This is a genomic window from Bosea sp. 29B (assembly GCF_902506165.1).
GTDB lineage: Bacteria > Pseudomonadota > Alphaproteobacteria > Rhizobiales > Beijerinckiaceae > Allobosea.
In genome coordinates this window covers 5,105,782-5,219,368 of sequence record NZ_LR733817.1, presented here as the reverse complement: position 1 = coordinate 5,219,368, position 113,587 = coordinate 5,105,782, and the positions used below count along the sequence as shown (strand labels likewise).

General features: G+C 66.4%; 104 protein-coding genes and 3 tRNA genes (2 of these 107 running past the window's edge). 35 read left to right on the top strand and 72 right to left on the bottom strand.

Annotated features, from left to right (window positions below; genetic code table 11):
* On the top strand, window positions 1-1,757 hold the 3' portion of the coding sequence (topA, locus tag GV161_RS25255; RefSeq protein ID WP_152014646.1) for a type I DNA topoisomerase. 904 nt of this gene lie to the left of the window's left edge; 1,757 of the gene's 2,661 nt are visible here — the last part of the coding sequence; its start codon lies off the left edge, out of view; the stop codon is at window positions 1,755-1,757.
* An 84-nt stretch (window positions 1,758-1,841) separates the two neighbouring features.
* A complete protein-coding gene (locus GV161_RS25250; RefSeq protein ID WP_159650404.1) occupies window positions 1,842-3,929 on the top strand; it encodes a methyl-accepting chemotaxis protein in 2,088 nt (695 codons plus the stop codon).
* 104 nt (window positions 3,930-4,033) lie between these two features.
* Here GV161_RS25250 and GV161_RS25245 read toward each other — a convergent pair whose 3' ends face one another.
* The 5 genes from GV161_RS25245 to GV161_RS25225 all read right to left on the bottom strand — a co-directional run bounded on the left by GV161_RS25245 (window position 4,034) and on the right by GV161_RS25225 (window position 9,526).
* The gene (locus tag GV161_RS25245) at window positions 4,034-4,309 is read right to left on the bottom strand and encodes a hypothetical protein (protein WP_201303052.1); all 276 of its coding nucleotides are present in this window, start codon (window positions 4,307-4,309) and stop codon (window positions 4,034-4,036) included.
* A 51-nt stretch (window positions 4,310-4,360) separates the two neighbouring features.
* A complete protein-coding gene (locus tag GV161_RS25240) occupies window positions 4,361-5,482 on the bottom strand; it encodes a tlde1 domain-containing protein (protein WP_152014644.1) in 1,122 nt (373 codons plus the stop codon).
* A 244-nt stretch (window positions 5,483-5,726) separates the two neighbouring features.
* Window positions 5,727-6,677 carry a ring-cleaving dioxygenase gene (locus tag GV161_RS25235; RefSeq protein ID WP_152014643.1) on the bottom strand — a complete coding sequence of 317 codons (951 nt, stop codon included), beginning with the start codon at window positions 6,675-6,677 and terminating at the stop codon, window positions 5,727-5,729.
* Window positions 6,678-6,806: 129 nt separating this feature from the next.
* Complete coding sequence (locus GV161_RS25230) at window positions 6,807-7,109, bottom strand: hypothetical protein (RefSeq protein WP_152014642.1); 303 nt, start codon at window positions 7,107-7,109, stop codon at window positions 6,807-6,809.
* A gap of 65 nt (window positions 7,110-7,174) precedes the next feature.
* On the bottom strand, window positions 7,175-9,526 hold the full coding sequence (locus tag GV161_RS25225) for a bifunctional salicylyl-CoA 5-hydroxylase/oxidoreductase (RefSeq protein ID WP_152014641.1): 2,352 nt from the start codon (window positions 9,524-9,526) through the stop codon (window positions 7,175-7,177).
* 229 nt (window positions 9,527-9,755) lie between these two features.
* Between GV161_RS25225 and GV161_RS25220 the strand changes: the two genes are divergently transcribed.
* The 7 genes from GV161_RS25220 (at window position 9,756) to GV161_RS25190 (ending at window position 16,005) form a co-directional block, all read left to right on the top strand.
* On the top strand, window positions 9,756-10,517 hold the full coding sequence (locus GV161_RS25220) for an SDR family oxidoreductase (RefSeq protein WP_152014640.1): 762 nt from the start codon (window positions 9,756-9,758) through the stop codon (window positions 10,515-10,517).
* A gap of 2 nt (window positions 10,518-10,519) precedes the next feature.
* On the top strand, window positions 10,520-11,065 hold the full coding sequence (locus tag GV161_RS25215) for a MarR family winged helix-turn-helix transcriptional regulator (RefSeq protein ID WP_152014639.1): 546 nt from the start codon (window positions 10,520-10,522) through the stop codon (window positions 11,063-11,065).
* Window positions 11,062-11,895: an enoyl-CoA hydratase family protein gene (locus GV161_RS25210; RefSeq protein WP_152014638.1), complete on the top strand. Its 834-nt coding sequence runs from the start codon at window positions 11,062-11,064 to the stop codon at window positions 11,893-11,895. The genes GV161_RS25215 and GV161_RS25210 overlap by 4 nt, the downstream gene beginning before the upstream one ends.
* 1 nt (window position 11,896) lies before the next feature.
* Window positions 11,897-13,072 (top strand): acyl-CoA dehydrogenase family protein, encoded by a 1,176-nt coding sequence (locus GV161_RS25205; RefSeq protein ID WP_152014637.1) that lies wholly within the window; start codon window positions 11,897-11,899, stop codon window positions 13,070-13,072.
* A 94-nt stretch (window positions 13,073-13,166) separates the two neighbouring features.
* Entirely contained in the window at window positions 13,167-14,792 is a 1,626-nt protein-coding gene (locus GV161_RS25200; protein WP_244624074.1) for an AMP-binding protein, read from the top strand.
* Window positions 14,793-14,817: 25 nt separating this feature from the next.
* Window positions 14,818-15,249, top strand: coding sequence for a RidA family protein (locus GV161_RS25195; protein WP_152014635.1), 432 nt, complete (start codon window positions 14,818-14,820; stop codon window positions 15,247-15,249).
* Between the two features lie 105 nt (window positions 15,250-15,354).
* Window positions 15,355-16,005: an EF-hand domain-containing protein gene (locus tag GV161_RS25190; protein WP_152014634.1), complete on the top strand. Its 651-nt coding sequence runs from the start codon at window positions 15,355-15,357 to the stop codon at window positions 16,003-16,005.
* Between the two features lie 129 nt (window positions 16,006-16,134).
* Here the strand turns inward: GV161_RS25190 and cysN are convergent, their stop codons facing one another.
* Genes cysN through GV161_RS25175 form a run of 3 tightly spaced genes read right to left on the bottom strand, consistent with a single transcriptional unit; the run spans window position 16,135 to window position 19,351 of the window.
* Window positions 16,135-17,694, bottom strand: coding sequence for a sulfate adenylyltransferase subunit CysN (gene cysN / locus GV161_RS25185; protein WP_152014633.1), 1,560 nt, complete (start codon window positions 17,692-17,694; stop codon window positions 16,135-16,137).
* Window positions 17,694-18,596: a sulfate adenylyltransferase subunit CysD gene (gene cysD / locus GV161_RS25180; protein WP_152014632.1), complete on the bottom strand. Its 903-nt coding sequence runs from the start codon at window positions 18,594-18,596 to the stop codon at window positions 17,694-17,696. The genes cysN and cysD overlap by 1 nt, the downstream gene beginning before the upstream one ends.
* Window positions 18,593-19,351, bottom strand: a complete 759-nt coding sequence (locus GV161_RS25175) for a phosphoadenylyl-sulfate reductase (RefSeq protein WP_152014631.1) — start codon at window positions 19,349-19,351, stop codon at window positions 18,593-18,595. Before GV161_RS25175 ends, cysD begins: the two co-directional genes overlap by 4 nt.
* Before the next feature lie 316 nt (window positions 19,352-19,667).
* Between GV161_RS25175 and GV161_RS25170 the strand changes: the two genes are divergently transcribed.
* Both GV161_RS25170 and GV161_RS25165 read left to right on the top strand, forming a co-directional pair.
* Window positions 19,668-19,859, top strand: coding sequence for a hypothetical protein (locus tag GV161_RS25170; RefSeq protein ID WP_152014630.1), 192 nt, complete (start codon window positions 19,668-19,670; stop codon window positions 19,857-19,859).
* A gap of 60 nt (window positions 19,860-19,919) precedes the next feature.
* Window positions 19,920-20,300, top strand: a complete 381-nt coding sequence (locus GV161_RS25165) for a nuclear transport factor 2 family protein (RefSeq protein ID WP_244624073.1) — start codon at window positions 19,920-19,922, stop codon at window positions 20,298-20,300.
* Window positions 20,301-20,474: 174 nt separating this feature from the next.
* Here the strand turns inward: GV161_RS25165 and GV161_RS25160 are convergent, their stop codons facing one another.
* From GV161_RS25160 to GV161_RS25115, 10 genes are all read right to left on the bottom strand, one after another.
* Complete coding sequence (locus GV161_RS25160; RefSeq protein ID WP_152014629.1) at window positions 20,475-21,794, bottom strand: M23 family metallopeptidase; 1,320 nt, start codon at window positions 21,792-21,794, stop codon at window positions 20,475-20,477.
* 189 nt (window positions 21,795-21,983) lie between these two features.
* A complete protein-coding gene (gene tssH / locus GV161_RS25155; RefSeq protein ID WP_152014628.1) occupies window positions 21,984-24,683 on the bottom strand; it encodes a type VI secretion system ATPase TssH in 2,700 nt (899 codons plus the stop codon).
* Window positions 24,684-24,712: 29 nt separating this feature from the next.
* A complete protein-coding gene (gene tssG, locus GV161_RS25150) occupies window positions 24,713-25,840 on the bottom strand; it encodes a type VI secretion system baseplate subunit TssG (RefSeq protein WP_348521236.1) in 1,128 nt (375 codons plus the stop codon).
* On the bottom strand, window positions 25,837-27,798 hold the full coding sequence (gene tssF, locus GV161_RS25145; protein ID WP_152014627.1) for a type VI secretion system baseplate subunit TssF: 1,962 nt from the start codon (window positions 27,796-27,798) through the stop codon (window positions 25,837-25,839). The genes tssG and tssF overlap by 4 nt, the downstream gene beginning before the upstream one ends.
* A 6-nt stretch (window positions 27,799-27,804) precedes the next feature.
* A complete protein-coding gene (locus tag GV161_RS25140; protein WP_244624072.1) occupies window positions 27,805-28,353 on the bottom strand; it encodes a GPW/gp25 family protein in 549 nt (182 codons plus the stop codon).
* A 171-nt stretch (window positions 28,354-28,524) separates the two neighbouring features.
* On the bottom strand, window positions 28,525-29,007 hold the full coding sequence (locus tag GV161_RS25135) for a type VI secretion system tube protein Hcp (protein ID WP_152014626.1): 483 nt from the start codon (window positions 29,005-29,007) through the stop codon (window positions 28,525-28,527).
* 155 nt (window positions 29,008-29,162) lie between these two features.
* Window positions 29,163-30,665: a type VI secretion system contractile sheath large subunit gene (gene tssC, locus GV161_RS25130; RefSeq protein WP_152014625.1), complete on the bottom strand. Its 1,503-nt coding sequence runs from the start codon at window positions 30,663-30,665 to the stop codon at window positions 29,163-29,165.
* Between the two features lie 11 nt (window positions 30,666-30,676).
* The gene (gene tssB / locus GV161_RS25125; protein ID WP_152014624.1) at window positions 30,677-31,210 is read right to left on the bottom strand and encodes a type VI secretion system contractile sheath small subunit; all 534 of its coding nucleotides are present in this window, start codon (window positions 31,208-31,210) and stop codon (window positions 30,677-30,679) included.
* A 225-nt stretch (window positions 31,211-31,435) separates the two neighbouring features.
* A complete protein-coding gene (locus tag GV161_RS25120; protein WP_152014623.1) occupies window positions 31,436-32,965 on the bottom strand; it encodes a type VI secretion system ImpA family N-terminal domain-containing protein in 1,530 nt (509 codons plus the stop codon).
* A 45-nt stretch (window positions 32,966-33,010) separates the two neighbouring features.
* Entirely contained in the window at window positions 33,011-33,556 is a 546-nt protein-coding gene (locus GV161_RS25115) for an OmpA family protein (protein ID WP_244624071.1), read from the bottom strand.
* 116 nt (window positions 33,557-33,672) lie between these two features.
* Here GV161_RS25115 and tssI point away from each other — a divergent pair, with 116 nt between their 5' ends.
* From tssI to tagH, 3 genes are read left to right on the top strand one after another with little or no spacing between them, the layout of a single operon-like run.
* A complete protein-coding gene (gene tssI, locus GV161_RS25110) occupies window positions 33,673-35,535 on the top strand; it encodes a type VI secretion system tip protein TssI/VgrG (protein WP_152014622.1) in 1,863 nt (620 codons plus the stop codon).
* A 7-nt stretch (window positions 35,536-35,542) separates the two neighbouring features.
* Window positions 35,543-36,100, top strand: coding sequence for a hypothetical protein (locus GV161_RS25105; RefSeq protein WP_152014621.1), 558 nt, complete (start codon window positions 35,543-35,545; stop codon window positions 36,098-36,100).
* A 60-nt stretch (window positions 36,101-36,160) separates the two neighbouring features.
* Complete coding sequence (tagH, locus tag GV161_RS25100; protein WP_152014620.1) at window positions 36,161-37,543, top strand: type VI secretion system-associated FHA domain protein TagH; 1,383 nt, start codon at window positions 36,161-36,163, stop codon at window positions 37,541-37,543.
* 9 nt (window positions 37,544-37,552) lie between these two features.
* On the opposite strand, the gene GV161_RS25095 is transcribed toward tagH, so the two are convergent.
* The 6 genes from GV161_RS25095 to GV161_RS31380 form a co-directional block, all read right to left on the bottom strand.
* Window positions 37,553-38,242 carry an ABC transporter ATP-binding protein gene (locus GV161_RS25095; RefSeq protein WP_100960164.1) on the bottom strand — a complete coding sequence of 230 codons (690 nt, stop codon included), beginning with the start codon at window positions 38,240-38,242 and terminating at the stop codon, window positions 37,553-37,555.
* 10 nt (window positions 38,243-38,252) lie between these two features.
* The gene (locus GV161_RS25090; protein WP_152014619.1) at window positions 38,253-39,545 is read right to left on the bottom strand and encodes a lipoprotein-releasing ABC transporter permease subunit; all 1,293 of its coding nucleotides are present in this window, start codon (window positions 39,543-39,545) and stop codon (window positions 38,253-38,255) included.
* 16 nt (window positions 39,546-39,561) lie between these two features.
* The gene (proS, locus tag GV161_RS25085; RefSeq protein WP_152014618.1) at window positions 39,562-40,905 is read right to left on the bottom strand and encodes a proline--tRNA ligase; all 1,344 of its coding nucleotides are present in this window, start codon (window positions 40,903-40,905) and stop codon (window positions 39,562-39,564) included.
* Between the two features lie 139 nt (window positions 40,906-41,044).
* Complete coding sequence (gene coaD / locus GV161_RS25080; RefSeq protein ID WP_152014956.1) at window positions 41,045-41,545, bottom strand: pantetheine-phosphate adenylyltransferase; 501 nt, start codon at window positions 41,543-41,545, stop codon at window positions 41,045-41,047.
* Window positions 41,546-41,585: 40 nt separating this feature from the next.
* Entirely contained in the window at window positions 41,586-43,724 is a 2,139-nt protein-coding gene (locus GV161_RS25075; RefSeq protein WP_152014617.1) for a methyl-accepting chemotaxis protein, read from the bottom strand.
* Window positions 43,725-43,816: 92 nt separating this feature from the next.
* Entirely contained in the window at window positions 43,817-43,948 is a 132-nt protein-coding gene (locus tag GV161_RS31380; RefSeq protein ID WP_280179045.1) for a hypothetical protein, read from the bottom strand.
* 190 nt (window positions 43,949-44,138) lie between these two features.
* On the opposite strand from GV161_RS31380, the gene GV161_RS25070 reads away from it, so the two are divergent.
* Window positions 44,139-46,004 (top strand): ABC-F family ATP-binding cassette domain-containing protein, encoded by a 1,866-nt coding sequence (locus GV161_RS25070; RefSeq protein WP_152014955.1) that lies wholly within the window; start codon window positions 44,139-44,141, stop codon window positions 46,002-46,004.
* A gap of 7 nt (window positions 46,005-46,011) precedes the next feature.
* Here the strand turns inward: GV161_RS25070 and GV161_RS25065 are convergent, their stop codons facing one another.
* The 5 genes from GV161_RS25065 to GV161_RS25045 form a co-directional block, all read right to left on the bottom strand.
* Complete coding sequence (locus tag GV161_RS25065) at window positions 46,012-46,431, bottom strand: DUF2314 domain-containing protein (RefSeq protein WP_159650403.1); 420 nt, start codon at window positions 46,429-46,431, stop codon at window positions 46,012-46,014.
* Between the two features lie 280 nt (window positions 46,432-46,711).
* A complete protein-coding gene (locus tag GV161_RS25060) occupies window positions 46,712-47,182 on the bottom strand; it encodes a nuclear transport factor 2 family protein (RefSeq protein WP_244624070.1) in 471 nt (156 codons plus the stop codon).
* An 82-nt stretch (window positions 47,183-47,264) separates the two neighbouring features.
* Window positions 47,265-47,675, bottom strand: a complete 411-nt coding sequence (locus GV161_RS31235; RefSeq protein ID WP_244624069.1) for a hypothetical protein — start codon at window positions 47,673-47,675, stop codon at window positions 47,265-47,267.
* A complete protein-coding gene (locus GV161_RS25050; protein WP_152014615.1) occupies window positions 47,672-48,124 on the bottom strand; it encodes a DNA polymerase III subunit chi in 453 nt (150 codons plus the stop codon). The genes GV161_RS31235 and GV161_RS25050 overlap by 4 nt, the downstream gene beginning before the upstream one ends.
* Window positions 48,125-48,171: 47 nt before the next feature.
* Complete coding sequence (locus GV161_RS25045; RefSeq protein WP_152014614.1) at window positions 48,172-49,665, bottom strand: leucyl aminopeptidase; 1,494 nt, start codon at window positions 49,663-49,665, stop codon at window positions 48,172-48,174.
* 177 nt (window positions 49,666-49,842) lie between these two features.
* Between GV161_RS25045 and lptF the strand changes: the two genes are divergently transcribed.
* Genes lptF through rsmA form a run of 5 tightly spaced genes read left to right on the top strand, consistent with a single transcriptional unit; the run spans window position 49,843 to window position 56,605 of the window.
* A complete protein-coding gene (gene lptF, locus GV161_RS25040) occupies window positions 49,843-51,033 on the top strand; it encodes an LPS export ABC transporter permease LptF (RefSeq protein ID WP_152014613.1) in 1,191 nt (396 codons plus the stop codon).
* Entirely contained in the window at window positions 51,033-52,118 is a 1,086-nt protein-coding gene (gene lptG, locus GV161_RS25035; RefSeq protein ID WP_152014612.1) for an LPS export ABC transporter permease LptG, read from the top strand. Before lptF ends, lptG begins: the two co-directional genes overlap by 1 nt.
* Before the next feature lie 36 nt (window positions 52,119-52,154).
* Window positions 52,155-54,725 (top strand): LPS-assembly protein LptD, encoded by a 2,571-nt coding sequence (locus GV161_RS25030; protein WP_152014611.1) that lies wholly within the window; start codon window positions 52,155-52,157, stop codon window positions 54,723-54,725.
* 6 nt (window positions 54,726-54,731) lie between these two features.
* Window positions 54,732-55,748 (top strand): 4-hydroxythreonine-4-phosphate dehydrogenase PdxA, encoded by a 1,017-nt coding sequence (pdxA, locus tag GV161_RS25025; protein WP_152014610.1) that lies wholly within the window; start codon window positions 54,732-54,734, stop codon window positions 55,746-55,748.
* A 5-nt stretch (window positions 55,749-55,753) separates the two neighbouring features.
* Complete coding sequence (gene rsmA, locus GV161_RS25020) at window positions 55,754-56,605, top strand: 16S rRNA (adenine(1518)-N(6)/adenine(1519)-N(6))-dimethyltransferase RsmA (RefSeq protein ID WP_193219548.1); 852 nt, start codon at window positions 55,754-55,756, stop codon at window positions 56,603-56,605.
* Here the strand turns inward: rsmA and gmk are convergent, their stop codons facing one another.
* From gmk to GV161_RS25005, 3 genes are all read right to left on the bottom strand, one after another.
* Complete coding sequence (gene gmk / locus GV161_RS25015; protein WP_152014608.1) at window positions 56,606-57,253, bottom strand: guanylate kinase; 648 nt, start codon at window positions 57,251-57,253, stop codon at window positions 56,606-56,608.
* A 5-nt stretch (window positions 57,254-57,258) separates the two neighbouring features.
* Window positions 57,259-58,140: a YicC/YloC family endoribonuclease gene (locus GV161_RS25010; RefSeq protein ID WP_152014953.1), complete on the bottom strand. Its 882-nt coding sequence runs from the start codon at window positions 58,138-58,140 to the stop codon at window positions 57,259-57,261.
* A 109-nt stretch (window positions 58,141-58,249) separates the two neighbouring features.
* On the bottom strand, window positions 58,250-59,695 hold the full coding sequence (locus GV161_RS25005) for a PLP-dependent aminotransferase family protein (protein ID WP_152014607.1): 1,446 nt from the start codon (window positions 59,693-59,695) through the stop codon (window positions 58,250-58,252).
* 79 nt (window positions 59,696-59,774) lie between these two features.
* Here GV161_RS25005 and GV161_RS25000 point away from each other — a divergent pair, with 79 nt between their 5' ends.
* Window positions 59,775-60,974: an MFS transporter gene (locus GV161_RS25000; protein ID WP_152014606.1), complete on the top strand. Its 1,200-nt coding sequence runs from the start codon at window positions 59,775-59,777 to the stop codon at window positions 60,972-60,974.
* A 28-nt stretch (window positions 60,975-61,002) separates the two neighbouring features.
* Here the strand turns inward: GV161_RS25000 and mltG are convergent, their stop codons facing one another.
* The 5 genes from mltG to fabD form a co-directional block, all read right to left on the bottom strand.
* The gene (mltG, locus tag GV161_RS24995) at window positions 61,003-62,397 is read right to left on the bottom strand and encodes an endolytic transglycosylase MltG (RefSeq protein ID WP_152014605.1); all 1,395 of its coding nucleotides are present in this window, start codon (window positions 62,395-62,397) and stop codon (window positions 61,003-61,005) included.
* A gap of 246 nt (window positions 62,398-62,643) precedes the next feature.
* Window positions 62,644-63,909 carry a beta-ketoacyl-ACP synthase II gene (fabF, locus tag GV161_RS24990; protein WP_152014604.1) on the bottom strand — a complete coding sequence of 422 codons (1,266 nt, stop codon included), beginning with the start codon at window positions 63,907-63,909 and terminating at the stop codon, window positions 62,644-62,646.
* A gap of 57 nt (window positions 63,910-63,966) precedes the next feature.
* Window positions 63,967-64,200 carry an acyl carrier protein gene (locus tag GV161_RS24985; RefSeq protein WP_043236751.1) on the bottom strand — a complete coding sequence of 78 codons (234 nt, stop codon included), beginning with the start codon at window positions 64,198-64,200 and terminating at the stop codon, window positions 63,967-63,969.
* A 369-nt stretch (window positions 64,201-64,569) separates the two neighbouring features.
* On the bottom strand, window positions 64,570-65,307 hold the full coding sequence (gene fabG / locus GV161_RS24980; RefSeq protein WP_152014603.1) for a 3-oxoacyl-[acyl-carrier-protein] reductase: 738 nt from the start codon (window positions 65,305-65,307) through the stop codon (window positions 64,570-64,572).
* 30 nt (window positions 65,308-65,337) lie between these two features.
* On the bottom strand, window positions 65,338-66,282 hold the full coding sequence (gene fabD / locus GV161_RS24975; protein WP_152014602.1) for an ACP S-malonyltransferase: 945 nt from the start codon (window positions 66,280-66,282) through the stop codon (window positions 65,338-65,340).
* Window positions 66,283-66,627: 345 nt separating this feature from the next.
* On the opposite strand from fabD, the gene rpsF reads away from it, so the two are divergent.
* From rpsF to GV161_RS24925, 10 genes are all read left to right on the top strand, one after another.
* Window positions 66,628-67,077, top strand: coding sequence for a 30S ribosomal protein S6 (gene rpsF / locus GV161_RS24970; protein WP_152014601.1), 450 nt, complete (start codon window positions 66,628-66,630; stop codon window positions 67,075-67,077).
* Between the two features lie 2 nt (window positions 67,078-67,079).
* The gene (gene rpsR / locus GV161_RS24965) at window positions 67,080-67,325 is read left to right on the top strand and encodes a 30S ribosomal protein S18 (protein ID WP_038367644.1); all 246 of its coding nucleotides are present in this window, start codon (window positions 67,080-67,082) and stop codon (window positions 67,323-67,325) included.
* 152 nt (window positions 67,326-67,477) lie between these two features.
* Window positions 67,478-68,422, top strand: coding sequence for a DUF2232 domain-containing protein (locus GV161_RS24960; protein WP_159650402.1), 945 nt, complete (start codon window positions 67,478-67,480; stop codon window positions 68,420-68,422).
* Window positions 68,423-68,459: 37 nt separating this feature from the next.
* Window positions 68,460-69,020 carry a 50S ribosomal protein L9 gene (gene rplI / locus GV161_RS24955; RefSeq protein WP_152014599.1) on the top strand — a complete coding sequence of 187 codons (561 nt, stop codon included), beginning with the start codon at window positions 68,460-68,462 and terminating at the stop codon, window positions 69,018-69,020.
* Between the two features lie 164 nt (window positions 69,021-69,184).
* A complete protein-coding gene (locus GV161_RS24950) occupies window positions 69,185-70,678 on the top strand; it encodes a replicative DNA helicase (protein ID WP_152014598.1) in 1,494 nt (497 codons plus the stop codon).
* Entirely contained in the window at window positions 70,675-71,805 is a 1,131-nt protein-coding gene (gene alr / locus GV161_RS24945) for an alanine racemase (RefSeq protein ID WP_152014597.1), read from the top strand. The genes GV161_RS24950 and alr overlap by 4 nt, the downstream gene beginning before the upstream one ends.
* A gap of 7 nt (window positions 71,806-71,812) precedes the next feature.
* Window positions 71,813-73,237, top strand: coding sequence for a DNA repair protein RadA (gene radA / locus GV161_RS24940; protein ID WP_152014596.1), 1,425 nt, complete (start codon window positions 71,813-71,815; stop codon window positions 73,235-73,237).
* A gap of 193 nt (window positions 73,238-73,430) precedes the next feature.
* Window positions 73,431-74,147, top strand: coding sequence for a CvpA family protein (locus GV161_RS24935; RefSeq protein WP_152014595.1), 717 nt, complete (start codon window positions 73,431-73,433; stop codon window positions 74,145-74,147).
* A 141-nt stretch (window positions 74,148-74,288) separates the two neighbouring features.
* Window positions 74,289-75,758 carry an amidophosphoribosyltransferase gene (gene purF, locus GV161_RS24930; protein WP_152014594.1) on the top strand — a complete coding sequence of 490 codons (1,470 nt, stop codon included), beginning with the start codon at window positions 74,289-74,291 and terminating at the stop codon, window positions 75,756-75,758.
* A 19-nt stretch (window positions 75,759-75,777) separates the two neighbouring features.
* The gene (locus GV161_RS24925; RefSeq protein WP_152014593.1) at window positions 75,778-76,518 is read left to right on the top strand and encodes an SDR family NAD(P)-dependent oxidoreductase; all 741 of its coding nucleotides are present in this window, start codon (window positions 75,778-75,780) and stop codon (window positions 76,516-76,518) included.
* A 111-nt stretch (window positions 76,519-76,629) separates the two neighbouring features.
* Here the strand turns inward: GV161_RS24925 and GV161_RS24920 are convergent, their stop codons facing one another.
* The 3 genes from GV161_RS24920 to GV161_RS24910 all read right to left on the bottom strand — a co-directional run bounded on the left by GV161_RS24920 (window position 76,630) and on the right by GV161_RS24910 (window position 79,195).
* Entirely contained in the window at window positions 76,630-77,040 is a 411-nt protein-coding gene (locus tag GV161_RS24920) for an NUDIX hydrolase (protein WP_152014592.1), read from the bottom strand.
* Window positions 77,040-78,428, bottom strand: a complete 1,389-nt coding sequence (der, locus tag GV161_RS24915) for a ribosome biogenesis GTPase Der (protein WP_152014591.1) — start codon at window positions 78,426-78,428, stop codon at window positions 77,040-77,042. Before der ends, GV161_RS24920 begins: the two co-directional genes overlap by 1 nt.
* Window positions 78,429-78,532: 104 nt before the next feature.
* Window positions 78,533-79,195, bottom strand: coding sequence for a tetratricopeptide repeat protein (locus GV161_RS24910; protein ID WP_152014590.1), 663 nt, complete (start codon window positions 79,193-79,195; stop codon window positions 78,533-78,535).
* A 450-nt stretch (window positions 79,196-79,645) separates the two neighbouring features.
* Between GV161_RS24910 and GV161_RS24905 the strand changes: the two genes are divergently transcribed.
* Window positions 79,646-80,662: a purine nucleoside permease gene (locus GV161_RS24905; RefSeq protein WP_152014589.1), complete on the top strand. Its 1,017-nt coding sequence runs from the start codon at window positions 79,646-79,648 to the stop codon at window positions 80,660-80,662.
* Here GV161_RS24905 and queA read toward each other — a convergent pair whose 3' ends face one another.
* The 25 genes from queA to GV161_RS24780 form a co-directional block, all read right to left on the bottom strand.
* On the bottom strand, window positions 80,663-81,757 hold the full coding sequence (gene queA, locus GV161_RS24900) for a tRNA preQ1(34) S-adenosylmethionine ribosyltransferase-isomerase QueA (RefSeq protein ID WP_152014588.1): 1,095 nt from the start codon (window positions 81,755-81,757) through the stop codon (window positions 80,663-80,665).
* A 76-nt stretch (window positions 81,758-81,833) separates the two neighbouring features.
* Window positions 81,834-82,301: a peptidylprolyl isomerase gene (locus GV161_RS24895; protein ID WP_152014587.1), complete on the bottom strand. Its 468-nt coding sequence runs from the start codon at window positions 82,299-82,301 to the stop codon at window positions 81,834-81,836.
* A complete protein-coding gene (locus GV161_RS24890; protein WP_159741843.1) occupies window positions 82,301-82,933 on the bottom strand; it encodes a hypothetical protein in 633 nt (210 codons plus the stop codon). Before GV161_RS24890 ends, GV161_RS24895 begins: the two co-directional genes overlap by 1 nt.
* A 4-nt stretch (window positions 82,934-82,937) precedes the next feature.
* The gene (locus GV161_RS24885) at window positions 82,938-83,510 is read right to left on the bottom strand and encodes a peptidylprolyl isomerase (RefSeq protein ID WP_152014585.1); all 573 of its coding nucleotides are present in this window, start codon (window positions 83,508-83,510) and stop codon (window positions 82,938-82,940) included.
* A gap of 395 nt (window positions 83,511-83,905) precedes the next feature.
* The gene (locus tag GV161_RS24880) at window positions 83,906-84,136 is read right to left on the bottom strand and encodes a DUF1467 family protein (protein WP_152014584.1); all 231 of its coding nucleotides are present in this window, start codon (window positions 84,134-84,136) and stop codon (window positions 83,906-83,908) included.
* Window positions 84,133-84,534, bottom strand: coding sequence for a RidA family protein (locus GV161_RS24875; RefSeq protein WP_152014583.1), 402 nt, complete (start codon window positions 84,532-84,534; stop codon window positions 84,133-84,135). Before GV161_RS24875 ends, GV161_RS24880 begins: the two co-directional genes overlap by 4 nt.
* A gap of 3 nt (window positions 84,535-84,537) precedes the next feature.
* Complete coding sequence (gene mce, locus GV161_RS24870; protein ID WP_091829432.1) at window positions 84,538-84,942, bottom strand: methylmalonyl-CoA epimerase; 405 nt, start codon at window positions 84,940-84,942, stop codon at window positions 84,538-84,540.
* Between the two features lie 48 nt (window positions 84,943-84,990).
* Entirely contained in the window at window positions 84,991-86,661 is a 1,671-nt protein-coding gene (locus GV161_RS24865) for a ribonuclease J (protein ID WP_152014582.1), read from the bottom strand.
* 169 nt (window positions 86,662-86,830) lie between these two features.
* Window positions 86,831-87,610, bottom strand: coding sequence for a biotin--[acetyl-CoA-carboxylase] ligase (locus GV161_RS24860; RefSeq protein ID WP_244624068.1), 780 nt, complete (start codon window positions 87,608-87,610; stop codon window positions 86,831-86,833).
* Window positions 87,611-87,618: 8 nt separating this feature from the next.
* Window positions 87,619-89,049, bottom strand: coding sequence for an NADH-quinone oxidoreductase subunit NuoN (gene nuoN, locus GV161_RS24855; protein WP_152014581.1), 1,431 nt, complete (start codon window positions 89,047-89,049; stop codon window positions 87,619-87,621).
* A gap of 10 nt (window positions 89,050-89,059) precedes the next feature.
* Complete coding sequence (locus GV161_RS24850; protein WP_152014580.1) at window positions 89,060-90,571, bottom strand: NADH-quinone oxidoreductase subunit M; 1,512 nt, start codon at window positions 90,569-90,571, stop codon at window positions 89,060-89,062.
* 4 nt (window positions 90,572-90,575) lie between these two features.
* Window positions 90,576-92,618, bottom strand: coding sequence for an NADH-quinone oxidoreductase subunit L (gene nuoL, locus GV161_RS24845; RefSeq protein WP_152014579.1), 2,043 nt, complete (start codon window positions 92,616-92,618; stop codon window positions 90,576-90,578).
* A gap of 26 nt (window positions 92,619-92,644) precedes the next feature.
* Window positions 92,645-92,953 (bottom strand): NADH-quinone oxidoreductase subunit NuoK, encoded by a 309-nt coding sequence (gene nuoK, locus GV161_RS24840; RefSeq protein WP_091829440.1) that lies wholly within the window; start codon window positions 92,951-92,953, stop codon window positions 92,645-92,647.
* A complete protein-coding gene (locus tag GV161_RS24835; protein WP_091829442.1) occupies window positions 92,950-93,573 on the bottom strand; it encodes an NADH-quinone oxidoreductase subunit J in 624 nt (207 codons plus the stop codon). Before GV161_RS24835 ends, nuoK begins: the two co-directional genes overlap by 4 nt.
* Before the next feature lie 128 nt (window positions 93,574-93,701).
* Window positions 93,702-94,190 (bottom strand): NADH-quinone oxidoreductase subunit NuoI, encoded by a 489-nt coding sequence (nuoI, locus tag GV161_RS24830; protein ID WP_057192642.1) that lies wholly within the window; start codon window positions 94,188-94,190, stop codon window positions 93,702-93,704.
* 21 nt (window positions 94,191-94,211) lie between these two features.
* Entirely contained in the window at window positions 94,212-94,451 is a 240-nt protein-coding gene (locus GV161_RS24825) for a hypothetical protein (RefSeq protein WP_152014578.1), read from the bottom strand.
* A complete protein-coding gene (gene nuoH, locus GV161_RS24820; protein ID WP_152014577.1) occupies window positions 94,451-95,470 on the bottom strand; it encodes an NADH-quinone oxidoreductase subunit NuoH in 1,020 nt (339 codons plus the stop codon). The genes GV161_RS24825 and nuoH overlap by 1 nt, the downstream gene beginning before the upstream one ends.
* Before the next feature lie 6 nt (window positions 95,471-95,476).
* The gene (gene nuoG, locus GV161_RS24815) at window positions 95,477-97,540 is read right to left on the bottom strand and encodes an NADH-quinone oxidoreductase subunit NuoG (protein ID WP_152014576.1); all 2,064 of its coding nucleotides are present in this window, start codon (window positions 97,538-97,540) and stop codon (window positions 95,477-95,479) included.
* 4 nt (window positions 97,541-97,544) lie between these two features.
* The gene (nuoF, locus tag GV161_RS24810) at window positions 97,545-98,849 is read right to left on the bottom strand and encodes an NADH-quinone oxidoreductase subunit NuoF (protein ID WP_092154251.1); all 1,305 of its coding nucleotides are present in this window, start codon (window positions 98,847-98,849) and stop codon (window positions 97,545-97,547) included.
* An 11-nt stretch (window positions 98,850-98,860) separates the two neighbouring features.
* The gene (gene nuoE, locus GV161_RS24805) at window positions 98,861-100,093 is read right to left on the bottom strand and encodes an NADH-quinone oxidoreductase subunit NuoE (protein WP_152014575.1); all 1,233 of its coding nucleotides are present in this window, start codon (window positions 100,091-100,093) and stop codon (window positions 98,861-98,863) included.
* A complete protein-coding gene (locus GV161_RS24800) occupies window positions 100,093-101,283 on the bottom strand; it encodes an NADH-quinone oxidoreductase subunit D (protein ID WP_152014574.1) in 1,191 nt (396 codons plus the stop codon). Before GV161_RS24800 ends, nuoE begins: the two co-directional genes overlap by 1 nt.
* Complete coding sequence (locus GV161_RS24795; protein ID WP_152014573.1) at window positions 101,280-101,717, bottom strand: GFA family protein; 438 nt, start codon at window positions 101,715-101,717, stop codon at window positions 101,280-101,282. Before GV161_RS24795 ends, GV161_RS24800 begins: the two co-directional genes overlap by 4 nt.
* A 4-nt stretch (window positions 101,718-101,721) precedes the next feature.
* The gene (locus GV161_RS24790; protein ID WP_152014572.1) at window positions 101,722-102,327 is read right to left on the bottom strand and encodes an NADH-quinone oxidoreductase subunit C; all 606 of its coding nucleotides are present in this window, start codon (window positions 102,325-102,327) and stop codon (window positions 101,722-101,724) included.
* Between the two features lie 143 nt (window positions 102,328-102,470).
* Entirely contained in the window at window positions 102,471-103,049 is a 579-nt protein-coding gene (locus tag GV161_RS24785; RefSeq protein ID WP_152014951.1) for an NADH-quinone oxidoreductase subunit B, read from the bottom strand.
* Between the two features lie 79 nt (window positions 103,050-103,128).
* The gene (locus tag GV161_RS24780; RefSeq protein ID WP_091830508.1) at window positions 103,129-103,494 is read right to left on the bottom strand and encodes an NADH-quinone oxidoreductase subunit A; all 366 of its coding nucleotides are present in this window, start codon (window positions 103,492-103,494) and stop codon (window positions 103,129-103,131) included.
* Between the two features lie 409 nt (window positions 103,495-103,903).
* Here GV161_RS24780 and GV161_RS24775 point away from each other — a divergent pair, with 409 nt between their 5' ends.
* Window positions 103,904-104,515, top strand: coding sequence for a D-Ala-D-Ala carboxypeptidase family metallohydrolase (locus GV161_RS24775; RefSeq protein WP_152014571.1), 612 nt, complete (start codon window positions 103,904-103,906; stop codon window positions 104,513-104,515).
* A 235-nt stretch (window positions 104,516-104,750) separates the two neighbouring features.
* Here the strand turns inward: GV161_RS24775 and GV161_RS24770 are convergent.
* Window positions 104,751-104,827 (bottom strand) — tRNA-Asp (locus tag GV161_RS24770).
* Between the two features lie 354 nt (window positions 104,828-105,181).
* Between GV161_RS24770 and GV161_RS24765 the strand changes: the two genes are divergently transcribed.
* Window positions 105,182-105,257: transfer RNA gene (locus tag GV161_RS24765), tRNA-Val, on the top strand.
* Window positions 105,258-105,276: 19 nt separating this feature from the next.
* Here the strand turns inward: GV161_RS24765 and GV161_RS24760 are convergent.
* The 6 genes from GV161_RS24760 to GV161_RS24735 all read right to left on the bottom strand — a co-directional run bounded on the left by GV161_RS24760 (window position 105,277) and on the right by GV161_RS24735 (window position 113,144).
* On the bottom strand, window positions 105,277-106,407 hold the full coding sequence (locus GV161_RS24760; protein WP_152014570.1) for a MerR family transcriptional regulator: 1,131 nt from the start codon (window positions 106,405-106,407) through the stop codon (window positions 105,277-105,279).
* Between the two features lie 63 nt (window positions 106,408-106,470).
* Window positions 106,471-108,900 (bottom strand): endopeptidase La, encoded by a 2,430-nt coding sequence (lon, locus tag GV161_RS24755; RefSeq protein ID WP_152014569.1) that lies wholly within the window; start codon window positions 108,898-108,900, stop codon window positions 106,471-106,473.
* A 336-nt stretch (window positions 108,901-109,236) separates the two neighbouring features.
* Window positions 109,237-110,505: an ATP-dependent Clp protease ATP-binding subunit ClpX gene (clpX, locus tag GV161_RS24750; RefSeq protein ID WP_152014568.1), complete on the bottom strand. Its 1,269-nt coding sequence runs from the start codon at window positions 110,503-110,505 to the stop codon at window positions 109,237-109,239.
* A gap of 269 nt (window positions 110,506-110,774) precedes the next feature.
* The gene (locus tag GV161_RS24745) at window positions 110,775-111,395 is read right to left on the bottom strand and encodes an ATP-dependent Clp protease proteolytic subunit (RefSeq protein ID WP_152014567.1); all 621 of its coding nucleotides are present in this window, start codon (window positions 111,393-111,395) and stop codon (window positions 110,775-110,777) included.
* Between the two features lie 144 nt (window positions 111,396-111,539).
* Window positions 111,540-112,973 (bottom strand): trigger factor, encoded by a 1,434-nt coding sequence (gene tig / locus GV161_RS24740; protein ID WP_152014566.1) that lies wholly within the window; start codon window positions 112,971-112,973, stop codon window positions 111,540-111,542.
* Between the two features lie 86 nt (window positions 112,974-113,059).
* Window positions 113,060-113,144, bottom strand: a tRNA-Leu gene (locus GV161_RS24735).
* Window positions 113,145-113,310: 166 nt separating this feature from the next.
* Here GV161_RS24735 and GV161_RS24730 point away from each other — a divergent pair.
* On the top strand, window positions 113,311-113,587 hold the beginning of the coding sequence (locus tag GV161_RS24730) for a multicopper oxidase family protein (RefSeq protein WP_152014565.1). The gene runs 1,169 nt beyond the window's last position; the window shows 277 of its 1,446 coding nt (coding positions 1-277); the start codon lies at window positions 113,311-113,313; its stop codon lies beyond the right edge, outside the window.

The following is a 113,587-nucleotide window of genomic DNA, read 5'->3' as shown; positions in this document are numbered from 1 at the left end:
CCTATATGCGTACCGACGGCGTCGACATGGACGGCTCGGCGATCACGGCGGCGCGGCGGGTCATCGGCAAGGAGTTCGGCGACAACTACGTGCCGGACGCTCCGCGCAAATACACGGTCAAGGCCAAGAACGCGCAGGAAGCGCACGAGGCCATCCGCCCGACCGATCTCGGCCGTCTGCCGGCGATGGTCTCGCGCCATCTCGAGCCGGAGCAGGCCAAGCTCTACGAGCTGATCTGGAAGCGCACCATCGCCAGCCAGATGGAATCGGCCTCGATGGAGCGCACCACGGTCGACATCGCCGCCCAAGTCGGCGCCCGCGCGCTCGAACTGCGCGCGACCGGTCAGGTCGTGCTCTTCGACGGCTTCCTGACGCTCTATCAGGAGAGCCGCGACGACGAGGAAGACGAGGACTCCAAGAAGCTGCCCCCGATGAAGGCCGGCGATCCGCTGGAGAAGCGCGCCATCGCCGCCGACCAGCATTTCACCGAACCGCCGCCGCGCTTCTCGGAAGCGAGCCTGGTCAAGCGCATGGAAGAGCTCGGGATCGGGCGCCCTTCCACCTATGCCGCGACGCTGGCGACGCTGCGCGACCGCGAATATGTCCGGATCGAGAAGAAGCGCCTCGTACCCGAGGACAAAGGCATGCTGGTCACGGCGTTCCTGGAGAGCTTCTTCAAGCGTTATGTCGAGTTCGACTTCACGGCGAGCCTGGAGGAGAAGCTCGATCTGGTCTCCAGCGGCGATGTCGACTGGAAGGTCCTGCTGCGCGAGTTCTGGGACGAATTCACCAAGTCGATCGGCGAGACCAAGGAGCTGCGCGTCGGCGACGTGCTCGAGGCGCTGAACGGTATCCTGGGTCAGCACGTCTTCCCGCAGCGTGCCGATGGCGGCGACCCGCGCAGCTGCCAGGTCTGCGGCACCGGCACGCTCTCGCTCAAGCTCGGCAAGTTCGGCGCCTTCGTCGGCTGCTCGAACTATCCCGAATGCCGATTCACCCGCCCGCTCACGGTGTCCGCCGCTGATGGCGAGGCGTCTGCCGAAGGCGGGCAGGCCGTCAATGGCGTCCGCATCCTCGGCAAGGATCCGGTCACCGATCTCGAAGTCACTGCGCGAGACGGTCGCTTCGGCCCCTATATCCAGCTTGGCGACGGCGAGAAGCCGAAGCGCTCAAGCCTGCCCAAGGGCCAGACCGTCGGCTCGCTGACGCTGGAGAAGGCGCTCGCCTTGCTCTCGCTGCCGCGCGAGGTCGCGAAGCATCCGACCAGTGGCGAGCCGATCCTCGCCGGCATCGGCCGATACGGACCTTACGTCCAGCACGGCAAGACCTACGCCAATATCGACAAGGAAGACGACATCCTCGAGATCGGCGCCAACCGCGCCATCGACCTGATCGTCGCCAAGGAGAGCGGCGCGGGTGGCCGCCGCTTCGGCAATGCCGCGGCGACACCGGGACGTGAGCTCGGCGAGCATCCGCAGGGCGGCAAGATGGAGGTCAGGGCCGGCCGCTACGGGCCCTATGTCGCCTGGGGCAAGGTCTACGCCACTCTGCCGAAAACGATGGCGCAGGAGAGCATCACCACCGAGCAAGCGATCGAACTGGTCAACGCCAAGGCGGCAGCCGGCGGTGGCACCAAAAGCAAGACGAAGGCGCCGGTCAAGAAGCCCGTGGCTGCTAAGAAGCCAGCGGCTGCCAAGAAGGCACCGGCGAAGGCCAAGAGCGCCAAGGCCAAGAAAGCCGGCGCCGCCGAGGGCTGAAGCCAGACACGGTTAACTCCGGATTCAATGCCTCCGCGTACCCTGCGGCGCCGCAACCGAACTAGCGGCCTGCGAGGGGACATCATGAAATCCATCAGGACCCAGATTCTGGGGCTGATCGCGATCGTCGCGGCCGGCGCCTTGGTTGCACTCGGCTGCGCCTTGCTAGCGATGACCCGCATCGACACGATGAACGACCGTTCGTCGCAGCAGAACCACATCGCCCTCGCCGCCGAAAGGCTCAATGCCGCGGTCAACCTGGTCGTCGCCGATTCCTATCTCGTCTACACCGCTCGCAACCCGCATTTCGCCGGCATCGCCGCGACGACGGTCGAGGGCGGCCTCGCCAGGGTCGAGGAACGTCGCAAGGATCTCGCCAAGCTCATCCCGCCGGCCGAGCGCGAGCGCATGGAGAAGATCAGCGCGCTGATCACTGAATTCGTCGCCATCAGGCTCGAGACGACGCGCATGGTCCGCGAAATCTCGGCCCGGGCGGCGGAAGCCTGGGGCAACAGCGACGCCAGCAAGAAAAACCGCGCGACGCTGCAGGAAGAGATCACTTCACTGAGCAGCTTCAACGAGACGCTCGCCAACGAGGTCGATGCAGCCTCGAGCGCCTTTTCGGAGCAGGTGCGGACCTGGCTGCCCGTCGCGCTGATCGTGGTGCTCGGCGGCGCGATCTTCGGCGCGCTGGTCTTCTCGCGGCGCTCGATCATCCGCCCTCTTGTCGACCTCGGCGGCACGATGAGCCGCCTGACGGCCGGCGAGACCCAGATCGAGGTGCCGCATACCAAGCGCCGCGACGAGATCGGCGAGATGGCCCGGGCAGTCTCGGTGCTGCGCCAGAGCACCGAGCAGGTCGCGCTGCTGCAGGAGCAGGAGCGCGCCGCCTCCGCCGCCCGGATCCGCTCGGCCGATGCGATGGCCTCGGTGGTGTCGGATGTCGGCGAGGTCGTCGCGGCAGCGGCTGCCGGCGATTTCTCGGCCCGGCTCCAGATCGATCATGGCGACGAGCAGATGCAGAAGCTGGTCGCCGGGATCAACGAGATCAATGCGGTGGTCGACAGCGCCACCACGGAGTTCGTCGCGGTGCTGCAGGCGCTTGCTGCCGGCGACCTGACCCATCAGGTGCCGACGGCCTATCACGGCCGCTTCGCCGAATTGAAGGATGCGATCAACGAGACGCTGTCGCGACTGTCGGCGACCGTCAGCACGATCCAGACCATGTCGGCGGATGTCGGCCTGTCGGCGCGCGAGATCAATATGGGAGCGGACGATCTCTCCAAGCGGACCGAGGAGCAGGCCTCCTCGCTGGAGGAGAGCGCCGCGACCACCGAAGAGCTGGCTGCCTCGGTCAAGGCCGCGGCCCAGGCCGCCCAGCAGGCGGTCCGCCAGGCCGGCGAAGCGATGCAGGTCGCACAGGCCGGCGGCACCATCGTCACCGACGCGGTCTCGGCAATGGAGCGCATCGAGCAGGCCTCGAAGAAAATCTCCGACATTACCCGCGTGATCGACGACATCGCCTTCCAGACGAATCTGCTCGCGCTCAATGCGGCGGTGGAAGCGGCGCGGGCCGGCGATGCCGGCAAGGGCTTTGCGGTCGTCGCTTCGGAAGTCCGCACGCTCGCCCAGCGCTCGGGCGAGGCCGCCAAGGACATCACCGGCCTGATCTCCTCTTCGAACACCGAGGTCGAAGCAGGTGTGAAGCTGGTTCGCCAGGCCGGTGATGCACTGACCCGCATCGTCTCCGCCTCGCAGAGCGTCCAGGCGACGGTCTCCGAGGTCGCTGCCGCCTCGAGCGAACAGGCCAACGGCATCGAGGAGATGAGCCAGACCGTCGCCCATATGGACGAGATGACCCAGGCCAATGCTGCGCTCGCCGAACAGAGCGCCGCCTCGGCCGGTGCGCTGTCGAGCAAGATCGGCGAGCTCAACGCCCTGGTCTCCGGCTTCCGGACCAATGAGAGCGCCGGCGCCGCCTCGCAACAGTCGGCTGCGCTCGTATCGGCCAGCGCTTCCGAGCCCGGACGGCTGCAGCAGCGTGCGGAAGCCGCCTTTGCCCAGCACAAGCCGGCACCGCGCCGCGACCGTGCAGCGCCTGCTCTCATGCCGGCCCCTGCCCGCAAGGTCGTCAATGCCCGTGGCGGCGACGCGGGCTGGGAAGAGTTCTGAAACAGACCATTCGGCGTGGGGCCGCGGCAACTGCGGGCCCCCGCGCGCTTTCTTGAACCGGGGCATGGTCGGGGCCAGCTGCACGCTGGCCCCTTTTTCGTTCGTCAGCGCCGCCTGATGCGCTGCAGATGGCAGATCTTGACCCGCCCGCTCCTGCCATCCGAATGCCAGGAGCAACCGGGATTGCGCGGCCGTCCTTCGTAGATGTGGTAGACGCCGCGGTTCCGGCGATCGAAGCGCTGGTTCGAGGCATCGTGCCCGCCGATGCGGACATTGTTGCCGAAACGCACTTCGGCGGCGGCCGGAGCGGCCACCGCCAGAGGGAGCGCCAGCGCGGCAAGCGCCAGCAGGCATGTCACAAGATTGGCCGGTCTCGTCATCCGCCGATCAGAGCAGCCGGGCCCCGACGGCGCAAGGCAGGCGGCGGCGCTTCAGCTCCGCCCGCCCACGACGACGAGCTGCTTGATCTCGCCGCGCAGGAAGGCCTGCAGGAAGCGGTCGTAGTCCTTGACCGAGACACAGCCATTCGAATCGCCACGCGGGCCGAGCAGGTAGTTGTGCACGAGCAAGCCGGCGCGGCCGAAGATCTTGCCGCTGCCGCCGACCGGATGCATGCGGATCGCGCGTACGCCGTGGAACAGAGCCTCGCGTTCGGTCAGATTATAGACATGCGGCGGCGTCGGTCCCTTCATCCGGACATGGACGAAGCGCAGGTCGTTCATCATCTCGCCGAGGCCGGAATTGGCCTCCAGCCGCTCGCCATTGGGCAGATGAACCACGCGGGCGCTGATGTCGTAGACCGCGGTCTTGCCGCTGGCAGCCGGCGTCGCCGACGACATGGGCACAGGCATGGGCGCCGGGGCGACAGTGAGGCCACTGCCGCGGCCGCTGCGCTGGGTGATGTCGTCCTGCGGCGCGGCATAGGCGAGACGTTCGCCGGAGCTCTGCGGCGCATTGGCATTCACGCCGAAGAGCTTCTCGAAGAAGGAGCGATTGTCGGGAGCAGGCTCGGCCTTGGCGACGACGTCCTTGCCCTGGCGCGTGGTCGCACGGACCGCAACACGCGGCTCGGGCGGCGTCGGCAGCTTGAGGTCGGACGGACGCGGCACAGGCCGCGGCGCGATCAGGGCGATCCGCGGTGCTTCGGCCGCGGGCTGGACAGCGATCGTGGTCGTCGCCACGCTCGGAGCGACAGGTTCGGACGGCGCGATCGAGCCGGTGGTTTCCGGATCGAACACGACGGCCTGCGGCGCCGACTGGAAGCGACCGGAGAGCGGCGCGCTCTCGGCGAGCGACTGTGCGACATAGCCAACGACGTAGCCGGGACGGAGCAGCGGTGTTGCGCCGTGGGCAGGGATCGGGTGCGCCAGTGCGTGCTTCTGGGCCGGCGGCAATGTCGCCGTGGCCTGCTCGGCCTGCCTGCCAGACCAGACCGACGCTCCCGCCATTGCGCTGGCGGCAACGGCCACGAGGACGCCAAGCCGGACGAAGGGGCTGCCGCGCCGGCGCTTCAGGCTATAGGAATAACCGGCAAACTTGTTCGAGCTACGCATACGCAACGCCTCGGGACACCGTGCAGGCTTCCCACTGAGGCGCAGCGCCCTACTCGTCTCGCCATCGCGCTCGATTGCGCCGGGCAGACCGCAGCGGCCTGTTCGTCAGTCTCGGGAGGCCCCAACCTCGTCTCCGCATTGAGCGCGAACCTGGTTAATTCCCGATGAATCGAAACAGTTTTACGAAATGCCGTTCGCGCTGCGGCCGGCATGGCCGCAGCGCGTTTCGATAGCCCGAATTTCCTCAGACCAGAGGCTTCAGGCCTGCCTCGATCGCCGCCCGCTTCGACTCCAGGAAAGGCGGCAGCGAAAGCCCCTCGCCCATGGTCTCGAAGGGCTCATCGGTGGCGAAGCCTGGCCCGTCGCTGGCGATCTCGATCAGCACCCCATTCGGCTCACGCAGATAGAGCGAGCGGAAATAGAAGCGATCGACCGGCCCGCTATTGGGATAGCCGGAGGCACGCAGCCGCTCGACCCAGGCGTCGTACTCCCCGAAGTTCGGCGTCCGCAGAGCCAGGTGATGGACGCCCCCGGCGCCTTCGCGGGCCGGAGCAAGACCGGGCTCGACCGCGACGTTGAGCTCGGCCGCCGGGCCGCCCTCGCCGATCCGGAAGACATGGATGTCGCCGGTGCCGTGGGCTGCATCGCGATAGTCCGCGATCCGCTCCAGCCCGAGCAGCTTGGTCAGGACAAGCTCGGTCCGCTCGATCTGCGGCACCGAGATCGTCACCGGACCAAGGCCACGGATCTGATGCTCGGCCGGAACCGGGCTCTTCTCCCAGGCGACGAAGGGGATTGCGCCGCCATCGACGACGAACGTCAGGCGCTGGCCCTCCGGATCCTCGAAATCGATGATGGCGCGGCCATTGAGCAGGCGCGTGTCGGAGACCGCGACGCCCGCCGCCGTCAGCCGCTCGCGCCAGAAGTCGAGCGAAGCTTCGCTCGCGACCCTGAGCGAGGTCCGGGTAATCGAGTTGGTACCGCGCCGGGCAGGAGACGTTGGCCAGTCGAAGAAGGTCAGGTCGGTTCCGGGCGAGCCGGCGCCGTCGGCGTAGAACAGGTGATAGGCAGACGTGTCGTCCTGGTTCACCGTCTTCTTGACCAGGCGCAGGCCGAGCGTCTCGACATAGAAGCGCCGGTTCTGCGCGGCCTGGGCGGTGATGGCGGTGACGTGGTGGATGCCGGTGAGCTGCATGATACGGACCCCTTGGTTGCGCGCTTCATCTGACGAAGCGCTTGCGTTGCCCACCAAGATAGTCCTTGCGCCTGCGCCATAAAGACGGTTCTCATCCAATCATAAATTGCAAGAATGCAATGATTTGGCTTATTTCGTCGTCGGCGACGATTGCTTGGGCATGCTGCTCTTGTCACCCGGTGACGGCGGCGTGGTGCAATCCTGTGGCTTGTTCTTGCAGTCGTAGACCATGGTCGGCGCGGCCGACTGCCCGGCCTGTCCCGCCGAAGGCAGGATCATGTTCTGGCCCTTGTCGACCTGGCTCGGATGCGTGGTGTTGGGTCCGACACCGGAATTGTCGGGCGTCTTGCTGGTCTGCGGTGTCTGCGCGGCAGCGGCTACAGTGAGCACGGCCGTCGTCAGCAAGGCGAGCATCGTCGGCCTGGCAATCATGGCGAATCTCCGAACCTGATCAATGAGTTCGGAGATCAACCCGCCATGGCGCGATCAGGTTCCACCTACTCTGCCGCCCGCGCAATCGGAGCCACCAGCTCACCGCCATGCCGGCTCGGCTTGGCCTTGAGCTTGAGGTCCTGGAGCTCCTCGCGCTCGCGGGGCGTGTTGCGCATGAGCTGGTCCTTGCCGGGCTGGTATTGCACCGGCTGGGCGACATCCGCCCCGTACCAGGCGGCGGCCCTGAGCACGAAGGACGGGTCGGCCAGATGCGGCCTGCCGAGCGCGACGAGGTCGGCGCGGCCGGCGGCGACGATGGTGTTGGCCTGGTCGGCCGTGGTGATGGCGCCGACGCACATGGTCGCGACGCCGGCCTCGTTGCGGATGCGGTCGGCGAACGGGGTCTGGAACATGCGGCCATAGAGCGGCCGCGCCCGGGGCGTGGTCTGCCCGGTCGAGACGTCGACGAGGTCGCAGCCGGCCTCAGCGAAAGCCTCGGAGATCGCAACCGAATCCTCGGCGCTGATGCCGCCCTCCTGCCAATCGGTCGCCGAGATGCGCACCGACACCGGCTTATCCGCCGGCCAGAATTCGCGAAGCGCGGCAAAGACTTCCAGCGGGAAGCGCAGGCGGTTTTCGAGCGAGCCGCCATACGCGTCGCTGCGCTGGTTGGTCAGCGGCGAGAGGAAGCTCGCGAGCAGGTAGCCATGGGCGCAGTGCAGTTCGAGCATGTCGAAGCCGGCGCGCAGGCCGCGCTCCGCTGACGCGACGAAATCCGCCTTCACCCGGTCCATGTCGAGGCGGGTCAGTTCGCGCGGCACCTGGCTCTCCGGATAGTACGGCAAGGGCGAGGCCGAGACGATCGGCCAGGCGCCCTCGGCGAGCGGGCGGTCCATGCCGTCCCACATCAGCTTGCTCGCGCCCTTGCGCCCCGCATGGCCGAGCTGCAGGCAGATCTTCGCCGCCGAGTTGCCGTGGACGAAGTCGACGATGCGCGTCCAGGCCGCTTCCTGCTCGTCATTGTAGAGGCCGGTGCAGCCGGGGGTGATGCGGGCGTCGGCGGCAACGCAGGTCATCTCGGTGAAGACGAGCCCTGCCCCGCCGATGGCGCGCGCGCCGTAATGCATCAGGTGCCAGTCGCCCGGCAGGCCATCCTGCGCGGAATACTGGCACATCGGCGAGACGACGAAGCGGTTCGCCACCTTCATCTCGCGCAGGGAGAAGGGCTGGAAAGCCGGCGGCACCGGCGTGCCGTCGCGGCGCGTCGCCTGGTCGGCGCCGAGATCGTCGGCAACCAGCCTGTCGATCGCCGCGACGAAGTCCGGCGCGCGCAGGGCAAGGTTGTCGTAGGTGATCGCCTTGGAGCGCGTCATAAGGCCGAAGGCGAAGCGCAGCGGCTCGAAATCCCAGAAGCGCTTGAGCTGCTCGAACCAGACCAGCGAGACGTCGGCGGCGTGCTGGGTCTTCTCAACCTCCTCGCGCCGCCCGGTCTCGAAACCGGCGAGCGCCGCCTTGACGTCGAGCCCGGCCCGATGGAAGGCGCGATGCAGCGCGATCGAATCCTCCATGGCGAGCTTGGTGCCGGAGCCGATCGAGAAATGCGCCGTCGCCTTGGCGTCGCCGAGCAGAACGACATTGTCGACCACCCAGTTGCTGCAGCGGATCATCGGGAACTGCCGCCAGAGCGAGCGGTTGGTGATCAGCCGGTGGCCCTGCAATTCCTCGGCGAAGACCTGTTCGAGGTAAGCGGCCGTGGCGGCCTCATCGAGGCCGTCCAGCCCGGCGCGGGCGAAGGTCTCGGGGTCGGTCTCCAGCACCCAGGTCGATTGCCCCGGCTCGTACTGGTAGCAATGGGCGATGAAGACGCCGTGCTCGGTCTGCTTGAAGAAGAAGGTGAAGGCGTCGAAAGGCCGGGTCGAGCCCATCCAGACGAAGCGGTTCGGCCTGAGGTCAACCTCAGGTGCGAAGCGCTTGCGGTCTCCTTCGCGGATGCGGCTGTTGATGCCGTCGGCGGCGACGACGAGGTCGTAATCGCGCTTGAGCGCGGCGACATCCTCGATCTCCTGCGAGAAGACCAGCTTGACGCCGACCTGACGCGCCCGTTCCTGCAGCAGCGTCAGGAGTGTGCGGCGCGAGCAGCCGCAGAAGCCGTTGCCGGGCACGCGACGCACCGTGCCTTTGAAATGGATCTCGATATCGTCCCAATAGGCGAAGCTGCGGACGATCGCCTCATAGCTCGGCAGGTCGGCCGCCTTGAACAGGTCGAGCGTCTGGTCGGAGAAGACGACGCCGAAGCCGAAGGTGTCGTCGGGGCGGTTGCGCTCGAAGACGGTCACGTCGAGCGCCGGCCAGTCCCGCTTCATCAGCAGCGCGTAATAGAGACCTGCCGGCCCGCCGCCCACCACCGCAATGCGCATGACGCTCTCCCTAGCTCACGAAATCATTTTAAACCTAAAATAATTTTGGCTCAAGCCCTGACTGATCGGCCACATTACCGACCACGACACAGGCCGGTCGAGTCAACCCAAAAGCCGTATAATCTGTTGTCATATCGACGATATTTGTGCTCATGCCCATATCTCACTCTCCCTCTTGCAAAATGTTTCAGACCTAAAATATATTGACTGACAAGAGGGAGTGAACGGCATGGCATCGGCTCTGGCGGGACAGCATGCCCTGGTGAGCGGCGGCGGACGCGGCATCGGCCGCGCCATCGCCTCCACCCTGCGCCAGGCCGGCGCCCGCGTCTCGATCATCGGCCGCAATGACGACATCCTGCAACAGGCTGTGCTCGACGGCGCGGCAGATGCCGCCCATTCCGTCGACGTGACCAATGAGAGCGCCGTGAGCGAGGCGATGGCTGGGCTCGCGGCAGGGCAGCCTTTCGACATCGTCGTCGCCAATGCCGGCGCAGCCGAGAGCGCGAGCTTCCAGCGCAGCGATACGCAGCTGTTCCGGCGCATGGTCGAGATCAACCTGATCGGCACGGTCAATTGCTTCCGGCCGGCCCTGCCCGCCATGACCCAGCGTCGCTCCGGCCGGCTGATCGCGATCGCCTCGACCGCGGGGCATCGCGGCTATGCTTATGTCTCGGCCTATGTCGCGGCCAAGCATGCGGTGGTCGGCCTTGTGCGCTCGCTGGCGCTTGAGACCGCGCGCAGCGGCGTCACCGTCAACGCCGTCTGCCCCGGCTATACCGACACCGACATGGTCGCCGGCAGCCTGAGCACGATCGTCGCCAAGACCGGCAAGAGCCGTGACGAGGCGCTGGCCGAGCTGACCAAGGACAATCCGCAACATCGGCTGATCACGCCGGAGGAAGTCGCGGCCGCCGTCCTCAATCTCTGCGGCCCACAAAGCCGCGGCATCACCGGGCAATCCATCCTGATCAATGGCGGGGAGTTCTGACCATGGAGATCCCGTCCAACGCCCCCCTGCTCGATCGCGAGACCAAAGCCAGCGAACGCCCCGGCGACCACAAGGATGAGCTTAGGCTCTGGCTGCGGATGCTGACGTGCTCGACCCTGATCGAGAGCGAGATTCGCACTCGCCTTCGCGAGGAGTTCAAGACGACGCTGCCGCGCTTCGACCTGATGGCGCAGCTCGAAAAATCGACGACAGGCATGACCGTCGGCGAGGTCTCGCAGCGGCTGATGGTCTCGAACGGCAATGTCACCGCCGTCGTCGCCGGCCTGCTCACCGACGGGCTGGTCGACAAGCGCCCGGCGGCGCAGGACCGGCGCGTCCAGGTGCTGACGCTGACCGCCCAGGGCCGGCGCGCCTTCAAGGCGATGGCCGAGCGCCATGAGGACTGGATCGCCGAGCTCTTCGCCGGCCTCGGGCCGGCCGAGATCGGCCAGCTCTTCCGCCTGCTCGGTGGGGTCAAGACCTCGCTGCACCAGGCCATCAGCAATCGCCAGAACGGCACGCCGTCCACGGCGGGAGAGAACGAATGACCAGCGCCAACCCTGTCACCCTGCCGCTCTCCGGCTTCACGCCGCAGCATTTCCAGCTCTCGATCGCCGGCAAGGTCGCGACCGTGACGCTGAACCGGCCGGAGAAGAAGAACCCGCTGACGTTCGAGAGCTATCGCGAGCTGACCGATTTCTTCCTGGCGGCGCAGAAGGAGGAAGCGGTCAAGGCGATCGTGGTCACCGGCGCCGGCGGCAACTTCTCCTCGGGCGGCGACGTCTTCGAGATCATCGGGCCGCTGGTCGCGATGGACACCAAGGACCTGCTCAAGTTCACCCGGATGACCGGCGAGCTGGTCAAGACGATGCGCGCCTGCCCGCAACCCATCGTCGCCGCGATCGACGGCATCTGCGCCGGTGCCGGCGCGATCATCGCCATGGCCTCGGACCTGCGCCTCGGAACGGCCGAGACCAAGATCGCCTTCCTGTTCAACCGTGTCGGCCTCGCCGGCTGTGACATGGGCGCCTGCGCAATGCTGCCGCGCATCATCGGCCAGGGCCGCGCCGCCGAGCTGCTCTATACCGGCCGGGTGCTCAGGGGCGAGGAAGCCGAGCGCTGGGGCTTCCTCAACCGGCTGATCGCGCGCGATTCCGTCCTCGCTGAGGCGCAGGCGCTCGCCGCCGAGCTCGCCGACGGGCCGACGTTCGCCAACGCCATGACCAAGCGCATGCTCGAGATGGAATGGGCGATGTCGGTCGAGTCCGCGATCGAGGCGGAAGCGGTGGCGCAGGCGCTGTGCATGCAGACCGAGGATTTCGCCCGCGCCTATCACGCCTTCGCCGAGAAGCGGAAACCGGTGTTCGAGGGCAACTGAGATGGCTTCGCTCGGCATCGGCATCCTTGGCGACACGCTCGACTGGCCGTTCTTCGAGGCGCATCACCGCGACTTCGCGCAGCAGCTCTCCACCTGGGCCGACGCCACCTTGCCCGGCCTGCCGCATGACGATGTCGACGAGGCCTGCCGCGCCCGGGTGAAGGCGCTGGGCGAGGCTGGTTTCCTCAGGGCGGCTGTGCCCGCCGAATATGGCGGTCTGCATGCCGCGCTCGATGTGCGCACGCTCTGCCTCGCCCGCGAGATCCTCGCTGCCCGCGACGGACTCGCCGACTTCGCCTTTGCCATGCAGGGGCTCGGCACCGGCTCGATCAGCGTCGCCGGCTCGCCCGAGATGAAGGCGCGCATCCTCCCGGCTGTGGCGCGCGGCGACAGGATCGCCGCCTTTGCCCTCTCCGAGAAGGAAGCCGGCTCCGACGTCGCTGCCCTGGCGACCACGGCGACGCCGGACGGCAATACGCATGTCCGGATCGACGGCGAGAAGACCTGGATCTCGAATGGCGGCATCGCCGACCATTACGTCGTCTTCGCCCGCTCCGGCGAGGCGCCGGGCGCGCGCGGCCTCTCGGCCTATCTGGTCGAGGCCGATACGCCCGGCCTCTCGATCGCCGAGCGCATCGACGTGATCGCGCCGCATCCGCTCGCGACCCTGCGTTTCGACGGCTGCCGCATCCCCGTCGCGAATCGCATCGGCGGTCCCGGCGACGGCTTCAAGGTCGCGATGGCGACGCTCGACATCTTTCGCTCGACGGTCGGCGCCGCGGCGCTCGGCTTCGCGCGCCGCGCGTTGCACGAGACGGTCTCGCACGCGAAGAACCGCAAGCTCTTCGGCGGCACGCTCGGCGACCTCCAGCTTTCGCAGGCGGCGATCGCCGACAGCGCGACCGAGGTCGATGCTGCCGCCCTCCTCGTCTACCGCGCCGCCTGGACCAAGGACCGGGGCGCGGCCCGCGTCACCCGCGAGGCGGCGCTGGCCAAGCTGGTCGCGACCGAGAACGCCCAGAAGGTGATCGACCGCGCCGTGCAAATCCATGGCGGGCTCGGCGTCACCCGCGGGGTCAAGGTCGAGGAACTCTACCGCGAGATCAGGGCGCTCAGGATCTACGAGGGCGCCAGCGAGGTGCAGAAGGTCGTGATCGCGCGCGACCTGCTGAAATAGGCGCGAGCATCGTCCGCAAACGGGGGAGCCGGCTTTGCGACAGGACCATGCTCGAAAAATAGACCAGGGGAACGAGATGGGTACCGCAGATCTCATGCGGTCGGGACATGTGGACTCCTTCGCGCGGGAAAACCTGCCGCCGCGCGCGAGCTGGCCGCGCCTCGACCTTGCAGCCGCCGGGCTGAGCTATCCGGAGCGACTGAACGTCGTCACCGAATTCGTCGATCGCCATGTCGCCGAAGGGCGTGGTGCTCGCGATGCGGTGATCGGCCCGAGCGAGACCTGGAGCTATCAGGCGCTCGCCGAAATCGTGAACCGCATCGCCAACGTGCTCACCCGTGATCTGGCCATGGTGCCCGGCAATCGGGTGCTGCTGCGCGCCGCCAACACGCCGATGATGGTCGCGACCTATTTTGCGGTGCTGAAGGCCGGCGGCGTCGTGGTCGCGACCATGCCGATGCTCCGCGCCGGCGAGCTCGCCTATCCGATCCGCAAGGCGAAGATCGGGCTGGCGCTCTGCGACGTGACGCTGGTCGATGAACTCAAGGCCGCACAACAGCTTGCGCCGGAACTCTCGACCATCGTCACATGGGGCGATGGTGTACTCGAAGGCCTCATGGGCAAAGCCGGCTACGAAGTCTTCGAGCCGGCTGACACGGCGCAGGACGATGTCTGCCTGATCGCCTTCACCTCGGGCACGACCGGCGAGCCCAAAGGCACGATGCATTTCCAGCGCGACCTGCTGGCGATCTGCGACGCCTATGGCGCACGCGTGCTGCAGGCTGCTCCGGACGACCGCTTCATCGGCTCGCCACCGCTCGCCTTCACCTTCGGGCTCGGCGGCATCGTGCTCTTCCCCTTGCGGATCTGCGCCGCCTGCATCCTGCCGGCCAAGGTCGCGCCGGCCGATCTGGCCGAGGCGATCGAGCGCTACCGGGCGACGGTCTGCTTCACCGCGCCCACCGCCTATCGCGCCATGCTCGGCAAGCTCGGCGAGCGTGACCTGTCATCGCTGCGCATCTGCGTCTCGGCCGGCGAGGCCTTGCCGAAGGCGACCTTCGATGCCTGGCAGCAAGCGACCGGGCTGCCATTGATGGACGGCATCGGGGCGACCGAGATGCTGCACATCTTCATCGGCGCGCCGCGCGACAGGATCCGGCCGGGCTCGACCGGCCTGCCGGTGCCCGGCTACGAGGCGAAGATCGTCGACGAGGACGGCAAGGAGGTGCCTGACGGCACGCCGGGGCGCCTCGCCGTGCGCGGCCCGACCGGCTGCCGCTACCTCGCCGACCCGCGGCAGGCCAAATACATCCTCGACGGCTGGAACGTCACCGGCGACACCTATCTGCGCGATGCCGACGGCTATTTCTGGTATCAGGCCCGCTCCGACGACATGATCATCTCAGCCGGCTACAACATCGCCGGGCCGGAGGTCGAGGCCTGCCTGCTGACGCATGCGGCGGTGGCCGAATGCGGCGTCGTTGGTGCGCCCTGCCCCGAACGCGGCCAGATCGTGAAGGCCTACGTATTGCTGCGCGAGGGCTTCACTGGCGATGCCGCGCTGGCCAAGGCGCTGCAGGACCATGTCAAGGCATCGATCGCGCCCTACAAGTACCCACGCGCCATCGCCTTCGTGACAACCCTGCCCAAGACCTCTACCGGGAAGCTGCAGCGTTTCGCCCTGCGCGAGATCGCGCGCCAGGAAGCCTCGGCTTCCTGATCATCATTTGAGAAAGACCACGCCCATGACCAGCGGCATCCCGCCCTCCGATTCCGCTTCGCGCCGCGCCCGCGCCGTCCTGCCCGAAGGCTGGCCGCAGCCGCGCGGCTATGCCAACGGCATGGTCGCCGAAGGCAAGGTGCTGGTAACCGGCGGTCTCGTCGGCTGGGACGTCCAAGGCGTCTTCGCCAAGGGCTTCGTCGCGCAGGTCGGCCAGACGCTCGCCAACATCAAGGCGGTGGTCGAGGCCGGCGGCGGCAAGGTCGAGGACATCGTACGCCTGACCTGGTACGTCACCGACATCGAGGCCTATCGCAACAGCCTGGCCGAGCTCGGCCCGGCCTATCGCGCCAATTTCGGTCGGCATTTCCCGGCCATGGCGGTGGTCGCCGTCGCCGCTCTGGTCGAGCCCGAGGCGATGGTCGAGATCGAGGCGACGGCGGTGCTGCCGGGCTGAGCGGCCGCTCCGGCGTGGTTTCCAGCGCGCTAGGAATTTACCAAGAATTAGCCACGATACTCGACCGCGCCGCTAATCCGGGCGGTGAATCGTCAGGAGTATCGCATGACGAGTATCAGCGGCGCTGGGGGCTTTCGCCCGCCACCGCCAGGAAAGCCGAGCTTCGACAAGCTCGACGGCAATAGCGACGGGGTGCTCAACCTCGCCGAATTCTCCGCCGGCGCGCCGAAGGGCGCCGACAGCGCCAAGACAGAGAAACTGTTCAAGGCGATGGACACCGACCAGGACGGCTCGGTCAGCAAGGCGGAATCGGACGCCTTCAAGGCGAAGGCGGAGAAGGCCGACCAGCAGATGCAGGCACTCCTGCTGATGCTCCAGTCGGATACGGCCAACGCCAAGACGACGGGCAAGACCGACGCCAAGGATGGCGAGGACAAGAACTACTTCGCCAAGCTCGATGCCGATTCAGACGGCAGCGTCGCCAAGGACGAATTCCTGAAGGCGGTCGCCCCGGACGGAGACAGCTCGAACGGCCTGCTCAGCCGCCTCTTCGCCGCGATGGATGCGGACAAGGACGGCAAGATCTCCAAGGAGGAGATGGCCGACTTCAAGAAGCAGATGGAAGAACGCGCCTCGCATCGGCCGCCTCCGCCACCGCCGCCGGCGGAGATCAGCGGCGCGTCCGAGGCCTATGGCCAGACCTACCAGCTCGGAGCACGTGCTTCTGCTGGCGCGACTTATTCCCAGGCGGCCTAGCCACCGCTTGCGCAACGCCGGGCCGGCAGAAGGCCGTCCGGCGCTCTTCGGATTTCGCCCTTCAGATGCCCGCCCCGTCATAGAGTGAAGGCGGCGCCTTCTTTGCCCACAAGCGAGCATGCAGGCCCTTCAGCAGCGGCCGCAACGCGATTCGCCGAGTGCCAGCACGGCCGCGAGACCCCACTGCTCCGTCGACAGCGCCACGACGGCGAAGACGAACACTCCGCTCGCCAGGCGCCAGCTCATCGCCTCGAACCAGGCGCGACGTTCCTGCGCACCACGCCAGCCGACGAAACGCAGAGCCACGCGGACGGCAGCGCCCGTTTCGGCAATCGAACGAGCCTTGTTCGGAGCTGTGCGGGTCTCGACGAAGCCGAAGGCGACCGTCTGGTTGCTGAGCCTGTCGATGAGGATGAAGCCGCCGAGTTCGCGGCTATGGGTGTAGTCGAGCACTGCGAGCGGCCGGTCGAGCGTCAGCGTCGCCAGGCCGATGCCGTTCATCGCCAGGTTCTCCGCCGGCGCTTCGGCATAGCTTTCGATATCGACGCTGTGGTGCAGCCGCACGATCTGGGCGTTGGCATTCGCGGTGGCGAGCTTGAGGATGAACTCGCCGCCTTCGCGCAAAGCCGCCTCGCCGGTCCAGAGCAGCCGCGCCTGCAATTCCTGCTTCACCACCGGGGCATGCACGACCGAGGCGATGACGTCGCCGCGCGAGATGTCGATCTCGTCCGAGAGCGTGATCGTCACCGACTGGCCGGCGCTCGCCTGCGAGACGTCGCCGGACGGAGCGAGGATGCGCGCGATGGTGCTGCGACGGCCGGAGGGCAATGCCGCGACCGCATCGCCGACGCGCAGCCGCCCGCGCGCGACCGTGCCGGCGAAGCCGCGGAAATCGAGATCGGGCCGATTGACCCATTGCACTGGGAGGGCGAAGCCGGCTTCGATTTCCGCCTCGGCGACGACCACGACGGATTCGAGCAGAGGCAGCAGCGCCGGCCCGCGGTACCAGGGTGTCAGCCTGGAGAGGCTGGTGACGTTCTCGCCGTCGCGGGCCGAGACCGGGACGAAGTCGATGCTGGCGAACCCCAGGCCCGCGACCGCCTTGCGGTAGTCCTGCTCGATCTGGCGGAAGACCGCCTCGTCATAGCCGACCAGATCCATCTTGTTGACGGCGACGACGATATGGCGGACGCCGACCAGCGAGACGATGAACGAGTGCCGGCGCGTCTGCGGCAGCAGGCCCTTGCGGGCGTCGATCAGGATGATGGCGAGGTCGGCGGTCGAAGCGCCGGTCGCCATGTTGCGGGTATACTGCTCGTGGCCAGGTGTGTCGGCGACGATGAAGCTGCGCTGATCGGTCGAGAAATAGCGATAGGCGACATCGATGGTGATGCCCTGCTCGCGCTCGGCCGAGAGACCGTCGACAAGGAGGGCGAAGTCCGGCGCCGCGCCCTGCGTGCCGAATTTGCGGGAATCGCTGTCGAGCGCGGTGAGCTGGTCGTCGAAGACTGCGCCGGCCTCGTAAAGGATGCGGCCGATCAGCGTCGACTTGCCGTCATCGACGGAACCGCAGGTGATAAAGCGCAACAAAGCGCGAGCGCTGCCCTCGGTGCGTTGGCTCTGGTCGTTGGCGGGATGCGGCTGGCCGGCCGGAGCGGGCTGGCCCTTCAACTTCGCGAGCGCCGCCATCAGAAATAGCCTTCCTGCTTCTTCTGCTCCATCGAGCCGGAGCCGTCATGGTCGATGACCCGACCCTCGCGCTCGGAGGAGCGTGACGCCCGCATCTCGGCGATGATGTCGGTGAGGTTCGCCGCCTCGCTCTCGACCGCCCCGGTCAACGGGTAGCAGCCGAGCGTGCGGAAGCGGACCATGCGGGTTTCAAGCTTCTCGCCGGGCAGCAACTCCATGCGCTCGTCGTCACGCATGATCCAGGCGCCGTTGCGGCGGACCACCGGACGCGGCGCGGCGAAATACAGCGGCACGACCGGGATGTTCTCGAGCGCGATGTAGTCCCAGACGTCCTTCTCGGTCCAATTGGAGAGCGGGAAGACGCGGAAGCTCTCGCCCTGGGCCTTGCGCGTGTTGAACAGCCGCCAGGGCTCCGGCCGCTGGTTCTTCGGATCCCAGCGGTGCTGGGCCGAGCGCAGCGAGAACACACGCTCCTTGGCGCGGCTCTTCTCCTCGTCGCGACGGGCGCCACCGAAGGCCGCGTCGAAGCCGTATCTGTCGAGGGCCTGCTTCAGCCCTTGCGTCTTCATCACGTCGGTATGGAGCCGCGAGCCGGAGGCGAACGGATTCACGCCGGCGCGTACACCTTCCTCGTTGACATGCACGATCAGGTCGAGCCCGAGCCGGCTGGCGGTCTGGTCGCGGAAGGCGATCATATCCCGGAACTTCCAGGTCGTATCGACATGAAGCAGCGGGAATGGCGGCTTGCCGGGGTAGAAGGCCTTCATGACGAGATGCAGCAGGACAGCGGAGTCCTTGCCGATCGAATAGAGCAGCACAGGCTTCTCGCAGGTCGCGGCGACCTCGCGGATGATGAAGATCGCCTCGGCTTCGAGCTTCTGCAGATGACTGAGCTGGATCACGCCAAAACCTCCGCGGCCGGCTTCGACCGCACCAACCGGCCGTCCGGGCCGACATGCAGGCCGCACTCCTTGGCGGCTTCCTCTTCCCACCACCAGCGCCCGGCCCGCTCGGGCTCGCCCGGCTGGATGGCGCGGGTGCAGGGCTGGCAGCCGATCGAGAGGAAACCCTTCTCATGCAGCGGGTTCAGTGGAACGTCTTGCTCGCGGGCGAAGGCCAGCGCCTGGTCGCGCGACCAGTCGAGCAGAGGGTTCAGCTTGATCAGGCCGCGCTCCCGGTCGGCCTCAGCGAGTGCGACGCCACCCCGCGCGGCCGACTGGTCGGCACGCAGGCCGGTGATCCAGGCGGCAGCTCCGGCGAGCGCTCGGCCGAGCGGCTCGACCTTGCGGACATTGCAGCAGGCCTTGCGGGCCTCGATGGAATTGTAGAAGCCGTTGATGCCGTGGCCGAGCACGAAGGCCTCGACAGCGTCATGACGCGGATAGAACGGCGTGATCGTGATGCCGTAGCGCGCCTCGGTCTCCGCCCAGAGCGCATGGACTTCGCCGAAGAGCCGGCCGGTATCGAGCGTGACGATCTCGATCGGCAGGTTCTGCGTCGCGATCAGGTGAGTGACGACCTGGTCTTCGAGGCCGAAGCTGGTGGTGAAGACGAGGCGGCCTGCGATCTGCCGCACCAATCCTGCGAGGCGCTCGGCTGCATCCGACGTTCCGAACGCAGCGTTGAGGTTTTCGGCCTGGTCCTGCAACTCGAACATGTGCTTGCTCTGCGCAGGCGAGGCCGACGCGGACAGCTCGATGCCGCCCTCGCCTGCCGCCACCTGCCGTACCAACGGTCAGTGGGATGTTCTGTAAATCGAACAATCCACATATAACCTGAATGCCGGCCAATCAATTTACATCAGATAGCGTGAATTTTCTTATTTCGAGGAAGAAGGAGAATATCCTTCCTGCTCCACGTACTCCGCATCGTACTCACAGGCGCGTCTGAGCCGTTGCGATAGGAACTTTCGCTTCGGCTCCTGCGTTGAATGGACATGCAGGCTGGCCCTGCGACGCAACAGGGGGAATGCCGTGGCACATTCCGCGAACCAGGCGGTGGAGAGCTTGCGCAAGGAGCAGCGCGAGCAGCGCAAGGACGAGAAGAAGGCGGGCGGCAAGGGAGACCGTCAGCTCGACCGGGCGCTGGAGGACACCTTTCCCGCCAGTGATCCAGTCGCACCGGAAAGCCCGACCAAGCCCGGCGCGCCCGAGCGCCGGAGCTGATGCTGACAGGCTCCGTTGTGGACGCAGCTACTCTCCCCATCTCGGCTGGACGAGATGGAGATGACAATGCCTGAGCGCGCCAGAGTGGATGCCTTCATCGCCGCAGTGGTCAGCGGCGACCATGTCGGCGCCATCCGCGATTTCTACACCGACGACGCGACCATGCAGGAGAACGCCAACGAGCCGCGCCGCGGCCGCGAGGTTCTGATGGCGCATGAGGCGCGGGCGCTGGAGCGGCTCAACAAGATGCACACGCATCCGCCCGTCGCGGTGCTGGTCGACGGAGACCATGTCGTCGTACGCTGGATCTTCGACGCGATCGACAAGACAGGCGTGACGCGCCGGCTCGAAGAGCTCGCCTTCCAGCGCTGGCGCGGCGACCGCATCGCCGAAGAGCGCTTCTTCTACGATACCGGAAGCGCCTGGCAGGTGGTCGGGTAGGCCGGCTCAGAACCACTTCGGACCCGGCAGTCCACTTAGCCCTCATCCTGAGGAGCGATCGTAGATCGCGTCTCGAAGGATGGTCCAGCTGGTTCCGGAGCCTCCTGGAGCATCCTTCGAGACGCCGCTGCGCGGCTCCTCAGGATGAGGGCTGAGAAAGCTGCTGACTTGCCCTCAACGCAACCCGCTCGGCCCGACCGTCAGCTTGTCGCCGGTCTGGATGAATTTCAGCGGGTTGCGCGCCTCGTCCGACAGCCGCGTCTCGTAATGGAGATGCGGCCCGGTCGAGCGGCCGGTCGAGCCGACGCGGCCGATGACCTGGCCGGCGGCGACGAGTTGGCCTTCCTTGACGTCGAAGGCCGAGAGGTGGCCATAGCGCGTGGTGACGCCATTGCCGTGGTCGAGCTCGACGAGATTGCCATAGCCGCCGGCGACCTCGGCGCGCAGCACCTTGCCTGCCCCCGCGGCGCGGACCGGTGTGCCGGTCTCGCCACGGAAATCCATGCCGGCATGCATCGCAGTGCCGCCAGTGAACGGATCGCTGCGCGGGCCGAAATTGCTGGTCGTGCTGTCGTCGCCTTCGAGCGGGCGCTGGAACGGCACGATCGCCGCCAGGTCGCGCCAGCGGCCGAAGACCGCCCTCGCCTCGCCGAGCTGCATCAGCGCATGCTCGAATGTGCCGGGCTTCACCGTTATCGGGATGAGCGGACCGCCCATGCCCGGCCGGCCCGGCGGCAGCTTGACCTTGGCCGGGTCGAGCCCGATCTCGGTCAGCGCCGTCTTCACCTCCTGCACGCGGCCGACGAGCTGGCGCCCGAGCGCCGGGAGCTGCTGGTTCTGACCGTTCTGCACCCGGTCGAGCGACTGGCCGAGGATGACGATGCGCTGGTCGAGCGACATGGTCTCGGCTGCCTTGACCGCCGCCGCCACCTGCCGGCGCTGCTGCGCCAGCACGGCGGGATTGACGCGGTCGAGCACGTTCTGACCGTCGGCGAACTGGTTGCCGCCCGGCGCCTGCGCGCCGCCCTGCGGCAAGATCGGGCCGACGGCTTGGCCGGTCAGCGCGCCGAGCAGGGCCTGGCGGGCCTCCAGCTCGATCTGGCGGGTGATCAGGTCGGCGAGCTGGTCGCCCGCCTTGCCGGAGGCGGCTGGCTGGCCCGGCTGCGCCGGCAGGCCGGGTGAATTGCCGGAGGCGACGATCGCGCTCACGAGCCGGCGCTGCAGCGCCTTGAGCTTCTCGTCATAGCTGCTCTGCAGGATGGCCTGCTCCTGCTGGAGCGCGGCGACGCGGCTCTTCTCCTCATAGAGCAGATAGCCGGTGACCCCGGCGCCGATGATGGCCAGCACGGCGAGCGACCAGGGCAACAGGCCCCCACGTCCAGATCCCGATCGTCCGCCGCCGCTGCGTGGACGCCGCGGCGTGTTGCTCTCCGGCTGGAGAGAGGTCGTGCTGGCGGCCTCGTCGGGCCGTCGTTTCAGGCGAACCGGTTGCACGTCTCTGTTTCCGCTCCGATCGCACGGCGCAAGTATATCTCAAACTGAGATCGGCGGCGATACTTTCGCTGAGCCCGGCCTCTGCTCCATCACCGTGGAGCCCTGCGACCAAGCAATCCAGCGCGGCCGGACGCTGCCGCCCTGGATTGCTTCGCTTACGCTTGCGATGACGATCGCGTAGGCCGCTCGTCAACTGCAGGCGTAGTGGAAGGCGCCGTCCTCGATCGTGACCTTCGCCTCGGTCAGCGGCTTCTTCTCCAATTGCAGGTTGAGGATGCTGCGCGAGAGCGCCGGCAGCATCGAGTTGGTGATGATGTTGTCGATCATGCGCCCGCCCGAATCCGGGTCGTTGCACTGGGCGACGATGTGCTCGACCACCGCGTCGTCATAGGTGAAGGCGGCGTTGTGATTGTCGCGCAGGCGCTTGCCGATACGCCCGAGCTGCAGCCTGACGATGCCACCAAGCATCTCGCCGGAGAGCGGGTAGTACGGGATCGTGACCAGGCGGCCGATCAGCGCCGGTGGGAAGACCTTGAGCAGCGCCGGCCGCAAAGCGATGGCGAGTTCCTCGGAATCCGGACGGCTGCCCTCGTCGCCGGCCATGCGCATGATCTCGTCGGTGCCGACATTCGAGGTCAGGATGATCAGCGTGTTCTTGAAGTCGATGCGCCGGCCGGTGCCGTCCTCCATCATGCCCTTGTCGAAGACCTGGAAGAACAGCTCGTGCACGTCCGGATGGGCCTTCTCGACCTCGTCGAGCAGCACGACCGAATAGGGCTTGCGCCTGACGGCCTCGGTGAGGCGTCCACCCTCGCCATAGCCGACATAGCCGGGAGGCGCTCCCTTCAGCGTCGAGACGGTGTGCGCCTCCTGGAACTCGCTCATATTGATGGTAATGACGTTCTGCTCGCCGCCATAGAGCGACTCGGCCAGTGCCAGCGCCGTCTCGGTCTTGCCGACGCCCGACGGGCCGCAAAGCATGAACACGCCGATCGGCTTGTTGGGATTGTCGAGCTTGGCGCGGTTGGTCTCGATGCGCTTGGCGATCATGCCGATGCCATGTCCCTGCCCGACCACGCGCTTGTTCAGCGTCGCGGCGAGGTTGAGCACGGTCTCGATCTCGTCCTTGACCATGCGGCCGACCGGAATGCCGGTCCAGTCGGAGACGACGGAGGCGACCGATTGCTCGTCGACATGGGCGTAGATCATCCGATTGGCCGGATCGATCGCGCCGAGCGTGTCGAACTTCTCACGCAGGCTGGCGCGCGTCGCCTCGGGATCGGCCGGCGCCTCGGCAGGCGCAGCCTCGGCCGCTGCCTCGCCGTCGGCGGTAGCAGCCTCAGCGGCCGCCTTCTCGCCGAGCTTGCCGCGCAGCAGCGTGATCTCCTCGACGATCGCGAGTTCGGAGGCCCAGTCGGCTTCGAGCGTCTCCAGCTTCGCCTTCAGCGCGGCGCTTTCCTCGTCGATCTTGCCGAGGCGCTCGTCGGTGGCGTCGCCGAGATCCTTGTCGGCGATCAGGGCGATCTTCTCCTTTTCGAGCGCCGCTATGGCGACACGGGCATCCTCGATCGCGGCGGGCGTCGCAGTCTGGCTGATCGCCACGCGGGCGCAGGCGGTGTCGAGCAGGCTCACCGCCTTGTCGGGCAATTGCCGCGCCGGAATGTAGCGCGAGGAGAGCTGAACGGCCGCGACGATGGCGGCATCGGAGATGCGGACCTTGTGATGCTTCTCCATCGGCCCGATCAGGCCGCGCAGCATGGTGCAGCAGCGCACCACGTCCGGCTCGTCGACCTGCACCGGCTGGAAGCGCCGGGTCAGCGCCGGATCCTTCTCGAAATACTGGCGGTATTCCGACCAGGTCGTCGCCGCAACGGTGCGCAAGGTGCCGCGGGCCAGAGCGGGCTTGAGCAGGTTGGCCGCGTCGCCCGTGCCGGCAGGGCCACCGGCGCCGATCAGCGTATGCGCCTCGTCGATGAACAGGATCACCGGCGTCGGCGAAGACTGGACCTCGTCGATGACCGAGCGCAGGCGCTGCTCGAACTCGCCCTTCATCGAGGCGCCAGCCTGCATCAGGCCGATGTCGAGGGCGCAGACCTTGACCCCGCGCAAGGGCGGCGGCACGTCGCCGGCGACGATGCGCTGGGCAAAACCCTCGGCGATCGCGGTCTTGCCGACACCGGCCTCGCCGGTGAGGATCGGGTTGTTCTGGCGCCGACGCATCAGCACGTCGATGACCTGGCGGATCTCGTCGTCGCGTCCGAGGATCGGGTCCATCGTGCCCGAGCGTGCCTTTTCGGTCAGGTCCTGCGAGAAGCGGTCCAGCGCCGTTGTGCCCTTGGCGCCATCCGCCTGCTCGGCGCCAGGCGTGCCGGCGGCGCGCAGCCCCGAGCCGTCCATCGGCCGCAGGTTCTCCTCTTCGGAGTCCTTCCAGATCTTGGCATAGCCAGCGGCAAGCTCCTCGACCGGGATCTTGCCGAACTCCTTGGAGATGCCGGTCAGCGCCCGCTTGAGCTCAAGCGATTTCAGCGCCGCGACCAGGACATGGCCGCTGCGGATCTGGGTCTCGCCGAAGAACAGGGTGGCGTAGTGCCAGCCGCGGTCGAGCACGTCGACGACGTTGTTGGCGACGCCGGGCATCTCCGTCTCGTTCTTGCGGAAGCCCTCGATGACGCCGCCGATATCGGTGGCGAGGCGAGCCATGTCGAGGCCGTAATGCTGCGCGGTCAGCCCGATGTCGGTCGAGCGCCGCTGCAGAATCTGGGCAAGCCAATGCGCCAGCTCGACATTGCGGTTGCCGGCCCCCTTCGCCTGGCGCAGCGCCTGGATGAAGGCTTCATAGCCGACGCGGTTGAGTTTGCCGGTGACGGCTTCGAGACTGATGTCGGCCATGGCGGTCCCCTATCGTCTGTCTTTTTGGATCAGGTTTGTTTCGAAGAAGCTGGCTTGGTGGAAGCTTGCTTGGTCAAGTTCTGGCTTTTCCGGCTGCGTTTCTGACGCATGCGTTCGGCGGGGTGGAAACGGGCATCGCGGCGCAGACTGCCGTCCGGGACGTTCCAGTTCGGCGAGATCCAGCTCGACCAGCCGAGCGCGCCGGAGCGACCGAGCTGCATCGGCTGGACCTTGCCGACCGGTAAAGCGAGTTCGACGTCCCATTCGAACTGCTCGCCGAGATAAAAGAACACGGCATCGGCCAAAGGCTCGCAGCGGTCGCCATTCGGCAGGAAACGGTTGAATTGCTCGAGGTCGCGCGCGACCAGCTTGACCCGGAACTTGTCCTCGACGCTGTAGACGCTGGCGCCGAGCAGGACATTGCTGCCCAAGGCGCATTGGCCGCGGCCGAGCTTGGTCCGGTCCTCCGGGTCGAAGACCAGCCGCATGCCGACGAATTGCTCGACCTCGACCTCGATGTCGAAGAGGCCGGCGAGCAGGCTGCGCAGGCGCGAAGCCGACTTGGCCTGCGCGCCGGTGAGCCCGGCATGGGCGAGCTTTTCGGGATCGGGGACACTGTCACGGTTCTGATAGGGCTGCGAGCCCAGGCCCGTCATGCTGCCGACATAGGCAATGAAGCGGTCCCTGTCGGGCCGGTCATGCTGCGCAACCGGCCGCGAATCCGCCCAGGCCCGGTAGAAGAGCTGCAGGAAGCGGTTGTTGAAGATGTCGAGGAAGCGCGGGAAGGCGTCGTCGCGGACGAGCTGCCAGTGATAGCTCTCCTCGGTCGTCGCCAGCGGCAGCGCACCTTGCGGGCCGAGCAGGCCGAGGAACTTGACGAAGAGCCGCAGCCGACCCTGCAGGTCGCGATCGGCCTCGGCGATGGTCGAGGCCGGGAAATCCATATAGGGCTGCTCGCCGAGCGCGACGTATTCATCGCGCCTGGCGGCGACGTCGCCGATGCGCTCGCGTTCGGGGAAGCTGCGCTCGATCCGGCGCAGCGCCGCGTAGAAATCATGCCGCCAGGGCTCGGCCCGCAGCCCTTCGACGAAGGGCGGCTCGACGCGCAGATCGTCGAGCGCGGCCGGTGGCGGCAGGGCTGGCGCGCTCTTGTTCACAGGATGCGCCTCGTGCCGGCGCGCGGCGGAAAGCGCATGACCTCGCCGCGCTCGACGGTGCGGATCACCGTCTGGGTGAAATGGTTCATCGCCGCGTATTCGGCGAAGAAGCGGTCGAGGATCGCCCCCAGCAGGAAGACGCCGCTGCCCTCGAACGCCTTTTCGTCGAAGAGGACGGTGATCTCGAGCCCGCGGGCGGCGCCCGTTCCGGCCCGCTGCGGGAAGCGTCGGATCACCGGGCGGCTGTCGACGCTCTTGATGCCGCGGATGCGGCGCTCGGTGGCGCTGTCGGCGAGGTCGGCGAAGAGCGAGAGCATCTCGCGCAGCGCCTCAGCGTTCTCGCCGGCGCCACGCTGGACCAGACCGAGATGGTTGAGGCTGAGCAGGTTGATCAACCGCCAGGTGACGACGCCGGTGCTCGCCGTCTCCGAACGCAGCCGGAGCTGCGAGACGATCGGCTCGCGCGGCGGAGTCGGCCCGGCAAGGGAGGTCACGTCGAGCACGACATTGTCGATCAGGCGGAAATCGGCACCGCCGACCCCGGTCGGCAGATGCTCGGTCAGATGACGGTTGGAACAGAGAGCCCGGATGCTGAGCTCGGCCACGGCTGCGGCATCGGAGACTGTCGCCGGCTCGTAGAGCGAGATGAACATCTCGGTGCCGGTATAGTCGGACGCCCGCCCCTCCCGCCGCTCGGCCGAGGAGCGCCGACGCGGCAGCCGCCGCTGCGTATAGAGCAGACCATGGGTCGGCGAAGCGCCTTCGGGCGAGGAATAGAGCGGGTGGACCGGCTGCTTGTCGCGGCCGCCGCTATAATGCGCATAGACGTCGAGGATCGAGTGCGGCTCATAGTCGAGCATACGGCTGCGATCGGGCACGACGTGATACTCGTGCTCGTTCCGGCGCACCGGGATGCGGTCGGTCGTCTTCTCGAACAGGTTCACCGCCGGAGCGGCATAGAGCGCGAACAGCTCGCGCTGGACCGCTGCCGGCAGGCGCGTATTGACCTCATCGAAGACGAAGATGATGTCGACCGTCTTGGCCTTGAGCCGGGACATCACCTTGTCGAGGCCAGTCAGCTTGAAACCGAGGAACTTGCGCGGGAACCAGAACTGCTCGCGCAGCAGGTCGAAGCCGCGGAAGACCCGCGTATCGGCCGGCAGCAGCGCCTCGTCCTCATCGAAGCCGATTTGCTCCAGCCCGCACTCCGCTCCCGACAGCACCACCGGATCGCCGAACTCGTCGAGATAGCGGAAGTAGAGACCGAGGCGATCGGCGAAGATCTGCTCGTAGAGCGCGATCGCATCGGCTTCCGTGCCGAGCAGGTGCACCGTCAGATCGCGCGTCTTGCAGCCGGCAAACCAGCTGTTCGGCAGCTTGCTCGCCTGCTCCGGCGACGGCTCCTCGGCCGGGTCGCTGGCGATGCGATGGGTCAGCGACAGGCGCAGTCCAGAAAGCACCCGGCCGTCGGCCGGGAGCCCAAGCGCCTGCAGCCGCCCCGGCGCGGCGATGTATTCGGCCGAGGCGACCTCGAACGGCCAGATCGTGACGGGCGAGCTCAGCCGATAGCGGCAGGCGACGCGCCGGTCGCGCTCGACATAGGTTGCGTCGAGATAGGAGCCACGCGGCACCTCGACGCCCTCGCGCAGGGCCGGATCGCCATAGGTGGGCGCGATCCCGGCAAGCAGAGCCGACGGCGTCGGCGCCAGATAGTTCGGGATCAGCTGCTCGAGCAGATTGTTGGTGAACTCGGGGAATTCGTGCTTGAGCTTGAGCTGGACACGCGCGGCAAGGAAGGCCGCTCCCTCCAGCAGGCCGCCGACCATCGGGTCCATGCGCTCGCCGACCAGACCGCCGAGCCGCTCGGCGATGCCGGGGTATTCCTCGGCGAACTCCTTCGTATGCTCGGTGAAGAGCCTGAGCTCGCGGTTGTAGAAGTCGAGGAATTCCTGGTTCATTCCACGCTACCGGTTCTTGATCGCGATCTTGCCGGTGTCGAGCTCGACATCGGCAACGAATTGCACCGGAATATTCAGCGGCTCGCAATTGAGATCTGCCCGCACGATGAAGCGGATCTTGAGTTCCGCCTTATCGAGTCCTTCGTCGCGCTCGACCACGATCGACTGCTTCATGAGCCGCGGCTCGTAGGCGAGCAGCACCTGCGCGAGCTCGTCCTTGATCGCGCCGACGCGGTGCTCGTCGATCGACTTGTTCTGGACGTCCGGGAAGCCGCAGTTGAGTATGGAGCGGCGGACATGCTCGAAGCGCGACAGATCGGTCGAGGAACCGAAATTGATCGTGTTGACCAGGGCTTCGAGGTCGATCGCGATCTCCTGGCGCAGCTTGCTCTCGGTGATCGCGGTCCGCGGTGCGGCGCGGCGTCCGGCGACCACGCGCTCTCCACCGGCATCGCGCAGGTCGAGCTGGACCTTGGCGTCCTTGGCGCGATGCGCCTCGCGGAAGGCGAACATCAACGGCGGTCGCAACCGGTTCTTCGCCTTGGGGTCGAGCATCTGGGTCATCCCGAACGAAGCAGCTCAATGCGACGGACTCCCGGTGATTGCTGCCGCAATCGCGGGGAGTCCGTGCGGAACGTGACAGGATCGGCGACGCCGGTCGAGGCGAGACACCGGAAGTTGCCCTCCAGCCGGGCCCGCCTGAGCGGACCCGGCTGGAATGGCGTATTACTCTTGGTTCTTCTTGAGGTCGTAGGTGCCGGTCACGGTCGAGCCGAGCGAGCCGTCCTTGTTCTGCGGCTTGTACTCGTACTTGATCTTGGCGAAGTTCAGCGAGAACTGGTCGGTCGGCACCGGGTTGCCACCGGTCGAGTCGCCCGACTGATAGCTCGACACGAGCAGATCCTCGAGAGTGACCGTGTAGAACTCCTGCTGGCCCTTGCCCTGCTTGCGGACGTGCAGCACAGCCTTCTTGATGTGCTCGCCGGTGGCGCATTTCAGCATCAGCGTCGGCGAGGCCTTGTTGACGTTGGCTGTGCAGTGCAGGTCCTGGTAGCTGGCCTTGCCGGCGCCGCCGCCATGGCCCGCAGCATGCGTGCCGGAGTTGCTGACGCCCCAGGAGAAGGACTCGATCTCGATCGTGTCCTTGTGCTTGGCGTCCTGGCTTTCGCCCTTGATGCCTTCGATCTCAAGCAGGAAGTCACTTGCCATGATGCTCTCCAATGATTGGCTGATTGCGGTGATTTAGGCATAGAACTCGCGTCGCCTGGAGAGCTCCCCCCATGCGTCGCCACTCTCCCTGCGCGATAAGCGCAGGGCCAACTGTTGTCCTGGGGGGCCGGCGCGCCTTAGGGCACGCCTGGGTCTCAGGTCTTGGGCGCCGGCAGGCGCGAGACGAGGCTCAGACCGATATCCATGCCCTCGAGCTGGAAGTGCGGCCGGAGGTAGAACTTGGCCGAATAATAGCCCGGGTTCTCCTCGTCCTCGAAGACGTCGATGCGCGCATCGGACAGGGGCTTGCGCGCCTTCGTCTCCTCGCTGGAGTTCAGCGGATCGCCGTCGACATATTCGGTGATCCACTCCTGCAGCCAGCGACGCAGGGGTTCGCGCTCCTTGTAGGAGCCAACCTTGTCGCGAACCATGCACTTCAGATAGTGCGCGAAGCGCGACACGGCGAACATGTAAGGCAGACGCGAGGACAGATTGTCGGAAGCAGTCGCCGCGACGCCGTCGGGCCCGAAGAAGGCCTTGGGCTTGTAGAGCGACTGCGCTCCGATGAACGCCGCCTTGTCCGTGTTCTTGCGATGGATCAGCGGGATCAGGCCGGACTTGGCCAGCTCCGCCTCGCGGCGGTCGCTGATCGCGATCTCGGTCGGGCACTTCAGGTCGACGCCGCCGTCATCGGTCGGGAAGGTGTGGGTCGGCAGGTTGAGAACCTCGCCACCCGACTGGACACCGCGGATGCGGGTGCACCAGCCATACTCCTTGAAGGCCCGGTTGATGTTCACCGCCATGGCATAGGCGGCGTTCATCCAGGCGTATTTCTCGCCCTTGTGGCCGTCGGTGTCCTCCTCGAAGGCGAACTCCTCGACCGGCTCCGACTTGGCGCCGTAAGGAACCCGCGCCAGCACTCGCGGCAGGCACAGGCCGACATAACGGGAGTCGGCCGCGTCGCGCAGACCCTTCCAGGCCGCGTAGTCCGGCGTGTCGAAGACCTTGCCAAGGTCGCGCGGGTTGGAGAGCTCCGTCCAGGAGTCCATGCCCATCAAGTTCGGATCGGCCCCGGTGAAGAAGGGCGCGTGAGCGGCGGCCGCGACCTTGGAGAGATCACGCAGCAACTGCACGTCCGTGGGGGCGTGACTGAAGTGATAGTCGCCGACGAGCGCGCCGAAGGGCTGGCCGCCGAGCTGACCGAACTCCTGCTCGTAGAGCTGCTTGAAGAGCGGGCTCTGATCCCAGCGGGCGCCGGGATAGGTCTTGAGGTTGCGGTAGAGCTCGGTCTTGCCGACGTTCATCACCTTGATCTTCAGCTGCGAGTCGGTCTCGGAGTTGAAGACGAGGTAGTTGAGGCCGCGCCAGGCACTTTCGAGCTTCTGGAACTCCGGCGCGTGCAGCACCTCGTTCATCTGCTCGCTGAGCTTGGCATCGAGCCGGGCGATCATCTCCTCGATCGTGTCGAGTACGTCGCCCTTGATCAGCGTCGAGTCGGCGAGAGCCTGGTTGACCAGGGTCGCTACCGCATTCTCGACCTCGCTCGCCGCTCGTTCGGTCTTCGGCTTGAAGCTCTGCTTCAGCAGTGCCGAGAAATCGTCGGCGCCTTGCGTTTCAGCAGTTGCCGCGCCGGGTTGTTGGATCTGTGCTTCCGCCATGGCCGCCTCGCTTACCCGTTACCGTCCTGCTTGTCGTCACCAGCCGGCTTTTCGCCGAGCTTGTCCTTCAGCGCCGCCATCAATTGCGGATCAGCCAGAAGGGCCTTGAGCTGGTCGCTGGCCGCGACCTTGCCATCCATGTAGCGCAGGAGGTTGGCGAGCTGCTCGCGCGCCTCCAGCAGCTTGGCCGTCGCCGGAATCTGGCGGGCGATCGCAGCCGGGTTGAAGTCCTCGTATTTCTTGAACTTCAGCGACACGGAGAGCTTGTCGCTCCCGTCGCCGAGCCGATTGGGGACGGCGAAGGCCGCGCCCGGTTCGATCGCGGCCATGCGCTGATCGAAATTGTCCATATCGATGTCGAGGAACTTGCGTTCGCCGACGTCGGGCTTCTCGACCGCCGAGGCATTGCCCGAGAGATCGGCGAGAACCCCCATCACGAAGGGCAGCTCGACCTTCTGATCGGCATTGTAGGGATCCTCATAGGTAATGTGGACCCGCGGCGGCCTGTTGCGGCGAATGAATTTCTGCCCCGAATCTCCGGCCATGACGGCGCCCCTTCCTTTAGAGGCATCACGCAAGGAGAGCGTGATGCCACGCTTACGATCCAGCTCGCTATACCATACACACTTGCCGACCGCTTGACAGTTCTCGTCGAACTGCTCGCATCGGCTGCGCGAGGTGATTCAGCCAGCTCAGCTTTGCAGGTGGATGACGTTATCGCATCCACCGAACGAATGAGGCGCGGCGCTCCACGAAGGGACCGTCGCGGCCTATTCGCCGCTGCTCTGCCTTATGCCGACGTCAGGGAGGATATCGCTCAGGAGCGAGAGAAAATCTTGCTGCGCCAGCGCACAGGCCTTGTCCATCAACAGGGGAACCGGATTGGACGGCTCGGCGTGACGATAGAATCCGGCGACGGCCTTCATCCGGGCGATCGCCTCGGCCCGGCTCGCGATGGTGATCGCAGGCACAGATGCGGCCGCCGCGGAAGCACTCGCTCTGGATTCGGTCTCGGCCTGCGGCTGCTCGCTCTCAGCCTCCTCGTCGGCGCCCTGCTCCCCTTCGTCGTCGGTTTCCTCGTCAGCTCCGTCCCCGGCGTCCGTCTCCTCGTCATCGGACGAGCTGTCCTCGTCCTCGTAGGACGAGCTCTCTTCGTCGCCATCGGAGGCATAACCGTCGTCGCCGCTGTCGTCGCCATAGCCGCCGGAACCGTCGCCACCGAGGCGTTCCAGCGGCAGCTGGTATTTCGTGTCGTCGCCGATCTCGAGCATCGCCTTGTCGACATGCTCCGGGAACATGATCTGGATGACCTCGATCAGCGACTTGCCGATCAGGCGCTGCGCCTGCCCGATCAACAGCACGGCCGGGCTGGACGGCTCGACCCGGCGGAAATAGCCGAGACAGCCGGCGAGCGCGGCCTGGGCCTCGTCGACGGAGGCGCAGACGCCGGCCGGAAGCGCCACAACCGCGATGGGTCCAGCAGCGGCAACACCGCCGCCGGCTGCAGGCGCGTCGGCGACGGCACTGCCCTGCCCGCCCGGTGCTTTCCGTTCGATCGCGGCCTCGAGAAAGACGATGATCTGCCCGACCAGGGCGGCCAGCCGCGGGAAGGTCACCGCCTGGTCGGCCCCGAGCCGTTCGCTCCAGATCGTCCGCAACCGGGATTGGGCGTCCCGGATCGCGCTGACATGGCCGAGCATGGCCGTCAGGTCGGAGAGCTCCGCCTCCTTCAGCGCAGCGGTGATCCCGCCGGCGTCCGGGTGCTGCTCATCCTCGCCGGGGCGCAGCTCGCCCGAGGCGACGAGCTGGCTGCGGAACATCACCGGTCCCAGCCGCTTGCTCAGGAACAGCGGCGCATGCTGCAGCGGCAAGGCGACGGTGGCGTTCTCGTCGAGCCCCTGCAGCGCGACCTCGCGCATGATGAAGTCGCCGTCCTCGGCCCGAGGATAGACCTCTTCCCAATACTCGCCGAGATAGCTCACGATCAGCCCGAGGCTCGCGGCGAAACCGGCGATGTCGCGATTGAGCAGACAAAGCTTGCCCGCCAGGACGAAGCCACGCAGGTCGCGGCTCTGCTTCAGCACCTTGCCGAGATCGCCGAAGGCTACGGGAAAATCGATCGTGCTGCGATCGAACGGGATCTGCCGCCCTTCGTCGTCGCGGCGGAAATAGGAGGTCGGCAGCGCCACTTCGAGGCGCGCCATGACGTTCATGACGTCGGGATCGGCATCCGGATCGGGACCGCAGGGATCGTCCGCCGAAACCGGCTTCGCCAGATCAGCGAAATTGAGCGCGGCCATGCCCCCTCACGATCGATCGAGATTATCGGGCCGGCCGCCTGGCCGTCACTCCACCTGCAGCCGCGTCTCGACCCGGCGATTATCGGCCGAGAACTTGTCGGAGACGACGGGCTTGCTCTGGCCAAGACCGCGCGGCACGAGCTTGGCGGTATCGACGCCACGATCGCTGAGATAACGCACGACCGCCTTGGCCCGCCGCTCCGACAGACTCAGATTGTAGTCCGCGGTGCCGCTGGCATCGGTGTGCCCCTCGACCAGAAAACTGCTCGCCGAAAGCTGCGGGTCCTTCAGCGCCTTGGCGAACTCGTCGAGATTCACCCGCGCCTCGGGCTCGAGCACGTCGGAATTATATTTGAACTTGACGACGAGATCGAAGGCGGTCGGCGGCTTCACGACGTGGCCGGCCTTGTTGCATTCGGCCTCGGTGCCGACGCACAAGCCGCGCGAGACGCCGAGATTCGGCTTCGCGGCTCCGAAGTGCTTGACGATATCGTCCGCCTTGTAGGCTTGTGCCTGCGCAAAAAGCGGCGACAGGACGCAGAAGCCTGCGGCAAGAGCGGCACTAACCATGACAAGGGCCTGCTTGCGCACGGTCTTCCTCCCGTTTAGGTTCGCTGAGGCGGTTGAAGACTGACGGCGCGAATTATGCCTCGCAGCGTTTGCTGCGTCAATAGTCGTCTCTTGTCGCAAGCCACGAGGTTTGGTTGATGCCCGCCGCTCCAGGACAATCGAAAAGACTTGCCTCCTTTACGACACCGGCGGGTCAAGATGTCTTCTCACTTCTCAAGTTTGAGGCGCGCGAAGCTCTCAGCGAATTGTTTGTTTATCAAATCGAGGCTGTGAGTACTGCTCGAGGCGACGATCTTCAAAATTTAATTGGCGAGAAATGTCATATCAAAATGACGCTGAAGAACGGTGAAGACCGGATCTTCAACGGCGTGCTGGTCGAGGCGCAGTGGCTCGGCCGGGAGAAGGATCTCGACCACTACCGCTTCGTGCTGCGGCCCTGGCTCTGGCTGCTCTCGCAGCGCTCCGATTGCCGCATCTTCAAGAACAAGACCGCGCTGGACATCATCAAGACGATCTTCGGGAAAGAGGACAAGGCGAGCTTCGAGGACCGCGTCAGCGAGCCTCCGCCGGAGATCGACTATTGCGTGCAGTATCGCGAGTCCGATCTCGACTTCGTCCTGCGCCTGATGGAGAAGTACGGCATCTACTATTATTTCAAGCATACAGAGGGGGACCACAAGCTGGTCCTCTCGGATGCGCGCAATTCGCATGATGCGGTGACTGCCGCGGCCGAGCCGAGCTTCACCGGAGCCGGCTCCGCCTACCCCTTCATGCCGACGGATGGGGCCCAGAGGCGCCGGATCGAGCATCTGACGCAATGGTCGGCGCAGCGGCGGCTGCGGACCGGAAAGATCGAGATCAAGGACTATGATTTCGAGAAATCCACCTCGGACCTGACGGCGCGCGCCGAGGACGGCTTCCCGCGCACCAAGTCCTACGAGGCTTTCGACTATCCCGGCGCCTATCTCGACCGCGGCAAGGGCGAGAAGCTCGCCCGTATCCAGGTCCAGGCCGAGCAGGCGCAGGACGAGCGGCGCCTCGCCGTCGGCGACGCGCCCAGCCTCAATCCAGGGACGCTGATGACGCTGGCCGATCATCCCGTCGGCTCGGAGAACGCCGAGTTCCTGGTGGTGAGGGCGACGCACAGCTACGGCGTGCAGAGCTATCGCTCCTCCAAGCGCACCGACCAGGCGATCTATCACGGCTCCTACGAGCTCCAGAAGGCCACCAAGCGCTTCCGCGCCCCGCTGCTGACGCCCTCCCCGCTCCATATCGGCCCCGACACCGCCAAGGTGGTCGGCGAGAAGAACAAGGGTGAGGAAGGCGACATCGACGTCGACAAATACGGCCGCATCTGGCTGCGCTTCCACTGGGACCGCGAGAAGGAGTCGACCTCCTGCCGCGTGCGCGTGGCGCAGGCCTGGTCGGGCAAGAACTGGGGCGGCCAGATCATCCCGCGCATCGGCCAGGAGGTCGTCGTCTCCTATATCGGCGGCGATCCCGACCGGCCGATCATCACCGGCGCCGTGGTCAACGATCAGCACATGCCGCCCTACGACCTGCCAGCCAACAAGACCCAGTCCGGCCTGAAATCGGAATCGACCGATGGCGGCGGCAAGTCGGGCAAGTTCAACGAGATCAAGTTCGAGGACCTGGCCGGCAAGGAGATCTTCTCCATGCAGGCCGAGCGCGACCACAAGACCGAGGTCTTCAACCTCGAGACCCGCGACGTCGGCAAGAAATTCGAGGGTGGTCCGACCGATTTCGCCCGCACCACCCAGATCCTGAGCGGCAGCGACAAGCTGCACGTCAAGCAGGGCAAGCGCTATGTCGAGGCAGCGCTCGAGATCAAGCTGGTCTGCGGCCAGAGCGAGATCACGATGACGCCGACCAACATCACCATCTCCTCGCCGACGATCACGGTGCAGAGCACGGCCAAGACCGAGATCAACGGCGGCGGTGCGACCATCATCACCGGCGGCGTCGTCAAGATCAACTGAGGCCGCGATGTCGAAACTTCGGTTCAGCACGGCGCAGGAGGTCTTCGAGACCTTCCCCGCCGCGCGCGAGATCATCCAGACCGCGCCGACCACCGAGCCGCCGCTGAGCTTCCTGCGCAAGCTCGTTGCGGCGGGCGATCACAAGGACGCGATCGGCTTCTGCGCTTTCCTGATGCCACGCCGCGAAGCCGTCTGGTGGGCCCTGCAGAGCGTCCAGCGCATGCAGCCGCCCGGAGCCCCGGCCGATCCCGGCCTGAAGGCAGCCGAAGCCTGGGTTCGCGACCCGACCGACGAGACGCGCCGTGCTGCCCTGGCGCTCGGCGAAAGCGGCCATCACGCCAGCCTCGGTACCTGGGTCGCGCTCGCGGCCGGCTATTCCGGCGGCAGCATGGTGGCGAGCCATGCCGTACCCGCACCGCCGGACTTGACCGCGAAGACGGCGCGGATCGCGGTATTAACCGCACTCGGACGGGTATCCGAGCCAGAGCGCGATGCCGCATTGCGAAATTGCGTCGAAGCATGCATTCGTCTGATCGATGACGAAAGCGGCAAGACGAGAGCATAGCATGGCCCCGGCGCCGATGCGGCAGCCGGTGTCGGGCTATGATGAGGCGGGCGGCCCGACATGGCGCTGACGCTGACGATCGAAAACCAGGCTTCGCTGCCGGATGGCGGCCCGCTCAGCGTGACGCTGAGCGGCGGACGCGGGCTGGATATCGGCCGCGACCAGCATCTTGACTGGTGCCTGCCGGATCCGAGCCGTGCCATCTCCGGGCGGCATTGCGAAATCCGCTTCAACGACAACGCCTACTGGCTGCGCGATATCTCGACCAACGGCACCTTCGTCAATGGCGGTGCCTACCGGGTGCAGTCGCCTTATCGGTTGCAGCATGGCGACCGGCTCGAGATCGGCCAATATATCATCGCGGTCGCGATCGACGAGGCGGAGCGCGGAGTGCCCGGCCCGGCAGAGCGAGCGGCGATGCCGCCGCCGCCCGGCGAATCGCTGTGGGATTCGAACGGCGACGAGGCACCACCGATCGCCCGCCGCGACCTGATTCCGCCGCAAAAATACCAGCCCGTGCACGCGCCCTTCATCGACTGGGCCGCCGATATCCCGACTCCGTCGGAATCGGCGCAGGTCTATGATGCGCCGCCGCCTCCGCCACCCCAACCGTCACGGCCGGACGATCTTGCCTGGGCGCCTTACCAGGCGCCGCCGGTGCCCGAGCCCGAGCCGATCGCCCCGATCCCGACGCCGCGCCGCCCCCCCTCGGCCGCGCCCGCCGGCAATCCCTGGGACGAGGCGCCGGCCGGGCCACCAGCGCGCCCGAGCTTCGACGCGCCTTACGAACCGCCGTCCCGGCCCATGGCGCCGCCGCCACCTCCCCCGCCGCCAATGGGCGCTCCGGCGGGTGGCCCGTCGATCTCGGCGGCCGAGTTCATCGCCCGTTTCGCCCGCGGGGCGGGCCTGCCGGCCGAGGAACTGTCCTGGCAGGATCCCGGCGCCTTCGCCGAGCAGACCGGCGCGCTGATGCGCCTGATCGCCATCGAGCTGAAGGCGCTGCTGGCCGCGCGGGCCGAGAGCAAGCGCATCGCGCGCAGCTCCAACCAGACGATGATCCAGGCGCAGGACAACAATCCGCTGAAGTTCTCGCCGACGATCGAGGATGCGCTGAAGCTGATCTTCGGCCGGCCGACAAGCGGCTACCTCAACGCGCAGAAGGCGTTCGAGGAGAGCTTCCGGGACCTCAAGGTCCACCAGATCAAGACCTATTCGGCGATGCAGCACGCGCTGCGCATGCTGGTCGAGGACCTCGATCCGCAGGCGGTGGCCGAGGGGCTCGACGCCGGGCGCGGGCTCGACGGCCTGCTCTCCTCGCGCAAGGGCAAGCTCTGGGACGCCTATGTCGCGCGCTGGGAGGCGAAGACCGCTCCTTACGAGGACGGGCTGGTCGACGCCTTCATGCTCTACTTCGCCGAATGCTACGACCGCGGCGGGGGCTGAGCCAAAATCTCAGCCCAGCGGCACGACCATCCCGTCGCGGATCGTGACCTGGCGGTCCATGCGGGAGGCGAGGTCGAGATTATGCGTCGCGATCAGCGCCGCCAGGCCCGAAGCGCGCGCCAGCGCCACCAGCGTGTTGAAGACGTGCAGCGAGGTGTGCGGGTCGAGATTGCCGGTCGGCTCGTCGGCCAGCAGCACGCGCGGCGCATTGGCGACGGCGCGGCCGATGGCGACGCGCTGCTGCTCGCCGCCCGACAATTCGCCCGGCAGATGATCGAGCCGATCGCCTAGACCAAGGAAGCTCAGCAGCTCGGTCGCGCGCGATGCGGCCTCGGCCTTGCCGAGGCCGCGAATGCGCTGCGGCAAGACGACATTCTCCAGCGCGGTGAACTCCGGCAGGAGATGGTGGAACTGATAGACGAAGCCGATCTCGGTGCGCCGCAGCCGGGTCAGGCCCTTGTCGTCGAGCTGCGAGGTCGGCACGCCGCCGATGAAGACCTCGCCGCCATCGGGGCTCTCCAGCAGGCCGGCGACGTGCAGCAAGGTCGACTTGCCGGTGCCGCTCGGGGCGACCAGCGCCACGAGCTCACCCGGCCAGATCGCGAAATCGGCCTTGCGCAAGATCTCGAGCGGACCGTCGGACTGGGGATAGTAGCGCTCGATCTGAGAGAGGAAGAGCGCCGGCGTCTCGGTTGCCATTGTCGCGTCCTCAACCCATCCGCAGGGCTTTGACGGGATCGAGCCGCGCCGCCTTCCAGGCCGGATAGAGCGTCGCCAGCAGCGACAGGACGAGCGTCATCACCACGACGGTGGCAACCTCGCGCCAGTCGATCACCGAGGGAATATCGCTCAGGAAGCGCACGGTCGGATCCCAGGGATTGATACCCAACAGCTTGCTCAAGCCCTTGTTGATGGTCTGGATGTTCCTGGCGAACAGGATGCCGAGGACGAAGCCGGCGAACGTGCCAACCACGCCGATCGCCGCGCCTGTGATCAGGAAGACCCGCAGCACCGTGCCGCGCGAGGCGCCCATGGTGCGCATGATCGCGATGTCCTCCGTCTTGTCCTTCACCAGCATGATCAGGCCGGAGACGATGTTCAGCGTCGCGACCAGAACGATCAGGGTCAGGATGATGAACATGACATTGCGCTCGACCTCGAGCGCATTGAAGAAGGTGCGGTTGCGCTGGCGCCAGTCGGACAGCACGAGCGGCCGCGGCGGATCGGCCTCGATCCGGTCGCGCACTGCCTGCGTCTGATCGGGATTGTCGATGAAGATCTCGATGACGTTCACGTCGCCGTCGCGGTTGAAATAGGCTTGGCTCTCGGCGAGCGGCATGAAGACGAAGGAGGCGTCGAACTCCGACATGCCGATCTCGAAGATCGCCGTGACCGGATAGGCCTTGATCCGTGGCGCCGTGCCGAACGGCGTCGAAGCGCCGCGCGGAGTGACGATGGTGATGGTGTCGCCGACCTGCAGGCCGAGCGAGCCCGCGAGCCGCCGGCCGATTGCGACGCCGTTGGCCGCGGCAAATCCGTCGAGCGTGCCTTGGCGGACATTGCCCGCGATGAAGGGGATCGACTTGATGTCGTCTTCCGAGATGCCGCGCACCAGAACGCCGCCATTGCCGACCTGCGAGGAGGCCAGCGCCTGTCCCTCGACCAGCGGGATCGCGAGCTTGATGCCCTGGACCTGGCGCAGCTTGGCCGCGACCTGCTCGTAATCGTCGAGCGGCCGGTCGATCGGGGTCGCGAAGATGTGGCCGTTGACGCCGACGATCTTCTCCAGCAGCTCCTTGCGGAAGCCGTTCATCACCGACATCACGATGATCAGCGTCGCGACGCCGAGCAGGATGCCAAGAAAGGAGAAGCCGGCGATGACCGAGACGAAGCCCTCGCGCCGGCGCGTGCGCAGATAGCGGCCGGCGAGCAGCCATTCGAAGCCAGCGAAGGCTTTCGTGCCGGTCGGCACGCTCTCCCGAGCCTCGGCGACGGCGCTCATGACCGCCCTCCTCCGCTCACGCGTTCGTCTCCGCACTTTTGCCCGGGAAACGCGCCAGCGCCGCCTCGAGCGAGACCAGCTCGCGCTCGCCGCCGGCGCGGCGCTTGACTTCGACCTTGCCCTCCGCCAGCCCCTTCGGGCCGACGATGATCTGCCAGGGGATGCCGATCAGGTCGGCGGTGGCGAACTTGCCGCCCGGGCGCTCGTCGCGGTCGTCGTAGACCATGTCGTAGCCCTTCGCGGCGAGCCCCTTGTAGAGCTGCTCGCTGGCGGCGTCGCTGGCCGCGTCGCCGACCTTGAGGTTGAGCACGGCGATGTCGAAGGGCGCGATCTCGTCGGGCCAGACGATGCCGCCCTCGTCATGGCCGGCCTCGATCAGCGCGGCGACGAGACGGCTCGGGCCGATGCCGTAGGAGCCGCCATGCAGCAGCACTTGCTGGCCGTCCGCACCGGTGACACTCGCCCCCATCGGCTCGGAGTACTTGGTGCCGAAATAGAAGATATGACCGACTTCGATACCGCGCGCCGAGACGCGCTTGTCCTCCGGCATCGCCTCGAAGGCGGCCTTGTCGTGCATCTCCTCGGTGGCGGCGTAGAGGCTCGTCCACTTGTCGAAGATGCCCTGCAGGCCGGGCACGCTGTCGAAATCGGTGTCCGCGGCCGGCGTGTCGAAGGTCAGGTAGTCGCTGTGGCAGAAGACCTCGCTCTCGCCGGTCGAGGCGAGCACGATAAATTCGTGGCTGAGGTCGCCACCGATCGGGCCGGTATCGGCTCGCATCGGGATCGCCTTCAGGCCGAGCCGGGTGAAGGTGCGCAGATAGGCGGTGAACATGCGGTTGTAGGCGTGGCGCGCCGATTCCTTGTCGAGATCGAAGGAATAAGCGTCTTTCATCAGGAACTCGCGGCCGCGCATCACACCGAAGCGCGGGCGGACCTCGTCCCGGAACTTCCATTGGATGTGGTAGAGGTTGAGCGGCAGATCCTTGTAGGACTTGACGTAGGAACGGACGATCTCGGTGACCATCTCCTCATTGGTCGGCCCGTAGAGCATGTCGCGGTCGTGCCGGTCTTTGATCCGCAGCATCTCCTTGCCATAGGCGTCGTAGCGCCCGCTTTCGCGCCAGAGATCGGCCGACTGGATGGTCGGCATCAGGATCTCGATGGCGCCGGCGCGATTCTGCTCCTCGCGGACCACCGCGCTGATCTTGTTGAGCACGCGCAGGCCGAGCGGCAGCCACGAGTAGATCCCGGCAGACTGCTGACGGATCATGCCGGCGCGCAGCATCAGCCGGTGCGAGACGATCTCCGCCTCCTTGGGCGTATCGCGCAGGATCGGCAGGAAGTAGCGGGACAGGCGCATGGAACACTCGTCGAAGGGGCGATGCACCGAGCGCGCACCGATTCAGATTAGTCCAGAGACACCATCGGCGTTTGCAAATTGCAAACGCTAATGCAGATCGCCGCGAGGCAAATGCACATCGATGGCGTTTGCGAAGGCGTCAGCGCCTGGCGAACTTCGCCTTCAACCTGTCGCTGACAACAGGCGGAACGAAGGCGGAAACGTCGCCGCCCATCGACGCGATCTGGCGCACCAGAGTCGCGGTGATGTGGCGCGCCTGCGGCGTCGAGGGCAGCAGCACGGTCTGCAGGTCGGGCGCCATGGTGTGGTTCATGCCGGCGAGCTGCATTTCGAGATCGAGATCGGTGCCGTCACGCAGGCCCCGCACCAGGATGGTGGCGCCGGCGCGCTTGGCCGCGTCGATGGTCAGGTCGGCGAAAGTCGTCACCTCGAGCTCGGTCTTGAACAGCGCCGCGACCGGGCCGGCGATGGCGCGCAGCAGCTCCGCACGCTCCTCGGCGGAGAAGATCGGCGTCTTGCCGGGGTGGACGCCGATGGCGAGGACCAGCTTGTCGACCAGCCGGCAGGCGGCCTCGATCATGTCGAGATGGCCGTTGGTGACGGGGTCGAACGACCCGGCGTAGAAGGCGGTGTGGCTCATGCCCTGAGCGTTAGCCAACGCAGGCTCCCGCGACAAGTCATCAGGCCACGCGCAGTTCGCCGATGACATGGTCGACACGCGCATTCAGCGCCTGGGCCAGCCCGGTCAGTTCGCTCGCCGCCTTCAGCACCGCGTCCGACGCGCCGGTGGTGTTGCGCGAGGCGAGTGCGACCTGGCTGGTGGCCTGGCCGATCAGCACGATCTCCTGGGTCGCGGCGAGGACGTCGGCGGCGATGGCGTGGGCTGCCTCGTGCTGGCGCTGCATGGTCTGGCTGGTGCGGCGCGTCGCCTCGTTCAGCTCCTGCACCAACGCACGAATGCCGGTGATGCCCTCGACTGTCGCCACGGTCGCCTGGTTCATCGCCTCGATCTGGCGGGCGATGTCCTGCGTCGCATTGGCAGTCTGTGTCGCCAGCGATTTCACCTCGTTGGCGACGACGGCGAAGCCCTTGCCGGCCTCGCCGGCCCTGGCCGCCTCGATGGTGGCGTTGAGCGCAAGCAGATTCGTCTGGCCGGCGATGGCCGAGATCAGCCCGACCACCTCCGAGACCCGCGCCGCGCCGTTGGACAAGCCATCGACGATACGGCTGACCGAATCCGCGTGCTCGCGCGCCTGGCCGGCGGTCGCATCCGAGGAGCGCACCTCGGCGGCGAGCGCATCGACTGCGCCGAGCAGATCCTGCGCCGCGCTCTCGATCGACTTGACACTGCGGATGGCATTGCCGGTCGCACCGTCGGTATCGGCGGCGCCGGCCTGGGTCTCGCGCGCGCCTTCCGCAAGCTGACGCGCCGTCTGGTCCAGGGTCTGCGCCGAGACGGAGACTGAGGCCGAGACGGTCCTGACCGATTCCTCGAGCTCGCCCGCCAGCTCGTCCAGCAGCGTGCGGCGGTGCTGCTCGGCGTCGGCAAGGCGGGTTCCCTGCTCGGCCTCCCGTCGCTGCGCCTCGCCGCGCAAGGTCTCGCGGATCATGTCGATCGACTTGGCGATGCCGCCGATCTCATCGCGGCGTCCGGCTCCGGGAATTGCCTCCTCGGTCCGCCCCGCGGCGACGCCCGCCAGCCTGTCGGACAGCCGCGCAATCGGGCGTGCCACCGACCAGCCGAGCAGGATCGCGATGCCGAACAAGGGCAGCAGCACCAGCAAACCGGCAGAGACGACGGCGCTACGGATCGTGCCGACCACGGCGAAGGCGTTCGCCTCCGGCTCGGTCAGCCAGAGCAGCCAGCGCCGATCGCCAATGACCACCTCCTGCCCACTGGCGACAAGCGAGCGGCCGTCATGGCTGGTCATGCGGATGAGCGCATGCTCCGGCTGCCCGGCCAATCGACTGCGATCGAGCGTTTCGCGCGGTGAGCCGCCATTGCGCCGGGCGGCCGGATTGGAGCGCATGAAGCCGTCGGAGCCAATGACGAAAACCCGCTCGGTCCCGGAACCGGCCGGGTTGAAGGCGAGGACGTCGTCGATCAGGCGTGTGTCGACGGCGATGACGATCGTGCCGACCTGTTCGCCCGTCCCGGCTTCGGCATCGTAGAAGGGCGCCGCCAGAAAGGCGCGCGGATCGCCGCCGACCGGGTCATAGGGTGCGAAGTCGAGCACCACCTGCTCGCCTGCCGCCTTGCCGCGCGCCAGCGCCACCGATTTTGCCAGGCCGGTGCCGGCGAGATCCTCGTCGCTCAGGAGGCGACCGAACTCTGGGCCCTTGGTAACGCTGTAGACCACCCTGCCCTTGCGCGAGACCAGGTAGATATCGGCGTAGTTGAATTGCTTGAGTGCCGCCGAATAAGTCTCGTGGACCGGCACATGCCGCCAGGAATAGCCGTGCTGGTGCTCGCGGCCGGTGCGGGCGACGCGCTCGGCCAGCGAGAGCGAACCGTCACCCTGATAATAGCCGAGGATGCTGCGGTAATCGTGCGGGCCGAGCTCCAGCCATTTGCCGATCTCGTCGAGCGCCGAGACGGTGAAGGCGCTGCGAGCCTGGACGGCGAGTTCGGCACGCAATTGCGACCAGCGCCGCTCGATGGCGCGGACATGGCTTTCGGCCAGCGCGTGCATGCGCTCGCGTACAGCGCCCTGCGCCCAGTTCGAGACGGCGAGATAGGCGGACGAGCCCACCGCCAATGCGGCGAGCAGGGCCAAGGCGAGCATGGCGACCGGAAGCCTGATCCTGAGACTGAACACGAATCAGGTCTCCGCCCGACATCGACTGTGCGAGAACAGCCAACACGAGCGCAGTTAACGTTGCTTGAAGCGCCTCATGCGCCGCAACGTGCTTACAAGACGCCGGGCAGCGGCGCGAAGGCGGCGAGCGCGGCGGCGCTGCCGAGGATGAGAGCGAGCAGCGCGATGTTGGCGGCTGCGAGCGACACCCGGCGCGGACGCCGGACCAGAGAACCAAACTGCATGGATCCTCTTTGCGAATCAGTGCGTTACCCTGCCCTTTGCATGCCGAGGCCGCCCGGCCATGCCGTGGCGGAAACATGGAGAAACCATGGCCATGCCCCCAGGGCATGTGCCTGTCGCGCACCGCCCCGGCAATTTCCTGCCGTCATGCCGTTTCCAGCAGGGTCGAAAGCGCGCTACACCCCGCTCGCCATGCTGACCCTCAATGACATCACCTATCGCCTCGGCGAGCGCCTGCTGCTCGACCATGCCAGCGCCTTCCTGCCCACCGGCTCGCGCGTCGGCCTCGTCGGCCGCAACGGCACCGGCAAGACGACGCTGTTCCGCATCGTCACCGGCGATCTTTCTCCGGAAGGCGGCAACGTCGCCCTGCCGAAGGGCATGCGCATCGGCGGTGTAGCGCAGGAGGCCCCCGGCGGCCCCGAAACGCTGATCGAGGTCGTGCTGGCTGCCGACATCGAGCGTGCGGCGCTGATGAAGGAAGCACAGAGCGCGACCGACCCGATGCGGATCGCCGAGATCGAGACGCGGCTCGCCGATATCGGCGCCCATTCCGCTCCGGCGCGGGCCGCGACCGTATTGTACGGGCTCGGTTTCGACGAGGAGGCGCAGCAGCGCCCCTGCTCCGATTTCTCCGGCGGCTGGCGCATGCGCGTCGCGCTTGCCGCCGTGCTGTTCTCCGAGCCCGACCTGCTGCTGCTCGACGAGCCGACCAATTATCTCGATCTCGAAGGCACGCTCTGGCTCTACGACTATCTCGAGCGCTATCCGCATACGGTGCTGGTCGTCAGCCACGATCGCGAGTTGCTCGACACCTGCGTCGATCACATCCTGCATCTCGATCAGGGCAAGCTCACCATCTACCGCGGCGGCTACAGCGACTTCGAGAAGCTAAGGGCCGAGAAGCAGGCGCATCTCGCCAAGGCACGCGAGAAGCAGGAGGCCGAGCGCAAGCACCTGCAATCCTTCGTCGATCGCTTCAAGGCCAAGGCCTCGAAGGCCAGCCAGGCCCAGTCGCGCGTCAAGCGCCTGGAGAAGATGCAGGAGATCGCGGTCGTCCAGGATCGCGACGTCCAGCCGTTCAATTTTCCCGCGCCCGAGCGACCGCTCTCGCCGCCGATGATCGTGCTGGAGAGCGCCAGCGCCGGCTATGGCGAGCGCAAGGTGCTGCAGCGGCTCAACCTGAGCCTTGCGCCGGACGACCGCATCGCGCTGCTCGGCTCCAACGGCAACGGCAAATCGACCTTCTGCAAGCTGATCGGCGGGCGGCTAGCGCCGCTTTCGGGCGAGATGCGGCGCTCCTCGAAGCTGCAGACGGCCTATTTCGCCCAGCACCAGCTCGACGAGTTGCGGATGGAGGACACGCCGGTCGGCCATATCCGCGAGCTGATGCCGGATGCGCCGGAAGCGCGCGTCCGGGCACGCACCGCGCAGATCGGCTTTCCCGCCAACAAGGCCGACACGCCGGTGAAGAACCTCTCCGGCGGCGAGAAGGCGCGCCTGATGCTCGGCATCGCCACCTTCGGCGGCCCGCATCTGCTCATCTTGGACGAGCCGACCAACCATCTCGACATCGACAGCCGCACCGCCCTCGTCAACGCGATCAACGATTATCCCGGCGCCGTGATCCTGGTCAGCCACGATCGCTTCCTGATCGAAGCCTGCGCCGACCGGCTCTGGTTGGTCGGGGACGGCACGGTGAAGAGCTTCGACGGCGACATGGACGATTATCGCGACTTCGTGCTCGGCCGCGACAAGCCGGCCCAGCGCGGCAAGTCCGATGCCGAAGCCGCAGGCAAGGCCGAGGAGCGCAAGGGCGCGGCGGCAAAGCGCCAGGCGCAGGGACCGCTCAGGCAGAAGCTCAACCTCGCCGAGGCGCGCATCGCCAAGCTGACCGGGCTGATCGAAAAGGTCGACGGCGCGCTCGCCAACGGCGCTTTTGCGCGCGAGCCGGAAAAGGCACTGCTGCTGTCGCGCCAGCGCCGCGAGCTGACAGAGGCGCTGGCCGCAGCCGAAGAGGAATGGCTGACGCTGAGCGAGGAGCTGGAGAGCGCGTGAGGCGCTCTCAGGGCAGCGGCGCGAGCTTGAGGCCGAGTTCCCTGACCTGCGTCGGGGTGAGCTTCTTGATCGCGACCCGGGTAGTGTAGCTGCCGTACATCTGGCCGCCCGACATATAGTTCCAGTCGCTGACCATCGCGCTGCCGACCCGATAACTGTCACCGCGGTTCAGCTTGTCGAGATGGACGGGATCGTTCGCGATCTTGCCGACGAAGACGTCGCCTTCGACGGCCGTCAGGTTCATCCAGATATGTTCGCGCCCTCGGTCATAGGGGATCGCGACCTTCACGGCATGACGCTCGCCCTTGCCGCTGCGATAGAGCGCGACAAAATCCGGCAGCGTCTTGCGTGCCTGCTCGATCGCGCGGTTCATCTCGCGGTCGGAGGAGCGGAAATCGACAACCTGAGCCGTTGCGGGCAAGGCCATGAGCGCAGCGCCCAAAAGCCCAAGGCCACCGAATACCACCCGCCTCTGCCGTTGAAGCTGCATCTCGACACTCCCGTCTCTGCGCGATCGCCCGCTCCGATCACCTCATCAACGAGCCAATTGATCGAACGGTTGCCTTGGTTGCATCAGAGGCGGATTCCTCGCGCGATGAACGCGCGTCAGCCCTGCTGCTCGGGCTCACCGACGCGCTCGCCGCGGCCGAAGAGATGTTGAGCGATAAGTTGGCGGCGCCTGAGTGCTCTCCAGCTTCGTCAATCGGTCACTTGGCGGGCTTCAGCGCCGAATCCCAATGCTCGACGATCTTGCCGTCTTTGACGCGGAAGAGGTCGAACCAATAGCTGTCATAGGTCTTGGTCGCGTCGGCCGGTTCGGGGCGCGGGCGGCGCATCATCAGCTGGACGAGATCACCTTCAGCCACAACGGCGGCGAACTGCGTCTCGACCACGCTCCCAGCCGGCTTCGGAGCCGGCCACAGCTTCGAAAAATAGTCGGTGAACCCCTTCAGTCCGCTCGCGACATTGGGATTGTGCTGGATATAGTCCTCGGACAGGTAGTCCTTGGCCTTGGCCCAGTCCTGCGCGTCGAAGACGTTGCGCCAGAACCCCAGCACGAGCGCCTTGTTCGCCGCCGCATCCGCAGTTGCAGCCGGCTGGGCGGCGGCTGGCGTGACGAATGCGACCGCAAGCGCCATGAGGACGATGCGGCTCCAGCGGGCGAGCGATACGAGCATTGGCGATCCATCCTTGCGCATGCAGCAGATCAGATCGCTTAGCGGAGCCCGGACGAACCGGGCGTTCACAAGCTGGCGAGCGTCAGCCCTGCTGCTCGGGCTGGCCCGGCTTGACGATCCGGCTCAGACGGTTGTCGGTGAACATGTAGATCTCGCGATTGGCCGGCTCGGAATAGAGCACCTGAACCTCGCGCTGGCCCCGGCCATTGTCGCCGATCAGGACGTCGGTCGGCCGCTTGTTCTTCAGCCTGACGAGCTCGCATTCGGTGATGCCGACCGCGATCTCCTTCGGCAGCGGGCGCGTCGATGGATCGAGCGAGACGTCGGCGCTGCATTCGCCCTCCGGCGTCAGCATCGCCTCCTGCGTCGAGACCCGGGCAGAGGCGCTGCTGCTGCGGGTGCCGCGCTCGTCGGAAACGAAGGAAAACCCGCCCATGTCGACGGAACAGCCGGCGAGCGCAGCCGCCAAGGCCAGGGCAACAGGAACTTTCACGCTTTCTTCTCCCAGCGGCCGGTCTCGTCCTGCTGCCAATAAGTGGCGGCGATGCCGAGCGTCCGCAGCTTTTTCCAATCTTCACGCGCCGAGGCGAGCGCATCGGGGTCGTCGCCATCGAACATCAGGATGACGCGCTCGTAAGCATCCAATGCGTCGGGAATGCGGACACCGTCAACGCAGAAGCGCACCTGCGCGCCGTTCGGATTGTCGGAGTTCGCGGTGAGCACGATCGGGTTCGCGGCGGCGTCCGGCTCGGCGGCCGTCGCATGCGGCAGGAAGGATTCGTCCGCATAGGTCCAGAGCCGGTCGTCGAGCCCGGCAAGGCGCTCGCGGCTCGACAATTCGACGACGGCCTTCCAGCCACGGGCGAGCGAACGCTCGAGCAGGGTCGGAAGGACCTGCTCGAGCGGGCGTCCCTGCAGATGATAGAACAGGACCTCGGCCATAAGGTAAGCCAGTTCAATGCCTTGTATGATTCGGCTGATGAGCCGAATCAGCTTTCGTAGTGATCCGCCACCAGCCGGTCGAGCAGGCGCACGCCCCAGCCCGAGCCCCAGGACCGGTTGGTCTCGCTGTTCGGCGAGCCCATGCCGGTGCCGGCGATGTCGAGATGCGCCCAGGGCGTGTCATTGACATGGCGCTGCAGGAACTGCGCCGCCGTGATCGAACCACCATGGCGGCCGGCCGAGTTCTTCATGTCGGCGAACTTGGAATCGATCATCTTGTCGTAAGCCGCCGAGAGCGGCATGCGCCAGACGGTTTCGCCGGTCGCCTTGCCGGCGGCGAAGAGCCGCTCCGACAATTCGTCATTATTGGAGAACAGGCCGGCGTTTTCCTGCGCCAACGCGACCAGGATCGCGCCGGTCAATGTCGCCAGATTGACCATGAAGACCGGCTTGAAACGCTCCTGCGTGTACCAGAGCACGTCGGCCAGGACGAGCCGACCCTCGGCGTCGGTGTTGATGATCTCGATCGTCTGCCCGGAGAGCGAGGTGACGATGTCGCCAGGCCGCTGAGCCTTGCCGTCCGGCATGTTTTCGACCAGGCCGATCACGCCGACGGCGTTGACCTTGGCCTTGCGCTGGCTGAGCGCCTGCATCAACCCGGTGACGCAGGCGGCGCCGGCCATGTCGCCCTTCATGTCCTCCATGCCGCCGGCCGGCTTGATCGAGATGCCGCCGGTGTCGAAGGTCACGCCCTTGCCGACGAAGGCAACCGGCTTGTCGCCCTTGGCGCCGCCGTTCCAGCGCATCACCACGACGCGGCTCTCGCGATGCGAGCCCTGGCCGACACCGAGCAGCGCCCGCATGCCGATCTTCTTCAATTCCTTCTCGTCGAGAATCTCGACCTCGACGCCGAGCTTGTCGAGCTTGCCTGCGCGTTCGGCGAACTCCTCGGGGAAAAGCACGTTCGGCGGCTCGTTCACGAGATCGCGAGCGAGCTCGACGCCGCCGGCGATGGCCTCGCGCGCCTTCAGCGCCTTCTTGACCGCGGCGGGGTCCTGCGCGCGGATCGTCACGGTTTTCGGCTCGGACTGGTCCTTGTCGCGACTCTTGGTCTTGTAGCGGTCGAACGCATAGCTTCTGAGGCGAAGGCCGAGCCCGATCTCGGCGATCTCGGAGGCAGCGAGTTCGCCCTCGAGCAGCGCGGCGATGATGTCGGCGCTGCGGCCATGGCCGAGGCGGCCGGCGATGGCGCCGCCGAGCGCGGCGAAATCGAGCTTATCGCGCTCCGATTCCGGCCCGGTCCCGACCAGGATCAGACGCTCATAGCCTGCATCTTCCGGCGCGAGCAGCGTCAGCCCCGACAGCGCCTTGCCTTTGAAGCGTTCCGCGGCAGCGGCACGCGCGATCAGGGCATGGGCACCCGCGCCGATCCAATCTTCGGCCACTTTCGGCGGCGCCAGCCTGTCCGAGACGAGGATGACCAGATCCCCCGCGGCAATGGCGTTCAGGGCTTTGACCTCAAGCTTCAGGCGCTGCGACATCGACGGCTCACGGGTTGCGGGAAAAAGACTTGCGGGGCACCGACCCCGGAAGGCCAGCAAAGGCCACAAACGATTCCCGTTTGCGCCATGATCGAAGCTATACCATAGGGAGTTCGAGGCGAGCCGTCCAAGGGGAGCGCCTTCTTCAAGGATGCAGGCCCCGGGATCGTCACCCTCGTGCGTTTTGGACTTCTCGACCGCTACATCCTGAAGATCGCTGCCGGCGCGGCGGTGATTCTGCTCGTCGGCCTGACCAGCGTCATCTGGGTGACGCAGGCGCTGCGCGAGGTCGACCTGATCACTGGCAAGGGCCAGACGATCCTGATCTTCTTCACGGTCACGCTACTGTCGCTGCCGGCGCTGATCGCCGGCATCGCCCCGGTCGCGCTGTTCATGGCGACGCTCTACACGCTCAACAAGCTCAACAGCGATTCCGAGCTGATCGTGATGAACGCGGCCGGCGTCGCGCCACACCGGCTGACCCGCCCCTTCTTCGCGCTGACATTGATCACCGCCGCGCTGGTGGGCTGGATGTCGCTGGTGGTGATGCCCGCCGGCTTCCGGGCGCTGCGCGACCTGATCACGCTGATCCGCGCCGACTTCGTCGCCAACGTGGTCAAGGAAGGCCAGTTCGTCTCGCTCGATTCCGGCGTCACCTTCCACTACCGCGAAAAGCAGGGGCAGGCGCTGCTCGGCATCTTCATGCAGGACCGGCGCGATCCCAACCAGCCAGCCGTCTACATCGCCGAGCGCGGCCAGTCGGCCGAGGCTGACGGCAACAGCTTCCTGATGCTGGAGAAGGGCACGATCCAGCGCGAAAGCCGCAACCAGAACTCGAGTTCGATCATCTCGTTCGAACGCTACGCGCTGAATCTGTCGGCGCTGACCGGCGATTCCGACGGGGCCGGTGGCGAGGACGGCGCCAAGGTGATCTACAAGCCGCGTGAACGGACGACCTGGGCGCTGCTCACACAGGACAAGAACGAGCCCTACTACAAAATCCAGGAAGGGCGCTTCCGGGCCGAACTGCACAATCGCCTATCGGCGCCACTCTACCCGATCGCCTTCATGCTGGTCGCTTTCGCCATCCTCGGCGAGGCCCGCACGACCCGGCAAGGGCGCGCCGCCGCGATCCAGATCGCCATCTTCCTGGTCGGCGCGATCAGGATCGGCGCCTATGCCGCCTGGACCGCCAGCGTGCGCTCGCCCATCGCCGCCGCCCTGCTCTACGTCCTGCCGCTGGGCACCATCCTGCTGGCGGCCCTTGCGATCGGCTTCGGTTCGCGGACGCGTGTCTTCATCGACAAGCTGACGGAGCCGCTGATCGCGCCCTTCCTCGCCCTCGCAGCCCGATTCCGGCGCGCCTGATGCTACTGTTCAAGACCTTCGGCCGCTATCTGACGCAGCGCTTCCTGCGCGCGATCCTGAGCGTGTTCGGCACCTTCTTCTTCCTGATCGCGACGCTCGACTTCGTCGAGCTGATGCGCCGCGCCGGCGATTCCCCGACCGCGACGACGCCCAGCATCATTCAGCTCGCGCTCTACCGCGCGCCCTCCGTCGCCGAGCAGATATTCCCGTTCGCGGTGCTGTTCGGGGGGATGTTCGCCCTGCTCAACCTCAGCCGAAAGCTCGAGCTGGTGGTCGCCCGCTCGGTCGGCATCTCCGCCTGGCAGTTCCTGCAGCCGGCGGCGCTGGTCGCCGGCTTGGTCGGACTGGTCTCGGTCGGCATCTACAACCCGATCGCCGCCGAACTGAAACAGCGCGCCACCGTGCTCGAAGTCTCGCTCTTCGCCAAAACCGGGCAGGTCGTCGGCAAGGAAATCTGGATTCGCCAGCGCAGCGTCGACGGCCAGGCGATCATCCGGGCGGCCGCGGCGCTGGATGGAGGCGTCGGGCTCGCCCAGGTCGCCTTCTTTGCGTTCTCGCCCGATGGCGGCTTCAGAGAGCGCATCGAGGCGAAGCAGGCCGTGCTCTATCGCGGCTATTGGGAATTGTCGGAGGCGCGTGTCACCTCGGCCACGGAAGAGCCACAGACGTACTCGACATACCTCGTCGCGACGACGCTGGAGCCCGATCAGGTGCGACAAAGTTTCACCCCGCCTGACTCCGTCGGGTTCTGGTCGATGCCGGCCGTACTCGATCGAACCCAGAAGGCTGGGCTGGATACGACGCGCTACGAGCTGCGTTACGAATCGCTCAAGGCACGGCCGCTGCTGCTGATCGCCATGATCCTGGTAGCGGCATCCGTTTCCTTAAGATTTTTCCGGTTTGGTGGTGTGACCAGATTGGTGGTAGGTGGCGTCGCTGCGGGGTTCGTGCTCTATGTCGCGACACAGTTGTCTGAGGAGCTGGGCTCATCGGGGATCGTCAACGCCTCGGTGGCCGCTTGGCTGCCCGCGACCGTGGGCACGCTGCTCGGCGCGCTTGCGCTCCTCCATCAGGAAGATGGCTGAGAATACGGTGGCTATGGTTAATTTTGGATTGAGTTCATGGCTTCCGGCGTAAGACGCATCCGGCGCCTTGCGGCTGCGACCGCGCTGGTGACGACGCTCGCCCCGGTCCTCGGCTGGACGAGTCTTGCCTATGCCCAAGCTCCGGCCGGCAAGCCCGGGGAACGCATGGTCGTCGACGCGCGCGAGCTCGTCTATGACAAGGACAACAACACCGTCTCCGCGGTCGGCGATGTCCAGATTCTCTACCAGGGCCGCACGATCGAGGCCGATCGCGTCGTCTACGACCGCCAGAGCAAGCGCGTCGTCGCGACCGGCAATGCCCGCATCACCGAATCCAACGGCACGGTGATCACCGGCGACCGCTTCAACCTGACCGACGACTTCCGCGACGGCTTCATCGACTCGCTACGCGTCGTGAACACCGACAAGACCCGCTTCTCGGCGCCGCGCGCCGAGCGCACCGACGGTGAGGTCTTCGTCTTCGACAAGGGCATCTACACGGCCTGCGAGCCTTGCGTGGACCAGCCCGAGCGCCCGCCGTTCTGGCAGGTGCGCGCGGCCCGGATCATCCACAAGAAGTCCGAGCAGATGATCTACTACGAGGAGGCCCGGATCGAGTTCGCCGGCGTCCCGATCGCCTACATCCCCTATATGTCGGGACCTGACGCGACCGTTAAGCGCAAGACCGGCTTCCTGGCGCCGAAATTCATCAACACCGCGGCGCTCGGCTACGGCGTCGGCCTGCCCTATTTCATCAATCTGGCGCCGAACTACGATCTGACGCTGACGCCGACCTACTTGTCGCGCCAGGGCTTTCTCGGCCAGGCCGAGTGGCGGCATCGCTTCGTCAACGGCTCGTACAACATCCGCGCCGCCGGCATCTTCCAGCAGGACAAGGACGCCTACCTCAAAAGTCCGCTCGGGGCTGGCGACGACACATTCCGCGGCTCGCTCGAGACCTCCGGCAAGGTCTTCCTCAACCCGCGCTGGACCTTCAGCTGGGACGTCGCCGGCGCGACCGATCGCTACTTCTTCAAGAACTACCGGATCCGCAGCGAGAGCCTCACCACCACGAGCTACCTGCAGGAATCGACCTCGACCGTCGCGCTCAACGGCCAGAGCGCGGACGCCTGGTTCGACATGCGCGGCTACTATTTCCAGCCTCTGACCTATTACGATTGGCAGAAGCAGCAGCCGGTCGTCGCGCCGGTCGTCGATTACAACAAGCGGATTCACAAGCCGTCGATGATCGGCGGCGAGCTGTCGTTCACCGTCAACCTCACGAGCCTGACCCGTGAGGCGGCCTCCTTCAAGGCGCTGACGCCGAGCAATCAGAGCTATCTGATCACCAATCCTGGCAACGCCAGCGCAGGACAGCTCGGTTACTCCTTGTTCGACGGATGCGTCGTCTATCAGAAAGGCAAGTGCCTGGTGACGGGCCTCGCCGGCTCGATCTCGCGGGCGACCGCAGAGGTCGACTGGCGGCGCAACATCGTCGACCCGATCGGGCAGGTCTGGACGCCCTACGCCTCGCTCAGGGCCGACCTGTTCTCGATCAACCCGAACACGACGAAATATGCCAACGCCAACGTGACGACGATCGCCGACGCATCGGACGAGGTGTTCGGCCGCGCAATGCCGGCGATCGGCCTGATGTATCGCTTCCCCTTCATCGCCTCGACCTCCTGGGGCACGCATATCCTCGAGCCGGTCGCGCAGGTCGTCGCACGGCCGAACGAGACCAACAGCCTGCGCGTCGCCAACGAAGATTCGCAGAGCCTGGTCTTCGACGACACCAACCTGTTCGAGTGGAACAAGTTCTCGGGCTACGACCGGGTCGAGGGCGGCAGCCGCGCCAATATCGGCCTGCGCTACAGCGGCACCTTCGGCACCGAGTCCTACGCCAATTTGCTGGTCGGGCAGTCCTATCACCTGGGCGGCCGCAACTCCTATGCCAGCGGCGACCTCGTCAACGCCGGCCTCAATTCGGGACTGGACACCCGCCGTTCCGACTATGTCGCCAAGGCGCAGTACCAGCCCTTCAAGGGCCTGTTGCTTCAGGCCGGCGGGCGCTTCAACGAGTCGAACTTCGAAGCGCAACGCATCGATGCCTCGGCCGTGTTCAGCTACAAGTTCCTGTCGACCTCGGTCGGATACGGCCGCTACGAGCCGCAGCCGGATCTGGGCATCACCCGCCGCCGCGAAGGCCTGAGCATCACCCAGTCCGTCTCGTTCGCCCAATACTGGAGCGTGCGCGGCAGCGTTCTGTTCGATCTCGACAAGTACAAATACGACCGCGAGCGCTACCGCGACGCCCTGGCGCTCTACCAGTCGAATCCCGCCGCTTATTCCAACCCGACCTACCCGAACACCGGCCCGTTCCAGACGGCCTCGACTTCGGTGGGGCTACGCTATCAGGACGAGTGCACGATCTTCGACGTCTCGTACATCCAGTCCTACGCCGATCGCGCGGTCAACGGAGCCAGAACGAACGACACGCGGACCGTCATGTTCCGCCTGGAACTGCGCACGCTGGGCGAGATCAGCTATTCGCAGAGTCTCGGCTCGAGCAGCTCGGGCGACGGCGTCTCCTCCAGCAGCCGCTAAGCGCAGTTGCGCCGGTTGCTTGCCCTGACGCAAGGCGATCCGGCGGGGATCGGACCCGAGCTCGCGCTTGCCGCCTGGCGGCAGCGCGAGCAGCGAGGCATCCCGCCCTTCGCCTATCTCGGCGACAGCGCGACGCTTTCGGTATTGGCGGAACGGCTGGGATTGCCGGTTCCGCTGCGCAGCGTCGGCTGGGACGAAGCCGAGGCCTGTTTCGACACTGCATTACCCGTGATCGAGCTCGAGCATCGCCCGCAGGCGCAATCCGGCCGGCCTGACCCTGCCAACGCGGCGGGGGTCATCGAAGCGATCGAGCGCGGGGTCGAAGCCGTCGAGACCGGCAAGGCCGCCGCGCTCGTCACCAACCCGATCGCCAAGAGCGTGCTCTACGCTGTCGGCTTCCAGCATCCGGGCCATACCGAATTCCTGGCCGAGCTCGCCGGTCGCGGGCGCGAAGCGACACCGCGGCCTGTGATGATGATCTGGTCGGAAGAACTCGCGGTCATCCCGGTGACCATCCACATCCCGCTGGAGGCGGTGCCGAAGCAACTGACGACCGAGTTGATCGTCGAGACCGGCCGGATCGCCGCCGCCGATCTCAAGCGCCGCTTCGGTGTCGCACGCCCGCGGCTGGCGCTCTGCGGCCTCAACCCGCATGCCGGCGAAGGCGGCGCGCTCGGCAAGGAGGATGCGGCAGTGGTCGCGCCGGCGATCGAGCGGTTGCGGGCGCTCGGCATCGAGGCGAGCGGGCCCTATCCCGCCGACACCCTGTTCCATGCGCGCGCTCGCGCCGGCTACGACGTGGCGCTCGGCATGTATCACGACCAGGCGCTGATCCCGATCAAGACGATCGCCTTCGACGAGGGCGTCAACGTCACGCTCGGCCTGCCCTTCATCCGGACCTCGCCGGACCATGGCACTGCCTTCGACATCGCCGGCAAGGGCATCGCGCGGCCGGACAGCCTTTGCGCCGCGCTGCGGCTCGCCGCCCGCATGGCTGCGGCTGAGCGCGGAGCAGCAGCATGAGCAGCATTGCCGCCCAGGACGGATTGCCGCCGTTGCGCGAGGTGGTCGAGCGCCACGGGCTGATGGCGCAGAAGGCGCTCGGCCAGAACTTCCTGTTCGATCTCAATCTGACCGGCCGGATTGCCCGCGCCGCCGGCCCGCTCGAAGGCCAGACCGTCGTCGAAATCGGCCCCGGTCCCGGCGGGCTGACCCGCGCCTTGCTGGCGAACGGAGCGGGCCGCGTCATCGCCATCGAGCGCGACCGGCGCTGCATGCCGGCGCTGGCCGAGATCGCCGCCCATTATCCGGGCCGGCTGGATGTCGTCGATGGCGATGCGCTCGCGGTCGACCTTTCCGGCCTGCTCGGCGGCAGTCCGGCCCGGATCGTCGCCAATCTGCCCTATAATATCGGCACGCCGCTGCTGGTCGGCTGGCTCAGCGCCGAGTCCTGGCCGCCCTGGTGGAGCTCGTTGACGCTGATGTTCCAGCGGGAGGTCGCCGAGCGGATCGTGGCGAATCCGGAGCAGCGCGCCGCCTATGGCCGGCTCGCCGTGCTCGCCAACTGGCGCTGCGAGACGAAGATTCTGTTCGACGTGCCAAAGACCGCCTTCGTGCCGCAGCCGAAGATCACATCCTCGATCGTCCAGCTGGTACCGCGCCAGCAGCCGGAGCCCTGCGACCGGCGCTTGCTCGAGCGGGTGACGCTCGCCGCCTTCGGCCAGCGCCGGAAGATGCTGCGCCAGAGCCTGAAAGCCGTGCTCCCCGACCCCGCGGCGATGATCGAGACCGCCGGGTTGTCGCCGACGATGCGGGCCGAGGAGGTCTCGGTCAGCGGTTTCGTCGCACTCGCCAACGCGCTGGCGGCGGCGCGGAGCTGATCAGCCGATCTGCTCGGCCAGCAAGGTTTCGACAAAGGCCGGCATGCCGGTGGCACGGCTGCGCTTCAGCCGTTCGGCCGCCAGGATCGAGCGGACCGCCTCATAGGCAGCACCGAGATCGTCGTTGATGATGACGTAGTCGTAGACATTCCAGCGCGCGATCTCGTCGCGGGCATTGGCGAGCCGGCGCGCGATCACCTCCGGCTCGTCCTCTGCCCGCCGAACCAGCCGCGAGCGCAGCTCCGCCATCGAGGGCGGCAGAATGAAGATCGCGACGACGTCCTCGCGCGCCTTCTCCAGGATCTGCTGCGTGCCCTGGTAGTCGATGTCGAACAGGACGTCGCGCCCGGCCTTCAGCGCCGCCTCGACGGGCTTGCGCGGAGTGCCATAGCCATTGCCATGGACCTCGGCCGATTCCAGCAGATCGTCGCGATCGCGCAGCAGGTCGAAAGCCTCGCGATCGATGAAGCGGTAGTGCACGCCATCGATTTCGGACGGGCGCCGTCCGCGCGTCGTCACCGAGATCGACAGGTCGAGATTGGTCTCCTTCTGCGACAAGGTCCGCGTCAGCGTCGACTTGCCGGCGCCGGACGGTGACGACAGGACCAGCATCAGGCCACGACGGGCTGGGCGAATGAGATCGGCCATCGCCGTCACTCCACGTTCTGAACCTGCTCGCGCAGCTGGTCGACGACCGTGCGCAGCTCCAACCCGATCCGCGACAGCCCGGGATCGCCAGCCTTGGCGCAGAGCGTCGAGGCTTCACGACCGAATTCCTGCGCCAGGAAATCGAGCTTGCGGCCGATCGGCCCGCCCTGGGCGAGCAGCTCACGCAAGGCCGCGACATGGGCATGGAGCCGGTCGATCTCCTCGCGGATATCGGCCTTCACCGCCAGCAGCGCCGCCTCCTGGTGCAAACGCTGCGGCTCCAGCGCATTGCTGGCGTCGAGCAGTGCGGCGACCTGCCCAGCGAGGCGGGCGCGGATGGCCTCGACGCTGCGGCCGGGATGGGCTTCCGCGGCCAGGGTCAGGCGGGCAATGGTGTCGAGATGGCCCGAGATGATGGCTTCGAGTGCCCGTCCCTCGGCCAGCCGCGCCTGTTTCAGCGCCGCGATCGTCTCCGCGAGCGCCGCAAGCACCGGCTTCTCAAGCTCGGACAGAACATCCCCGCTCTCCTCGGAGACCTCGACGACACCGCGGATCGCCAGCAGGCCGTCAAGCGTCGCCGGAGCGATGCCCGTGGGCAGCTTCACCTGACTCGCGGCCTCGATCAGCGCGGCGAGCGCCTCCTGGTTGATGCGCGGTCGCGGGGCCGAGGCTTCGCTGGTGATGGCGAGGCTGACATGCAGGGTGCCACGGGTGAAGGCGGCAGAGAACTGCTTGCGAGCCGCCTCGGAGAAGCTGTCGAAACCGGTGGGGACTCGGACGCGGACATCGAGGCCACGACCGTTGACGCTGCGGACCTCCCAGGCCCAGGCATGCATGCCGATGGTCCCGGCCACCCGGGCGAACCCCGTCATGCTCTCGATCGCCATATCGCTCATAACCCCTTCAGGAATGCGGCCGGACCGTAGAGAGGCGCCGCGCCGGTCGCAAGCTGCCGGCGCAGCAAATCTGGGAACAGAAGAGACCTCTCTGCCCCGATCAGTCGGCAGGCAGGCCACGTCCCGCCGTGTACGCATAGGCTGCCTCGCCAAGCCGCCGCGCGGCTGCGGCCAAATCGCGGCTGTCATGCCCTGAGAAACCGAGGATGAAGCCCTCCGTGCCGCTCGGGGCCAGGCTGGCCTCGGACAGTAGTCTTGTCTCGACCGCAGCCATCGCACGGATACGGGCGCCGGCATCGGCGGGAAGGCCGGCCGGCAAATAGGCGATCATGTGCAGGCCCTGCTGCGGCACAACGATGCGCAGTCGGCCGCGCCCCGCCTCCGCCAGGACGGATGCAACGGTTTCGCGAGCTTGACGATAACGCAGGCGGGCCCGCCGAAGATGTGCGGCAAAGGCGCCATTCGACATCAGCTCGGCCACAGCGTCCGACAGGAAGGCGGACGGAAATCGATCGGCGGCGCTCCTGGCCCTTATCACCCGTTCGGCAACCCTGCGGGGCAGAACGAGATATGCCAGGCGCAGGGAGGGAAACAGCGTCTTCGAGAAGGTGCCGCTATAGATCACGCGCTCGCCGCCGAGGCCCGCCAGGGCCGTAAGGGGTGGCCCGGCATAGCGAAACTCACTGTCGTAGTCGTCTTCGATGATCCAGGCCTGCGCCGCATTCGCCCAGTCCAGCAGCGCCACCCGCCGCGCCATGCTCATGGTGACGCCGGTCGGAAACTGATGCGAGGGGGTGACATAAGCGGCCCGCGCCAGCGGAGCGAGCTTTCGGCCCTCGTCGATCCTGATGCCCTCGCCATCGACGGGAACCGGAATCAATCGCATGCCGGCGGCGCGCAGGGTGCCATGGGCTGCATAATAGCCCGGCTCCTCCAGCCAGATCGCATCGCCAGGGGAAAGCAGGGCTTCGGCGCATAGGCGCAAGCCCTGTTGCGTGCCGCTGGTGATCATGATGCAGCCTGGATCGCAACGAATGCCGCGATTTGCCGCAAGGTGACGGGCGATTTCCGTTCGAAGCAAGAGACTGCCGCGCGGATCGCCATAGCCGAGCTGGCCGGCATTCGCCGCAACGATGTGATGGCGAACGCTCGCGCCAAGGGAACGCAAAAGGCTAGCATCGACATAGGTCCGCCCCAGGGCGAAGGCCCGGCTCGGAAGAATTTCGACGTCGAGCGGGGCGGGAGCCGCGGCTGACTGCGCCCCCGGAAGGTTTGCTGCCACATAGGTGCCGGAGCCTTGCCTGGCGTCCGCCAGCCCGTCGCTGAGAAGCTGTTCATAGGCCGCGACGATGGCATTGCGCGACATGCCCAGTTGCGCGGCCAGCGCCCTGCTGGATGGCAGCTTCAAGCCGGGGCTCAAATAGCCGTCGACGATCGCCACCCGCAACGCCGCGTGAACCCGGGAGGCTTGGTTGGGGATGCCCGGATCCAATGCGATCGGCAGATCGAGCGTTCGCCGCGGTAAAGTGGTTGCCATGCTTGCCATCAAAGTGGGCCTAGTAGCAACCACTTTCGCCATGCAATGCCATGGAAGTCAAAAAGGTGACCCTGGAGGCTGACGAATCATGCGCGGAATCGGTGTGGGCTTGCTGTTCGTCGGCGCGTTGCTGACCGCGACAGGTTATGGCGCGACATTCTTGCTGACGGAGCATTTCCGCAGTCTCGGCGGCAGCGAGATCGAGACAGGCAAGGCTCTCGCCGGCGCCATGGTCGGCACCTTTATCGGCGTTCCCCTGATCGGATGGTTTGGCGCCCGTTTCGGCGGCGCCCGCCTTGCTGCCATCGGGGCTGTGCTGGTCGCCGCCGGGTATCTGCTCCTAGCCGGCATCACCTCTCTCTCAAGTATCATCCTGGTCGCCGGCTTCATGGTCGGCTGCGGCTGGGGGATGTTCTATCTGGCCGCTCCGATGGCGGTTTCGGAGCGAGTGAGCGATCTCGATCGCGGCTTCTGGTTTACGCGCTTCGGCGCGTTTCAAATGGCCGGCATCGGTGGCGGCCCGGCATTGGCTTTGTTTCTCGTCGACACGCTCGGCTTGTCGACAGCCTCGCTCTTCCGCTTGCTCGCGCTTGGATGTCTCTGCGCCGCGACCTGTCTGTGGGCATTCGAGGTGACGACGCCCCGGCCAGCGCGGCCCGCTCCAGGCAGCGCCGGGGTGCCGAAAAACTGGGTGTCATCGATCGTTCCGCTGGCGAGCACCAGGGCGATCTATCCAATTCTCATGGTCGGAATTGGCGCTTGTGTCTTCACAGGCATGCTGACGTTTCAAAGCTCGCTGGCGCGCGGCGGCGGCCTCGATGCCAGCCTGTATTTCACGACCTATGCTCTCGTGGTCGTCGTGGCGCGCTTTGCGCTCGCGCCCGCCATCAACCGCGCCGACGGTAATCGGATGTCGGTCCTGTTGCTCATCCTGATGTCAGCTGGCGTCCTGGTCTATTTCGCCATCGGCTATGGCGCACCGGTGCAGATCGTCAGCGGCATCCTGCTGGGGCTCGGCTATGGGCTGGTCTACACCGTCATTCAGACGCAAGTCGTCAACGATGCGCCGGCAGCTCACCGCACCGGCGCTCTGACATGGTTCGCCATGTCATACTTCATCGGAGTTTTCGGTTTCCCGGCGATCGGCGGCTGGCTGATCGTCAATTGGGGCACGCAAGTCTTCCTTGCGGTCGTCCTTGCCTGTGCCTTGGCCGAACTCGCCATGGCCCTGGCGCGGAATCGATCTCGCGCAAGTGCTGATGCAGCGCTGAGCGCCCCACGCCCTTAACCGGCATCGAGCATCGCTCTCACACGCGTCAGGGCTTCAGCTGTGGGACCTGCTTGGGGCTGTTGAGATCGAAGGTCTTGTTCAGCAGCGGATCGCGCGTCGTGCCTTCGGAAGCGTCGAAGGCGCGTGCCCGCGTGCCGGCGGCACCCGCCTGCACCGGCTGGCCGGCTGCCGCACGGCGATTGCCGGGAACCGGGTAGGTCTCGGGCTCGGATTGGTCGGGCGCCGTCGCCGCCTGGCCGTCCGGACGGCCGGCGGCCGGCGCCTCGGTGCGCTGATCCGGCCCCGGAGCCGGCTCGGCGCGATCGACACTACCCTCGACCGCAGGGCGTCCGGAGTCGCGCCGCGCCGATTCGACCTGGCGCCAACGGGCGACGTTGCGGTTGTGCTGCTCGAGGGTCTCGGCGAAGGCATGGCCGCCGCTGCCGTCGGCGACGAAGTAGAGATCCTTGGTCCGCGAGTGGTTGACCACAGCCTCCAGTGCCGCGCGGCCCGGATTGGCGATCGGCCCCGGCGGCAGGCCCTCGATCACATAGGTGTTGTAGGGCGTCGCCTGGGTAATCTCGGGGCGCGTGATGCCGCGGCCGAGCGTGCCCTTGCCGCCGACGAGCCCGTAGACGATCGTCGGGTCGGATTGCAGTTTCATCTTGCGGTTCAACCGGTTGATGAACACGCCGGCGACGCGCGGCCGTTCATCGGCGCGGCCGGTCTCCTTCTCGACGATCGAGGCGAGGATGACCAGTTCCTGCGGCGTCTTGATCGGCAGGTCGGCCGGCCGGGCGCCCCATACCCGGTTCAGAACCGTGCGCTGCTCGCGCGTCATCCGGTCAACGATCGCCTGGCGGGTCGAGCCGCGATAGAACTTGTAGGTATCGGGCAGGATCGCGCCCTCGCGCGGGACCTGGATCACGTCGCCAGCCAGCAGGTCGTTCTGCTGCAGGCGGGCCATGATCTGTTCGCTCGTCAGCCCCTCGGGGATGGTGATCGAATGCTCGACCGCCTTGCCCTCGGCGATGACGTCGAGGATGTCCTTCTGGCTGGCGCGCGCCTTGAACAGGTATTCGCCGGCCTTGAGGCTGGCGGCCTTGCCCGAGGTGTAGGCCGCGACCTTGAACGCCCAGGGATGCTCGATCAGGCCCTCGCGCTGCAGCAGATCGGCGATCTCGGTCACCCCGTTTTCCTTCGGGATGATCAGCACGCGGTCATTGGCGAGCGGGCCCGGCGCCTTGCTGCGGCTGTCGAGATAGGCGATGCCGCCGCCGAGGGCGCCGGCCAGCACGAGAGCCGTGGTGAACAGTCCGCTGAGCAGCGCAATGAAAGGCGAGCGCCGACGCTTGCGCGCTTTCGGCGGCGGGGCCGGCGGGGCGACAGGCTTCAGCGCCTCGTTGGGACTCCGCGGCGCGACGCGAGGCGGCTGACTCATGATGCTTTCGCCCGATTCCCTGACATCGCGACCGACGCTACCGGCGTCGATCCGATCTGGTGGCAATGCCGGCGGCATACTGGCACGACGGCGGCGACAGGCTAGCGCGCTTTCCGTTCGGCTGGAACCAGCCGAACGGAACGAATTCGCGCAAGCTCGATATGCTGGACATGTTCTCCTCGCAAAAGTGAGTTCCACTTTTGCGCAATATGCCTAGCGAAAATTGTGGCGAAAGCGCGCTTGCCCTCAGTCGACGAGGCGGCGCATCACCAGCGAAGCATTGGTGCCGCCGAAGCCGAACGAATTCGACAGGACGATGTCGACCTTCCGCTTCTTGGCCTTGTGCGGCACGAGATCGAGCTCGGTCTCGACGGACGGGTTGTCGAGATTGATCGTCGGCGGCACCATCTGGTCACGGATCGCCAGCACCGAGAAGATCGCCTCGATCGCGCCAGCCGCACCGAGCAGATGGCCGGTCGCCGACTTGGTCGAGGACATGGCCGGCCGGTTCGGCGCATTGGCGAGCAGGCGCTCGACGGCACGCAGTTCGATCTCGTCGCCGACCTGCGTCGAGGTGCCGTGCGCGTTGATGTAGTCGACATCCGAGGCGCGCAGACCCGCGCGCTTCAGCGCCGCCTGCATGCAGCGATAGGCGCCGTCGCCATCTTCGGAAGGCGAGGTGATGTGATAGGCGTCGCCCGACATGCCGTAGCCGACGACCTCGGCATAGATGCGCGCGCCACGGGCCCTGGCATGCTCGAGCTCCTCGAGCACGACGACGCCGGCGCCCTCGCCCATGACGAAGCCGTCGCGATCCTTGTCATAAGGGCGCGAGGCCTTCTCAGGCGTCTCGTTGAAACCGGTCGAGAGCGCGCGGCAGGCGCAGAATCCGGCAATGCCGATGCGGTTGATCGCCGATTCGGCGCCGCCTGCCAGCATGACCTCGGCATCGCCGAGCGCGACCATGCGGGCAGCGTCGCCGATGGCGTGGGCGCCGGTCGAGCAGGCGGTGACGACGGCGTGGTTCGGGCCCTTCAGCCCGTGCTCGATCGAGACATAGCCGGCGGCAAGATTGCTGAGGCGGCCGGGGATGAAGAAGGGCGAGAGCCGGCGTGGGCCGCGCTCCTTCAGCAGCAGCGAGGCTTCATAGATGCCGCCAAGCCCGCCGATGCCGGAACCGATGGCGACGCCAGTCGCGATCTGGTCCTCATAGCTTTCGGGTTTCCAGCCGGAGTCACGCAGGGCCTGCGTCGCCGCAGCCATGGCGAAAATGATGAAATCGTCGACCTTGCGCTGCTCCTTCGGCTCCATCCAATCGTCGGGATTGAAGGTGCCGTTCGAGCCGTCGCCGCGCGGAATATTGCAGGCGATCTGGGCCGGCAGGTCGGAGACATCGAAAGTGGTGATCGGGCCGGCACCGCTTTCGCCAGCCAGAATGCGTGACCAGCTCGGCTCGACCCCGCATCCGAGCGGAGTCACCATGCCCAGTCCGGTGACGACGACGCGCCGCATCGGTCTTCCTCAATTCAGCTCCGGCGCGCATGAGCGCGCGCCGGGGCCAAGGCCTTGTCAGGCCGACTTCGACAGGAACTTGACCGCGTCGCCGACGGTCACGATCGTCTCGGCCGCGTCGTCCGGGATCTCGACGCCGAACTCTTCCTCGAAAGCCATGACCAGCTCGACGGTGTCGAGGCTGTCGGCACCGAGGTCCTCGATGAAATTGGCGCCCTCGACAACCTTCTCCGGCTCAACGCCGAGGTGCTCGATCACGATCTTCTTCACGCGCTCGGCGACATCGCTCATGGGTCTTTCCCTCAAACCTCAAAAACACACCGCTGACAGCGACGCGTGGGTGAAACTGATTTCCCGGCCCGGATCCTTCGCCTGGCGGCGGACCACGCCGGGAGTTCATGGCTGCACAAACGCAACAACCGGGCCGGCGTCAAGTCCCAAGAGCACGCGCCGATCAGATTGCAACGCAATCTGATCGAAGCACGCGCTCTCCAACAAGAACCTAGAGACGGATTTATCGATCAGGCTGATTCAGCCTGATCAGATCCAACTCTAAACACCGACCGGCGCTTGGCCGGCTGGGTCATTAACACACTCGTAATAGGCTGGCGAGAGCGGAACTCAAACCTTCGAGTGTATTAGAAGACCAAGCCAACCTGTTCAGATCATTGTCATTCCGCCGTTGACGTGCAGGGTCTGCCCGGTGACGTAACCCGCTTCCTCGCTGGCGAGATAGGCCACGGCCGCCGCAACGTCCGCCCCCCGCCCGAGCCGGCCCATCGGCACGTCGGCGAGGATGCCCTCGCGCTGCTTGTCGTTCAGTACGTCGGTCATCGGCGACTCGATGAAACCGGGAGCGACGACGTTGACGGTGATGTTGCGGCTCGCAACCTCGGCGGCCAGCGACTTCGACATGCCGATCAGGCCGGCCTTGGATGCCGCGTAGTTGCCCTGCCCCGGATTGCCGCTGGTGCCGACCACCGAGCCGATCGAGACGATGCGGCCATAGCGCCGGCGCATCATGCTCTTCACTGCCGCGCGCGAGAGCCGGAAGGCCGCAGTCAGGTTGACGGCGAGGACCAGGTCCCAGTCATCGTCCTTGAGGCGCATGAAGAGATTGTCGCGGGTGACGCCGGCATTGTTGACGAGGATGTCGAGCCCGCCGAGCTTGGCCTCGGCAGCCGGCACCAGCGCCTCGACCGAATCGCGATCCGACAGATCGCAGGGCGTGACCTCGGCCCGCTCGCCGAGTTCTTTCGCCAACGCCTCCAGCGCCTCGACACGCGTGCCGGACAAGGCCACGGTCGCGCCCTGGGCATGGAGCTTGCGCGCGATGGCGCCGCCAAGGCCGCCGGTGGCGCCGGTGACCAGCGCTTTCTTACCCGTCAGATCGAGCATTGTGCCTCCCCTATCCCGGCTTGCAGCCGGTCAGCCCTTCTGGGCCTTGTAAGCCGCGATGTCGTCGGGGGTGCCGATCGACGCCGCAGCGGTTCCTGCCGCGATACGCTTCACCAGGCCGGCGAGCACCTTGCCCGAGCCAACTTCATAGAATTGGGTAACGCCGGCCGCCGCCATCGCCTCGACGCATTCGCGCCAGCGCACGGTTCCTGTGACCTGCGCCACCAGCGAGGCTCGGATGGCGGCCGCATCGCTCAGAGGCGCGGCGCCGACATTGGCCATGACCGGCACCACCGGCGCCTGCATCGTGACCTCGGCGAGCGCCGCCTGCATCGCTTCGGCCGCCGGCTGCATCAGGGCACAATGGAAAGGCGCCGAGACCGGCAACAGCATGGCACGGCGCACACCGCGTTCGCCGGCAAGCGCGATCGCCCGCTCGACCGCAGCCTTGGCGCCGGAGAGCACGACCTGGCCGCCGCCATTGTCATTGGCCACCTGGCAGACCTGGCCCTGCGCGGCATCGGCCGCGATCGCGCGGGCCTGGTCGAGCTCGACACCGAGCAGCGCCGCCATGGCACCCTCGCCGGCCGGCACCGCCTTCTGCATGGCGTCACCGCGGATGCGCAGCAAGCGGGCCGCATCACTGATCGAGAAGGTGCCGACCGCAGCCAGCGCCGAGTACTCGCCGAGCGAATGGCCGGCAACGAAGGCGGCGTCAGTCTTGAGCGAGAGCCCGGCCTCGGCTTGGAGCACCCGGATCGCAGCCAGGCTCACCGCCATCAGCGCCGGCTGGGCATTGGCGGTCAGGGTCAATTCCTCGCCCGGCCCTTCCCACATCAAGGTGGAGAGCTTCTGCGAGAGCGCGGCATCGACCTCGTCGAAGACGGCGCGCGCCACCGGAAAGGCTTCGGCGAGCGCCTTGCCCATGCCGACCGCCTGCGAACCCTGCCCTGGAAAGATGAAAGCCGTCGCCATGTCGCAATGGTCCTGAAAACGATGCTTGGTTAACAAGTCGAGGCGCAGTCGCACCGTGCAGCCAGCCAAGTCAAGGCGCTTACGCGACGAAAGTCGACCTTCACCGGCATTTTTCGGTGTTTTGCGCTTGCATGCCGGGACGTCCCGCTGTAACGACCGCCTCGGTTTGTTCGGCCGGAGGCTGAACGGACGGCGAAGCGATTCTCACAAGGAAGCGTTTCGTAGGCTCCTCATCAAAGGGCCGCCGTCCCGTGTCTCCGCCTTCGAAGAAATCCTGTCGGGCCTTTATCCAGGGCTCGGAGGGCTCCGCGTCGAACGAAACCGGTGAACGAAGAAAGGCCAATCATGGCATTGTACGAGCACGTTCTGCTCGCGCGGCAAGATGTCAGCGCGCAGCAGGTCGAGGCCCTTGTCGAGCAGTTCAAGGGCATCGTCGAGGCGAATGGCGGTTCCGTCCCCAAGGTCGAGTACTGGGGTGTGAAGTCGCTGGGCTATCGCATCAAGAAGAACCGCAAGGCGCACTACTCGCTCCTGAACATCAACGCTCCCGCGGCGGCCGTCGCCGAGATGGAGCGCCAGATGCGCATCAACGAGGACGTGCTGCGCTTCATGACCATCCGCGTCGAGGAGCTCGAGGAAGGTCAGTCGGTCATGCTGCAGAAGCGCGACCGCGACGAGCGTAGCGACCGCTTCGACCGTGGTCCGGGCGGCGACCGTTTCGACCGCGGCCCGCGCCGCGAGCGCCCGCGTCGTGAAGACGAAGCGACCACCGAAACCACTGCTGGGGAGGCCTGAGCATGTCGACTGCATCTGCCGGCGCCCGCCGCCCCTTCTTCCGCCGCCGCAAGTCCTGCCCGTTCTCGGGCGAGGGCGCGCCGAAGATCGACTACAAGGATGTGCGCCTGCTCTCGCGCTACATCTCCGAGCGTGGCAAGATCGTGCCGTCGCGCATCACGGCCGTCTCGGCCAAGAAGCAGCGCGAGCTCGCCCAGGCGATCAAGCGCGCCCGCTTCCTCGGCCTGCTGCCCTACGTCATCCGCTGAGCGGGTGAGAGTTTCCCCGGCGGTGCCAAGCGCCGCCGGGTTTTCTAACAACTGACACGACTTAGTCGCCAGGCGGTGAAAACCCGTCTGGTATGTTGAGGCGATCAGCCTCTCACCCTGCCCTTTTCGAGCAGCGGGACAGCAGGACGGATATGCTCCCCATCGTCGGCATCGGCGCCGGGCTGGTTTCAGCCCTTCTGTTCACAGTGGTGATCACCGGATCGCCGCTGGCGTTGCTGTTGTCCTATGTCGCCCCGCTCCCCGTCTTCATCGCAGCACTCGGCTGGAACCACCGCGCCGGGCTGGTTGCGGTCGCTTCCGGCACGCTCGCGGTCACCGTCGTGCTCAAGCTCTCGCTCGGGCTTGCTTTCGCCATCGGCGCGGCCCTGCCAGCCTGGTGGATCGCCTATCTCGCTTTGCTGGCCCGCAACGACGACCAGGGCAACGGCGAATGGTATCCGCTCGGACGCCTGCTGGTCTGGATCGCCGCCGTCGCGACGCTGGTGACGGTCGGCGGCGCGCTCGCGATCTCAACCGATTTCGAGACCTATCGCCGCGTGATGACGCACGGCCTGCAGCTCGTGCTCAGCGGCGGCGAAGGCATCGGCCCGGTGGTACGGCTGCCGGCCGGCGTCGACGCCGCCGAGATCGCGGCCCAGCTCGCCGCCCTGGTGCCTGCCGCCGCCGGCGCCTCCTTCGTGCCGATGATCGTCGCCAATCTCTGGCTGGCGGCAAAGGCAGTGCGGCTCTCCGGCCGCCTGCCCCGGCCCTGGCCCCTCATCCCTTCGACCCGCCTGCCGGCGCAGGCCGTGGCCGGGCTCGTCGGCGGCATCCTGCTCAGCTTCGCCGGCGGCTTCATCGGCCTGGTCGGCGCAGCCCTGGCGGGCGCGCTGATCGCCGCCTTCGGCCTAGCCGGGCTCGCCGCCGTCCACGACCTCAGCCGGGGCAAGTCCTGGCGGACGCCGACCCTGCTCGCGATCTATCTCGCGCTCGTGATCATGCTGATCACCGTCTTTCCATTCCTCGCGCTGCTCGGCATCGCCGACGCGCTGATCGACCTTCGCCGGCGCAAGCCGCCGGCGTCGCCTGCTGCCTAAACCCAAACGCCTCTCAAGAACTCAAAGGAGAAGACCCATGGAAGTGATTCTGCTCGAACGCGTCGCCAAGCTTGGCCAGATGGGCGAGACCGTCCGCGTGCGCGACGGCTATGCCCGCAATTTCCTGCTCGCCCGCGGCAAGGCCCTGCGCGCCACCGAGGACAACAAGAAGCGCTTCGAGACCCAGCGCGCCCAGCTCGAAACCCGCAACCTCGAGCTGAAGCGCGAGGCCGACTCGGTCGCCGAGAACCTGAACGGGCAGTCGGTGGTGATCCTGCGCCAGTCGGGCGAATCCGGCGTGCTCTACGGCTCGGTCTCGACCCGCGACATCGCCGAGGCGCTGGGCGCCGAGGGCTTCACCGTCGACCGCAACCAGGTCACGCTCAACACCCCGATCAAGACGCTCGGCCTGCACACCGTCCCGGTCGTGCTGCACCCGGAAGTCTCGGTCACCGTGACCGTCAACATCGCCCGCTCGGCTGAAGAGGCCCAGCGTCAGGCCGCCGGCGAGAACGTCACCGCCCGCGAGGAGTTCGACCTCGACGATCTCGGCCTCGAAGTCGGCGCGGCGCTGGCCGAGGCCGGCGACGACCGCTGAGCCCTTTCAGAGGCTTGCACGAGTCAATGGGCGCCGTGGCAACACGGCGCCCTTTTCGTATCGCCTGTGAACTGGGGTGGATTGCGTTCCTGACACTCGCCAAGCGCTGGCAAATGCTAGAGTGAACCAGTTCCGACTCATCCTAGCGAGATTGCCTGCAGGCTATGGCCACTGCCACCGCCCTCGTCGCCCGCCTCGAAACCAGTCACGAGGCGAACTTCCGCGTCCAGCCGCACAATATCGAGGCGGAGCAGGCGCTGCTGGGTGCCATCCTGGTCAACAACGACGCCTTCTACCGGGTCTCGGACTTCCTGCAGCCCGAGCACTTCTTCGAGGAGCTGCACCGGCGGATCTTCGAGCTGATGAGCAGCATGATCCGGGCGGGCAAGATCGCGACGCCGATCACGCTCAAGACCTTCGTCGGCGAAATCGATCTCGGCGGCATCACCGCACCGCAATACCTCGCCCGGCTCGCGGCCGAGGCGACGACCGTCATCAACGCTGCCGACTATGGCCGGACTGTCTACGACCTCGCTGTCCGCCGCCAGCTGATCGGCGTCGGCGAGGAGTTGGTCAACGTCGCCTATGACGCGCCGGTCGACATGGCGCCGCGCGAGCAGATCGAGGATGCCGAGCGCAAGCTCTACGCACTCGCCGAGAAGGGCCGCTACGAAGGCGGCTTCCAGAAATTCGACGGGGCGCTGCGGCTCGCCATCGACATGGCGGCGAGCGCCTTCCAGCGCGCCGGCGGCCTCTCGGGCATCTCGTCGGGGCTGCGCGATCTCGACGCGCGGATGGGCGGCCTGCAGCGCTCCGACCTGATCGTGCTCGCCGGCCGCCCGGCCATGGGCAAGACCTCGCTCGCGACCAATATCGCCTTCAACATGGCCAAGGCCTGGCGCGGGGAGCGCCAGGAGGACGGTACGATCAAGTCGGCCGACGGCGCCATCGTCGGCTTCTTCTCGCTCGAAATGTCGGCCGACCAGCTCGCCACCCGTATCGTCGCCGAGCAGTCGGGCATTTCCTCCTACAAGATCAGGCAAGGCCGCATCACTGAGGGCGATTTCGCCCGGCTGACCGACGTGGCCGCCCAGATCGAGAAACTGCCGCTCTATATCGACCAGACCGGCGGCATCTCGATCGCCCAGCTCGTCGCCCGCGCCCGCCGCCTGCAGCGCCAGAAGGGGCTCGACATCCTGTTCATCGACTACCTGCAGCTGCTCTCCGGCTCTTCGAAGGCCGGCCAGAACCGCGTGCAGGAGCTGACCGAAATCACCACCAGCCTGAAGGCGCTGGCCAAGGAGCTCAACGTCCCGATCGTCGCGCTCTCGCAGCTCTCGCGCCAGGTCGAGAACCGCGACGACAAGCGCCCGCAGCTCTCGGACCTGCGTGAATCCGGCTCGATCGAGCAGGACGCCGACGTGGTGATGTTCGTCTATCGCGAAGAGTATTATCTCAAGGGCAAGGAGCCCCGGCCGGGCACCGACGAGCACAACAAGTGGGTGATGGAGATGGAGGCAGCCCATGGGCTCGCCGAGCTCATCATCGGCAAGCAGCGCCACGGCCCGACCGGAACCGTCGCGCTGCAGTTCGACGCCGACGTGACGCGCTTCTCCGACAGGGCCGATCAGAGCCATCTACCGGAGCGCCTCGAATGAACGCCTTCGACACGCCCGAGAATGCCGGCCACGGCGCCATCCTGACGATCGACCTCGGTGCGTTCGTCGCCAATTGGCGCATGCTGAAGCAACGCGCCGGCACGGAAGCCGCCGCCGTGGTCAAGGCCAATGCCTATGGCATCGGCATCGAGCCGGCCGTCACGGCCCTTGCCAAGGCCGGCTGCAAGACCTTCTTCGTTGCGCATCTCTCGGAAGCGGTGCGCGCCCGCGCCGTTGCGCCGGAGGCGACGATCTATGTGCTGAACGGCCTCGCGCCGGAAACCGGCGGGGCCTACGCCGAGCACGATCTTTCGCCGGTACTAGGCTCGCATGAGGAGCTGCTCGAATGGGCCGGCTTCCGGCAGAGCGGCGCCAAGGTTCGGCCGGCAGCTCTGCATGTCGACACCGCCATGAACCGGCTCGGGCTCTGGCCCGGCGAAGGGCTCGACCTGGCGCGCGAGAAGAGCGGCGTGATCGCCGCCGCCGGGATCGGACTGGTGATGAGCCATTTTGCCGCCTCGGAAGTGATCGACGACCCGGCCAACGCCCGGCAGGTATCCGCCTTCGCCGAAGTCGCCGCGGCCTTCCCCGGCGTGCCCGCCTCGCTGCTGAATTCCTCCGGCCATTTCCTGCCGGGTTGCCCATCCTACCAGCTCACCCGGCCGGGCTATGCGCTCTATGGTGGCAATCCGACGCCCGGAAAGCCGAATCCGATGCAGCCCGTAGTCGGGCTCGAAGCGCAGATCATCCAGCTGCGCGAGGTCCAGACCGGTACTCAAGTCGGCTATAACGGCACCTGGACGGCGAAGGGTCGGCGCAAGCTCGCCACCATCTGCCTGGGCTATGCCGACGGTTATCCGCGCAATGCCAGCTGGACCGATCGTTCGCAGGGTGGCTCGGCGCTGGTCGGCGGCGTGCGCTGCCCCTTCGTCGGCACCGTCTCGATGGATTTGATCATCATCGACGTCTCCGATGCCCCCGCCGAGACGGCCAAGCGCGGCGCGCCGGTGACGCTGATCGGCGGCGAGCTCGACCTGGAGACGGTCGGCGCGGGCGCCAAGACGATCGGCTACGAGATCCTGACCAGCCTCGGCCGCCGCCATGCGCGGCGCTATGTCGGGATCTAGGGCGTAAATGGCCAAGCGCGGCCCGACTTACATCTGCCAGGCCTGCGGTGCGGTCTACCACCGCTGGCAGGGCAAGTGCGATTCCTGCGGCACCTGGTCGTCGCTCTCCGAAGAGGCTCAGGCTGCGCCGGTCCCAGGTGGCGGCCGGGCGCCCTCCGGCGGGCGAGCCCGCGGCCGCATCTTCGCGCTGGAGAGCCTGAAGGGCGAGACGCAGGACGCACCGCGCATCGTCTCAGGGATCAGCGAGCTCGACCGCGTCACCGGCGGCGGCTTCGTGCCGGGCTCGGTCCTGCTGATCGGCGGCGATCCGGGCATCGGCAAGTCGACGCTGCTGATGCAGGCCTGCGCTGCCATGGCGATGACCGGCCGGCGCGTGGTCTATGTTTCGGGTGAGGAATCGACCGGCCAGGTTCGCCTGCGGGCCCAGCGCATGGGGCTCGCCGAGGCGCCGGTCGACCTCGCCGCCGAGACCAATATCGAGGACATCATCGCGACCCTCGGCCAGGGCGAGCGCCCTGCCCTCGTGGTGATCGATTCGATCCAGACCATGTGGTCTTCGGAGGTCGAGAGCGCGCCCGGCACGGTGACGCAGGTGCGCGGCTCGGCCCAAGCGCTGATCCGCTACGCCAAGACCTCCGGTGCCTGCCTGATCCTGGTCGGTCACGTCACCAAGGACGGCCAGATCGCCGGCCCGCGCGTTGTCGAGCACATGGTCGACGCGGTGCTGTCGTTCGAAGGCGAAGGCACCCATTCCTTCCGGATCCTGCGCGGCCAGAAGAACCGTTTCGGCGCCACCGACGAGATCGGCGTCTTCGAGATGACCGGCGCCGGCCTCTCCGAAGTCGGCAACCCTTCCGCCCTGTTCCTCGCCGGGCGTGACCAGGATGCGCCGGGCGCCGCCGTGCTCGCCAGCATCGAGGGCACGCGGCCGGTGCTGGTCGAGATCCAGGCGCTGGTGGCGCCGAGCGCGCTCGGCACGCCACGTCGTGCCGTGGTCGGCTGGGAGAACAGCCGCCTTGCCATGGTGCTGGCTGTGCTGGAGACGCATGGTGGGCTGAAGCTCGGCCAGCACGACGTCTATCTCAACGTCGCCGGCGGCCTGCGCGTCGGCGAGCCGGCGGCCGACCTTGCCGTCGCCGCGGCGCTCGTTTCCTCGCTGACCGGGGCGATCCTGCCGTCCGGCGCGGTCCATTTCGGCGAAATCGCCTTGTCTGGCGCGATTCGGCCGGTCTCGGTGACGGCAGCCCGGCTGCGCGAGGCTGCCAAGCTGGGTTTCGAGAGTGCCGTACTACCTTCTGCAGGAGCCGATATCGGCGACGGCAACGGCCTGAGATTGCGGCGTCTCAGCCATGTCGGCGAGCTCGTTGCCGAAATCGCGGCAAGCGCTCCCCGTGCTCGTTCCAGTCAGCGCGCTCCACAAGCAGACCGGTGAAGCGGGCTCGATGTCAGAGCGGAGAGGCGGATTCTCCGATCGGCTTGGATAACCTGATCGAATCCGGCTCCCGCAGTGCAAAATGAGCCGACTGGATGGGTGACGCGCGGCACGCGAGCAGGTATAGCAAAATCCGTCCGGCCCACCCATTTGACGCGTGCCGGCCCCGATTTTGCAGCGAAGCGGCCCTGACATGCCTGTGACCATTCTCGATCTCGTCGTCATCGGCGTGGTGTTGATCTCGGCTTTGCTCGCAGCCGTGCGCGGCTTGACGCGCGAAGTGCTGGCGATTGCCTCCTGGGCGGCCGCCGCCGTCGTCGCCTGGATCTTCCATCCGCAGTTGCTGCCGCTGGTGCAGCAGCACATCCCGAACAAGACCGTGGCGCTCGTCGCGGTGATCGCGGCGCTGTTCCTGGGGACGCTGATCGTCGTCTCGCTGATCACGGCGCGGATCTCGGACTTCGTGCTCGATTCGCGCATCGGCGCGCTCGACCGCACGCTCGGCTTCGTCTTCGGCGCCGCCCGCGGCCTGCTGCTCGCCGTCGTCGGCTATCTCTTCTTCACCGCGCTGGTGCCGGAGAAGATGCAGCCGGCCTGGGCACGCGATTCGCGCTCCAAGCCCCTGCTGGAGGAAACCGGCCGCAGCCTGCTCACAATGTTGCCGCAGGATATCGATTCGGAATTCGTGAAGAAGCTGCTGCAGCCGAAGACGCCTGAATCGACCGACGCACCGGCCGAGGAGCCGCGCACGCCGGGCACCAACCCGCCGGCCGGCGGCACCGCCCCTGCCGACCCGCAGCGCCGCACCCAGGCGCCTGCCACCGACCGGCAGGCACTGCAGCGCGTGATCGATACGACTGCCCCGGCCGCCACCGGCGCGACGCCCGCCCCGGCGCAACGCCGGCCCTGATTGGAACCAGAGCCTGGCCTCATCACAAAAACGGCACCCGTTCTTGCGATGACGCCACGCTCTAACAAGTAGTTGGCAGATTATCTCCGTTCGGCCGTCCGCCGAACGGAGAACCTATTGAAGCCGCGATGGAGCCTTGCGATGAGCCTGATCCACGATGCCGACGCCGTGTTCGATCCGAACGCCGACCGTTTGCGCGAGGAGTGCGGCGTCTTCGGCATCTTCGGCCATGAGGACGCCGCCGCGCTGACCGCGCTCGGCCTGCACGCGCTCCAGCACCGTGGCCAGGAGGCGACCGGCATCGTCTCCTTCGACGGCAAGCGCTTCCACACCGAGCGCCAGCTCGGCCTGGTCGGCGACGCCTTCTCCGATGCGAGCGTGATCGAGAAGCTCAAGGGCAAGCAGGCGATCGGCCATGTCCGCTATTCGACCACCGGCGAGACCATCCTGCGCAACGTCCAGCCGCTGTTCTCCGAACTGCATGGCGGCGGTTTCGCGGTGGCGCATAACGGCAACCTGACCAATGGGCTGACGCTGCGCCGCAACCTCGTCCGTGACGGCGCGATCTACCAGTCGACCTCGGACACCGAGGTGCTGCTCCATCTCGTCGCGCGCAGCCGCAAGCCGAAGTTCATCGAGCGCTTCATCGACGCGCTGCGCCAGATCGAGGGCGCCTATGCCTTCGTCGGCATCACCAACAAGAAGCTGGTCGGCGCGCGCGACCCGCTCGGCATCCGCCCGCTCGTGCTCGGCGACCTCAATGGCTGCCCGATCCTGACCTCCGAGACCTGCGCGCTCGACATCATCGGCGCCAAGTTCGTCCGCGAGATCGAGAATGGCGAAGTCATCGTCATCTCCGAGCAGGGCATCGAGAGCCACAAGCCCTTCCCGCCGGTGCCGGAACGGCCCTGCATCTTCGAGTACATCTACTTCGCGCGGCCGGATTCGATCGTGAAGGGCCGCAGCATCTATGAACGCCGCAAGGCGATGGGCGCGCAGCTCGCAGCCGAAGCCCCGGCCGAGGCCGACGTGATCGTGCCGGTGCCGGATTCCGGCGTGCCTGCGGCACTCGGCTACGCCCAGGCGAGCGGTATCCCGTTCGAACTCGGCATCATCCGCAATCACTATGTCGGCCGCACCTTCATCGAGCCGACGCAGAAGGTGCGCGAGCTCGGCGTGCGCCTGAAGCACTCGGCCAATCGCAGCGTGGTCGAGGGCAAGCGCATCGTGCTGGTCGACGATTCGATTGTGCGCGGCACGACCTCGCTGAAAATCGTCAAGATGATGCGCGAGGCCGGCGCCCGCGAGGTGCATTTCCGCATCTCCTCGCCGCCGATCACCCATCCCGACTATTACGGCATCGATACGCCCGACCAGCAGAAGCTGCTCGCCGCGACCCATACGCTCGAGGAGATGCGCCAGTTCGTCGGCGCCGATTCCCTCGCCTTCATCTCGGTCGACGGCCTCTACAAGGCGATGGGCCATGAGCAGCGCGACGCGACCCGGCCGCAGTTCACCGACCATTGCTTCACCGGCGACTATCCGACCTCGCTGACCGATGTCATCGGCGAGAGCGCCAAGCAGCAAATCTCGCTTCTGGCCGCCGGCTGATCCTTTCGACGGAATTTCGATGACCAAGCCTCTGGAAGGGCGCATCGCGCTCGTCACCGGCGCGTCGCGTGGGATTGGCCGCGCCGCTGCGCTCGCCTTTGCTGAGGCAGGGGCTCATGTGATCGCGCTGGCGCGCACCACCGGCGCGCTGGAAGAACTCGACGACGAGATCCGAGCGATCGGCGGCAGCGCGACACTGGTGCCGGCCGACCTCGCCGATGCCGCCGCGATCGAGAAGCTGGGCCCTGCCCTGCTCGAGCGTTGGGGCAGGCTCGACGTCCTGCTTGCCAATGCCGGCATCCTTGGTCCGCTCGCGCCGCTGACCCATGTCAGCACGAAGGAATGGGCCGAGGTCTTCGACATCAATGTCAGCGCCAACTGGCGGCTGCTCAAATCGGTCGAGCCGGCGCTGAAGGCCTCCGAATCCGGCCGCGCGATCTTCGTGTCGTCCGGTGCAGCGCATAAGGGCCTAGCCTATTGGGGACCGTATGCGGTGTCCAAGGCGGCGCTCGAAGCGATGGCGCGCAGCTATGCCGACGAGACCCGGAACACCAATCTGCGGGTCATGCTGGTCAACCCCGGCCCGTTGCGCACCCGGATGCGGGCCCTGGCGATGCCAGGCGAAGACCCGATGACGCTGAAGACGCCCGAAGAGCTGACGCCGCATCTGGTCGCAATCGCTTCGCCGGACTGGAGCGAAACCGGCAAGATCTTCGACTTCCCGCAGGGCAAGCTGCTGACGCCGCAGATGCCAGCGTAGCAACTGCCGTCATTCTCGGCCGGAGCGAAGCGCAGAGCCGAGAATCTCTGGCCGAGAAGAGCGCCTTTCCGTCACGAGATGCTCGGGTCAAGCCCGAGCATGACGCGCCCTTTACGCCGCCCCCGCATACTCCCGCACTACCGCTATCAGATCCGGCACCGTCAGATTCGGCAACGCCGCCATCTCGTCGAGCGAAAACCAGCCGATGCGGACATGCTCATCCGACAGGTTCTCGGCCTCGCCACCTTCCCAGCCCGAGACGACATAGATGTGATGCAGCGCTGCGCCGTTTCGCTCCGGGAAGCGTTCTTCTGCGGATAGCATCAGCCGATAGGTCTGCGGCACCAGCCCGACCTCCTCGCGGCATTCGCGCAACAGCGCCTCGTCGAGCGCTTCGCCCGCCTCGACCCGGCCGCCGATCGCATCCCAATGATCGGCCCAGGCGCGTTTCCAGGACGCGCGCAGGCCGAGCAGCACCCGCCCGTCGGCGCGCAGGAAGAGCGCGCTGACGGTTTCCAGCATCAGCCCTTGCTCTTGTCGTAGGGGTTGCCGCCGCCACGGGTATGGAGCCGCACCGGCGTACCTGGCAGCTCGAAAGCCTCGCGCAGATTATTGGTCAGGTAGCGCATGTAGGACACAGGCAGGTGGTCGAGCTGGTTGCCGAACAGCGCGAAGGTCGGCGGCCGCGCCTTGGCCTGCGTCATATAGCGGATCTTGATGCGCCGGCCGGCGACTGCCGGCGGCGGATGGGCCGAGAGCACGCCTTCGAGCCAGCGATTGATCTTCGCGGTGGAAACGCGGCGGTTCCAGACCTCATAGGAGCGGAAGACCGCCTGCATCAGCCGGTCGATGCCCTCGCCGGCGATGCCGGAGAGCGGCACGATCTCGACGCCGCGGATCTGCGCCAGCAGATGATGTGCCTTCTCCTTGAGCTCGGCGAGCAGGCCCTGCTTGTCGGCGACGAGATCCCATTTGTTCAGGCCGATCACGACGGCGCGGCCTTCGCGCTCGGTCAGGTCGGCCAGGGTCAGGTCCTGCTTTTCGAAGGGGATCGTGGCGTCGAGCAGGACGACCACGACTTCGGCGAAGCGGATGGCACGCAGCGAATCCGCGACGGCGAGCTTTTCAAGCTTCTCGTCGATGCGGGCACGCTTGCGCATTCCGGCGGTGTCGAACAGCTTCACCGGCCGGCCGCGCCATTCCCATTCGACCGAGATGGTGTCGCGGGTGATACCGGCCTCGGGGCCGGTCAGCAGGCGCTCCTCGCCGATCATCTTGTTGACCAGCGTCGACTTGCCGGCGTTGGGGCGGCCGATGATGGTGACGCGCAGCGGCCGGTTGGGATCGACATCCTCGTCGGACGGGGCTTCGGCGGGCACATCGGCCCAAGCCTCCTCCTCGTCCTCCTCCGGCTCGTCGTCGACGTAAGGCGCCAGCGCCTCCAGCAGGTCGGAAGTACCCTCGCCATGTTCGGCCGAGAACGGCACGGGATCCCCGAGGCCAAGCGAATAGGCCTCCATGACGCCGTCCTTGCCCTTGTTCCCCTCGGCCTTGTTGGCGAGCAGGATGACGGGCTTGCCGGAGCGGCGCACCAGGTCGGCAAAAGGCTGGTCCATCGGCGTCAGACCGAGCCTGGCGTCGATCATGAACAGGATGACGTCGGCCTGGTCGATTGCGGTTTCGGTCTGGGCGCGCATGCGGCCCGCGAGCGAATCCTTGTCGGCCTCTTCGAGGCCGGCGGTATCGATCACCGTGAAGCGCAGATGGCCGAGGCTGGCCTCACCCTCCCGGCGATCGCGCGTGACGCCAGGCTGATCGTCGACGAGCGCGAGCTTCTTGCCGACGAGCCGGTTGAACAGGGTCGACTTGCCGACATTGGGCCGGCCGACGATGGCGATGATGGCGCTCATGATCCGTCTTTAATGCAGCATTGGGCCTCGTCCGGAAAGTGGCTCCACTGTCCGGACGAGGCCCAAGCCTGGAGGGCGCCCGCCTCTGGCGGCGGCGCCCAATGTCAGTTCTTGATGGTGACGGGGCCGCCGCGCACCAGCGTCAGATAGAGTTCGACGCGCTGGCGCAGGACCTGCGGCGTCTGCGGGTCGGCGACGACAGCGTCAAACCAGCGTCCGGCATCCTCAAAGAGATTGGCCTTCAGCGCGGCGATGCCGAGGAATTCCCGGGCCGAATGGCGCCACAGCCCGGTCGGCGTCGCCAGCGGTTCGAGCTCCTTGCGCAGTTCGGCATAGGGCAGGGTGTCGACGCGCAGCAGGCCGGCGCGCAGGCGGGCGAGATCGCGATAATACTGGTCGAGCGCGGCATCGCTGGCGACCGCGTCGAAGGCGGTCGCCCCGGCAGCCGCATCGCGCTTGCCGATCTCGGCCGCGAGGCGGAAACGCGAGAGCAGCCGGTAGCCGGCCGGCGCATTGGAGGCGAGCTCGGTCAACGTCGCTTCAGCCGCGCTGGCGTTGTTGTCGCGCGAGGCGCGGACCGCGGTCTCGAACTTCGCGCCGACGGCCTCGGCCTTCTTGCGCTCCTGCTGCTGCCAGAACTGCCAGCCGGCAACGCCGGCCACCGCCAGCACAGCGACGGCGATGAAGACATTGCCATACTTCTTGAAGACGGCCGCCGCCTTGTCGCGGCGAACCTCCTCGTCGATCTCGCGGAAAATATCGGACATGACGCCTCGAATTGATCTTCACGCGCCATCCGCTCGACCCAAATCGGCCGAGCAAACAGAATTCGCGCAAAGCTGAAAAGCTGCGGCATGCCGGGTAGCATCTTTGCCGGCGGAATGCGAGCCGGAACGGACAGAGCGCAGTGTCACTCGACTGCCAGAGACCGTTTAGGCCAGGACATCGTGAAGGGAGGCCTGACGCTCTATGCCGTACACAAGCCCTCCCCCCGCTTGCGGTGGGGAGGGTCGGGTGGGGGGCAGTGCCGCTCGGCACTGGACTGGAAGACGGCCGGACTGGAAGACGGCCCGAGCCCTGCTTTCCCGCCCCCAACCCGACCCTTCCCAACCGCGAGCGGGGGGGACGGGCCAGCCTTTCCAGCGATCGGCTTGATCGCTCCGCCGCGGCATGCAAGCTGCAAGGCTGCTCCATCACGCAGGGGCAAGGAGAGCGCCATGAACCGGATCGCCAGCGGGCTCGGAGCAGCCCTTCTCAGCCTCGCCCCGCTCGGCATTGGCGGTGCGGCAGAGGCAGCACCGACCAAGGTCAAGGTCTTCGTCGCCTCGATGTTCGAGATCGGCGCCAATACCGGCGACCGGGCCGGCGAGTTCCAGCACTGGTATGAGCGCTATTGGCAGAAGAGCCAGCCGCACGAGGTGCGCGGCGCACTGAAGCCGGCCTATTGCAATGACGACGGCGTCTGCGGCGCGGTGCTCGGCATGGGCAAGGTCAACTCGTCCTCCTCGATGCAGGCGATCCTGCTCGATCCAGACTACGACTTCTCGCAGGCCTATTTCGTCATCACCGGCGTCGCCGGCACGCCGCCTTCGCGCGGCACGATTGGCGACGTCTCCTGGGGCACCTGGCTGGTCGACTATGATCTCGGCCATCGCTGGGCGCCGGAGGAGGGCAAGCCGGGCGAGCCGGTGTTCATCCCGCGCAAGGGCTATGAGGAGTACCGGGTCTTCAAGCTCAACCCGACGCTGGTCGGCTGGGCGACGCGGCTCAGTGCCGGGGTCAACCTGCAGGATTCGGAGTCGGCGAAGCAATATCGCCAGCGCTACCCGGACGAGAAGGCGCGCGCGGCGCCCTCCGTCCAGACCGGCACGCATATGACCGGCGACACCTTCTTCCACGGCCCCGGCCTGTCGAAGGAGGCGCAGTACATGGCGAAGCTCTATGGCGCCGACGACTATGTCATCACCGAGATGGAGGCGGCGGCAATCACGCTGGTGATCAAGCGCCAGTTCGGCACCGACCGGATCCTCAGCCTGCGCGGCGCGGTCAATTTCGACCAGGGCAATCCGAACGAGACGACCCAGCAGCATCTCGACCCCGCGCCGGGCCAGACGGCCGGCGGCTTCGCCGAGACCGTCGCCAATGTCGAGGTGGTCGGATCGCGCGTCGTCGATCACATCGTCGGCAATTGGGGCGAATGGCAGAAGGGCGTGCCGCCGCTGCCGGCAAAATAGTCAGGCGGGCGTGTCGGCCCGAAACAGCAGGCTGCCATCGCCATAGGAATAGAAGCGATAGCCCTCGGCGATGGCGTGGGCATAGGCGCGCTTCATCACATCGAGCCCGCTGAAGGCGCTGACCAGCATGAACAGCGTCGAGCGCGGCAGGTGGAAATTGGTCATCAGCAGGTCGACGGCGCGGAAGCGATAGCCCGGCGTGATGAAGATCGCCGTGTCACTCGAGAACGGCTTGATGACGCCATCCTCGCTGGTCGCGCTTTCGAGCAGGCGCAGCGAGGTCGTGCCGACCGCGACGATGCGCCCGCCCGCAGCCTTGACCGCGTTGAGCGCGTCCGCCGTCGCGGCGCTGACCGTGCCCCATTCTGCATGCATGCGATGTTCGTCGGTGTCGTCTGCCTTGACCGGCAGGAAGGTGCCGGCGCCGACATGCAGCGTAACGAAATGGCTGGAGACGCCGCGCTGCTTCAGCGCCGCGAACAGCTCGGGCGTGAAATGCAGGCCGGCCGTCGGCGCAGCGACGGCGCCTTCTTCGCGGGCATAGGTCGTCTGGTAATCGCGGGCGTCGGCCTGGTCGGTGGCACGCTTGCCGGCGATATAGGGTGGCAGCGGCAATTCACCGAGCCGCGCGATCGCCTCGTCGAGATAAGGGCCGGTCAGCGAGAAGCGCAGGCCGATATCGCCGCCCTCCCCCTTGTCCTCGACCTCGGCCTGCAACCGGGCGAGTTCGCAGGCATTGCCGGCGCCGTCGCTGTCGAAGACGATCGTCTCGCCGACATTGAGCTTCTTGGCCGGACGAGCGAAGGCGCGCCAGCGGTCATCCGCCTCGCGCTTGTGCAGCATGATCTCGATGCGGGCCGAGGCTTCGCCGCGATAGCGCCGACCCCAGAGCCTTGAGGGAATGACGCGGGTATCGTTCAGCACCAGGGCATCGCCCGGCTGGAGCAGTTCGACGAGGTCGCGGATGCCGCGATCCTCGAATGGCTCCGGCGCATCGGGGCGGACGACGAGCAGTTTCGCCGCATCGCGCGGGCTCACCGGCCGCAGCGCGATGCGTTCCTCGGGCAGGTCGAAGTCGAAGAGGCCGACGTCCATGGACCGATCCTAAAAAGTCATCCCGGGCCGACCAAGTCGACCCGGGATGACTTTGTTCGCGACGTGTGGGAACGCCTCAGGCGTCCGCCTGAACCTTCAGCGAGACGATGGAGTCGGGATCGCGCACCGGCTCGCCGCGCTTGATCTTGTCGACGTTCTCCATGCCTTCCACGACTTGGCCCCAGGCGGTGTACTGCTTGTCGAGGAAGCGGGCGTCGTCGAAGACGATGAAGAACTGGCTGTTGGCCGAATTCGGATTCTGGGCGCGGGCCATCGAGCAGATGCCGCGGACATGCGGCTCGGCGTTGAACTCCTGGGCGAGGTCCGGATAGCTCGAGCCGCCGGTGCCGGTGCCGTGCGGGCAGCCGACCTGCGCCATGAAGCCGTCGATGACGCGGTGGAAGACGATGCCGTCGTAGAAGCCCTCGCGGGCGAGCAGCTTGATGCGCTCGACATGGTTGGGGGCGAGGTCCGGCCGCAGCTTGATCACCACGCGGCCCTTGGTGGTCTCCATGACGAGGGTGTTCTCGGGATCGAGCGACATCAGACTGATCTTTCGTTGGTCGGCACACGGCCGAAGAAGCGGATGGTAATCGGGCGGCCTGCGATACTCCCTCCGAGCCCCGGCGACAACCTCATCGGCGTGCAATCGCGCACCGCACGCATCAAGGAGTCGCTGAAACGCTCGCGCAAACCGGGCGGCGCGCGCCGCATCTCCCAGGTGACGCGCGGCTGGCCGAAGAGCGTGCCGTCGCGGCGCAAGCTGAAGCGGACACTGGCGCTGGCGCCGCCGCTTTGGGCATCGAGCGCAGGCGGCTTCCAGCAGCGCCGCAGCGCCGGCCCGATCTGGTCGAGCCGGTCGACTGTCGCTTCGCCGAAGCCGATCGTCTCGGGATTGACGGTGCCGATGACGCCGCGATCGACGCCGGGCGTCGGAGACGGTGCCACCGGACGGCGTGCGCCCTCGCCGAACGGGCCGCCGACACCCGGCATGTAGCGCTGGCCCGATTGCGGCGGCAGCACCGGGTTCTGCGAGCCGGACGGCGGTGGCAGGACGGGGTTCTGGAAGCCCGAAGCAGGCGGCAGGCCAAGGTCGCGCGTGTCCTGCGCCTGCGCCGGGCCACTGGCGCAGGCCAGCAGCACAAGCATGAGCGCAGGCACGCGCGAGCGGCGCATCGGATTACTTGGCGTCCGCCAGCAGGCGCATGCGGACGATCTTGTCGGGGCCGCTCACCGAACCGTTGTTGGCGCTGCTGCCCTTCTTGATCTTGCGCACGGCGTCCATGCCCGAGACGACCTCGCCGAACAGGGTGTACTGGCCGGTCAGCGAGCCGCAGCCCTCGAAGCAGATGAAGAACTGCGAATTGGCCGAGTTCGGGCTCTGGGAGCGCGCCATGCCGACTGAGCCGACCTTGTAGGGTGTCGGAGTGAATTCGGCCGGGATGTTCGGCAGGTCGGAACCGCCGGTGCCGTCGCCTTTCGGATCGCCGGTCTGGGCCATGAAGCCGTCGATGACGCGGTGGAAGACGATGCCGTCATAGAAACCGCGCTTGGTCAGCGCCTTGATCTGCTCGACATGCCTGGGCGCGAGGTCCGGCCGCAGGCGGATGGTGACGCGCCCGTCCTTGGTGTCGAGTGCCAGGGTGTTCTGCGGATCGAGATTAGCCGGTGCCGGCGCCTGGGCATTTGCTTGAGACTGGGCCAGGCCGATCGAGGCGGACAGTGCCAGGGCGGCGAGCGTGGTGCGAAGCATCGGAAAACCTCTCCTGACCGCCGGAACGGCCCGGCGCATCTGCCTTTGCGAGGTAGCGGCATCCTATGACTGGAACAAGGCACGGAATCGCGCACGGCGAACAATGTTGCACTGCACAAGAGCAAATTGGAATAATTTTGCAAAAAACTCGATCTCGACCTGCCTAAACAGGTGACAACATTATTGCGATCGGCTAATCACTCTGGCGCTGGGCTCGCCCGACCGTTTTCAGGGCGCCGCGGACCAGGTCTCGGGAGGAACAAACAGCCGTCTGGTATATGAGTGCGCGGGAATAACGGCGCGCCGATACTGCGGTAAAAAAACAGACTTCCAAAGGCAAGGCGCAAGCCTTGCCTTTTGTTTTGGTCTATACGCTAAGCTCTACTGAACACTGTTCAGGCATCGAGCTGGGTCCAGACATACCAGACGATGCAAAAGACGATGCCGGCGAGGATCGTCGTCGCGATCGCCTTCTTGACCAGACCCGGCAGGACTGGAGCACCGGGATCGGTGCCCTTCTCGATGTCGCCGCTTTCCGCCTGGCTGCGCACGCCAAAAGGCAACACGGCGAACAGTACCGTCCACCAGATCACGAAATAGACCGCGAGACCGCCGCCGATCGTCATGACGGCCTGCCCTCGCCAGCCAACGCAATGCATGCGAACGCGACCTTGGCGTCGGTCGGCACGCCGAACCGCGCGGTGTGCCGAGCCGGCAAGCCATTCGGGAAATGCTTCACATATTCAGCATTGCAGGCGGCATAGTCGCCGGGGTCGGTGATCAGCATCGTCATCTGCACGACGCGATCGAGACTGCTGCCGGCCTCGGCCAGGATGGCGGCGACATGCGCCAGCGCCTGCCGCACCTGCTCGGCCGGTGTCTCGCCCCGCAAGACTCCCTTGGCCGGCTCATGAGGAGCCGACTGGCCGGAGACGAAGACGAGGCCGCCCGCCCGCGTCGCGAGGCTGAAGGGGCGCGCCGAGCCGGCTTCCGGCTCGCCGAAGAATGCGATCTCGGAGGTCATGGCTCAGGCCTGTTCCAGCTCGACGAGCGTGCCACAGAAATCCTTGGGGTGCAGGAACAGCACCGGCTTGCCATGGGCGCCAATGCGCGGCTCGCCCGAGCCGAGCACGCGCGCGCCCTGCGCCTTCAGCCGGTCACGCGCCGCGAGGATGTCGTCGACCTCGTAGCAGATGTGGTGGATGCCGCCGTCGGGATTGCGCTCGAGGAATTTGGCGATCGGCGAATCCGCGCCCATCGGCTCCAGCAGTTCGACCTTGGTGTTCGGCAGCTCGACGAAGACCACGGTAACGCCATGCTCAGGCTGCGGCAGCGGCTGCGAGACGCGGGCGCCGAGCGTATCGCGATAGAGCGCGGTCGAGGCGGCAAGATCCTTCACGGCGATGGCGACGTGGTTGAGGCGTCCGATCATTCAAAGACTCCGTTCAGGCGCAGCGTTCAGCTGGCGATATGCCCGATCCTACACCGTGATCACCAGCGCGTTCACCAGCGGCTTCTTGCCCCACTCCTCGTTGACCGCGGCGCGCACGCCGCGTTCGAGCGCGCTGCGCACGGCTTCCGGATCGCGGCGCTTGCCCTTGGAGAGGCCCTCGATCAGGTCTTCGACCGCGTCGGCGACGATATCGTCGAAGGGCGTGCCATCCTTGGCGGCAAGCGGCAGGCCGATCAGCGCGACCTCCGGGTCGCCGGCAAGTTCGCCCTTCTCATCCAACGCCACCGCGATCGAGATGACGCCGGCGAAGGACAGCTTGCGGCGCTCGGGAATGGTGCGGTCGAGAGCGCCGATCAGCAGCTCGCCATCCTGGTAGAGCCGGCCATGCTGGACTTCGGTGAGCTTGCGGGCCCCATCCTCGGCGATCGCAACGACATCGCCATTGCCGGCGCGCAGCACATGCTTGACGCCGAGACTGCGGGCGAAGGTGGCGTGCTCGGTCAGGTGCTGATCCTCACCATGAGCAGGGATGGCAATCTTCGGCTTCAGCCAGCCATAGAGCCGCGCCAGTTCCTCGCGCCGCGGGTGGCCGGAGACATGCACGAGATGGGTGCGGTCGGTGATGATCTCGATATTGTCGCGCGCCAGCCGATTGAGGATAGCGCCGACGGCCTTCTCGTTGCCGGGGATGGTACGGGAGGAGAAGATCACCCGGTCGCCCGGCGAGAGCGCGATCTCGGGATGGTCGTCGGCAGCAATCCGCGAGAGCGCGGCGCGCGGCTCACCCTGGCTGCCGGTCACGAGTGCCACGACCCTGTCGCGCGGCAGATAGCCATAGGTCTCGACCCCGCGGAAAGCGGGAATGCCGTCGAGGAAGCCGCATTCGCGGGCGACGTCGATGACGCGGTCCATGGCGCGGCCGACGACGACGACCTCGCGCTGATTGGCCATCGCAGCCTCGGCGACGGCGCGCAGGCGCGCCACATTCGAGGCGAAGGTCGTGACGGCGACGCGGTTCGGGGCGGAGGCGACCAGCTCCTGGAGCTTGGCGGCGACATCCGCCTCGCTCGGGCTGATGCCGTCGCGCAGGACATTGGTGGAGTCGCAGATCAGCGCCAGCACGCCCTCCTCGCCGAGCTCGCGCAGGCGCGCCTCGTCGGTCGGCAGGCCGACGCGCGGGGTCGGGTCGATCTTCCAGTCGCCGGTATGGACGACGAGGCCGGCCGGGGTGCGGATCGCGAGCGCGTTCGATTCCGGGATCGAATGCGCCACCGGGACGAACTCGATATCGAACGGGCCGAGCGTGAAGCGCCCGCCCTGGGCGACGATGTTCATCTCGACCTTGGGCGCGCCCGGCTCGGAGAGGCGCCGGGTCGCCAGCAGCCCGGCGGCGAAGCGCGTGCACCAGACCGGAACGCGCAGCGAGGGCCAGAGCGCGGCGAGCGCGCCGATATGGTCCTCATGGGCGTGGGTGATGACGATGCCGAGCAGATTGGCGCGATCCTGGATGATGTAGCTGAGGTCGGGCAGGACGATGTCGACGCCCGGCGCCTCCGGCCCGGCGAAGGAGAGCCCGCAATCGACCAGGATCCATTTGCGCTTCTTTTCCGGCCCGAAGCCGTAGAGCGCGGCGTTCATGCCGATCTCGCCGAGGCCACCGAGCGGAACGAAGACGAGCTGGTCGCTGGAACGGGTCACTGGCTATCCTGACGCAAGTCACGGGCTAAGGAATTCGACCGTCGATTCGGCCGCGATGGCGCGGCCAAGACCGCCTGTCCGGGATGACGGACTGTGTATCCGCCCAAACGAACCCCGCTCTAGCATGCCCTCGCCCCTGCCTCCATAGCGGCAGGAGCGCCCGCCCATATCAGCTCTGGATCGGGGAGGCTGGCGCGGCGGCGCCGAAATAGAGATCGCCGGCATCGATCAGCCGTCGGCCGACGTCCGTCTCCAGTTCGAGCCGTCCGGAGGCGTCGAGGCCGAGGAAGCGGCCGGAGACCGGCCCCTCCGGCAGGCGCATGGTGATGGTCTCACCCAGATAGGCGGCGCGCTCCAGCCAGGCGGCGCGGGTCGGGCCGAAACCGCCCGGCAGCGACCAGGCCGAGAAGCGCTGGTGCCAGGCATCCGACAGGGCCACCAGAAGGCGCTCTACGGTCACGTCCGCTGCATGCGCGGAAAGGCGGGCGGCTGGATAGGGCGTGCCCTCCGGGGCAGAGGCCACGTTGACCCCAATACCGATGACGACGTTGAAACGCCCTGCCCGGTTCTCGCCCTCGAGCAACAGGCCCGAGGTCTTGGCCCCGCCGATCAAAAGGTCGTTCGGCCATTTCAAGGCAAGTGTCGGCGCGGAAAGGCCGGTCACGGCTGCAGCAGCATCGTGCAGGGCAAGGCCCGCAACGAAGCCGAGTTGCGGCGCCAGCGCCGGCTCGCATGGCGCGACCAGAAGCAGGCTGGCGTAGAGATTGCCGGGCGGCGAGCCCCAATGCCGGCCATGCCGGCCGCGGCCGGCATTCTGGCTCCTGGCAACGATCCAAAGCTGGCCCGGATCGCCCTCGCCCAGAGCCCGCCGCGCCTCCTCCATGGTGGAGGCGACCTCGTCGCGGACGATCAGGCGATAGCCGGCGGCGCGGGCGGATTCGCCGAGCACCTAGGTCCTCAGAACAGCGACTTCGCTGCTGCAGCAGCGGAGTCGAACAGCGGCGCCGGCAGGAAGGACAGCACCAGCACGAACAGCGCCGAGATCAGCAGCACGGTGCGCACGCCGGCGTCGCCCTTGTCGAAGGCCGGCTTGGCATCGTCGAAATAGATCAGCTTGACGATCCGCAGATAGTAATAGGCGCCGACGACGCTGGTGATCACGCCGACGACGGCGAGCACGTAGAGCTTGGCCTCGATCGCAGCGAGGAAGACGTACCACTTCGCCCAGAAGCCGGCGAGCGGCGGGATGCCGGCGAGCGAGAACATCATCATCGACATCGCGAAGGCCATCCAGCCATTGGTGCGGGACAGGCCGGCGAGCTCGCCGATCTCCTCGACCGGCTTGCCATTGCGGTTCATCATCAGGACGCAGGCGAAGGCGGCGAGCGTGGTGGCGAGATAGATCGCCATATAGGTCATCACGCCCTGGACGCCGGCCGGCGTGCCGGCAGCAAGGCCGACGAGCGCATAGCCCATGTTCGCGATCGAGGAATAGGCGAGCAGTCGCTTGATGTTGGTCTGGCCGATCGCGGCGAAGGCGCCCAGCGCCATCGAGGCGATCGACATGAAGAGGATGATCTGCTGCCAGTCGTGCAGCGCGCCCGGGAAGGCACCGACGAAGATGCGCACGGTCATCGCCATCGCCGCCATCTTGGGCGCCGAGGCAAAGAAGGCGGCGACCGGGGTCGGGGCGCCCTCATAGACATCAGGCGTCCACATATGGAACGGCACGGCCGAGATCTTGAAGGCGACGCCGGCGGCAACGAAGACGAGGCCGATGATCAGGCCGATGCCCGGATGGCCGCCCTTCACCGCTTCGGCGATGCCGGCATAGCTCACCGTGCCGGTGAAGCCGTAGACCATCGACGCGCCGTAGAGCAGCATGCCCGAGGAGAGCGCGCCGAGGACAAAGTACTTCAGGCCGGCCTCGGTCGAGCGCGGATTGTCGCGGTCGAAGGCGGCGACGACGTAGAGCGCGAGCGACTGCAGCTCCAGGCCAACATAGAGCCCGATCAGGTCTCTAGCCGAGATCATCATCATCATGCCGATGGTGGCGAGGACGACGAGGATCGGGAATTCGAAGCGCATGGCGCCGTCGCGGCGCAGGAAATCGGCCGAAAGCACGATCGCCGCCGCTGCACCGATCAGGGTCAGCACCTTCATGAAGCGGGCGAAGCCGTCGGCGATGAAGGCACCATTGAAGGTGACGACCTTGCCCTCGCCACGCAGGACGAGCACCAGCGCCAGAGCCAGCAGCGCGAGCGCCGCGATCTCGAGCGTGCGCGTCGAGCGCTCACCCTGGATCGCGCCGTAGAGCACCATGGCGATGGCGCCCAGCGCCATGACGATTTCCGGAAGCGCCGGACCGAAAGCGGGCAAGGTGGTCATCGGAGCAGCCTTACTGGACTGCCAGCATCGCCGTCTTCGCGGCGGTGATGGCGGCCTGATAATTCTTGATGAGGGCTTCGGTCGGCGCCGCGAAGGCGTCGAGGATCGTGCCGGGCGCGATGCCGTACCAGATCGTCAGCAGGACGAGCGGCACGAAGATCGCGATCTCGCGGGCGTTGAGGTCGGTAATGTCCTTGAGCTCGGGCTTCGTGAGCTCGCCGAAGACGACACGGCGATAGAGCCAGAGCGCATAGCCCGCCGACAAGATCACGCCGGTGGTCGCCAGGAACGCCACCCAGGGATTGGCCTTGAAGGCGCCCATCAGCGTCAGGAACTCGCCGACGAAGCCGGCGGTGCCAGGCAGGCCGACATTGGCCATGGTGAAGATCATGAACACCACCGCATAGAGCGGCATCCGGTTCACCAGGCCGCCATAGGCGGCGATCTCGCGGGTGTGCATGCGGTCGTAGATCACGCCGACGCAGAGGAAGAGCGCGCCCGAAACCAGGCCGTGGCTCACCATCTGGAACATCGCACCCTGGATGCCCTGCGGCGTCAGGGTGAACAGGCCCATGGTGACGAAGCCCATATGCGCCACCGAGGAGTAGGCGATCAGCTTCTTGATGTCCTCCTGCATCAGCGCCACCAGCGAGGTGTAGATGATGGCGATGACGGAGAGCGCGAAGACCAGCGGCGCGAACATCGCCGAGGCGTCCGGGAACATCGGGATCGAGAACCGGATGAAGCCGTAGCCGCCCATCTTCAAGAGGATCGCCGCCAGGATGACCGAGCCGGCCGTTGGCGCCTCGACGTGCGCGTCGGGCAGCCAGGTGTGGACCGGCCACATCGGCATCTTCACCGCGAAGGAGGCGAAGAAGGCGAGCCAGAGCCAGGGCTGCATCTGGACCGGGAACTTGTGCGTCAGCAGCGTCGGGATGTCGGTGGTGCCGGCGTTCCAGTACATCGCCATGATGGCGAGCAGCATCAGCACCGAGCCGAGCAGCGTGTAGAGGAAGAACTTGTACGACGCGTAGACCCGGCGCTTGCCGCCCCAGATGCCGATGATCAGGAACATCGGGATCAGGCCCGCCTCGAACAGCAGGTAGAACAGCACGAGGTCGAGCGCCACGAAGACGCCGATCATCAGCGTCTCGAGGATCAGGAACGCGACCATGTATTCGCGCACCCGCTTCTCGACCGAGGTCCAGGACGCCAGGATGCAGAACGGCATCAGGAAGGCGGTCAGGACAACGAAGGGGAAGGAGAAGCCGTCGACGCCGAGCTTGAACTTGATGATGTCGGAGACCCAGGCGTGGGTCTCGACCATCTGGAAGCCGGGATTAGCCGAGTCGAAGCGGCCCCAGGCGACCAGCGCCAGGATGAAGGTCGCGAGCGTCGCGATCAGCGCCGCCCAGCGGGCGTTGGAGTTGACCGAGGCCTCGTCGCCGCGCTGCGCCAGGATGAAGGCGGCGCCGACCAGCGGCAGGACCAGGAGACCGGTGAGGATACCGAAGCCGAACATCATCTCACCCGCGGGCCATGAGGTACCAGGTCACCAGCCCGGCGACGCCGATGAGCATGGCGAAGGCATAGTGGTAGACATAGCCGGTCTGCAGCCGCACGACCCGGTTGGTCACGTCGACGACACGGGCCGAGACCCCGTCAGGGCCGAAGCCGTCGATGACGGCGCCGTCACCCTTCTTCCAGAGGAAGCGCCCGAGCCACATCGCCGGACGCACGAACAGGAAGTCGTAGATCTCGTCGAAGTACCACTTGTTGAGCAGGAACTTGTAGAGCACCGGGTTGGCCGCGGCGAGCTTGCCGGGCACGTCCTTGCGCAGCACGTACATGTAGAGCGCCAGCAGGAACCCGACCAGCATCGCGACGAAGGGCGACCAGACCACCCATTTCGGCACTTCGTGCATGGCGTGCAGGATGTGGTTGTCCTTGCCGGTGAACAGCGCCGCCTTCCAGAAATGCTCGTAGTCGTGGCCGATGAACGCCTCCTTGAAGACGTAGCCGGCCGCAAGCGCACCGAGCGAGAGCACGGCGAGCGGGATCAGCATGACGAGCGGGCTCTCATGCGGCGTGTGGTCGTGACCATGACCATGACCGTGACCGTGATCGTGATCGTCGTGAGCATGCGCGGCATGGGCGTGATCGTCATGCCCGTGACCATGCGCATGATCGTCGTGACCATGGCCGTGGCCGCCCCAGCGCGGGGTGCCCTCGAAGGTCATGAAGTAGAGCCGCCAGGAGTAGAACGAGGTCATCAGCGCGGCGACGACCAGCAACACGAAGGCATAGGAGCTGGCGAAGCCGCCATGCGCCACCGAGGCGTAGGCGCTCTCGATGATCGCGTCCTTGGAGAAGTAGCCGGCGAAGAGCGGGAAGCCGGTCAGCGCCAGCGTGCCGATCGTCATCGCGGCCGCGGTCCACGGGATGTACTTCCTGAGGCCACCCATGTTCCGCATGTCCTGCTCATGGTGCATCGCATGGATGACCGAGCCGGCGCCCAAGAAGAGCAGCGCCTTGAAGAAGGCGTGGGTGAACAGGTGGAAGATGCCCGCCGAGTAGGCGCCGACGCCCATCGCCACGAACATGTAGCCGAGCTGCGAGCAGGTCGAATAGGCGATGACGCGCTTGATGTCGTTCTGCACCAGGCCGACGGTCGCGGCGAAGAAGGCCGTGGTGGCGCCGATGACGACGACGACGGTCAGCGCGACCGGAGCGTATTCGAAGATCGGCGACAGGCGCGCGACCATGAAGACGCCGGCGGTGACCATGGTCGCGGCATGGATCAGCGCCGAGACCGGAGTCGGGCCTTCCATCGCGTCCGGCAGCCAGGTGTGCAGCATGAACTGCGCCGACTTGCCCATGGCGCCCATGAACAACAGCAGGCAGGTCAGCGTCAGCGCGTTCCAGTCATAGCCGAGGAAGCGGAAGCTGCGCTCCGTGAGCCCGGCAATCTGCGGGAAGATGCTGTCGAAGGCGACCGAGCCGGTCAGCACGAAAACCAGGAAGATGCCGAGCAGGAAGCCGAAATCACCGACGCGGTTAACCACGAAGGCCTTGATCGCCGCGGCGTTGGCTGAGGGCTTCTGGTACCAGAAGCCGATCAGCAGATAGGAGGCGAGACCGACGCCTTCCCAGCCGAAGAACATCTGCACAAGGTTGTCGGCCGTCACCAGCATCAGCATGGCGAAGGTGAACAGCGACAGATAGCCGAAGAAGCGCGGCCGCGACGGATCCTCGTGCATGTACCCGATTGAGTAGAGGTGCACGAGCGAGGAGACGGTGTTGACCACGACCAGCATGACCGCAGTCAGCGTGTCGATACGGAAGGCCCAGTCGACGCGCAGATCGGCCGAGGCCAGCCAGGTCGCGACCTGGACACGGGTGGTGCCGGAGCCGAAGCCGACCTGGAAGAAGGCGACCCAGGACAGCGCCGCCGAGACCAGCAGCAGCGTGGTGGTGACGATCTCCGAGGCGCGGGCGCCGATCAGCCGGCCGAAAAGGCCGGCGATCAGGAAGCCGATCAGGGGAAGGAAGACGATCGCTTGATACATGGCAGGTTACGGGCGCGTTGCCGCGCTCAGCCTTTCATCATGTTGATGTCTTCCACCGCGATCGTGCCGCGGTTGCGGAAGTAGACGACGAGAATGGCGAGCCCGATCGCGGCCTCGGCGGCGGCGACGGTCAGCACCAGCATGGCGAAGACCTGGCCGACGATGTCGTTCAGGAAGCTCGAGAAGGCGACGAAGTTGAGGTTGACCGAGAGCAGGATCAGCTCGATCGACATCAGGATGACGATGACGTTCTTGCGGTTGATGAAGATGCCGAGCACGCCGAGCGTGAACAGGATCGCAGCGACCGCGAGGTAAGATCCAAGCCCGACCATCACGCCATCTCCTCGGGAACGCCGGCGCGCGACGGCACCTGCTTCACATCCATCGCCGCAGCCTTGGTGCGGGCGTTCTGCGTCGGGATATCCTGGCGCTTGATGCCCTTGCGATCGCGCAGCGTCAGCACGATCGCGCCGATCATCGCAACGAGCAGCACGAGGCCGGCCGCCTGGAAGTAGTAGATGTACTTCGTGTAGAGCACCTGGCCGAGCGCGGCGGTGTTAGTGACGTTGGCGGGGATCGCCGCGACCGGTGCGCGCACGATCTGCGGGTCGATCACCCAGGCGCCGACGACCAGCAGGAGCTCGACCGCGAAGATCAGGCCGATCAGGCCGCCGATCGGCAGGTATTGCAGGAAGCCCTGGCGCAGCTCGGCGAAGTCGACATCGAGCATCATCACCACGAAGAGGAAGAGCACCGCGACCGCGCCGACATAGACGACGACCAGCAGCATCGCCAGGAACTCGGCCCCGAGCAGCAGGAACAGGCCCGCCGCGTTGACGAAGGCGAGGATCAGGAACAACACCGAATGCACGGGGTTGCGCGCCGAAATCACCATCAGCGCCGAGGCGATGGTGACGCCTGAGAAGAGATAGAAGAAAGCCGCTGCGGCATTCATCTTCGCCAGCCTTTCCGCCCTTGCGGGCGGCCCTCGTTTCATCAAGCGGCGGGTCGCGACCCGCTGCAGTTTGGAGCGTCTATAGTCAGGCCCGCCGGACGCGACAACCGCGCGACGGGCCGTAGTCCTCAGCGATACGGCGCATCCATCGCGATGTTGCGCGCGATCTCGCGTTCCCAGCGGGCGCCGTTATCGAGCAGCTTGTCCTTGTCGTAGAACAGCTCCTCGCGCGTCTCGGTGGCGAACTCGAAGTTCGGCCCCTCGACGATGGCATCGACCGGGCAGGCCTCCTGGCAGAAGCCGCAATAGATGCACTTGGTCATGTCGATGTCGTAGCGCGTCGTGCGGCGGGTGCCGTCATTGCGGCGCGGGCCGGCCTCGATCGTGATCGCCTGCGCCGGGCAGATCGCCTCGCAGAGCTTGCAGGCGATGCAGCGTTCCTCGCCGTTCGGATAGCGGCGCAGCGCGTGCTCGCCCCGGAAGCGCGGCGAGAGCACGCCCTTCTCGAAGGGGTAGTTCAGCGTCGCCTTCGGCTTGAAGAAATAGCGCATCGACAAGGCGAACGCGCCGACGAACTCCTTGAGGAGCAGTCCCTTGGCGGCTTGCGCGAGTGACATCCGTCTCGTCCTTCTCTCGTCTCAGCCGAACAGCGTCCGGCCGATCAGGTAACCGACGATGGGCAAACCGCCCACCGACACCACCAGCACCGCCGCCTTGAGCAGGCGGATGCGCCGTTCGTAATCATCCTTCTCCGCCTGCGTCTTGGAGCTGTCGGTGCGGCGCAATGCGCCGACGACAACGCCCGTAACGAGCCGGTACTCGATCAGGCCGACGACGAAGCCGATCAGGGCTCCGATCAGGCCGGCCTGCCCCGCCATCAGGGCGCGGGGCCCCAACCCGTGATCTGCAGCACCGCCGCCACGATCACGACGCAAGCCAGCGACAGCGGCAGGAAGACTTTCCAGCCCAACCGCATCAACTGGTCATAGCGGTAGCGCGGCACGAAGGCCTTCACCATGGCGAACATGAAGAAGACCAGCATGACCTTGAGCACGAACCAGACCACGCCCGGCAGCCAGGTGAAGGGCGCGATCGGGAACGGCGGCAGCCAGCCCCCGAGGAACAGGATCGTGGTCAGCGCGCACATGGTCATGATCGCCACGTATTCGCCGAGCATGAACAGCAGGTATGGGGTCGAGGAGTATTCGACCATGAAGCCCGCGACGAGCTCCGATTCCGCCTCGGCCAGATCGAAGGGCGGCCGGTTCGTCTCGGCCAGAGCCGAGACGAAGAAGACAATGAACATCGGGAAGAGCGGCAGCCAGTACCAGCCGAATAGGCCCGCCTTGGTATTCTGCGCCTCGACGATCGCCGACAGGTTCAGCGAGCCGACGCAGAGCAGCACGGTGACGATCACGAAGCCGATCGAGACCTCGTAGGAGACCATCTGCGCCGCCGAGCGCAGCGCGCTGAGGAACGGGTACTTCGAGTTCGAAGCCCAGCCGCCCATGATGATGCCGTAGACGCCGAGCGAAGAGATCGCGAAGATGTAGAGCACGCCGACATTGATGTCGGCGATCGCCCAGCCTTCCGCCACCGGGATCACCGCCCAGGCCGCCAGCGCGAGCAAGCAGGTGACCAGCGGCGCCAGCAGGAACACGCCCTTGTTGGAGCCCGACGGGATGATCGGCTCCTTGAAGACGAATTTCAGCAGGTCGGCGAAGCTCTGCAGCAGGCCGAAGGGGCCGACCACGTTCGGGCCGCGGCGCAGCTGCACCGCCGCCCAGACCTTACGGTCGGCGAGCAGCATGAAGGCGATGAAGACCAGCAGCGCGACCAGGAGCAGCAGGCTCTTGCCGGCGATGATCGCGAGATCGAGGACGAGGTCCCAGTTCATCGAGGCTTACTCCGCCGCCTGGCGCATGCGGCCGGAGGCCAGCGCCGAGCATTCCGCCATCACCGCCGAAGCGCGGGCAATGGGGTTCGTGGTGTAGAAATCGGCGACCGCCGGGGTAAAGCCCGCCTTGTCGGTTGCGCCGCCCTGCCCCGCCAGCTTCGCCAGCCCGGCGCGATCGCTCTGCGCGACCGTGTCGACCGCAGCGAAATGCGGATGGGCGGCATAGAGCTCGCGGCGCAAAGCCGACAGCGAGTCGAAGGGCAGCGGCTTGCCGAGCGAAGCGGAGAGCGCCCGCAGGATCGCCCAGTCCTCCTTGGCATCGCCCGGCGGGAAGGTGGCGCGCGCCGCCATCTGCACCCGCCCCTCGGTGTTGACGAAAGTGCCGGACTTCTCGGTATAGGCCGCGCCCGGCAGGATCACGTCGGCGCGGTGCGCGCCCTTGTCGCCATGGCTACCCTGGTAGATCACGAAGGCGCCGGCCGATACCTCGACCTCGTCGGCGCCGAGCAGGAAGAGCACGTCGAGCGCGCCCTCCCTGGTCATGCCGGCAACGTCGAGACCGCCCTCACCCGGCACGAAGCCGAGATCGAGGCCGCCGACGCGGGCAGCCGCAGTGTGCAGGACGCCAAAACCGTTCCAGCCGTCCTTGACCGCTCCGAGCACCTCGGCCGCCTTGGCCGCGAGCGAGAGCACGGCGGCGCCGTCGGCGCGGGTCAGAGCGCCCTGCCCGACCAGTACCATCGGCCGCTCGCCGGCGGCACCGGCACGCTTGACCAGATCGGCCAGGGTCTCGGCGCCGGCGCCGAGATAGTCATAGGCATAGGTCAGGTCGACCTTCTCGCCGATCAGCGAGACCTTGAAGTCGCCGCGCAGCCAGCGCTTGCGGATGCGGGCATTGACGATCGGCGCCTCGCGACGCGGGTTCGAGCCGATGATCAGCAGCGAGGTCGCGTCCTCGATGCCGGCAATGCCGGTGTTGAGGATGTAGCTGGCGCGGCCGAAGGCCGGGTCGAGCTTCGCGCCGTCCTGGCGGCAATCGAGATTGGTCGAGCCGAGGCCTGAGATCAGCGCCTTGAGGGCATACATCTCCTCGACAGCGGCGAGATCGCCGGCGATCGCGCCGATGCGCTCAGGCTTGGCGGCCTTGAGCTTGCCCGCGACCAGCGCGAGCGCCTCGGTCCAGCTCGCAGCGCGCAGCGCGCCATTCTCGCGGATATAGGGCCGGTCGAGACGCTGGGTCCTGAGCCCGTCGGCGATATGCCGGGTCTTGTCGGAGATCCACTCTTCGTTCACCGCCTCGTTGATGCGCGGCAGCACGCGCATCACCTCACGGCCACGCGAGTCGACGCGGATCGCCGAGCCGACCGCGTCCATCACGTCGATGGATTCGGTCTTGGTCAGCTCCCAGGGCCGGGCCTTGTTCTGATAGGGCTTGGAGGTCAGGGCGCCGACCGGGCAGAGGTCGACGACATTGCCCTGCAGCTCCGAGCTCATCGCGTGCTCGAGATAGGTGGTGATCTCCATGTCCTCGCCGCGGCCGATCGCGCCGAGGTCGGAGGCGCCGGCGACCTCGGTGGTGAAGCGGACGCAACGCGTGCACTGGATGCAGCGCGTCATCGAGGTCTTGACCAGCGGGCCGATATACTTGTCCTCGACGGCGCGCTTGTTCTCGGCATAGCGCGAGGTGTCGACGCCGTAGGCCATGGCCTGGTCCTGCAGGTCGCACTCGCCGCCCTGGTCGCAGATCGGGCAGTCGAGCGGGTGGTTGATGAGCAGGAACTCCATCACCCCTTCGCGCGCCTTCTTGACCATGGGCGACTTGGTCAGCACCACCGGCGGCTCGCCGTTCGGGCCAGGACGCAGATCGCGCACGCCAATGGCGCAGGAGGCCTGCGGCTTCGGCGGGCCGCCCTTCACCTCGACCAGGCACATGCGGCAATTGCCGGCGATCGAGAGCCGCTCATGGAAGCAGAAGCGCGGCACCTCGGCGCCCGCCGCCTCGCAGGCCTGGAGCACGGTGTACTCCGGCGGGACGTCGACCTCGATGCCGTCGATGAGGAGTTTGGTCATGGTCTCACTCCGCCGCCATGAGCCTGACCGGCTCGCCATGCGGATTGGCGGCATAGTCGTCGATGCGCTGCTCGATCTCGTGACGGAAATGGTTGATCAGGCCCTGGATCGGCCAGGCGGCAGCATCGCCCAGCGCGCAGATGGTGTGGCCCTCGATCTGCTTGGAAACATCGAGCAGCATGTCGATCTCGCGCTTCTGGGCGCGCCCTTCCGCCATGCGGTTGACGACGCGCCACATCCAGCCGGTGCCCTCGCGGCAAGGCGTGCACTGGCCGCAGCTCTCATGCTTGTAGAAATAGCTGATGCGGGCGATGGCGCGGATGATGTCGGTCGACTTGTCCATGACGATCACCGCCGCCGTGCCGAGGCCCGACTTCAGCTTGGAGAGCGAGTCGAAGTCCATCGGCGTGTCGATGATCTGCTCGGCCGGCACCATTCGCACCGAGGAACCGCCAGGGATGACCGCTTTCAGATTGTCCCAGCCGCCGCGGATGCCGCCGCAATGGCGATCGATCAGTTCGCGGAAAGTCAGGCCCATCGCCTCTTCGACGTTGCAGGGCTTGTTCACATGGCCGGAGACGCAGAACAGCTTGGTGCCGACATTGTTGGGCGTGCCGATCGAGGAGAACCAGCTGGCGCCACGGCGCAGGATGGTCGGCGCGACCGCGATCGACTCGACGTTGTTGACGGTGGTCGGGCAGCCATAGAGGCCGACATTGGCCGGGAAAGGCGGCTTCAGCCGCGGCATGCCCTTCTTGCCCTCAAGGCTCTCCAGCAGCGCCGTCTCTTCGCCGCAGATATAGGCGCCGGCGCCGTGATGCACGTAGAGATCAAAGGGATAGCCGTGCTTGTTGTTCTTGCCGATGAGGTTCGCCTCATAGGCCTCGTCGACAGCGCGCTGCAGCGCCTCGCGCTCGCGGACATATTCGCCGCGGATGTAGATGTAGGCCGCATGCGCGCCCATGGCGAAGGAGGCGATCAGGCAGCCCTCGACCAGCGTATGCGGGTCGTTGCGCATGATCTCGCGATCCTTGCAGGTGCCCGGCTCCGACTCGTCGGCGTTGACGACGAGATAGTGCGGGCGCCCGTCGCTCTGCTTGGGCATGAACGACCATTTCAGGCCGGTCGGGAAGCCGGCGCCGCCGCGCCCGCGCAGGCCCGACTTCTTCATCTCGTCGATGATCCAGTCGCGGCCCTGCTCGAGCAGGAACTTGGTGCCGTCCCAGGCGCCACGCTGCATGGCGCCCTTCAGCGACAAGTCGTGAAGGCCGTAGAGATTGGTGAAGATGCGGTCGCGATCAGCAAGCATCGTTGTTCGCCTCAGTTCGCCGGCTTGTCGCCGAGCTTGCTCTCCGGCCGCCAGCCGGTAGCGAGCTTCTTCGCCTGCGAGATCCAGTCGTCACGGACCGCCCTGCCCTTGAATCCGGTCAGCCGGGCGTCGACCCAGGCGAGCTCGGCCGGGGTCCAGGCGGCAACCTGGTCGAAGTGCCAGATGCCCATCTCGTTGAGCATCTTGCCGAGCTTGGGACCGACGCCCCAGATCAGCTCGAGATCATCGCCCTTGCCGCCGCGGGCAGCGGTGAGCAGTTGCGGCTTGGACTCGGCCACGGCGGGAGCCGGCTCGGCAGCCGGAGCAGCCTTGGCCGCCGGCGCCTTGGCCGGAGTGTCCTTGATCGCCTTGCTGGTCGCGGACGGGGTATCCTGCGCGGCGCTCGCCGGCTGGTTCGGCTCGGACGGCTTGGGACGCGCCGGCGCAGCGGCTTCGGGAGCCGGCGCGGTCTTGACGTCGGTCGGGCCAGCCTTGGCGGTCGCGGCAGCCGTCTCAGCTTCCGCCTTGGCCTTGGCCTCGGCCGCAGCCTTTTCGCTGGCGATCCTGATCGCGGCCTCTTCGCGCTGCCTGCTAATGCGCTTCTGCCAGTCGCCGGCGCCGATCACCGAGCCATTGTACAGGGCCGGATCCTTCAGCGTGTCGCCGCCGCCGAGCGGCTCCGAGCAGGAGCGGTCGACCTGCGGGCCGGGCTTGGTCGGGCGGCCGTGGCGCAGATCCTCGAGCAGTTTGCGGAAATTCGCAGGATTCAGGTCTTCGTAATAGTCGAAATTGATCTGCGCCATCGGGGCGTTGCAGCAGGCGCCGAGGCACTCGACCTCGAGCCAGGACAGCTTGCCGTCCGGGGTGACGGTCGATTGTGGGCCGATCACGTCCTCGCAGACCTTCTTCAGCGCCTCGGCGCCGCGCAGCGCGCAGGGCGTCGTGCCGCAGAGCTGGACGAAATGCGTGCCGACCGGCTGCAGATTGAACATGGTGTAGAAGGTCGCGACCTCCAGCACCCGCATCGGCGCCATGCCGAGCTTATGGGCAACCGCCTCGATTGCGGCGCGCGGCAGCCAGCCATGATGCTGCTCCTGCGCCTTCCAGAGCAGCGGGATCACGGCCGAGGCCTGGCGGCCTTCGGGATATTTGGCGATCTGCTGATCGGCCCAGTTCTCGTTCGCCGCGGTGAAGGCGAAAGAGGCAGGCTGAACGTGATCGGGCGCGAGACGACGGACGGACATCAGCGGTCCACCTCACCAAAGACGATATCGAGGGAGCCGAGGATCGCGGAGACGTCGGCGAGCATGTGCTTGCGGCACATGAAATCCATGGCCTGGAGATGGGCGAAGCCCGGCGCCTTGATCTTGCAGCGATAGGGCTTGTTGGTGCCGTCGGAGACGAGATAGACGCCGAATTCGCCCTTCGGCGCCTCGACGGCGGCGTAGACCTCGCCCTCGGGCACCTTGTAGCCCTCGGTGTAGAGCTTGAAGTGGTGGATCAGCGCTTCCATCGAGCGCTTCATCTCGCCGCGCTTGGGCGGCACCATCTTGCCGTCGAGCGAGGAGATCGGTCCGCCGCCGTCGGCGGAGAGCAGCTTCTCGCAGCACTGCTTCATGATGCGGACCGACTGGCGCATCTCTTCCATGCGGATGCAGTAGCGATCGTAGCAGTCGCCGTTCTTGCCGACGGGGATGTCGAATTCCATCTCCTCGTAGCACTCGTAAGGCTGCGCCTTGCGCAGGTCCCAGGGCGCGCCGGAGCCGCGCACCATCACGCCCGAGAAGCCCCATTTCCAGCAGGTTTCGAGATCGACGACGCCGATGTCGACGTTGCGCTGCTTGAAGATGCGGTTGTCGGTGAGCAGGCCTTCGAGGTCGTCGCAGACCTTGAGGAACGGATCGCACCACTCGGCGATGTCGTGGATCAGCGAGGTCGGCAGGTCCTGGTGGACGCCACCCGGCCGGACATAGGCCGCATGCATGCGCGCGCCGCAGGCCCTCTCGTAGAAGATCATCAGCTTCTCGCGCTCCTCGAAACCCCAGAGCGGCGGGGTGAGCGCGCCGACGTCCATCGCCTGCGTGGTGACGTTGAGGATGTGCGAGAGGATGCGGCCGATCTCGGAATAGAGCACGCGGATGAGCTGGCCGCGGCGCGGCACGGTCACGCCCATCAGCTTCTCGACGCCTAGCGCGAAGGCATGCTCCTGGTTCATCGGCGCGACATAGTCGAGCCGGTCGAAATAGGGCACGGCCTGGAGATAGGTCTTGTGCTCGATCAGCTTCTCGGTGCCGCGATGTAAGAGGCCGATATGCGGATCGACACGCTCGACGATCTCGCCGTCGAGCTCCAGCACCAGGCGCAGCACGCCGTGCGCGGCCGGATGCTGCGGGCCGAAATTGATCGAGAAATTGCGGATGTTGTGTTCGGTCATGTCCGGCCTTCCTGGGCGGCATGGAATTCGGCGATCACCTGCTCACCGGTCTTGCGCCGGCGCTCGCCCGCGAAGGCGTAGAGGTCAGGCTTCTCGTCGATGAAGATCTCTTCGGCGAAGACGAGGTCGGAAGGATCGTCGAGGCTCGGGAATGCCACGGCGACATGGCCCTGCCCCGAACGCTGGCGCCAGAACAGGCTGGTGCCGCAGTTTCGGCAGAAGATGCGCTCGCCCCATTCCGAGGAGGTGTAGACGGCAAGATGCGTCTCGTCGGCCACCGCGACGTCCGCGCAAGGCACCGTCATCAGCACGCCGCCGCTCCATTTGCGACACATGTCACAATGGCAGACGTCCATCTCGGGCTTGGCCAGCGTCGCCGTGAAGCGAACGGAGCCGCAGAGACAACCGCCGGAGAGTTTGTGGCCTTCGCCCATCCGCTCAGCCCGCCTTGGCCTTCTCATCGCCCGGCAGGACATATTCCGTCCCTTCCCAGGGCGAGAGGAAGTCGAAGTTGCGGAACTCCTGGTTCAGCTTCACCGGCTCGTAGACGACGCGTTTCTGCTCATCGTCGTAGCGGACCTCGACGAAGCCGGTCAGCGGGAAGTCCTTGCGCAGCGGATAGCCCTCGAAACCGTAATCGGTGAGGATGCGGCGCAGGTCCGGATGGTTCGAGAACAGGATGCCGTAGAAATCGTAGGCCTCGCGCTCGTACCAGTTCGCGGCCGGGAAGACCTCGATCACGGAGGGGACCGGGGTCGCCTCATCCGCCATGACCTTGACGCGGATGCGCCGGTTATGGCGCGGCGAGAGCAGGTGGTAGACGACCTCGAAGCGCTTCTCGCGCTGCGGATAGTCGGCTCCGGCAATGTCGGTGAAGTTGACGAAGCGGAAGCGCTGATCGTCATAAAGGGTCTTGAGGACCCGCACGATCGAAGCCGCCTCGGCGAGCACGGTCAGCTCGTCATAGGCGACGACGATATCGGTCACCGCGCCGGGCAGTGCCGCCTTGATCTCTTCGCCGAGTTGTACGAGCGCTTCGCTCATCGTCTCACCTTCGTTGCCCGTTCCGCGTCATGGTCGGGCTTGACCCGACCATCTCATGCAGGATCGAGCTCAATCCTGTCTTCGCAACCTGCGCCTCTCCGTCAGGAGATGCTCGGGTCGAGCCCGAGCATGACGCCCTTGTCTTACCGCTCGATCGTCCCGGTCCGCCGAATCTTCTTCTGCAGCAGCAAGACGCCGTAGAGCAGCGCTTCCGCGGTCGGCGGGCAGCCCGGCACATAGACGTCGATCGGCACGATGCGGTCGCAGCCGCGCACCACCGAATAGCTGTAGTGGTAATAGCCGCCGCCATTGGCGCAGGAGCCCATCGAGATGACGTAGCGCGGCTCCGGCATCTGGTCGTAGACCTTGCGCAGGGCCGGAGCCATCTTGTTGGTCAGCGTGCCGGCGACGATCATCACGTCCGATTGCCGTGGGCTGGCGCGCGGGGCGAAGCCGAAACGCTCGACGTCGTAGCGCGGCATGGAGAGCTGCATCATCTCGACCGCGCAGCAGGCGAGACCGAAGGTCATCCACATCAGCGAGCCGGTGCGGGCCCAGTTGATCAGGTCGTCGCTCGCCGTGACGAGGAAGCCCTTGTCGGCCAGCTCGTTGTTGATCTCGGCGAAGTAGGGATCGCGGGCGCCGAGCGGCTTGCCGTCCGGGCCGAGCAGGCCCCGCGGCGCGGGCGCAACCAGCGGATCACCACGATCGATCGCTGTCATGGCCATCAGTTCGAACCTTTAGGTTTCGTCGAATGCAAGAACACGGACCGGAGCGTATCAGGTCTCTGCGACAAAGCGATCAATCCCACTCGAGCGCGCCCTTGCGCCACTCGTAGACGAAGCCGACCGTCAGCACGCCGAGGAACACCATCATCGACCAGAAGCCGACCCAGCCGAGGCCGCCGAAAGCGACAGCCCAGGGGAAGAGGAAGGCGACCTCGAGATCGAAGATGATGAAGAGGATGGCGACGAGATAGAAGCGCACATCGAACTTCATGCGTGCGTCGTCGAAGGCGTTGAAGCCGCATTCATAAGCCGAGAGCTTCTCGGCGTCCGGCTTGGAATAAGCCACGGCGAAAGGCGCGATCAGCAGCGCGAGGCCGATCACCAGCGACAGGCCAATGAAGATCACCAGAGGCAGATAGTCCGACAGCAGGGACTGCACAGGAAGAGCTTGCATCTGTCACCCCGCTTCAACCTGGCGCCGCGACTGGCGCCCTCAATCTCGCCAGTCGATTAGACCCTGCTTTAGAATCACGCAAGGGTTCGCCGCGCCGCACAACGCGCCTGTAGCCATGTCTTTGCCGCATATGCGCGAGCCGCCCGTGGAAGCGTCACGATTCCCGGCTGTTTCGGCGCCGATTTTCGTGATCGGCCGCGCCCGGTGCAAGACGGTTGTCGCAGCGCGCAGAAGCATGGCAAACGGGGACGTAACGTCAAGTCTTCGGCGCCGGCACGATTCGTCGGCAAGCGCGCCGATGCGTCAGGAGCACCGTTGCGGGAATGCCGTGGCCAACAACGCATCGTGATCGCGCGCTCTTGGCCGCAGCCCTGCCATCGGCATCCCGGATCGCATGAGCGCAATGCGGAGGACAGCGCTCGCCTGCGCCGTCGCGATGGCGTTCGGCGCCGAGGCCACGGCCCAGATGATGCTTGCGCCATTGCCGCCCGGGCGTCCGTTCGATCTCGACCTGCAGGTCAAGCCGGGCGCACCGCCGGTCGTCGTGCTTCCACAGGCTCCGGTCGAAGCCAGCGTCGTGACGACACCGGGCCCCGCGCCCACTCTCGCCCAGCCCGACGACGACGAAGGGCCGGAATGGCCGCAGCGCGCGCCGGGGCAGACCACCGAGGAACCCGCCTTCGATCCCAACGAGAAGCCCGACAGGCCAGGCATCTCGACCGATCCAGGCACCTCGATCGTCTGCCTGCCGCCGGTGCTGAAGGCGATTCTCGGCAAGATTTCGGACAAATACGGGGCGGTGAAGGTGACCTCGACCTGGCGCCCGCCCTGGCGGGCGCGGCGCGGCTCCTTCCACAAGCGCTGCGAGGCGATGGATTTCCGTGTGCCCGGCGTCAGGCCGCGCACCGTCCTGGAATGGGCCCGCACCCTGCCCGAGGTCGGCGGCAACAAGGTCTACTGGAACGGGCTGATCCATATCGACACCGGCCCGCGCCGGCCCTGGTGAGCGGATGCCGGGCCCTGCCCGGAGCTCATGGGCTTGAGCGATCCGGACCTTACCGATCGCTCTCCTGGCCGCCTCAGCGCGGCATTGGCGACCGTCCTGCCGCACGACGGGGAGCCGAACCAGGAGCCGCTTCCGACAGGGCGCGCAATTTGCGGGAGGATGCGAGGCTGCATCCGAACAGCTTCAGCATGACATGAAGCAACAGCTTCAACATACTGGGATCATGTGCTGAAAATGGCGCGGGCGACGGGGCTCGAACCCGCGACCTCCGGCGTGACAGGCCGGCACTCTAACCAACTGAGCTACGCCCGCGCGGGCGGCGGAGGAACTCGTCCCCGGCGGCGTTGGGATTATGGCCCCCGGCCCTGACTGTCAAGCACTGAAGCCGCCAAAATATCGATCATCTCCAAAGTCCGTGGAAAGAGGCTGAAACTGGCAGTTTTCCAGCTCTGCGATCGAGGCGACGCACGCGGATCAATCGGCGTGCCCGGCCAGCGACGGCGAATCTGGGCTGCGGTCTCCACAATTGCGTCGTTCTGGCATGGCGGCCTGGAGCCGTTCAGACCGCCACCTGCCTCGCCCACTAGGCTCGCCGCTGGGCAAAGGCTGCGCACTCTGCGTCCTGTGGCTTGCGAAGCCGGCCCCGTAGCCTTAAACGGCGGGCAAGGGCGGTTAGCTCAGTCGGTAGAGCGCTTCGTTTACACCGAAGATGTCGGCGGTTCGAGCCCGTCACCGCCCACCAACCCTTCCCATCGTGCGACTCAGGCCGGCAGCATCCACAGCGTGTGGACCCGGCCATCCCCGCCGAAGCCGATGCCGCATTGCAGGGAGCCTCGGGCGAACTGCGCCTCGTAGATGTCGACGCCGTCCTCGCCGACGCGGCGGAATCCGAGCGATTGCAAACTGCCTTTCGATTCGAGCTCGGCGCTGACGATCGGCTGCTGCTCGCGCACGATCTCCGCCAGCTCGTCGCTCAGAAGCTCGAACGGCATGGTGCCGCGTTGCTGCTGTTCGAGGACCTCACGCAAGGTCTCTTCGCTGCGCGGATGCGGAACCCGATTGCGCACGCGCTCGCCAAGCTTCTTACTCTGGTGCCTCGCCTCCGCCTCATCGATGCGCGTGGCGACTGTGTCGTGTCCGCCCTGATGAAGGGTCAGCGCCTCGGCCGAGTCGTTACCAATCGCCGCGAAGGTGAGTTGCGCCGGTACGACCTTCAGGAAGAAATTGCTCTCGCTCTCGGCGAAGAGCTCTACCTTGGGCTGCCCCGTGAGCTGCAGGAAGAAGCGCTCTCCCTCCTGGGTAACGGCCATGATCAACCCGGCGGGATGGCGGTAGAAGCCGGTGCAGCGCTCGAAGCGGCGCGGATCGATCTTGACCTCGGTGCGCGGCCGCGCCTGCTCGTAGCGCCGCCAGGCGACGGTGTCAGTGCTGGTCTCGGTCATGTTGGCCTCCTTCGCGAGCCTGATCAGTTCGTTGGCAGTGAGGGAGGTACCGGTGGCGAGCTTGGCCTGCGCGGCGCGGACTAGGGTAAGCCCCTGCTCGGCCCGCTCGCGCTGGTCTGTCAGCAGGTCGTGCTGGATGCCGAGGACTCCGGCGAGATCGACCGCCTTGCCCTGCAGCAGCGCGGTGATCCGCTTCAAGCTGAACCCCAACCGCTTCAGCGCCAGGATCTCGTGCAAACGGGCGATCTCGTCGGCGCCGTAGAGGCGCCAGCCCTTCTGCGTTCGCCGCGGCCGGATCAGGCCGTGCTCTTCGTAGAGCCGCAAAGCCCGCTTCGACAGACCGATCCGGGCTGCGCACTCATTGGCCTCGAGCCAGATCTCACCCGTGTTTCGCACGCTCATCGGCACCTCCTGACCCAGCGCTAAGCTATGACGCAGGGTGCGGCTCAAGGCCCGGCCAACAAAAAAGGCCGCCGGCGATGCCGGCGGCCTCTCAACTCGCGAGCGCTGGGCTCAGTGGGCGATGCCAGCCGCAGCTGCGTCGTCCTCGGCGCCCTTGGGCACAGGTGCCTTCAAGTCCTCTTCCCAGACGATCGGCGTCGGCTGCCGCACCAGCGCGTGCTGGAGCACCTGGTCCATCCGCGAGACCGGGACGATCTCGAGCCCGTTCTTCACGGACTTCGGCAGATCGACCAGATCCTTGGCGTTGTCCTCCGGGATCAGCACCTTCTTGATGCCGCCGCGCAGAGCGGCGAGCAGCTTCTCCTTGAGGCCGCCGATCGGCAGCGCCCTGCCCCGCAGCGTGACCTCGCCGGTCATGGCGACATCGCGGCGGACCGGGATGCCGGTCATGACCGAGACGATAGCCGTGGCCATGCCAATGCCCGCCGACGGACCATCCTTCGGGGTCGCCCCCTCGGGAAGATGGACGTGGATGTCGCGCCGATCGAACAGCGGCGGCTCGATGCCAAAATCGATGGCGCGGGAGCGGACATAGGACGCCGCCGCCGAGATCGATTCCTTCATCACGTCGCGCAGGTTGCCGGTGACGGTCATCTTGCCCTTGCCGGGCATCATCACGCCTTCGATCGTCAGCATCTCGCCGCCGACCTCGGTCCAGGCCAGGCCGGTGACGACACCGACCTGATCCTCGGTCTCCGCCATGCCATAGCGATAGCGCGGCGGGCCGAGATAATCTTCCAGCACCGCAGGCGTGACCGCGACCTTCTTCTTCTTGGTCAGCACGATCTCCTTCACCGCCTTGCGGACGGTGTTGGCGATCTCGCGCTCGAGGTTACGAACGCCGGCCTCGCGGGTATAGCGCCGGACCAGCGTCGTCAGGGCCTCGTCGTCGATCGACCATTCCTTGGACTGCAGGCCGTGCTTGGCGATCGTCCCCGGAATCAGGTGGCGGCGCGCGATCTCGGCCTTCTCGTCCTCGGTGTAGCCGGCGATACGGATCACCTCCATGCGGTCCAAAAGGGCCGGCGGGATGTTCAGCGTGTTCGCCGTGGTCACGAACATCACGTTCGACAGGTCGTAGTCGACCTCGAGGTAGTGGTCGTTGAAGGTCGAGTTCTGCTCGGGATCGAGCACCTCGAGCAGGGCCGCCGACGGATCGCCGCGGAAGTCCTGGCCCATCTTGTCGATCTCGTCGAGCAGGATGAGCGGGTTCGAGGTCTTGGCCTTCTTCATCGACTGGATGATCTTGCCGGGCATCGAGCCGATATAGGTGCGGCGGTGGCCGCGGATCTCGGCCTCGTCACGCACGCCGCCGAGCGACATGCGCACGAACTCGCGGCCGGTCGCCTTGGCGATCGACTTGCCGAGCGAGGTCTTGCCGACGCCCGGAGGGCCGACAAGGCACAGGATCGGGCCGGCGAGCCGGTTGGCGCGCTGCTGCACGGCGAGATATTCGACGATGCGGTCCTTGACCTTGTCGAGGCCGAAATGGTCGTCGTCGAGCACCTTCTGGGCTGCAGCGAGGTCCTTCTTGATCTTGGACTTCTTGCCCCACGGGATGCCGAGCAGCCAGTCGAGATAGTTGCGCACGACCGTGGCTTCGGCCGACATCGGCGACATCTGCCTGAGCTTCTTGACCTCGGCGAGCGCCTTGTCGCGCGCTTCCTTGGTCAGCTTGGTCTTGGCGATGCGCTCTTCCAGCTCGGCCAGCTCGTCACGGCCTTCCTCGCCGTCGCCCAGCTCCTTCTGGATCGCCTTCATCTGCTCGTTGAGATAGTACTCGCGCTGGGTCTTCTCCATCTGGCGCTTGACGCGCGAGCGGATGCGCTTCTCGACCTGCAGCACCGACATCTCGCTCTCCATCAAAGAGAGCACCTTCTCGAGCCGGTGCGCGACGTTCATCACCTCGAGCACGGCCTGACGGTCGGCGATCTTGACCGCCAGATGCGAGGCGACCGTATCAGCGAGCTTGGCCGGCTCGTCGATCTGCGAGACCGCCGCGACGATCTCGGGCGAGATCTTCTTGTTGAGCTTCACATAGTTCTCGAACTCGCTGACGACCGAGCGGGCGAGCGCCTCGACCTCGACCTTCTTGCCATCCTCCTCGGCGAGGGCCTCGGCCTGCGCTTCATAGAAGTTGTCGGTCGCGGTATAGGTCGTCGCCTTGGCCCGGCCGATGCCCTCGACGAGCACCTTCACGGTCGAGTCGGGCAGCTTGAGCAGCTGCAGCACGCGGGCGAGCGTGCCGATTTCATAGATGTCGCCGGTTTCCGGATCGTCGTCGCCGGCGTTCTTCTGCGTGGCGAGCAGGATCAGGCCATCGTTCTTGACGACTTCCTCGAGCGCGCGAATGGACTTCTCGCGGCCGACGAAGAGCGGCACGATCATGTGCGGGAATACGACGATGTCGCGCAGCGGGAGGACCGGATAGGTATCGGTCGTGCCGGGGACGAGCGGGGCGCGGGGCGTCGAGCCAGTCATGTCTAGTCCTTCAAGTTTTCGCCCGGCCGACCCCTTTGAAAGGCAATCGAGCGGACGTACCGCGCGGCGCGACCATTCGCGCCAGGCGCCCCCGCGGATCGCGCCCTCGACAGGCACGCGAGTCTCACAGGTGATCATAAGGTGGATGTTTCGACGCCGGCTTTCAAGCGACGCCTCACGCAGTCCACCACAGCTTCTGCCGCAATCGGCACACGAGGCCGTGAGGGATCCGGCAGGGCAAAAGCAGTTTCGGGGTAGCCCTAAACACCCAGACCCACAAAGCAAAACGCGCGCCAGGGGCGCGCGTTCCGAACTGAACCGGAATCCGGTTATTGCTCAGGCAGAGGCCGACTTGGTCTCTTCTTCGCGGTCCGCATAGATGAACAGCGGACGCGACTTCGACTCGACCGCCTCGGGCCCGATGACGACCTGCTCGACGCCTTCCAGCCCCGGCAGCTCGTACATGGTCTCGAGCAGGATGCCTTCCATGATCGAGCGCAGGCCACGCGCGCCGGTCTTGCGCTCGATCGCCTTGCGGGCGATCAGGCTGACGGCCTCGTCGGTGAAGGTGAGCTCGGTGTCCTCCATCTCGAACAGACGCTGATACTGCTTGACCAGCGCGTTCTTCGGCTCGGTGAGGATGGTCTTGAGCGCAGCCTCGTCGAGGTCCTCGAGCGTCGCCAGCACAGGCAGACGGCCGACGAATTCCGGGATCAGGCCGAACTTGAGCAGGTCCTCCGGCTCGACCTCGCGGAAGATCGCGCCGGTGCGGCGGTCGTCAGGAGACTTCACGGTCGCGCCGAAGCCGATCGAGGTGCCCTTGCCGCGGCTGGAGATGATCTTGTCCAGCCCGGCGAAGGCGCCGCCGCAGATGAACAGGATGTTGGTGGTGTCGACCTGCAGGAACTCCTGCTGCGGATGCTTGCGCCCGCCCTGCGGCGGCACGGAGGCGACAGTGCCTTCCATGATCTTGAGCAGCGCCTGCTGCACGCCCTCGCCCGAGACGTCGCGGGTGATCGAGGGGTTGTCCGACTTGCGGCTGATCTTGTCGATCTCGTCGATGTAGACGATGCCGCGCTGCGCCCGCTCGACATTGTAGTCGGAGGCCTGGAGCAGCTTCAGGATGATGTTCTCGACATCCTCGCCGACATAGCCGGCCTCGGTCAGCGTCGTCGCATCGGCCATGGTGAACGGCACGTCGAGGATGCGGGCGAGCGTCTGCGCGAGCAGCGTCTTGCCCGAGCCGGTCGGCCCGATCAGCAGGATGTTCGACTTCGCCAGCTCGACGTCGTTGTGCTTCGTCGCGTGGCTGAGCCGCTTGTAGTGGTTGTGGACCGCGACCGAGAGGACCTTCTTGGCGTGGTCCTGGCCGATGACGTAGTCGTCGAGAACCTTGCGGATCTCCTTCGGGGTCGGCACGCCGTCCTTGGACTTCACCAGCGCGGACTTCGATTCCTCGCGGATGATGTCCATGCAGAGCTCGACGCATTCATCGCAGATGAACACGGTCGGGCCCGCGATCAGCTTGCGGACTTCGTGCTGGCTCTTGCCGCAGAAGGAGCAGTAGAGCGTGCTCTTGGAATCGCCGCCGCTGGCCTTAGTCATCGTGATTCTCCATCTCGGAGGACAAAATCCGCCACCGAATAACGGCGGGCTGATGTCGTCTCCCCGTCATAATAGGCGCTCAGATCACGATTTTTAGGTTAACGCGTCGCTCTGGCGCAGGTGGCGACGAAACTGACCCAAAATCGGACCGCTCGAGCGCCTTGCCGCGCCCTTCAGATGCCCCATGCAAACATGGGGCCTAGTCTCAAGGCAATATGGCCCTTCGGGAGCCGCTCGCCAACCCACAGGCGCGTGTACCTCTAACGACCTCAGGCCGCCTCGTCCGCGCGCTTGTCGATGACCTTGTCGATCAGGCCGAACTCCTTGGCCTGGTCGGCGGTCATGAAATTGTCGCGCTCCAGCGCCGCCTCGATATCCTCGTAGGAGCGGCCGGTGTGCTTGACGTAGATCTCGTTCAGGCGCCGCTTCAGGCTCTCGACCTCACGGGCATGGATCAGGATGTCTGTGACCTGGCCCTGGAAGCCGCCGGACGGCTGATGGACCATGATGCGGGCGTTCGGCAGCGCGAAGCGCATGTCCTTGGCGCCGGCGGTCAGCAGGAGCGAGCCCATCGAGGCGGCCTGGCCGACGCAGAGCGTTGTCACCGGGCAGCGGATGAACTGCATGGTGTCGTAGATCGACAGGCCGGAAGTGACCACGCCGCCGGGCGAGTTGATGTAGAAGGAGATTTCCTTCTTCGGGTTCTCGGCCTCGAGGAACAGCAACTGCGCCACGATGAGCGAGGCGGAGTAATCCTCGACCGGGCCGGTCAGGAAGATGATGCGCTCGCGCAGCAGGCGCGAATAAATGTCGAAGGCGCGCTCGCCGCGGCTCGACTGCTCGACCACCATCGGGACGAGATTGTTATAGGTCTCGATCGGGTCACGCATCATCGTCGGTCCTTGGGGTCAAAGCGGGCGGGAATCAGCCGATAGCGGCGAAGACCCCACATAAGCATGCCTGCGGCGGCTGAAAAGGGAAGCGCCGCCCGCAGAGTGCGGACGGCGCCGATATCATCGATCAGCTGGGAAGGATCAGGCCGAGGCCTCGTCCGCCGCCTCGGTCGCAGCCTTCTTGGTCTTCTTCGCCTTGGCGGCCTTCGGCTTGGCCTCGGCAGCGCCTTCGTCCTCGTCGTCGGCGAAGAGCGCCTCGCGCGAGACCGACTTGTCGGAGACCTTCACCTGACCGAGCAGATGGTCGACGACCTTCTCCTCGAAGATCGGGGCGCGGATCTCGGCGAGCGCCTGCGGGTTCTTGCGATAGAACTCCCAGACTTCCTTCTCCTGGCCCGGGAACTGGCGGGCGCGCGCGATCAGGGCCTGAGTCACCTCGTCATCCGAGATCTGGACCTTGGCCTGCTCGCCGATTTCGGCCAGCACCAGGCCGAGGCGCACGCGGCGCTCGGCGATCCTGCGATACTCGGCGCGAGCCTCGTCCTCGGTGGTGTTCTCGTCGGCAAAGGTCTTGTTGGCGTTCTTCATGTCCGCCTCGACCTGGCTCCAGACCGCCGCGAACTCCTGCTCGACCAGGGTCGGCGGCAGGTCGAAGCTGTACTTGCCGTCGAGCGCGTCGAGCAGGGCCTTCTTGATCTTGCGGCGCGACTGCTCGCCGAACTCGCGGCCGATCTGCTCGCGAATCGCGGTCTTGAGCGCGTCGAGCGACTCCATGCCGAAGCCCTTGGCGAGCTCGTCGTCGATCTTCAGCTCGCCCGGAGCCTGGACATCGTCGACGGTGACGGCGAACTCGGCCGGCTTGCCGGCGAGGTTCTCAGCCGCATAGTTCTCGGGGAAGGTCACCGAAACGGTGCGCTGCTCACCCTTCTTGACGCCCTCGAGCTGCTCTTCGAAGCCCGGGATGAACTGGCCCGCACCGAGTTCGAGCGGGATTTCCGAGCCGGTGCCGCCGTCGAAAGGCTTGCCTTCGAGCGTGCCGACGAAGGAGATCAGCAGGCGATCGCCCTTGGCGGCCTTGGCGCCGTCCTTCTTCGACTCGAAGGCGCGATTCTGCGAGGCCATGCGCTCCAGCGCGGCATCGACATCGGCCTCGGGGACCTCCGCGACCGGCTTCTCGAGCGAGACGTCGGAGACGTCGGCGACTTCGATCTTCGGCAGAACTTCGAGCGCGACGGTGAAGGCGAGATCGCCCTTGGCCTCCATCGCGGCCTCGATCTCGTCCTTGTTCTCGGGGAACTTGATCTGCGGCTCGAAGGCGAGCTTCAGGCCGTTGTCGGCGACGATCTTCTGGTTCGCCTCGTTGACGGCGTTCTGGACGACATCGGCCATGACCGAGCGGCCGTAGAGCCGGCGCAGATGGCCGACCGGAACCTTGCCGGGACGGAAGCCGTTGATGCGGGCCTTGCCCTGCAGACCGGCGAGGCCGTCATCCAGCCTGGTCTTGAGGTCGGTGGCGTTCAGCACCACCTGAAATTCGCGCTTGAGGCCCTGGGACAGGGTTTCGGTCACGTTCATCGCTCTGATCCGCTCAACAGCTCTTTACTTCAATGTCCAAAGCGCGACGCCGGGTGACCGCCGCCGCGCTCGCGAAATCCGAATCCTGGTGCGGGCGGAGGGACTCGAACCCCCACGACTTTCGCCGCTGGTACCTAAAACCAGTGCGTCTACCAGTTCCGCCACGCCCGCCGACCCGGTGCGCCACATCGCAGTCCTCGCGACAGCAGCACCGTAGGCCGCGCCGCTATACCATTTCGGGCGCGTCATGCAGCAAAAAAATGCGACACTTCTGCGAAGGCGGCCCCCGCGCGGCTTTACGCTCGCCAGAATGACCCGGTGAGGCTATGTCGCGAGCATGAGCAAAGACGCTTCGCCGCCGGCCTCGCGCCCTCATCCCAGTCGACGCCTCGTCATCGCACAGGGCGCCGGCATGGCGACCCTGCTCTCGCCGCTGTCCGCACTGGCCCAACAGTCGCCGGCTGCCCCGCAAGCCGCGTCGGCAGGCGCCGCACCGAATCTCGTCGCCGCCCCCGCCAAGCTGCGCTTGCGACCGGCGCCGGCGCCCGAGACCGAGATCTGGTCCTTCGATGGTGCGACCCCGGGACCCGTCCTCAAGGTGAAGCAGGGCGAGA

Coding starts and splice junctions, on each gene's coding strand:
- GV161_RS24800 (WP_152014574.1), bottom strand. CDS start 101,283: ATGACCGAACACAACATCCGCAATTTCTCGATCAATTTCGGCCCGCAG.
- fabD (WP_152014602.1), bottom strand. CDS start 66,282: ATGGCGACGGCTTTCATCTTTCCAGGGCAGGGTTCGCAGGCGGTCGGC.
- GV161_RS25230 (WP_152014642.1), bottom strand. CDS start 7,109: ATGATTGCCAGGCCGACGATGCTCGCCTTGCTGACGACGGCCGTGCTC.
- GV161_RS24785 (WP_152014951.1), bottom strand. CDS start 103,049: ATGACAGCGATCGATCGTGGTGATCCGCTGGTTGCGCCCGCGCCGCGG.
- der (WP_152014591.1), bottom strand. CDS start 78,428: ATGAGCGCCATCATCGCCATCGTCGGCCGGCCCAATGTCGGCAAGTCG.
- tig (WP_152014566.1), bottom strand. CDS start 112,973: ATGAACGTGACCGAAACCCTGTCCCAGGGCCTCAAGCGCGAATTTCAG.
- fabG (WP_152014603.1), bottom strand. CDS start 65,307: ATGCTCGATCTGACGGGTAAGAAAGCGCTGGTCACCGGCGCCACCGGC.
- GV161_RS25070 (WP_152014955.1), top strand. CDS start 44,139: ATGCTGACCCTCAATGACATCACCTATCGCCTCGGCGAGCGCCTGCTG.
- GV161_RS24920 (WP_152014592.1), bottom strand. CDS start 77,040: ATGCTGGAAACCGTCAGCGCGCTCTTCCTGCGCGCCGACGGGCGGGTG.
- GV161_RS25245 (WP_201303052.1), bottom strand. CDS start 4,309: ATGACGAGACCGGCCAATCTTGTGACATGCCTGCTGGCGCTTGCCGCG.
- GV161_RS25060 (WP_244624070.1), bottom strand. CDS start 47,182: ATGCTCGTATCGCTCGCCCGCTGGAGCCGCATCGTCCTCATGGCGCTT.
- nuoN (WP_152014581.1), bottom strand. CDS start 89,049: ATGACCACCTTGCCCGCTTTCGGTCCGGCGCTTCCGGAAATCGTCATG.
- GV161_RS24890 (WP_159741843.1), bottom strand. CDS start 82,933: ATGCGCCGCTCGCGCGTGCCTGCGCTCATGCTTGTGCTGCTGGCCTGC.
- GV161_RS25215 (WP_152014639.1), top strand. CDS start 10,520: ATGGAGATCCCGTCCAACGCCCCCCTGCTCGATCGCGAGACCAAAGCC.
- GV161_RS25010 (WP_152014953.1), bottom strand. CDS start 58,140: ATGGCGATCGAGAGCATGACGGGGTTCGCCCGGGTGGCCGGGACCATC.
- GV161_RS25105 (WP_152014621.1), top strand. CDS start 35,543: ATGTCGAAACTTCGGTTCAGCACGGCGCAGGAGGTCTTCGAGACCTTC.
- GV161_RS25140 (WP_244624072.1), bottom strand. CDS start 28,353: ATGCTCGACCCCAAGGCGAAGAACCGGTTGCGACCGCCGTTGATGTTC.
- rpsF (WP_152014601.1), top strand. CDS start 66,628: ATGGCATTGTACGAGCACGTTCTGCTCGCGCGGCAAGATGTCAGCGCG.
- GV161_RS25000 (WP_152014606.1), top strand. CDS start 59,775: ATGCGCGGAATCGGTGTGGGCTTGCTGTTCGTCGGCGCGTTGCTGACC.
- nuoE (WP_152014575.1), bottom strand. CDS start 100,093: ATGTCCGTCCGTCGTCTCGCGCCCGATCACGTTCAGCCTGCCTCTTTC.
- mce (WP_091829432.1), bottom strand. CDS start 84,942: ATGATCGGACGCCTCAACCACGTCGCCATCGCCGTGAAGGATCTTGCC.
- radA (WP_152014596.1), top strand. CDS start 71,813: ATGGCCAAGCGCGGCCCGACTTACATCTGCCAGGCCTGCGGTGCGGTC.
- GV161_RS25030 (WP_152014611.1), top strand. CDS start 52,155: ATGGCTTCCGGCGTAAGACGCATCCGGCGCCTTGCGGCTGCGACCGCG.
- GV161_RS25210 (WP_152014638.1), top strand. CDS start 11,062: ATGACCAGCGCCAACCCTGTCACCCTGCCGCTCTCCGGCTTCACGCCG.
- tssC (WP_152014625.1), bottom strand. CDS start 30,665: ATGGCGGAAGCACAGATCCAACAACCCGGCGCGGCAACTGCTGAAACG.
- mltG (WP_152014605.1), bottom strand. CDS start 62,397: ATGAGTCAGCCGCCTCGCGTCGCGCCGCGGAGTCCCAACGAGGCGCTG.
- GV161_RS31380 (WP_280179045.1), bottom strand. CDS start 43,948: ATGCAGTTTGGTTCTCTGGTCCGGCGTCCGCGCCGGGTGTCGCTCGCA.
- GV161_RS25090 (WP_152014619.1), bottom strand. CDS start 39,545: ATGAGCGCCGTCGCCGAGGCTCGGGAGAGCGTGCCGACCGGCACGAAA.
- GV161_RS25005 (WP_152014607.1), bottom strand. CDS start 59,695: ATGGCAAGCATGGCAACCACTTTACCGCGGCGAACGCTCGATCTGCCG.
- tagH (WP_152014620.1), top strand. CDS start 36,161: ATGGCGCTGACGCTGACGATCGAAAACCAGGCTTCGCTGCCGGATGGC.
- GV161_RS25225 (WP_152014641.1), bottom strand. CDS start 9,526: ATGCGCATTGCGGTGGTGGGCGGCGGGCCGGCAGGTCTCTATTACGCG.
- GV161_RS25240 (WP_152014644.1), bottom strand. CDS start 5,482: ATGCGTAGCTCGAACAAGTTTGCCGGTTATTCCTATAGCCTGAAGCGC.
- GV161_RS25065 (WP_159650403.1), bottom strand. CDS start 46,431: ATGGCCTTGCCCGCAACGGCTCAGGTTGTCGATTTCCGCTCCTCCGAC.
- GV161_RS24825 (WP_152014578.1), bottom strand. CDS start 94,451: ATGGCGGGGCAGGCCGGCCTGATCGGAGCCCTGATCGGCTTCGTCGTC.
- nuoF (WP_092154251.1), bottom strand. CDS start 98,849: ATGCTTGCTGATCGCGACCGCATCTTCACCAATCTCTACGGCCTTCAC.
- GV161_RS25135 (WP_152014626.1), bottom strand. CDS start 29,007: ATGGCAAGTGACTTCCTGCTTGAGATCGAAGGCATCAAGGGCGAAAGC.
- nuoH (WP_152014577.1), bottom strand. CDS start 95,470: ATGAACTGGGACCTCGTCCTCGATCTCGCGATCATCGCCGGCAAGAGC.
- tssB (WP_152014624.1), bottom strand. CDS start 31,210: ATGGCCGGAGATTCGGGGCAGAAATTCATTCGCCGCAACAGGCCGCCG.
- GV161_RS25095 (WP_100960164.1), bottom strand. CDS start 38,242: ATGGCAACCGAGACGCCGGCGCTCTTCCTCTCTCAGATCGAGCGCTAC.
- GV161_RS25165 (WP_244624073.1), top strand. CDS start 19,920: ATGACAATGCCTGAGCGCGCCAGAGTGGATGCCTTCATCGCCGCAGTG.
- GV161_RS25220 (WP_152014640.1), top strand. CDS start 9,756: ATGGCATCGGCTCTGGCGGGACAGCATGCCCTGGTGAGCGGCGGCGGA.
- queA (WP_152014588.1), bottom strand. CDS start 81,757: ATGGACGTCGGCCTCTTCGACTTCGACCTGCCCGAGGAACGCATCGCG.
- GV161_RS24910 (WP_152014590.1), bottom strand. CDS start 79,195: ATGTCCGATATTTTCCGCGAGATCGACGAGGAGGTTCGCCGCGACAAG.
- tssH (WP_152014628.1), bottom strand. CDS start 24,683: ATGGCCGACATCAGTCTCGAAGCCGTCACCGGCAAACTCAACCGCGTC.
- nuoL (WP_152014579.1), bottom strand. CDS start 92,618: ATGTATCAAGCGATCGTCTTCCTTCCCCTGATCGGCTTCCTGATCGCC.
- tssF (WP_152014627.1), bottom strand. CDS start 27,798: ATGAACCAGGAATTCCTCGACTTCTACAACCGCGAGCTCAGGCTCTTC.
- GV161_RS24895 (WP_152014587.1), bottom strand. CDS start 82,301: ATGTCGCTCGATCCCGAGAACACCCTCGTCATGGAGACCACCAAGGGC.
- GV161_RS24905 (WP_152014589.1), top strand. CDS start 79,646: ATGAACCGGATCGCCAGCGGGCTCGGAGCAGCCCTTCTCAGCCTCGCC.
- GV161_RS25250 (WP_159650404.1), top strand. CDS start 1,842: ATGAAATCCATCAGGACCCAGATTCTGGGGCTGATCGCGATCGTCGCG.
- GV161_RS24925 (WP_152014593.1), top strand. CDS start 75,778: ATGACCAAGCCTCTGGAAGGGCGCATCGCGCTCGTCACCGGCGCGTCG.
- GV161_RS24790 (WP_152014572.1), bottom strand. CDS start 102,327: ATGAGCGAAGCGCTCGTACAACTCGGCGAAGAGATCAAGGCGGCACTG.
- proS (WP_152014618.1), bottom strand. CDS start 40,905: ATGCGCCTGTCCCGCTACTTCCTGCCGATCCTGCGCGATACGCCCAAG.
- fabF (WP_152014604.1), bottom strand. CDS start 63,909: ATGCGGCGCGTCGTCGTCACCGGACTGGGCATGGTGACTCCGCTCGGA.
- GV161_RS25175 (WP_152014631.1), bottom strand. CDS start 19,351: ATGTTCGAGTTGCAGGACCAGGCCGAAAACCTCAACGCTGCGTTCGGA.
- GV161_RS24880 (WP_152014584.1), bottom strand. CDS start 84,136: ATGACGATCGGCGGCGGTCTCGCGGTCTATTTCGTGATCTGGTGGACG.
- GV161_RS24950 (WP_152014598.1), top strand. CDS start 69,185: ATGGCCACTGCCACCGCCCTCGTCGCCCGCCTCGAAACCAGTCACGAG.
- GV161_RS25200 (WP_244624074.1), top strand. CDS start 13,167: ATGCGGTCGGGACATGTGGACTCCTTCGCGCGGGAAAACCTGCCGCCG.
- coaD (WP_152014956.1), bottom strand. CDS start 41,545: ATGAGCCACACCGCCTTCTACGCCGGGTCGTTCGACCCCGTCACCAAC.
- GV161_RS25205 (WP_152014637.1), top strand. CDS start 11,897: ATGGCTTCGCTCGGCATCGGCATCCTTGGCGACACGCTCGACTGGCCG.
- GV161_RS24835 (WP_091829442.1), bottom strand. CDS start 93,573: ATGAATGCCGCAGCGGCTTTCTTCTATCTCTTCTCAGGCGTCACCATC.
- GV161_RS24875 (WP_152014583.1), bottom strand. CDS start 84,534: ATGACCTCCGAGATCGCATTCTTCGGCGAGCCGGAAGCCGGCTCGGCG.
- tssI (WP_152014622.1), top strand. CDS start 33,673: ATGCCCGCCGCTCCAGGACAATCGAAAAGACTTGCCTCCTTTACGACA.
- GV161_RS24885 (WP_152014585.1), bottom strand. CDS start 83,510: ATGCTTCGCACCACGCTCGCCGCCCTGGCACTGTCCGCCTCGATCGGC.
- nuoI (WP_057192642.1), bottom strand. CDS start 94,190: ATGTCACTCGCGCAAGCCGCCAAGGGACTGCTCCTCAAGGAGTTCGTC.
- gmk (WP_152014608.1), bottom strand. CDS start 57,253: ATGGCCGATCTCATTCGCCCAGCCCGTCGTGGCCTGATGCTGGTCCTG.
- purF (WP_152014594.1), top strand. CDS start 74,289: ATGAGCCTGATCCACGATGCCGACGCCGTGTTCGATCCGAACGCCGAC.
- GV161_RS24795 (WP_152014573.1), bottom strand. CDS start 101,717: ATGGGCGAAGGCCACAAACTCTCCGGCGGTTGTCTCTGCGGCTCCGTT.
- lptG (WP_152014612.1), top strand. CDS start 51,033: ATGCTACTGTTCAAGACCTTCGGCCGCTATCTGACGCAGCGCTTCCTG.
- GV161_RS25120 (WP_152014623.1), bottom strand. CDS start 32,965: ATGGCCGCGCTCAATTTCGCTGATCTGGCGAAGCCGGTTTCGGCGGAC.
- GV161_RS25235 (WP_152014643.1), bottom strand. CDS start 6,677: ATGCAGCTCACCGGCATCCACCACGTCACCGCCATCACCGCCCAGGCC.
- cysN (WP_152014633.1), bottom strand. CDS start 17,694: ATGGCGGCGCTCGCGAAGTTGAAGGGCCAGCCCGCTCCGGCCGGCCAG.
- rpsR (WP_038367644.1), top strand. CDS start 67,080: ATGTCGACTGCATCTGCCGGCGCCCGCCGCCCCTTCTTCCGCCGCCGC.
- rplI (WP_152014599.1), top strand. CDS start 68,460: ATGGAAGTGATTCTGCTCGAACGCGTCGCCAAGCTTGGCCAGATGGGC.
- clpX (WP_152014568.1), bottom strand. CDS start 110,505: ATGACTAAGGCCAGCGGCGGCGATTCCAAGAGCACGCTCTACTGCTCC.
- nuoG (WP_152014576.1), bottom strand. CDS start 97,540: ATGACCAAACTCCTCATCGACGGCATCGAGGTCGACGTCCCGCCGGAG.
- alr (WP_152014597.1), top strand. CDS start 70,675: ATGAACGCCTTCGACACGCCCGAGAATGCCGGCCACGGCGCCATCCTG.
- GV161_RS25190 (WP_152014634.1), top strand. CDS start 15,355: ATGACGAGTATCAGCGGCGCTGGGGGCTTTCGCCCGCCACCGCCAGGA.
- lon (WP_152014569.1), bottom strand. CDS start 108,900: ATGACTGGCTCGACGCCCCGCGCCCCGCTCGTCCCCGGCACGACCGAT.
- GV161_RS24745 (WP_152014567.1), bottom strand. CDS start 111,395: ATGCGTGACCCGATCGAGACCTATAACAATCTCGTCCCGATGGTGGTC.
- GV161_RS25045 (WP_152014614.1), bottom strand. CDS start 49,665: ATGTCGCAGCGCCTGAAGCTTGAGGTCAAAGCCCTGAACGCCATTGCC.
- GV161_RS24935 (WP_152014595.1), top strand. CDS start 73,431: ATGCCTGTGACCATTCTCGATCTCGTCGTCATCGGCGTGGTGTTGATC.
- GV161_RS25050 (WP_152014615.1), bottom strand. CDS start 48,124: ATGGCCGAGGTCCTGTTCTATCATCTGCAGGGACGCCCGCTCGAGCAG.
- GV161_RS24850 (WP_152014580.1), bottom strand. CDS start 90,571: ATGTTCGGCTTCGGTATCCTCACCGGTCTCCTGGTCCTGCCGCTGGTC.
- GV161_RS25195 (WP_152014635.1), top strand. CDS start 14,818: ATGACCAGCGGCATCCCGCCCTCCGATTCCGCTTCGCGCCGCGCCCGC.
- GV161_RS24960 (WP_159650402.1), top strand. CDS start 67,478: ATGCTCCCCATCGTCGGCATCGGCGCCGGGCTGGTTTCAGCCCTTCTG.
- GV161_RS24985 (WP_043236751.1), bottom strand. CDS start 64,200: ATGAGCGATGTCGCCGAGCGCGTGAAGAAGATCGTGATCGAGCACCTC.
- GV161_RS24775 (WP_152014571.1), top strand. CDS start 103,904: ATGAGCGCAATGCGGAGGACAGCGCTCGCCTGCGCCGTCGCGATGGCG.